Genomic DNA, 115,000 nt, shown 5'->3' on the forward strand with positions numbered 1-115,000 from the left:
CAGGTGGCCAAATTTACTGTGCCACTACATACGCATAACATGCAGCGGCATCTGGGCGAGGTTTGAGGACAATACATAGATACAGGCATATACCGCCGCCAGCTTCATCGCTGTTTCAGGGCTTACATATACATCTGCTCTGAAAAGCCCCTCAGTATCAACTGCATCGCCAGTTATTGGTGTACCGGGATTTTCGAGAGATTCACTTCTGAACAAAGCATCAAGCAGCACGCTTCCCCCTTCTGGCCATCGCCAGGGCACCCAGCAACAGCAGGCCGCCCGAGAACATGAGCGCCGGGGCCAGACCAAAACGCAGGTATACCCCGGACGTGAGCAGACCGAAACCGGCCAGCCCGATAACATCGGTAATAAGTGATTTCATAGAATTAAGAGGTCGTCGTCCGGATCAAGGGATGAGAGGAAATCGCCAGGCTCTTTCAGCATTACCCGTCCAATCGCCATGATTTCTGCTACTGCACCATCGATTTTGTTTTCATTCTGCTCCTTGATTGGCTTCACCACGTCGTCATTACCCGGCAGATACTTACCTACGACGTTGCTGATACACCAGCTCATAATCGGGTTTCCGTCGTGATGAAAGCGGCCTGACTCAATGGCTGCTTCAAGCTCCTTCATCGGATCAGACATATTGGTGTAGTTCTGGATGATAGTGACAGGGTTCAACCCCTCGTCAGCCAATTCATGGGAAAGGCCGGTTGCGCCAAATGGGTCAATCGGTGATTCACTGACTGGGTTCAGTTTGTTTGCCGCTTTTGCCTCTTCGAGGATGTATCGGTAATCGACTTCAGCCCCATCGGTCACAGTGAGTAACCCCATTTCGACCCACTTCTGAAATCGCTCCGCAGTACGACGATCTTCATTTTTTTCAACACTGAAAACCGTGTCATAAGGCACCCAGAACCGAGGAGCAACACTGTAGTAATGTGTCTTGCCGTCGATCTCCCTAGTGAACAACCGCGCCATACTGTTCATATCCAGCTTGCGCGCCAGGTCAAAAGCCAGAACACATGGTTGACCTTCGAACATTTCCAAGGTCAGGGTTTTATCTTCGCAGTTCTGCCAGGATACCAGGTTGAAGAAAGCTGCCCGGGCAGCGACCCAGATATTGAGATGCTTGGTTTTGAACACGCCAGCCTGGCGAGCATTATTGATAGCACGCTGTTGCTGGCTTAACAGAAAGTCGCGGTAGACTGAGACACCCATATTCGGGTTGGCTTTCTCAAGCACCTTTGGATCAGTCCAGTCGTCACCTTCATCAACCGTATAGATCACGCCAAACAACTCGTCGTTGGGTACCGTGCCGTTCAGCATTTCAATCACTTCACGCCGTTTGTCGTAGCATGGACCTTCAATGTTGTAACCTGCTGTGGTGATCGCCCACATCAGCGGTTGTCGACGCGCCCCCATACCCGTCAGCATAGTGGTGTAGAGCGAATCTGTTGGGTGTTCGTGATACTCGTCGACAATCGCACAGTGCGGTGAAGCGCCGTCCCCTGGGTTACCAATCAGCGGCTCAAAACGCGCGCCATCTTCTGGCCGGTTCAGGTTGGACGCATTAACTTCGATCCCGAACGCTTCCACCAGCAGCGGTGTGCGCTTACACATCAGGCGAGCTGGTCTGAATACTTCCCACGCCTGCTTTTCAGTTGTGGCTCCGGAATATACTTCAGCGCCAAACTCGTTATCACAGGTAAAACAGTACAGTGCCACACCCGCCGAAATGGCCGATTTCCCGTTTTTACGCGGTATCTCCGTGTAAACCTCGCGAAATCGACGAAGCTTCGATCCTTTCTGGACCCAGCCAAAGGCGCAGCACACAATAAACAGTTGCCATGCCTCCAGGGTGATCGGCATCCGCTTGAATGCCCACTCTCCTTTTGTATGTGGCAACAACTGGATAAATTTCGCAGCCTTTTCTGCCATATCTTTATCGAAGCGGTAACGAAATTTCTTACTCTTTTCAGCCGCCATGTCATCGATATGACGCTGGCAGGCCTGAATGACAAACTGGCACGCCGGAATTTTCCCCCGCACAACGTTGCGGGCGTATTGATTCGCGGCGTTTACGTTGGGGTACGATTTCCGGCTCATGAGTTGATCATCTTCAGGAATGGGTTAGAGGTTTTCTTCTGTCCGGCAAGGCCGATCAGTCGCTGACGACTACTGGGGTCAAGGCCAAGCATGGAGCCGGTAGAACTCATCTCCGATTCCTGCTCTTTCTTTGCGGTTAGCTCAGGGTTTTTTATCTTCCCCCCCATAGCACCAGTGATGGACAGCCCATCTCTGGCGATATTTTTAACCGCCCTGCGCCAGAACTCATAGGCAACACACCAGCGCTCAAGTACGGCAAGATCGGTAACACACAGTAATCCCTGACCACATAATTCTTTTGTGGTCAGTTCCCACATGACGGCCGCCATTGGCAGACCGTCATCCTCAGAAAACCAGTCAGGTGGTGCCACACCTTTAATCGGTGTGAATACAGGTTCCTCTTTATTCAGGGCTCGTTTGCCGGGGTTCCCTGCCAGCTCCTTGCGCGCCGTTGGCTTGGGGCGACGCCCGGAACGCCCCGCCGTTCCAGCCATAAGCGACACTCCTGGTTAAATTTCATTTTTCGCGGGTATAAAAATACGAGGAGGCGGGCAGTCCCGAAGGCACGCGGTCTCAGAGATTTGACCTCCCCCTCCCCTGCCCGATGATGACAATTATTCTCATTTGAGCCGCTCACGCGCGGTCTTCGCGGCGTGACATGACCAGCAGAGGCTTTCAAGGTTGCTGTCTTCATCAGCACCGCCGTGGGCCTTCGCTTTGATGTGGTCCACGCAGGACGCCTGCTTCACGATCCCCTGCCGCAGATGGTTCTGACACAGCCCTTTGTCACGCTTAAGTATCCGCTCCCGGATAACTTCCCACTTTGTTCCGTATCCACGCTGCTGTCGTGATAGACCTGGCTTGTAGGATTTCCAGCCTTCACCTTTGTGATTTTCACAGTAGCCAGATGGGTCTGTTGTGGTAAAACGGCAGCCGCGAACACGGCAAGCCTTTGGTGTTCGTGGTGGCATTAATAACTCTTCGATGGGGGTACGTGTTATGGGCTTAAAAAACCTCGCAAAGACGAGGCTTCTTGATATTAATGTTAATGATACTTGCCCATTTAGTAATTGGGCACCCAAATTACCTCATCCCCTTGCTTTTCTCGCTCCGAGATCCAGTCGTCTATCCTTCTGTTAAAGTCCTCAACATCTGCGTCACTACAGCCACTACCAATGAATATATCCGTCCATTCCTTTGCGTAAGGACCTGCGCCTTGGAATGTTTCAGTACCACCAGGATGTTTTATTTTCCTTACCCGAACTGTTGCCATTATGCCCCCTTTAGATAGAGGAAAAACATTATCACAGGTGCATAGCAAATGCCTTATGCAAGGCCATCATCTCACTGGTTGAGGCCCTACTATTTATTGTGATCATTCCGGCCATGATTTTCCTTAGTTTCCCCGTTATGATGTTAACTCAGCTCATCAGTGGAGTGACACTAATGCACCCATCAGATGAGGGATGACTGATTACCTCTGATAAGGATTATTATGGCTACCACCTCTTGCCCAAAATGCTCCTCAACAAGATTTGAATTAAAAGAACATCCTGTTGCTAACAGTAAATATAGAATTTTATTTATTCAGTGTTCTTCATGCGGTGCTGCAGTTGGAACTACGGAATATCAAAATACGAACTCCCTTATTCATAACCTTGCAAAAAAACTTGGATTTAGCATTTAAGCCTGAATAGCAGGCATTTTGTTAATGCCTGCTGTAATGCTGCTAGTCGCCGAGTTGCAACACACCGTGATCCAGTGACCCGGAATAGGCAATCAGCCCGGTGTACTCAGGGATAACCTCACCATCATCAGCTTCGAACTCAGGGATTGTCCCGGTAGTGATGGTGTATTGTGGCTGGCCATCTTCTTTCGCGAAGGATGCCAGGTCTTCAATCTGCTTAGCTGTAAGAACTACTGTCATGCTCATTCCTCAGTTGTTAAAAAACCCCGCTATTGCGAGGCCGATATATTTGTTTTGATGTTGCTGATCTATGGAAAAGTGACACCAAGAACAGAGAGAGCGTTTTTCTTTTCCTCGATACGTCTATCCAGTTCAGCTACTGCATGCGGACGTATGGCCTCAAGAAAGACATTATCCTGATAGGTTGACTGGATTGTCACACCAAGCCCTGCACAACTTTCCAGTATGCTTTTCTGTCGCTGTAGCTCTTTCATCTCGTTATAGATGTAATGCGCGTTACTTAGGTTCTCTACGTTCAAGACCTGACTCCTTCAAGCAGTTAGCCTGTACTGATTTGTTGTGCGCCAGAATGTCCCGCTTCGTCTGCTTATCCAGCACGGCAATGTCGTGCTCTGTGAGGTAGATGATGTTCACCCAGTCACAGGCAGTGTCCGTTACTTCAGGTTTTGCGGGTATATCTTTCGCGCAACTCGCGGTCAACATCGTCATCAGGAAGATGATTAACAGTCTGCTGTACATCCCTGGCTCCTTTTGTTGTTTCTACCCGGCGTTCGGCTACCGCTTCAGTAGCTGCTGCACGTTCTTCAGTGCGCTGCTGGTCCGCTTTTGTTTCGGCGATACTTGTACCGCGTGATTTACCCAGACCAAAAGCACCTGCTATTGCAGCCAGCACAGCAACGGCCAGGCCGATAATCATTTCAAGTCCCATAGTGACCTCATACCAGTGCGGCTTTTGCTTTGGAGTAACGTTCACGGCGGTCGTTAATGCCGTTCTGCCCGCCGTTAATAATCTGCGTTACACGTTCCACATCACCCGAATACATCAGGCAACCGCGTAACGTGAAGTACCACGCCGCCGAACGAGCCGCATGTCGCTCCTGCGTTAGCAGTTCCGGCGTACTGACAAGGTCAAGTTTCAGCGCCGCACCGCATTTGGTGTAGTTCTCACGACCAGTGATTTGAAGCAGTCCACGACCGCGATATTTCCAGCCGTCACCCTGGCTGTTATTCCCCATGCGGTCACCGTAAACCAGATTGGCTATTTGCGGCTGGTGAGCGACCTGCTTACCATCGACACGCCCCAGCATTTCGCACTGATACGGCGTCAGACGCTTACCAAAGGTTTTCTTCAGCCCCTCAACCGAATAGTTGAAGCTTTCTACCAGCGAGGTAAAGCCATTGGATTCGTGCCCGACTTGTGCAATGAACATGGCTTGATCATTAACCGCTGTAATTCCAAACTCTTTCATTGCCGCATCAATATGCGGAAACCAGCGTGCAGAACCCCCGGCGCTGATACCAGCCGCCTGCTGAAATTGTGATTTGTTCATATGTGTACCGGATTAAACCACTATTAATGGTAGGGATTAGAATTCACCTAAGATGATAAAATTCAATTTAATTTAAGTCACAATGAGACTTAAGATAAATCCTAATGGTTTCATCTTCTTTGCGGGTTGTGGCGATGTCGTTGCGACTCGCTTTTTTATTTGTGAACAGCATCAATGAGCCGCGCTACGTTACCTCTGACGGCGGCCAGCACAGACAGGAAAATAATGTTGGCCCCAATAGTGGCCCACGATGAGTAAGGGTAGATACCGCACAGATACGCCAGCGGTACGGCACTATAAATGACCGTAAGCAGCCAGGCTAAGCGAGATATCCAAGGTCGATGCCGGGAATCACCGCGACGGTAAAACATCAGGGTCAACACTACCCCAGCGCAAAGCAGCGCATTGATTGTTGCCGATGGGTCATTTAGTACCACCTGAACCTCCCCGGCGCGTTATCAGCGCCACCAGCGAGCCGGCATCCTGATTATTCAGAAACGTCAGGATTTTGACAGCTAAAGCAGAAACGATTACGGCTCCGATAGCGTCCAGAGGCTTATCACTGTAACCAGTCCAGTCAGCCAGCTTTGAACCAACCAGCCCTGAGCAGATGATCCCGGCGATGTAGGACACGACAAAATACGCCAGCCGGCGCGCTGTACTCAGGTCCGCGGCGGTTGCAATGTAAAATACAGATCCGGCAAATGCGCCAAATACCACGCCGTAATCGGTTCCGGAAAGAAATCCATAGACACTGGCCCCCGTCAGGACACCACCAGCCAGTCCAGTACCGGAAATCGGATCGGACATTTAGCCCCCCTCTTTATTGCTGTGAGTCCTCTCAGAAATGAGGGGAAATAGGTTCAGGCTTCACGGGCTGGATTTATCAACAAAGCACGTAGCGGATGATTCCCGTGAGCCTGAAATGAAAAAGGCCACCGTGCGGCAGCCTCAAAGTAAGCAGGATTGTTTACATAGGTGGGGTGAGAGGACTTTCTAACACCTCTGCTTCACCGTTAAGGCAAATGTCATCGCCACTTGTAACTCGTAGTGTTATGTTTTCTAACACTCAACAAGGCATTTTTCTATGTGACTTATTCCTGTGAACCTCATCAAAATCAAGAGATATAAAAATGATATCATTTTGTAGTCTTTGATATAACACTAAGAAAATAATTAATTCACAAAAAAAACATCTTCCTCTTTTTTGATTCCTTCTTCCGTTCTCTGTAATAACAATTCAATTTGTTTATAAATTTCTATTTTGTCAACATTAGCTTTAGGGTCAAAAAAACTATCAGAAATATATTTCATGATTTTAAGAGATTCCGCAAAATTTTCATTGCTACCAATCAAAAGTTGAATGTAGTTGTGTTGGCGTTCTATTTGATGTGCCAGTTCTAAAATTTTTGCGTAAACTTCTTCTGGAGCATTTTCTAACGAACAATCATTCCCAGCCAGTTCACGTTGGATATGAATAAGCATAATTCCTGAATCAGATGTGAACATAGACATTTTCATTCTAAGATTGTCTATAAAATTTTGTCTATTTATAATTATTTGTTGCCTGAGCATTTGCTCTTTATTAGCTTTTATCGCTTTGAGTGCAATTAGAGCTGGGATTGCACCACCTATTAATGTCGCTAAACCAGATAAAATTGCAGAGCCATAATCAGGAGATGATTCAACAATAATAGGTGGGATGTTTTTGATTGAAACAATTGTTGACTCAAAAAGACTAGAGTCAATTAATTTAAATGAAATACTATGCCACATAGCGCCTCCGGTGTAGGGGGGCTATGTTATCAAAAATCCCGCACTTATAGCGGGATTTTTATGTTTGTTGCTCAGTTTACTTTAATGTCCCGAGCCTACCACAATTTAAGCACTTACTGGCTCATCTTTCAAATAAAATTTGCTGCTATCTGTGTCGAACGCATCACAAAGTGGTGCGTAAAGCATCGATTCCGCAAGACTTACCCATGTATCAATTCGGCGGCGGCAGGTCATGAAGGTCCATTCAGGGTGTTTTTGCTGTAGCTCAGTTGCCATCTGGCGCTTGCTCTTGCGCAGGCGGTGACGGTCAACGATCACGCCATAGAGAGAACGGTAATCATCATTCATCAGGACGGCAGCAATGACGCCGTCGATTTTCAAGCCCTCATCATCAGAGCAGAAGGCTAGGCCGCTTTTGTTCTTCCCTTCAAGAATCTCTCTGAAGAATGCTTCCAGTTCGGGCTTGCTGATACCCGCTTTCTTCATCCGTCGTAGCGCTTCGTTGATTGCTGTTTTGGTGATTTTCCCGGATGCCAGTAGCTGGTTAAACATGTTCCCTCCACTACCACCGCCGATATAAGACCAGCGCCCCCACATGCGCAACTTACCCTGCACCCAGATGCTTTCCAGAGTACGAAGGCGCACCATTTCACCAGCATTGCCAACTTCAGAAGGATTAATCATTAAGCTTTCTCCATTTATGCCAGCACGCCAATTGCCAGCGCTCGATCTATAACCCGAAAAACCATCACCAATTGGTCATCGTATTTCGCTTCAAATGCCACGGGATCAGCATGCAACTCGTTGTGATGTGCTCTGCACAGCGGTATCACAAATAAGTCGTGTGCTTTTGTACCCATTCCCCCCTGCCCGTGGCCAATCAGATGGTGGGGGTCGTCTGCTGGTTTATTGCAACATACGCAGGATTGTGTTTTTACCCAGCGGGTGTAAGTCTCATTTATCCAGCGGCGTCGCTTTGGCCTGAGCATGAAAGATTCTGGAGACTCCGGATCAACAGAGAGCGTGAGGATCTTCTTCGCCTTCTCCTGCACGAGGCTGGTTGCAGAAGCGGAAGGCACAATGTCGCTTTCCCTCATAACCGCGCGGATCTTCTCATCCGGAAGGCGTAGCCCCTTGTGCGCAACGCTTTCCGGAATAACATCAGCCAGGTCGTTTCTGACCATCCACCAGCACAGTTCCGGAAGCGTCAGGACATGCGACTCGGGAAAACCAGAATCACGCTGAATGACTTCCAGAATCCAGGATACCAGGTTTCCTGCCGCTATACCTGCAAGCTGCTCAGTATGCTGCCCGGACAAAGTGTGATCGCAATGCCAGCACAGGCGAATGCTTCCTGGTGGGTGCCGTATTGTTGTGAAGTTCTTGTCGTGCCACGTTGAATGTGGCCACTGGCATTCAAACCTTGAACTCAGCCACTGCTCGAGGGAAGCCAGCCCACCGGCGCGATGAATAACCCGCTCATTCTCGAAGACCTGCCGCATTACCGGATCATCAGCCAGCGGCTGAATGGCTGCGGGAACAGCCCCGGTACTGAATGACGCCATTTCTTCTGGTTCTGGCTCAAGCAGAACGCGACCGCGCATGAAGATGTGCATCAGTTCCGCACCGGGACGGAATAACACAATCCCCATACGATGGGCTATTTCAGGAGTGAGTAACGCCCTCAATTATCGCCCCCGGCCAGTTCTTTATCGTGGGTGAATTTCCCGTTCCAGGTCACCTTCATCGGAAGCTTCCCTTTCAGATAGTTTTTGTAGAGCCAGATGGCCCCATCACGGAGCAGAACCGGCTGATAGGTAGTAAAGCTAACTGCTGAATTTGGAGAGACTTTGCTGCTTTTCTCGGTGAGGTATTTATCGCGAGCGTAAGATCGGACACGCCATTGCGCATTGCGCCCTTCCGGATTGTCGTCATATAACCAGTTCGCCGAAACAAGCCATGCACTAATTTTTGAGGTGTTAACGCCATTCAGACGCTTACAGAACTGCACAGGGGAAAGCCCGTCAGTGAAGAGACTCTCGAGATGCTCTATATATTCGGCCTGCTGGTGGCTGAGTGCTTCAGCCTGCTGCTTTGCCTCCATAGCGTCCGCCCAGGCTCGCGCCAGAGTGATTGGGTCAGACATATTGGGAAGCATGACACCGTGGACCTCACGGAGATTGAAGTAATGATCTTCAAGCTGCTCAAAGAAGTCCCAGGCAAATTCGGTTTCAAGCATTTTCGCATGACGGGAAGCGCCACGCTCAGTCCAGAGATAAAGGCTGCGAGCCTTTGATGATATTTGCACACCGCTGAAAGAGTTGCGCAAATTTTCGACTTCTTCACCCTCAATTCGGAAGTAATGCTTACCCTCAACAAAACGCATTTTGTTGCGGTTAAAGTTATTAGTGATGTTTTGCGCTGTTGTACCGTAACCGCTGGCTAGTGATTCCGTAGTCACTACACGCTGATTGCGATAAGTGATCACCGGCACCGACGAATGATTAACGGAAATTACTGATGAAGTGCTATTTTTGGGCGTAGCAGTGCCCATAACATGATGATTGCTCATATTATCTCCATACTCTGATTGTTGCGACGGGCCTGCACGCCCGTTTCGCTTGCACTTTCCGACATTACTGCCATAACGACCAATATTCAACCCACAGCTGGACATATAACCACCTCTTTTTTATATGCCGTTATGGTTATCTCAACTTTTCCCTTCGGTACTATTGGCCCCCATTCCACCAGCATGCGCTTAATCTGGCTGTCGTCTTCCCAGACACCCGCATGCGTCAGCGCGTCAAACAGGGCTTTGTTGTAATTATCGATATCCCGGCGGCGCGCATCCGGCGGGTACAGAGTGATTTCTACCGCTGCCAGTTCAGTCGATGGCTTCGGGAGACGTCGTAATTGCTCAATGATCGCCACGCAGGTAGCGCTCTGGTATTTACGACCATCAGCGCTAATGAGGTGACGACCGGCCAGCGGCCCCTTGTTAGGGGCGCGCCAGTAAGTGTTCACGCTCGGAGGAAAAGGCAGGATCAATTTCACGCGGCCTCTCCCCGCATATTGCGAACAAGTTCAGAAGCTGAAGTAATGATTTCGCTGGTGGCCGTTCGTTCCAGCCAGAGGCGATTGATGTTGGCTTTCAGTTTGTTCTGCTGGGCCTCGCTCAATACATCAACACCTTCCACCTGGTTAAACACCAGACCAACTTCGAGAGGCCAAATTCGTGACTCAGTTTCCGGTGGTGCTACTGGTTCCCTAGCTGCCTGCATTGCAATTGTTTGCTCTTTACCAACGGCGAATTGAGCCAAAGCCAGAAACGCCCGCCCTTTTGCCTCCAGTTCTGAACGGTTCATATAGCTGAACCGCTCTCCACGCCATGACTTATCGAATACAGCTATGGCACCAGCAAAAAACGCGCTGGTGGGCTTCTGTTTTTCGTCAGCAGGTATAAACCACACAGGCAGATCGAACCCAATGCGCCCACGGATGAATACGATGTGATCGGCATCTTCCGGCCACCACGTTTCGCTCGGCGCAGCTTTTATCAGGAATACATAACTCCCGCCCTTTTCGCGCTGGGCTGCTGCGTAGTTCATGATGTGCGTCATGCCGGTGATCGCCTGTTTCTCGTGGTACTGCGAACGGCTATACGGTGGGTTGCCATAACCAGCGCCACCCAGTTCTGCAAGACGTTCAGACCAGTCCTGCGTCAGCGCATTATCTTCGGCGGTGTACCATGCCGGGCACTTCGCGTTGTCGTCGTCAGCAAACAAGTCCAGAACTAATGGCCCAAATAGCGCGTTGATACCCCAGAAAAGCAGATCCGGTGTCCGCCACTGATCGCCAACTTCTTTCAATTCGTGGGCTGGTTGGCTACGTAGTGCCGCCAGCGCCTGGCAATATTTGTTTAACGTCATCCTCTGAACCCCTCTGGAATCGTTGTATCAACCGGACCAAAAGCCATCACATCGCGCTTTTTCGCACCCCAGTCTGCGCGTTTAGGCCGTCCTTTCTGATCCCAGCGGGTAGCGCTTTGCAGATAGCTCTCGAATTTCTTCGGGCCAAACAGCGTTTCCGGGCGCATGTACTGGTACTGCTCGTCGTTCTCGTGCCAGTGCTCATGCTTCAGGTCGATAACCAGTTGCAGGTCTGCAACGCTGTACCCCTCACGCAGTCGGGCACGAATGTTCTCCAGGGATGTTTTTGATTTCTGATACCGGGATCCGCTGATCTGGTTCAAATGGGTCAGAACCAAAATTGCCTGGTCGGTAATCACAACTTCAGGGTCTGGTTGCGCCGCAACCGGACAAGAGGGTTTTGAAGTTACTTGTGGATCTTGTGTTGATTTTACTGACGGATCCCCGCCAGATTCTGACAGGTCAAAACCGCCGTTTTTGCCAGATTTCGACGGGTCATTTTTTGATGCGTCAGATTTTGATGCGTCAGATTTTGATGTGTCAGAATCTGACAGTTGAGAAAATGCGGCTGCCTGAAGTTTATCCACATTCAGGCGGTAAACGTTCGACGCATTACGGTTACCATTACGGCGCTGTGTACGCGTGAGCCAGCCATCTTTTTCAAGCTTAGCGATTGCCGTTCTGATAGTGCTCGGCCCAGCACCAAGCTGGCGAGCGATAGTTTCAATGGACGGCCAGCACACCCCCTCATCGCTGCTAAAATCAGCCAGACGAGCCATGATCGCGACACTAGACAACTTCATGCCCGACGCCGCGCAACCATCCCATACGTAGCCGGTTAATTTAGTGCTCATGATCGTCCGTTATCTCCCTGAACTTTTGCCTGAAATGCTCAAGTGGGCTGAAGCATTCGTGTGGATAGCCATCACGCAGGTAGATGACACGCTGTGTTTCTGGCTCCCAGCGGATAACACGGACTGGCACTCCGCGGTGGTCTGTGAACCTTCGGTTAAGTTCGCGCACAGGCGTTTTGCCCTCCGGTAGTAGACCCCCACAATTACAGAGGCCTGACTGTGGTTACATGACACCCAGCGATTTGATACTTTGCATTCATACCGAAACAGCGGAAGACCCGGAACCGGGATCATTCGTAGTTGCGGTAAGTGAGGATTTACGATTAAATTGCTCATGCGGATTATTTCTCCATACTCGAAGAGTTGTTCGCCAAGGCGCCCGGAGCTGCACACTCGCGGGCGTCACTCTTTTTTGCGACACAAAAAACTCGGTAAAGTAGCGTGACGTGTTCCTGAAACTTCGCTATCACCTGGTAGCTGTTCTCTTCAATCTGAGCCCGTTCTTCAGCATCGATCACCCCATCAGCTGTAGCCTTACGCACAAAGGTAGAATGACGGCCAATCCATTCAATTGACTCCATCAGGCGCTGGTTGATATCGGCGTTATCCAAATCATCAACATCTGCCAGTGGTACAAAGACGCCATGAGAATGACGAGCAACAGCATCAGCAATATGAGTCGAACCACCAGCGCGCTGTAGAACCATCGCCCAGCCCAATGGGAAGATCTGATCGCCGTCAATTCTGAGGCGGTTAAACAGCGCGTTTTCTGTTACCCCCAACCATTCCGCCGCTTCGGCGTAGCCACCAGGCAGGTCGGTAATCGTTTTTTTAATTGCGACCACCAGCCAGGCTGGCTGACGATCGACTTTCCAAATAGGTTCGTTACCCACGGTTAACCCCTTAATTCTGTGGTTATAATCACGCAGCCGAATGGCTACGCTTTTCATAAAGTGATTGGTCTACTTTCAAATCACCTTTCGTCAGCGCTTGGATCTCAAATGCTCGTCCCTTTGGAATAATTTCATCCCAGCCCGACACGGATGCATGAGAGATATTCAACGCCTTAGCGGTTTTCCCTACGCCACCGAAGTAAGAAATAACGTCATTCTTTTTCATTTTTCCCTCTGGAGTTAAGTAATGCAGTGCACTGATAGTAGGATATCTTACATTTAATGGTCAAGCACTCCTACATCATATAATGGTAGGATTGCCTACATGAAAATGAATGATCGAATCCGAAGCAGACGAAAAGAGCTCAAGATGACGCAAGCTGTCCTGGCAAAGCTTGTCGGGGTTAATCGCGTCACCATCACCGGGTGGGAATCCGGTGACTACAAACCGGGTGGTGAAAACCTCCAGGCGCTGGCGGCTGCATTAGAAAAGACACCGCAGTGGTTACTGGATGGAAAGGATGATGGAAGTCAGCATCCCCCAACCATGGACCCAGAGCAAAGATTCGGAATTAGGTCAGTTCCCGTTCTCACATGGGTACAGGCCGGGGAATGGACGGCCAATAGCGGAGCGATCACAGAGCGGGACATCCATGACTGGGTCTATACTTCGGCTGCCGTTTCTGAAAGCGCATTTGCACTCATTGTTCGCGGTGACTCGATGACTAACCCTACAGGTGCACCAAGTATCCCCGAGGGTTCTATTGTCGTTGTAGAACCTGATTTTGGTGATGCCAGTCAAGCTAATGGTAAAATTGTTATTGCACAGCTTATGGGAAGTGATGAAGCCACGATTAAAAAGTTCGTCATTGATGGGCCGCTGAAATACCTAGTACCTCTCAATCCCAATTACAGGATTTTAGAAGTGAATGGCAACTGCCGATTGGTAGGGTTAGTAAGACAGGTAATAATGGATTTATAAGAAAACCGGGAATACCCGGTTTTTTTTCGCTCCTCAATGTAAGTTATCCAACATTTTCACTTGACCTCAAATAGTAAGTTATCCTACATTAATCACATCAACAGCGAACAGGCAGGACGCCCACGAAGTAGCCGCCGGTGGCATATGAATAACCGGATGATTCGCTGACAGGTGTCTTCGGGAGGGGTTGCGAAGCTGGCTTGACCACCAGCAACAGAAACTCAGCCACGATACGGAGCCGTTAACCCACGGCGTGGAGTGTAAATACCGTAGGGGTTGTAGCTGGTTGGTCCCCAGCGCCCCGCCCGAAGATACCTACCACCGCGCCTGATGTGGTTAAAAGCAGGCCAAAGCAATAACAAGTAACTCCCTGTTCTGGCGGCCCGGTGTTTTCCCGTTTGTCCGGTAACCGCCAGCCTTTTTCAGGGCACAACAGAAAAGGGCATCACCGGGCGACGGGCTCATAACCCAATCCACCCGGGCAAAAGAAAGCGGTCTCTGCAAGCCGCCGACCAATGCAGGTGCCCTTCTCTGTTGTGTATGGAGAAAGTTCGGCGGTGGCAGCCGCCTTAACGAGGGTAAAACCATGAGTAATGACCGCATGACCGTAGTGCCAGATTTTCTTGGCGAACTGGATGCCGGCGTGTTCATGAACAAAATCGCGGCAGCACTTAATACCACCGCGCTTGGCGTTCTGAACAACGGCAACAAAGGCAAAGTAGTCCTCACCTTTGATTTTGAGCGCATGGGTAATTCCGTTGAAGAGAAACGCGTCAAGATCAAGCACAAGCTGAACTACAGCACCCCTACACCGCGTGGTAAAGCCTCCGAAGAGGACACAACCGAAACCCCGATGTGGGTCAACAAAGGCGGGAAGCTCACCATCCTGCAGGAAGATCAGGGGCAACTATTCGGGATCACCGGCGCGGTGGACGGAAAGCTTAAAGCGGCTCAGTGATCCGCAGTAACAAACTCACTGATACCACTTCGAACATCAGCAAATAAGGAATTTTTATGTCTCAGTTAGACAGCGGTACATTTCAGCAGGTAAAAGACCTGGTCCTTTCTGGCTACCACCTGAATGATATTCAGGATCTGGCTTGCCCGACCGCATTGCTTCCAGCGGGTACTGGCGTTGAAAGCCTTGAGCGCTTTTCTCTGGAGCGTTTCCGCTTCCGTGGTGCCATGACCACAACCAGTATTGACGACTTCGCACGTTATTCTAAAGGTTACGCCAGCGACAGTGAGCCAGCTCGTTGCTTCATTGACGCCGACAACATGACCGCCCGTTCAGTGTTCAACATCGGCACCCTGGATAATCCCGGCCACGCCGATAACGTTGCTTCAATAACCCTGAAGAAAACCGCCCCGTTCCGCGCGTTACTGCAGATCGATGGTCAACGTTTGAAGCAAAAGCAAATCGCTGAATGGCTGGAAGACTGGAGCGATTACCTGCTGGCGTTTGATGCTGATGGTAATACGATGCAGATTTCCCAGGCAGCTCAGGCTGTGCGTCGTATCACTATTCAGCAAGCAACACAGCAGGACCATGAAACTGGTGATTTCGCTGGTAAAAGATCGCTGATGCAAAGCGTTGAAGCAAGCAGCAAAGACGTAATGCCTGTGGCGTTCGAGTTCAAATGTGTGCCGTATGAAGGTCTGGGCGAACGCCGCTTTAGCTTGCGTAACAGCCTGCTGACCAGCGATGACCCCTGCTTTGTTCTGCGCATCGTCCAACTTGAAGCACAGGAAGAAGCGATCGCCAACGAATTCCGCGATTTACTGATCAGCAAGTTCGATGGTGAATCAGTGGAAACGTTCATCGGTAACTTTAAAGCGTAATTGCTCTGCATTAAATCCCCGGCGCCGCGGGGATTTATTGAAGCGTAATTCCATTAATTATCGCCAACCGGCGAGGGATTCGTGCAACCAAAATCTGCGCGGTGCAGCGCGCCAATATGGAGAAAACCATGAGCTACATTCAGACATTATCCGGTAAAAAATTTAACTACCTGACCGCCACAATCGACGATATCGATGTTGAGGATATCGCGACTGCTCTTTCCAGCATCTGTCGATTCGCTGGGCATCTGCCAGAGTTCTACAGCGTGGCCCAGCACTCTGTGCTTGTAAGCCAGATTGTACCGCCAGAGTTCGCCTTTGAAGCGCTGATGCACGACGCTGCGGAGGCATATTGCCAGGATATTCCTGCTCCGCTCAAAGCCCTGTTACCTGACTACCAACGCATGGAAACTTATGTTGATGGTCTTATCCGCTTTAAATTCGGTATCTCACTTGAACAAGCTGCTGTCGTGAAATATGCCGATCTAACCATGTTAGCTACCGAGCGCCGTGATCTGGAAATCGATGACGGTTCGAAGTGGGAAATTCTCGAAGGTATTCCCTGCTCTGATCTCGTTCAGGTTATCCCTCTCCGTCCTGGTCAAGCCTATGGCCTGTTCATGAATCGCTTTAACGAACTGGTGGAGCTGCGCCGATGCGCCGCATGAAGGTAAAAGAACTCGTTGCGGAGGCTTTTGCCTCCGTTGCTGAATTGCCACCAAAGCATGCACCGCTTATGCGCGAAGTCGCCACCAGACTGGAAGCTACGTTCGCAGCATTAAAAGAATCTCTGGTGCAACTGGAACAGGAACGTAAAGGTAAAACGCCATGACCGTATTTGAATATCTCCAGGCTCATCCGAATACCACCAGCGGTGAAATCGCCAAAGGTATGAACAAAAAGACACCCGCGGTCGCTGGCGCATTATCGCAACTCTATACCACTGGCCGGATCGTGAAGTCTGGTATTCGCAATGGTATTCCTACATACCGTATTAACGATATGCCGTTTGGGTGCAGTAACAGCTTAACCATGATGTTTAACCAGCTATTGAACACAGCCAGACAGGGAGCTGCACAATGAGTAAATCATTAAATGCACGTTGCATCCGTCGCTGGACAGTCGAATTTAAAGGTCGTTGCGATTCTAAAGTCAGTCCTTGGTGGCGTAAGCACCACCTTCGCAGTTACATCCGTGAGTGCGCCCTGACAACTGCCGACTGCATGGTTGAGCGCATGGCAGAGGACAACGCGCTGGTAGATTTTCAGGGTAATGGTCGCGGCTGGTCACCTGAGTTTTCAGCATGGTACGTCGAACGCCGTGAACAGTATCTCAAAGAGGCGCGCGACTATCTGAACGAGGACGCCACAAATGACGAGGTCGACGATGAAATCCAGAACGAGCTTGAGGCATGGAATGACTAAAAGCATAAACCACACGGCTCACGGTCCTGTATCAATCGAGCGCCTGCACCAGATACGCGAACACCTGAAGCATGATACCCAGTACTCAAACGGCGGGAACAGAGCTTACATTCTCGGTGATATGTTGAATGTGATTGATGAGGTGCTAGCATCGAGGAACGCAGAGCCAGTATTTTTCATCGAGGTTGACGGAGACGACTGGATTCAGGCTGGCAGGATTCCGGGCAGTATGTTTGATTTTAATAATCTGCCGGATGGCGTCAATAAGCTCTGGGCCGCCCCGCAGTCAGCGCCAGTAGTGCCGGATGAAAAACCGATGCCAGAGGCGTCGAAAATGCATGCCATAGACGCTGTAGCTGCAATCGCTGAAGTCAGGGGATGGAACGCCTGCCGCGCCGCAATGCTTAAAGCAGCACCAAAACAGGAGAATATTTAACGTGAACAATTTAATGATCGACCTTGAGTCTATGGGCAAAAGACCGAATGCCCCTATCGTCTCCATTGGTGCCGTATTCTTCGATCCGCAAAGCGGTGAATTGGGTCAGGAGTTTTACACCGCCGTTAACCTTGAAAGCGCTATGGAGCAGGGAGCGGTGCCGGATGGTGACACTATTCTGTGGTGGTTAAGACAAAGCTCAGAAGCGCGATCAGCAATCTGTGTTGATGATGCGATGCCGATATCGTCTGCCCTATCTGAACTGGGCCATTTCATTAATCGGCATTCTGATAACCCAAAATATTTAAAAGTTTGGGGCAATGGAGCTACTTTCGACAACGTTATATTGCGCGGCGCATATGAGCGCGCCGGCCAGGTTTGTCCGTGGCAATTTTGGAACGATCACGACGTCAGAACCATCGTCACATTAGGCAGAGTTGTAGGTTTCGATCCAAAACGAGATATGCCATTCGATGGGGTAGCACATAACGCACTGGCTGATGCCCGCCACCAGGCGAAATATGTTTCAGCGATTTGGCAGAAACTAATCCCAACCACCAGCAACAGCTAAAATTTTCCCCGGGTGCAGCCGGGGTAATGGAGAAATATATGCTGAGCCTCGATTGTGTTCCCATCTCAACTTATTGCAAAGAGACAGGCGAAACCCCGGATGCCATCAACAAACGAGTGCAACGTGGAGTATGGCGTGAAGGGGTTCAGGTGCTAAAGGTCGACGGCGTTAAGGAAAGATGGATTGATCTTAGTGAGGTTGCAAAATGGGCACGACAGAATCGCCTAAGCTCCCGCGCGGCGTAACCATCAGGAAACACCGCAACGGCGAAACCATCAATATTACTTTCACTTATAAAGGGGTTAAATGCCGTGAGCCCCTTTCTAATCTGGACGTAACCCCTAAAAACATCAAATACGCCGAGCGCACACTCGGCGAAATCCACAACAAGATCGAAAGGGGAACATTTGTTTATGCGGAATACTTTCCCCGTTCTACCCGGTTAAAAATTTTCGGCAACGCTGCCGCAGGCAAAACAGTGAAGATGTACCTGGACGAGTATCTGGTTATCTGTGAAACGAGGAAACTATCTCCTTCAACAATTGGCGGATATAAGAAATGCCGAAGCGCGCTGTCATCACTTCATATTTTTCCTGCAAGTGAGTTGACGCCGGCCGCGCTGAAGACATGGATCCAGAACCAGAAAACAACATTGAAGACTATCCGAAACCAACTGTCATTCCTGCGTTCTGCTTTGGATGAGGCAGTGACGGATGGTGTGCTTCAGATTAACCCTGTATCACTAGTAACAGCCTCACGATACCAAAGTGATAAATCAGAGGCAGAAAGTAGTTATGTGGTTGATCCGCTATCACCAGCAGAAGTTGATTCTTTGCTCTCTGCTGCTGGCAATAAGCAGTGGGAGAATCTATTCCGATTCGCGATACAAACAGGACTGCGTAGTTCCGAATTGTGTGCTCTTCGTTGGCGTGATATCGACTTTGTAGGGAAGACTGCACACGTTCAAAATGCCAGTGTAGTTGGCGTCATCAAAGGAACAAAAACAAAAGCCGGTACGAGGAAAGTAGAACTGACTGAAGAGGCATTGGCAGCTCTAGCCAGCCAGAAACCATTCACTTTTATGAAAGATGAAACAATCTTCGAAGATCCAAAAAGTAATAAACCGTGGGCCAGTGCTGATGCGATAAGAAAAAAAGCATGGGTGCCTACTCTACGTAAAGCAGGCATCCGCTACCGTAACCCATATCAGACAAGGCATACATTCGCCACAAGCCATATCAGTCGAGGAACAAACTTGTTCTGGCTGGCGACGCAGATGGGCCATAAGGGACCAGAAATGCTATTTAGACATTATGGCAGATATCTAAAGGAGTACGATAACTCAACGTCCATAAATCATTTGCATAGCCAAATCAAATAAATAATAATCCCTGCACTGATTCCAATGTGGGGATTCCACAATGACCCTTGATAAAATACTTAGCTACATCTCCTCATTTGGTACTTTTATTTCGGCGCTCGCAGCACTCTATGCTATATGGCTAACAATATTCCAACGTCGACTGTCATACAAACCAGTATTGATAGTTAGTGACATTCCAATAAAATCAATATCTAAAGACAGAAATACGTTTAGTATTGATTGTTTAGTTGCCAAGGATGCCATAAGAGCAAAAATAAATAACATTGGTCTAGGTGCAGCAACATCTTTAAAATATCGCTGGGAGTACGATTATAAAAAACAAATAAAAGAATATCAATTTTGCTACCTTAATAATAATGGCAAAGAAGATGATCTTTGCATTATTAGCGAGTCATATGGGTTTGTAAACTTTAAGTCTGAAACTAATGATATGACCTTCTCAGAATTAGAGCGTAATATGGATGTGGACTTTATATTACCTTATAACTCTAAAAAAGAAGGCACTGAATTAAACGTCCCATTCCCAGCCTTAATTATAATGTCAAACATACTCTTTACACATTTCACAAAATTAAATAGTGAAGCTAAAAAAATAGTTGGACCTAAATTAATAGTCGAGTATCAAGACTTAGAAGGAAAAGTCACTGTGAATGAATGGCAATCACAGATGGAGCTGACATATATAACCTTTGGGAATCCAAAAATTCAGTCCCAATGGTCTATCAGATTTACTCCAGTAGCAAAAAAATGGACACACAAGGGATTACAAAAGATACGCAAAAGCTACGTTGATTTTATGAATGAAAATACTCTAAATAAAAACAAATAGTTAGATTATTTCGGACGCTGGTTCAACTCCCGCCAGCTCCACCAAACATTCATTCATGATGCATCATGAACCTTAAAAAAGCCTGTAACTTCAACGAGTTGCAGGCTTTTTTGTTGCATGTGTGGTCATGATCTCTGTATGAATCTTGACCTTTTGGCACCATGTTTAGCACCACGGTATCGTGGGGCTAAAAAAGCGTGGTGCTAAAACATGCCTAAGCAACTGAAACCCTTAACAAATGTGGAGATCGCTGGCGCGAAGCCCCGTAGCACGAATTATGAGCTACGGGACGGTGAAGGCCTGTACTTGCTGGTTAAGACTTCAGGGAGGAAGGCCTGGCATTTCGAGTATTATCATCCCGTCACCAAAAAACGCACCAAAACCAGCCTTGGCCCTTACCCGGTCGTTACACTGGCCATGGCTCGCGAAACTCGCACGAAATACAGACGACTGCTCTGGCAGGGCATCGATCCCCGTCAACACTTAGCAGGAATAGCCGAAGAAAAACGCATCCAGAATGAATGCACACTGGAAAAAGTTGCGGAACAATGGCTCAAAGAGAAGAAACGGACCAGCGATCTTAGCGAAGATCACGCCAAAGATATCTGGCGTTCGCTGGAGATGCACGTCTTCCCTTCTCTGGGTAACACGCCCGTCACCGAGATCCGCCCGAAGATGCTCAAGGAGCACCTCACCCCGCTGGAAGAACAGGGCATCCTCGAAACACTGCGGCGTGTTATCTCACGGCTCAATGAAATCTTCCACTTCGCCATCTCCGAAGAGCTTATCGAGTTTAACCCAGCAGACAACCTGGTCGCCCGCTTCAAGAAACCGAAAAAGCAGAATATGCCCGCCCTTCACCCCAGCGAGCTGGGCAGACTGATGCTGGCGCTACAGAACGCCTCTATCCGCAAGGAAACCCGCTGCCTTATCGAATGGGAGCTACTGACCTGGGTTCGCCCCGGCGAAGCCGTTAGCGCCCGCTGGTGCGACATCGATATGAAAAAAGCGGAATGGCGCATCCCCGACACCTTTATGAAGATGAACCGTTCGCACACAGTGCCGCTCAGCAAACAGGCGCTGCGCGTTCTTCAGGTTATGGAGCCCGTCAGTCGCCATCGCCCGTGGGTGTTTCCCAGCATCCGCAAACCACTGGAGCATATGCACCAGCAAACCGCGAACGCCGCGCTTATCCGCATGGGGTTCGGCGGCGAGCTGGTCGCCCACGGCATGCGCAGCATCGCCAGAACGGCAGGAGCAGGTCATTTTCCCCGTGAAGTCCTGGAGTCTGCGCTGGCACACCAGAAAGAAGACGAGATCGAAGCGGCCTACAACCGCAGCGACTATCTGGAACAAAGGCGGCCTCTCATGCAGTGGTGGGGAAACTACGTTGATGCTGCCAGACGGCAGGCATTGCTCGGTGAAGAAGAACCGCTGCGGATCGTGGAAGGAGAATAACGTGACCAGTCCCATTCGTCAGAATCTGTTTGAACGGGAATGTGATATGCCGCTGCTGGAAGCGCGGCATCTCGCCCTTTTGCTTCTAGGCCTCGATGCTTCCCAACCGGCAAATGCCCTGCCGGAAGAACATCAGGAAAATTATCGAATCCTGCATGACGCCATCAGCCGAACCATCAAAGCCACAGGCATGGTCAGCGCCCCGGCAAATAAACGCATGTTCTATGCCGATGAGATGTTCGCGCTGGCCTGGCGGCTTATTGATGAGGAACTCACTCCGCCAGAAATTAAGGCCCGCAGCCTGAAGGCGGTGATGAAACTGTCGCGTCACAGTCGCGGCCGCAAATGGCTGAAGACACTCGGCGATGACGCGCTGCCGGATCTCACTGCTTCCGCACAACCTTCCCAGCGTGGGATGCATAAACGCGACAAGGCACGGGAGAATACTGCCCGACTCTGCTGGCTACTGGTTCAGCTTTTGGTTGAGGAGACTGACGGGCGTTATGGGACGTCGGATAAACCGGCTTCGGATGGGATACTTCGAAAGCTGAAGGCGCTGGCGCAGGAGCGGGAAGTGCCGTCGGATGGGCTTGGCCGGGGGACGTTTTATGAGGTGTTGAAGATGGGAAGGCGGGAAGAAACTAAGTGATTTAAATAAGGAAATCTTTACTTAATATAAAGATTTCCGGATTTAAACGAAAAGCAATTTACAGATTAAGTGTATGATCACCCTTAGGATAATAAGGCCCAACACAAAACGCTGTATTGTTCAATTCAGGAGATATCATTGATGTTGTGAATATAAGTTGATAATTGTCGTGTAGCTTTTGACATTCACTAATAATAACATGCTGGAAGTTATGACTTCGCGCTTCTACCATTCCTTTATCTTCGATGTTATCCATGATCATAAAATTAGGTAGACGAGTTTCAGGATCGTCAACGCAGTGTAAGAAAATAGCAAGTCTTATACTATTCTTAAAGATAACCATTGAACTAGCAGAAAACTTACTCATACCATCTAGGTACATTCTATCTCTAGCGAAATCAATTATAACATCCCCAGGACTATCAAATGCTGGTTCATTGCCATCATCAGATATAAGTAAACGTTTAGTAATATTTTCTATATCTGAATAAACAGACACTTGTCTCTCGGCTTGTGCCTTGTCCAAGGTATCTAATTTTTCCTTAATTTCAAGAATCCTTCTTTGAGCCTGTTGTTTTTCAAGCAACAAGGAATTTATTTTAGCGATCCCACTTCTATTTTCCTCAAGTGAAAGAATTGCGCCTTCAATAAACCCTATGTTTTTCCCAATTTCGACAATCAAACTTTCTTTTTCAGATGGGATAACGGAAAACGTCTTAAGATTCCTAGCAATTTCGTTTATTTTAAGATTTATTTTTTCTAGGGAAATTTTTAATTCTGTAACTTCAACCTCAAGATTCTTTATTACCTGATTACTTTCTTTTGCTTGGAAATTTAGATTATTTAATTGTTTTACATAAGCATCATCCGAAGAGTTTTTGTTATGTTTGCTTTTACATAGCCCACAACTATGTTTATCACTATTGCTCTCAATAAGACTCAAGCAGGAAGGACAGTATTTAAACTCAATGCTACCAAGAGAAAAATTTACAGCTTTAGAATGAAGTAAAGCATCTTTTCTTGATTCGAGGGAAATCAAAAACAATTTAGTATCATTTATTTCTTTTGTTAAAGAAAGAATATCCTCTTCAATTTTAAGTCGTTGCGCAACTAATTCCATGTTTTCGCTTTGCAACTTAGATAAAATTGTCTGTTCTTCTTTATTTAGATTGGTATTTCCACTAGAAAGTAATGACTCCATTTTTTCATTAAGAGCATCAAGCTCCATTGAATAATTATCAATCCTCTCATTCAACGAATTCTCATTAACTCTTACATTATCACCACCAATTATTTTAAAAATAGCATTGGCTTCAGAGTTATATTTTTCGAAGCGTTTAGTTTCTGATAACAACTCCTGTCTTAAATTGTGAGCTTCTAAATCATCAATGCCAAGAAGATATTCGCCAATAGCACGCCTTAAATTTGGGTTATCAAAATTCTTTTCTTCTTTTAATAACTTTGTCGTTGCTGATAATTGATCAATATACATAAGTCGCATTATCTGATGAAGTGTTAGATTACGCTCATCATCAGTTTTATGCCTTGGCAGCCCTAGTAACTCAAAAATTTGCTGAGAGAAACTATGCAACGTATCGCTTCTTCGATAAGGATAGCTTGTCCATTGAGCACCACATTTAATTGCTGAATCAATTGTACCTTCATGTAAGTGCATTTTTGAAAGGCCGTTTTCAACAATATTTCTTTTTAAAGTGACCCTGATTCCATTAAGTAAAACTTGTGCGAAAACATTGTCACAATAAGATTGATGCTGAGTCCAATCAGTTATAACGGATCCTAAAGCATATGAAAGTAGATCTACAATGGTTGATTTACCTGTACCATTCCAACCTCTTATGATGTTTACACCCTTATGAAAATACTGATCATAAACGAATTTTTCATTTCTTGATACCGCGAATCGTTCTACAAGTAAATGGGGTTTAACCATTTTTTTCGACCTCATCATATCTATACTCCATGAGTCCCGTTCTTTTTTTAAGGCCATTTGCCCCATAAAATTCTATTTTTTGGAACTCTTTAGAAACCAGAATAAACCATTTATTTTTTTTGATTGCTGCTTCATTTAATGATGCTACTAATTGATCTGGCAAATTTGTTTCTGTTCTCTTAATCATACCGTTCTCAAAACTTTTCATATCAATTAATTGTTTTGATAAGAGATGATAAAATGCAATCGACTGTATTCTTCTTAACTCAACAAATATTCTATTGGGGTTTTGTATATTCTCATATGGCTCACATATTTTTTGTATTTCTTTTTTATAGATTCTCAACTCACTTGGAAATGGTTTTATAGATTTTAAGAGACTAGGAAAAAGCACATAAAAATCCATAAGCCTAAATAGCTCAATATCTATTTCACAATGATTTTGCTCTTGCAATAAAAGTAACGTTCTAAAAACACAATGATTTGCGTCAAATATGGGATGATATATTAACACTTTACCTCCCATGATACATGACATAGGCCAGTTAGAAAATAGAGCATTCCTGATACTAACTCAGTAGTTACTAAACTATCAAAACGGACAATAGCTTTATGCACTGGTTGTATTATTTCTATATTAATAAGTCGATCGACTTCTATTTTACTCTGACCACTTATTATTGCAGGATATATACACTGATGCCAGCTTGAGCAAATAGCTGATAAGACTTGAATATAAACCGTTTGTTCGACCAATGACATCTGATCTTTTGCAACTCTTCTAGCAAACTTACTCTTTAATCTGGTAGCTCTTTCCACTAAGTCAGAACGGTCACCACGTAAAAGTTTAGCTTCCAGACCAATGATAGCTCTGCCTGGATAATCATCGAGATATTCAGCCAAATCTTCCATAATTGATATTAACTCATCATGTCCTAAACAAGATTTTTTAACTTGATCAATAGTAGATTCTAAACTCGATAACGTGTAAAAATTGTTGTCACCGTCATGCGATGCTCCATCTTGATATCGCACTTGAGAGATATTCATGAGAAATTATTATCTCCTTTGTGTTTGGCATTATCACGGTATACAACAGTCTGATTTTTTATAGACGTCGGCGATAATCGTTCAGATTTATCATCTTCCACAGATTTATTTTTAGGTTGAGCATGATCCTTTTCACCATTATCAAAAGGCTTTGTTGTTTTAAAGGTTGAATATAAAAAGAATACAGTCAGAAGAATCAAAATAATTATAATAAGAACGAAAACTCGCTCTATCCCTAATAGATGAGTTAATTTTTCATCAAATATTTTATCAATTAAATAATAAAAGATATAAAGTACAAGTCCAGGAAGGCCAACTATCTTTATAGATTTGCTCCAAAAGTCACTCATCGAGTTCCCTAACCATGAATTAGCACATTGAAAGTATTGATAATTTATCACTACAAAAGCATAAAATCCATCAAAAAGCAAAAAATGAAATCGCTTAATTATCCAATAATTTCAATTGGTTAGTTTTTTTTGAGTTGATTGATTTTGATTCTGAGTGCTAAAAACGTAACTCTCATTAGACCCTTCGAATCGCTTCGTACATTGTGAGTTCAATGTAGTTTTCTTGCTCCTAGCCGATAGTAAGATGGCATCAGAGATCATGATGTTTTCGTTGCCGTGCGTTACCGTCCATTAAACTCCCCCTATCCTTACCACTTATCATTAGATAAAAAAACAAACACATTTTTTCATGCAGTTAACGTAAATGCATAAAATATAGCAACAATTGTATTATTACCGGACTCCTTATCTTCTACCCGGACTCATTTTTTTCACCCGGACCTATACCTCCCCTCCCCGTTCCGCGCTATAACCGCCTCGATACTCTGTTCCCGTGAGGTGCAATCATGAAAACCCGTGCTGACAGTAACGATGCTTTTCCCGAAAGCGGTAATGTGCGTATGCGGCAGGTGGTCCAGTTTCTGGCGATGAGCGAATCGTCGGTTTACCGCCTGATTAAAAACACCGACTTTCCCCGCCCCGTCCACCTTTCTTCCCGACTGGTGGTCTTCGATGCTGCTGAAATCCGCCAGTGGCAACAGCGCCGCGCCGCTATTCGTTAATTCACGCTCAGGGATGAGCCGACTGATACCCCATCATGAAACGCGCCCCCTTTCTCTGTAAGCAGTCTCCGGACCGCACGCTCGAAGTGGTGATCCTGGCCGGAAACCTGGCATGGGAGACCTCACGCGCCTGGCGAAAAGATCCCGAGCGGGAAGACAATATTCCCCCGGTGGTGCTCGGCCCGGATGAACTGGCGGATCTGGACAACCTGACCATTATCAGGCCCGACACGCTCTACGTCCGGGTACTTCGCACAGGCGATATCCGCGAAGAGGAACTGCTGAAAATCGCCGTAAAACTGGCGCACGCAGATGTACAGATGGCCCGGCTGATGGCCCCTGATGGTGAGGTACTGGAAGACTGGAGTGGTCAGCTTGCACGCCTGCGGCAGAAAAGGCCTTCCAACATCCTGCCGGATCACTTCCGCCTCGATGAAGAAGCGCTGTGGTTTGACAAGCTCACCGAACGGCGCGACGGTGAAAGCGACGTCCAGCCCCAGCGCATCTGCTCCCCTCTGCGCGTCACCGCCATCACCTGCGACAGCCATGACGGCAGCTACGGCCGCCTGCTGGAATGGCACACCACCACCGGGCAGTTGCGGCGCTGGGCCATGCCGATGGCAATGCTCAGTGGCAACGGCGAGGAGCTGCGGCGCATCCTGCTGGAGAACGGCCTGACCTACATCGCTACCCGCCCCGCCCTGCGCAGCCTGCTGTGCGAGTACATCTCGCGGTCACTCCCCGGACGCCGGGTCACCTGCGTGGAGAAAACCGGCTGGCACAACGGGGTATACGTGCTGCCGGATGAGGTTATCGGCCCCGGTGGGGACAATGTCATTCTCCAGGGCAGCCACTATCTGACCGGCGGCTTTGCGCAGGCAGGGACGCTGGCAGAGTGGCAGGAGCAGGTCGCCGCACTCTGTGCAGGCAACTCGCGGCTGGTCTTTGCCGTCTGCTGTGCACTGGCCGCCCCGCTGCTGCGCCTGACCGGAACGGGTGGCGGAGGCTTTCATTTGCGCGGTGAGTCCACCGACGGCAAAACCACGGTGATGAAGGTGGCCGCCTCCGTCTGTGGCGGCACGGATTACTGGCACTCCTGGCGGGCCACCGGGAATGCGCTGGAGGGAATTGCCAGCCGACACAACGATGCCCTGCTGCCGCTCGATGAACTGCGCGAAGTGGACCCACGGGAAGCCGGGATGATTGCCTATATGCTGGCGAACGGCCAGGGCAAGGGGCGCGCCCGCACCGACGGCGAAGTACGTAACCGCAGGCACTGGACGCTGCTGCTGTTCTCCACCGGGGAGCTGTCGCTGGCGGAACATACCGAACGCGCCGGGGAGCGCCTCTACGCCGGAATGGACGTGCGCATGGTACAAATCCCCAGCGACACCGGGCGGTATGGCGCGTTTGAGCAGCTACACGGCTTTGCCAGCGGCCAGCAGTTCGCCAATGCCCTCTGCGACCGGGTCGCCCGTTTCCACGGCACCGCCTTTCGTGCCTGGCTGGCCTTCCTCACCGGCGACCTGGACGCCAGCACCACGCTGGCGAGAGAGTTACTTTGCCGCTACCAGACCGCTCTGATGCCGGACAATGCCGGAAACCAGGTGCAGCGCATCGTGGCCCGTTTTGCCCTGCTGGCGGTGGCCGGGGAGATAGCGACGCTGCACGGCATTACGGGCTGGCAGGAAGGTACGGCGTATGAGGCGGTGCTGATCTGCCTGCACGCCTGGCTGAACGAGCGCGGCCATATTGCCAACCAGGAGGATGAAGGCGTGCTGGCGCAGATCAAGCGGTTCATCACCGCGCACCAGTACAGCCGCTTTGCCTCGTGGGATGGCCCGGACCGCCCGCTGAATATGGCAGGCTTTCGCCGGGTGGAAAAAGATCCGCTGACGGGTGAGGAATACACACTGTTTCAAATCCTGCCGGAGGGCTGGCGGGAAATGTGCCGGGGATTCAGCCCGGCAAAAGCGGCCAGGTTATGCCAGGAAGTTGGTTGCCTGCTGCCCGGCAGTGACGGGAAATACCAGTCGCAGGTTCGCCTGCCGGAGATCGGCAAAGCCAGGGTCTACCGGCTCACCTCCCGCATCCTCAGTATCTGAGTGCAGTCTCGCGTGTCTTAAAAAAAGGTGGGACAAGTGGTACACGCAGGACTGGCGCGGGTTTCAGCGTCCCACCTTAGAGAATTTGGTTAAAAAAAAGTGGTACAGGGTGGGACAGCCGTTGCTGAATCTGTCCCACTTTTCAGGCTGGCATTTTTCAGGTGGTAAAGCGCAAAGCCACGGCTGGCGCGGTTGTACCACTTGTCCCACCTGTACCACCTCAAAAACATAAGGAATGAAAATGGCGAAAAGGGAGTGAAAAGGCAAAGGCTGAAAGGAAGGGAGAACAAGGGGAACGGGCCTGCCCTTAAAGGATCAAAAAAAGGAGGCAGATTTTCAATTGGTTGCAACAAGTACCTCGACAAATCCACATAAGACGGCAGAGCAATACAACACCCTACTCTATGGGTGGAAGATTTATCTTAGGTAGTGACACCAGCACTATATCTGGTACTAGGTGTGTAAAAAGTTTAGGAAATGGTGAGAATACAGCTTGCCGGAGAGATTTTTTGCACTAAAGTGGCGCAGCAAGCATTATTTTGAGAAATATTTGAGATAAGTAAATAACAAAGCCTATTTTGAAAAAAACAACAAAGCCAACATGGTTATATCAGTAATTTTCGCTATGATGGATACATCATACCCATCGTTGAGGATAAGAGATCGTGTCTATGGCTACAACTCCTTCGGTTCCTTCACTTCCTGAACTTCCCAGTGTTCCAACAACAATTCTACCTGCAATTGCCGAACTTACCGCTGCACTGGGAATCCCAAGAAATGTATTAGCTAGTGATGAAGAAATAAGCTTTGCTTGGCAGGATTTACCAAGGGAACTAAGACTAATTCCTTCGGATCTTCGAGGTGAACTCGTCGCCCGTATGTGTGTTGCAGTAAGCGCTGGCTTATTTGATGGCGCAATGAATTACATATGGAATGCCGCAATTTTACAAATCAGACAAAAGGTAAGGAATTTTGGTTTGCCCATCGTAAGTCAGATGCTTCAATCCGACTTTGAAGAGAAGCACTTGATCGACTTACAAGATAGTAAACTTTTAGAACTTGCATTAAAATTAAATTTAGTAAATGAAGATGGTTATTTCTTCTTAGATCATTGCAGAGAAATGAGGAATAATTTCTCTGCCGCTCACCCAACTATCGGAAATATTAATGATAGAGAATTCACAACATTCCTAAATCGATGTGTTAGATATGCCTTGGCTGATGCTTCCTCTCCAAGAGGAGTAAATGTTGCAGATTTCATAGCATCAATAAAAAGTGCTCGTTTTACTGGGCAACAATGTGCTATTTGGATTCAGCGAATTAATGATACACATGCAGCACAGAGGCAAATTCTTATTGGAATGGTTCATGGCATATATTGCGATCCCAATACATCAGAACCAGCCAGATTAAATGCAATTGATTTATGCTCCGCTATCAGTGAACAGTTCACTGCGGCAATTCGCTCTGACTTGATCAACAAACATGCTGAATATGCTGCCAAAGGAGATGAACAACGCCACACAGCATCTACTCAATTTTTTGAAAAACTCGGTCAGATAAGATACCTAAGTGAAGCCGATCAACACATCATATTCTATCGAGCAATAGAAAGACTTTGGAATGCTCATAATGGAATGAATAACTTTTATAATGAACCCCCCTTCGCTGAAAGGCTTTGTGAGCTAGCAACTCACGGAGCAGTACCTGAAACAGTACAGGAATATTTTGTTCAGGTTGTAGTGGCATGTGCGATTGGGAATGGATATGGTGTATCGCATGGTGCATTATCATATTACACTGAAATGATTAGAACATTTTCCCCCAGAGAAATAGCGACTATGATTAGACTCTATTCCGATAGAACAAATATTGTAGGATATCGTATAGCTACATACTCCAGGGGAAGAGAACGATTTAAAGAGTATTTAAGAACACTCGATCCAGCCAGTATTTCTAGCGGTGTTCGTTCTGATTATGATAGAATATTACGAGAATAGAGTATTATCGGAGGGAGTTCAGCGCTCCCTCCTTAATAAAAATAGTCATTGAAAGGATATTATAATGGTAGAGTTAGGATTACTCTTTTTATATCTATGATATTGTAGTATTAATTCAGAAAGGTCTTCATCTACTGTGTAAAAATAAGCCTCAGGCACATCAAGTACTGCTGCAAATTTACAGACCAACTTAAAGTCTGGCGCATGAACTTCTTTTTCATAAGAACTTATGCGAGCACTTGCAGAATCTTCCTCAAGACCAGCTCGTACCCCCAACTCCGTCTGTGTCAGGCCTGCATTAACCCTTGAAATCTTAAGTCTTTTACCGATCACAGCTACAATCCACCCGATTAAACACACCAAGATTATCCCTTTCTTAGCTAAACCTATCTTCAAGACTTACATTGAAAATTAATGAATTACTTGAATCAAGGGCAAATAAAGAGCAAAATTCATGAATTACATGATTTATCGCTGTTGAAAAGAGAAAAAAGCTTTTGATATGAACCATGACAACATCCAATAACTCCGGGACATAACGACCCGCGCTGTGAGTGGCAGGACGCATTAACCAACACGCCTGACAGGAGAGTTGTTTATGCACACCGAACCACAACCTTGCACCATCGCACTGAGTACGGGAGGCCACCATGTTTCTGGTCTCCCTGGCTGAAGGCTTTATCCACCTGTTCCAGGCCGCAGGCAAAATCTTCCTCGATATGATGACGGGACTTATCCCGATGCTCATCTGCCTGCTGCTGGCCATCAACTTCCTGATGAAGCTGGTCGGCACCGTCAGAATGGAGAAAGTCGCCACCCTGCTCGGCCGCTCGCGTATTCTCACCTACGGCGTGCTGCCGGTGCTCGGCTGGTTCTTTATGAGCAGCCCCGGCGCGCTGACGCTCGGGAAACTCTTACCTGAGAAGAGCAAGCCCGGCTATGAGGATGCGCTCGGCACCACCGCCCATCCGCTCACCAGCCTGTTTCCCCATGTGGTGCCCTCAGAGCTGTTTGTCTGGCTCGGCGTCGCTGCCGGGGTTAAGGCGCTCGGCCTGCCCGTTACCTCGCTGGCGCTGCGTTATATCGCTGCCGCCATGCTGATTGGCCTGATACGCGGGATTATTACCGAGTACCTGTTCCTGCGGCTCAGCAGGCGGGGGAATGCGCCATGATGATTTACTGCGCACGTATTACTGCCATCGGGCTGTTTGTTGCCGACGGCCTCACCGACAAAATGCTCATCACCTTCGACAGCAACGGGCCGAAGGACTGTCTGGATTACTCGCTGTCTCTGGAGCCGTCGTTCCGGGAAGAGAGCCTGTTCATTCTGCCCGGAGACACCCTGTTGCTGGCCGGGTGCAGCTATCTCATTACCGCCGTGGGCAAAGGGGCGCAGCAGGCGCTGTTTGAACTCGGCCACCTGACGCTGGTGTTCAACGGTGACCTTAATCCCTGCCATATCGGAGCGGTCCATCTCTCCGGCCCGGTGCCGAACCTGCGTGACCTCCACGGCGAACTGATGATTGCGGAGGGACACCCATGAACACGGTGCTTATTCCTCCCGGCCCCGGCGGCTACGGTAAAGGGCTGTGGCTGCCCATAGGGAACGGCAAAAAGGTGCTGTCGCTGACCGGACGCGAGATTCATCCGGTGGCGATAGAAATCGGCGCACTGACCGAATCGGAAATCGTCAACGGCTTCGCCGATATCCCGCCGGATAGCGACATCCTGTGCGTGGTGATTAACTGCGCCGGGTCCCTGCGCTGTGGCCTGTATCCGCAGAAAGGCATCCCGACCATCAACGTGCTCCCCACCTGGCGCGCAGGTCCGCTGGCGCAGTTTATTACAGAGGATAACTACGTCTCCGGTGTGACGATGGAGCAGTTGGTTCTGGTGGATACGGCCGAAGCCCCGGACGTTAAGCCTGAGCCAACTACAGAGTCTGCACCACGGGTTATCACCACACCACCACCTCCTCGCGGCGCGGAGAAACTGGTTCGCATGGTCGAACAGACTGGCACCGCCGTCGGCTACGTTATCGCCCTGCTGTTCGCCGCCAGCCGGGAGGCGGTGGACGTGTCGCTGCGCAACGTCATTCCGTTTATGGCCTTTGTCTCGCTGCTGATAGCGCTGGTGCAGGAGACCGCGCTCGGCAGCCTGATAGCCCATGCCCTGACGCCGCTGGCGAACTCGCTGTGGGGGCTGGTGCTGCTGTCGCTTATCTGCGGCATTCCTTTCCTCTCCCCGGTGCTCGGACCGGGCGCGGCCATCTCGCAGGTGATTGGCGTGATGATTGGTACGCAGATTGGCGCAGGCGCGATATCCCCTGCCTTCGCCCTGCCCGCGCTGTTCGCCATCAACGTGCAGGTCGGCTGCGACTTCGTGCCGGTGGGCCTTTCCATGCAGGAGGCGAAGCCGGAGACCATCGCCAAAGGCGTCCCCGCCTTCCTGCTGTCGAGACAACTGACCGGACCGCTGGCCGTCATCATCGGCTGGTTGTTTTCCCTGGGCTTATTCTGAGGACTCAACGATGAACAAAATCAGAGCCGCCGTGGTAGGTGCAGGTATCTACGGCAGACATCATATGAACGCGTACCGCCACAACCCGGACACGGTGCTGGTCGCCATCTGCGACACCGACACAGAACGCTGTGACGACCTTGCCATGGCCTATGGCGTAATCGGCTATACCCGGCTGGATGCCCTGCTGCAGGAGGAAGCCATTGATGTAGTCTCAGTGGCGACACCTGACCCATACCACACCGAATCCATCCTCACCGCCCTGCGCCACGGCAAGCACGTGCTGGCGGAGAAACCGCTCGCTACCTCAGTACGCGAATGTGAGCTTATCGTGGAGATGGCGCAGCAGCGGGACCTGCTGGTCGGCGTCGATTTCCACAAGCGCTGGGATCCGGCGGTGATGCGCATCAAAGCTGAACTGGAGAAGCCGGAAACCGGGTGCATCCTGCGCGGGCATATCAGCATGGACGACGTGATTAGCGTCCCGACAGAGTGGCTGGACTGGGCTGGCGCAAGCTCCCCTGTGTGGTTTCTCGGCTCACACTGCTTTGACCTGGTGCGCCACCTTTCCGGTCAGGAAGTGGTGTCGGTGTACGCCGTCGGGCAGAAGCGGCTGATGATTGAATGCGGCCTCGACACCTTCGACAGCGTGCAGAGCCTGCTGACGATGGCAGACGGCAGTTCGTGGGTGGTGGAAAACTCGTGGGTGCTGCCGGAGGGCTTCCCGAAGGACAACGACGGGCGCATTGATATTCTCTGTGAGGCAACGTATATCCGCAGCACCTCGCAGCATCGCGGGCTGGAAATCACCACGCCAGGCATGACGCTCACGCCCAACAGCTATTTCATTAACTACCGCAACGGCATCGCCAGCGGCTTTGGTATCGACCCGATCAATGATTTTGTGCACGCGGTCAGACATAAAGCGCCCTATCCGGTAACCGCAGTGGACGGGCTGGCGGTAAGCCGGATTTGTGAGGCGGTGCACCGCAGCTTGGTGAGTGGGAAGCCTGAACGCACGATAATGCCATAACTTCAAGGGCTGTACCTTTCTGCTACGTCAGATTGGTAAAGCCCTTAGTCCTGCAAACCAGATAAAGCGCAGGAATTATTAGAAAGCATGGTTAGCTTTGAGCAAGAAGCGGATGTTTCGCTTAGTTATTCATATTATTGGTGATTTAATTCCCACTCGATATATGATTTCATCATAGGAATAAAACTCTCACAAGATGATGAAAATACCTCAACAAATTTTAATTTGTAACTTTCCGGAACATGCCAATCTTGAGGTATGCTATCTGCGATGGATTGATAAAACTCAACAGGTATTTCACAAATTTTATCCATCCATGACTTATACTCTTCTGCAGAATGCAAAATTCCGCGATGATATGGCGATGATTCAATAAACAATTTATTATCCGTCCATATAAGACCATCTTCTCCCCACGTCTCACAATTATCATCTTCAAAGGCAATTCCAGCATCCATGAATAGCAATTCGCCATTTAACAATTTGCAAGTATCATTTTTTACATCACCTATTGATAGCCAATTATCAAATATTGATTTGCCATAGAGATTTTTCATTTGGTTATTACTGAATTGATAACCCTCAGGTAACTCTTCTAGATTATGTATGAACTCATATGCAATAAAATGAGAAGTTGATACGTTTAGTTCACTCTTTACACTTTCAGAAAACTGAACTACATGGCCTTTTGGCCAAGGTAAACCTATTTTTTCGGCTAATTTAAAAGCTACTAATTCATTAAACAACGCATTTGTTTCATGACCGGACTTGCTGAAATATGTTTTTACAAACCAATCATTGCCTAGCTCATCAACACCAATAAAAGGATTGGAGTGATTTGTGGATTTTTCCAGTTTATCTTTAATGGAATTAATTATAATCACGGTAACCTTCAATAGAAATAATAAAATATGCCGCGAAGTATAATTGTATAACCAAAAGTAGCACAAACATTTTCGAGAGACTCCTGAGTTATTAATTTTTCCACGTGAGCTACCTCTGGTGAAGAGTTTACTCACTTAGCCGCATGTCCACTGTTGGTGGGTAAGATCATTAAACATGTATCAACCAGACTGAAGGCATAATCTTATGGTTATTCCGACATCTGGCACACAGTCGCGCCAGATGCCGTTCTGTTCGTCTAATCTCAGTGATACTGCAACAACATCTGTGAAATCTTCCTCGCTTCACCTGCCGGATCCGCCGAATGCGTGATCGCAGATCCCACAATCACCACATCCGGCCCTAACAGCGTATAGTCCTTCACCGTCTGGCTGCTGATGCCGCCTGCAACGGCAATCCGGGATTTCCGGCGGGCCTTCAGCATCGTGACCAAATCATCAATGGGTTTACGCCCCGCTGCCTGCTGATCGGTACCGGTGTGTACCGCCAGCAGATCGGCACCGGCGGCCTCCAGCAAAATAACTCTGGCAGTAAGATCATCGACAGAAATCATATCCACCACCACCTGTTTTCCCGTCTCCTTTGCCGCCCGGATACACGCTTGGATCGTTAAAACATCCGTCACGCCCAGAACCGTAACGTAGTCTGCGCCAGCATCAAATAACAGCCGGGACTCGAAATATCCCCCATCCATAATTTTCGCATCCGCCAGCACTTCCTTGTGTGGATATTTTTCTTTAATGGCTTTAATTGCGTTCACGCCTTCCCGAATTAGAAAAGGCGTGCCCACTTCAATAATATCAACGTCGTCAACCACCTTATCAATAAATACCAGCGCTTCAGGCAGGGTTAACTCGTCCAGGGCAAGCTGTAATTTCATGTTGGTTTCCTTGTGTCGAATGACTATTCGAGGTTGGCGTGCAGCGCAAAGCCTTTGGTTAAGCGATATCCCGTCGACTGGGCCAGATTCACAATCATGGCGTCACCCAGCACCATGACAGCCTCTTCAAACAGGCTGCCGCCGGGCAGAATGCCTTTCACGTTATCCGGTCCATCCGGCAATTTGTCGGTACAGGCCGGGATCCTGACCACCACATCCGCCAGTTTCCCCAGCGTGGACTCGGGGAAAATGGTCAGCAGGGCCACTGTGCCCCCCAGTTGCTTTGCTTTCGTAGCCACATTCACCAGCGAGGTCGTTTCGCCCGATGCGCTGGCCAGCAGTAGCAGGTCGCCTTTTTGCAGCGCAGGCGTGACCACATCTCCGACAACATGTACCTTCAGGCCGATATGCATCAGGCGCATCGCAACAGCTTTCAGCATCAACAGCGAACGCCCTGCGCCAAAAACAAATATCGCGTTCGCCTCAGCGATGGCCTGCTCCAGACTCGCCAGTGCGGCACCATCAATCCGCGCCATCGCCTGATGCAGGTCGCTACAGGCAACGCCTGCAACAGATTGTGTTTCCATCATGCGTCCTCCTGGCAGACCGGGAATAAATCATCCTGATACTCGAGCATCCCCATGATTTCCCGGACATAGTTATCGACATGCCCCAGAAAATGGAAACGTTCCGGCGCGGCTCGGTAGCGTTGATAAAGCGGCGTATCAAAGGTAATGCCAAGATGCGGGTTCTCTTTGACGGTGGCGAATTTGATGCGCGGAATATGCGGATAGTAGTGATTTTTACGCACGCACAGTTGCCCGTTCTCTTCTACGATGTAGCAGGCCATACCGTGGTAAAACTGCACTGTGTCGTAGTGAACCGCACAGGGTTTATACGCCAGGTTGCTGAACACCAGCGGCCCGTCGCCAATATTGATGGAGCAGTGGCCGTAATTCGGCGGCACGATAATGCTTTGCCCCTCCTTCACCACCGCCACGATAAGATCGTCCACCAGCAGATCTTTTGGCTCAACGGCAAAATCCGGCGACTCTTGCAGGATATACGCCGCCGTGCCCTTAATCACTTCATACACCTCCGGATGGGTGTTGCGCCGCGTGTCGTTATAGCCGTGATAATGGCCGCTGGTTTTCTTGCGCTCCTTGCCAATCGTCCCCGGCATGATGATGGTGATGTCGTACTGATACTGGTCAGCAGCAAGCCTTTCCTGATCCTCCGCAAAGCTGAGACCGCGATAAACATCGTAAGCCAGTTCATCACGCTGCGCTTCGGTGAATTCCGGTAAAACCACCGCCATCTGCCCGGCGCTTTTGCGACCAAAACCTAGATAGTTCAGCGGCGGTTTCAGCACCATTACGCCGTCGTCATCGAGATACAGCGGCAGGCCGCTGTGGTGTAGCTGTTTCATTTTGCCTCCTGTGTATACGCGTTAGCTGCGCGGATCGCCTCTTTCAGCCGATCGGATTTCATACCAAATACGCTCTGAATATTATTCCCGACCTCGACGACGCCCGCCGCACCAAGCTGTTTCAGCAGCGCTTTGTCCACCAGCGTCTTATCCGTCACGTCAATGCGCAGACGTGACATGCAGGCTTCGATGCTGGTCATATTCCCCAGCCCGCCATAGGCCAGAATGATGCCGCTCACCAGGTCGTTCTGTTCGCTCTCCTGCGCCACAGTGGTTTCTTCGATTTCGCGTCCCGGCGTCAGCAAATTCCAGCGGCGGATGGCAAAGATAAACAGGACGTAGTACACCGCCCCCATCACCAGCCCGACCGGGAACACCATGTACCAGTGAGGCGCGCGCGGCAGGACGCCAAAGAAGAGATAGTCGATAAGCCCGCCGGAGAAAGAGAGCCCGATGTGCACGCTGAACCACTCCATCAGCAGGAACACCAGCCCCGCCAGGACGGCGTGAATGCCATACAGCACGGGTGCAACAAACAGGAAGGAGAACTCAATCGGCTCGGTGATGCCGCAGACAATGGAGGTGATCGAGCCAGAGAGCATAATCCCCTTCACCCGCGCTTTGTTTTCCGGGCTGGCGCAGCGGTAGATCGCCAGCGCAATCGCCGGAATACAGAACATCTTGATGGGCGTCAGCCCGGCCATAAAGGTTCCGGCGGTAATCGGCACCTGGTCTTTCAACTGGGCAAAGAAAATGAGCTGGTCGCCATGCACCACCTGCCCGGCCTTGTTCACGTACTCGCCAAACTGCAGCCAGAAGGTCGGCCACCAGACATGGTTAAGACCAAACGGGATCAGTAGCCGCTCGACAAAACCGAACAGGAAGGCGGACACGCCCGGCCCCTGCACCGTCATGGTATTCGACAGGCCATTAATCAGATGCTGAACCGGCGGCCAGACCACCGCCATCACCAGCCCGACAAACAGCGCGGCGAAGGAGGTGACTATCGGCACGAAGCGCTTGCCGGAAAAGAACTCCAGCCACGAAGGAAGCTGGATGCGGTAATAGCGTTTATACAGCCAGGCGGCGATAATCCCGATAATGATGCCGCCAAACACGCCGGTCTGCAGTGAAGGGATGCCTAGCACCATCGTGTAGTCACGTACCTGCGCCACCGACTCGGGCGTGATCCCCAGAAACTGGCCGATGGTGACGTTCATAATCAAAAACCCGGCGATCGCCGACAACCCGGCAATGCCCTGATCGTCACTGAGTCCCACCGCCACGCCTACCGCAAACAGCAGCGGCAGGTTAGCGAAAATCGCGCTGCCCGCTTCCGCCATCAGCTTCAGCACGTGAACCAGCAAGTCAGCGCCGAGAAACGGCAGTCTGGCGACAATATTGGGATCCTGAAAGCTGACGCCGAAGGCCAGCAAAATACCTGCGGCAGGCAGCATGGCAATGGGGATCATTAACGATCGCCCGATGCTTTGTAACATTTGCAGAAGGTTGAATCTTTTCATCTCGATCTCCTGAGCGCGTCTTTATGACAGGGATTCGCACAACAGCAGGTTCTGCTCCGAACACCTTCAGTATCCGTACCGAAGATGATTAAAAAAACAGCAATCAAAGACGAAAGTTATTTCCGGTTTTCGCTTAAAACCGGAAATTTTATGAGGACAATCACGCCAGAAGCCGTCAGAAAGGGATAAAAGAGGAAATCGCGTTCGGCGGGAGGCCATCATATGAGTATCTTCGAGGCGCATTTTCACAGGCTGCACGCCCGCTTCGGCGCAGGTCAGACGCACGAATTACAGATGCAGGAGATCGCCGCCATCTTTGGCTGTTCAGTGCGTAACTGCCGGATTGCGCTGAAAAAGATGCATCAGGAAAAATGGCTCGAATGGCAGCCCCAGCGCGGACGCGGCAAGCGCTCACGGCTCCACCTGTTAACCTCACCGGAAAAGCTGTTCAGCCAGAACGTCAATAAGCTGCTGGAGAAGCAGGATTACGGCAACGTGCTACGATTTATCGGCAACGACAAGTATCTGCTGGATCGCCTGAGCCTGTGGCGCTTTGGGGTACAGGATAAAAGCAGCGAAACGCGGGTGCGCATCCCCTACTATCGCAATCTGGATCCGCTTAATCCGCTCGTTCCCCTGCGGCGAACCGAACGCCACCTCCTGCGCCAGTGCCTGAGTGGGCTGACGCGCTATGACGCCGTGCAGGGCAGGATCGTCCCCGATATCGCCCACTACTGGACCCACAACGAGGAGTTTACCCGCTGGGAGTTCTGGCTGAAATCCACCGCCCGCTTTGCCGATGGCAGCGAACTGGATGCCAGCGCCGTTCAGCGTTGCCTGCTCGCCGCCAGCCAGAGCCCGCAGTTCGCACCGCTTTTCAGCCCAATCAAAACCATCATCGCTGACGCCCCCTGGCATCTGGTGATTGAAACGCATCACCCGGTCAGGCGTCTCGACTGCCTGCTCGCCACTCAGCCGACAATGCTGTTCGATTACCAGCACGGACACATCCGCTGTACCGGCGCTTTCCACCTGCAGGAGCACAGCGACAACTTTATGGTCCTGCGGCGCAATCAACACTGGCACCAGGCGCGGCCCGGGCTGGATGAGATCACCATTTTTACCTGGGCACCGGAGAATATCAGCATGAGCTTTATTCCCCTGCTGCGGGGCGAAGAGGCGCAGGATGACCGCCCGCTCAACGAGCGCAGTCTGGAGCAGGGGTGCTGCTTTGTGCTGCTCGACCGTGACGGTGCCTTTGCGGATGAGGCCGGAAGGCGGTTTATCAATTACCTGCTGCAACCTGTCGAACTCCTCAGCCAGACGCAACTTCCCGACGAATACGCACGCATCCTCTCCGTTGCTCAGGGCATGCTGCCGCAGTGGAACCACCGCCCGGTGGATTTCGGCGGGATCACCGCGCCGTTTAACCTGCGTCAGCCGGTTATTATCAGTACCTTTCAGCAACCGGAACTGGTGGAGCTTGCCGGAGCAATTCGCCGCCTGCTTGAACGCTGGCATATTCGCGCCGAAATACGGATCGACGCATTTGACCACTTCAACAACCAGCCGCGCCCTCCCGCGGATATCTGGCTTAGCAACTTTATGCTTGATACCCTTTCGGTTCCGGCTTTTCTGGAATGGCTGGCGTCCACCACGCTGTTTACACGCTTGCCTGAAGCCCAGCGACAAAACCTGAACGCGCTGTTACCGGCGATTCTGAACAGCGACGATGAACAGGCGTTCGCTACGATTGCCGCCTTTTTCCATGAGATTACCCATCAGCGATATGTCATTCCTTTGCTGCATCACTGGATGGAATTTGCGACCGAGAAGTCATTTACCTGGCGGGATTTAAATACGCTGGGATGGCCGGATTTCAGCCAACTTTGGCTCGAATAATGCACGCCCGCAAAAGCTCGCTAAAGGGCCTTTAAAGGCCTTTAAGGGTAAGGGAGGGAAGTGCGAGATTTGGGTTCGGAGAACGTTTGGTCATCTGCATTGGCTACGTCCTCACGACGGAGACTGTTCAAAGGCCTCTGTACTGACGCCCCAAGAAAACTTTACCTCCAGCTCCGATTGCTGAACAGGTCAATGTCATCGAAGATATCTGCACGATCCAGATCCTGGGTTTTGTAGGCCCGTTTTCTGATGCACTGCTTTTTCAGCGAACTGAAGCAAGGTTGTAGAAGTAAAACAGTATTGCTGGCAACTGAGGCATTTTCTCGCTTTAGCGGAGGTCGCCACTGTGCTTAAACTCAGCTTATGACGTCAGCCTATAGTGCGACTGCACCAGACCCGAAGGGAAGCTGCGGCTGGATAATAGCGTCAAATCGATATCATGGGGCAGTACTCCAAACAGCGGTTTTCCCGAACCGAGCAGAACAGGAACAGTTGTGATAACGATATCGGCAACCAGACCTTCGCGCAGGAACGACTGTATTAACTGCCCACCATCGATATAGACCCGGTGCACGTTCTTCTCCATCAGGTCAGTAAGAGCCTCCCTGGGCGTGCGGCATGAAAACTGCACTTTGCCCTTCAGCGCCTCAGGCACCGGGGTATTGGTTAGCTGCCGGGAAAGTACCAGCACGGGTCGATCATAAGGCCATTCGTCAAAAGTCAGCACCTTCTCATAGCTGCCTCGCCCCATAATGATCCAATCTTTGTCCGCGATGAATGCGGCATAGCCATGGTCTTCTGTCGGGTCATCGCGCTTCAACAGCCAGTCGATATCGCCATTCTGTCGAGCGATATAACCATCAAGACTGACCGCGATGAAAGCATGGGTGGTGACCATCAAGTGCTCCGTATTCAGGTTGCATCTATCTCGTTGAGTTTAACAATGTCTGCTCTAGGCACGAAGCGAGCAAGTTACCTAAGCTGAAGGTCTGCTGTGAGCGAAGAGCGGACATAAACTTAACTGTATTACAAAAACTTCAAATGTTAGTACTGCGGCTTTCTGAGGTGCAGACTGTCAGTTTGTGCAGGAGGTTTTAACAGACGAGTTCTTTTAGAATGGTTATCAGAATGTGCGTCCAGGAAGCCCCGGACGCATTTCAGAAAGGTTATTTTGCTACTTCTATCTCTGGCGCTTTCCAGCTTCCATCAAGAACGGATTCTTTAGGCCAGTATGTGCGCAAGAACATAATGAACTTACCTTTTGGCACTGGTAACCAGTTTGATTCTTTATCTTTATCTGGCGCATCATTTTGAATGTACAGAACCACGCTACCATCAGGTTCTTTTTTCAGGTCGCCCAACATCGTAGAGTTAATCAGATAGCGATTGAGAGGATTATCCACCAGTTGGCGCTCTGGCAAGTCGTAAACAGTTAATGACCAGAAAGCATTAGATGGTGGAAGCTGCCCCTCCTGGAGCCTCATCACATACCGTTGATGACTCCCGTCCAGCGGTTCCCCTTTTGCGTCATGATTCATGATTGTAAAGTAGGCTTCTTCACCTACTGCACCAAAGAGCACCGCCTGAGAACCAGCGGCACGGCGTACATAGTCGTTACCTAAGAATGCGCGGGTTCCGCAAAGTTCAGCCGGGGATTTACTACGAGCCAGAACAGCATCAATCTCTTGCTGTCCTTCTTTCATTCCCTCAACGAGAGCAGTTTTTTCTTCGTCTGACAACGCGCCAACATTGAAAGGCTTTCCGGCTTTTATGCCAATTTTTGCTAAACGTTCACGAATCTCTACTTCCTCCGGTATGATCGGATTAAACTGGAGGGCAAACGCCAGCACATTGAAAAACTCAGGTGAAGTGCGCTCTTCTGCCGGGGTTAATGGCTGGATGAAATGAACATCAGCAGCTTTGTTAGGTGCCGGAGTCTGCGTGAATGCAGACAGGGTTTCAACTTTGTACCCTGCCTGAACGTGTTTCACATTATCGAGATCATCAGGGTTCTTAAGTTGGGTACGATAGACGGCAAATACCATTTCCGTTTCGGCATGTATGATTTTATCAATGCCTTTCGGTTTCTCACCTTTCCAGGATGGCCCAACAATAAGATAGTGACCACCATCATTGCCAGTAGTGCGGCTCCCTAAAAATGTTATCGTCTGGATGTACCCATCGAATAACTGAACCGAGAAATAACGGTTCTTATCTACGGCTGGCAGCGTCAACACTACAGGCTCAGAACGTAGATCAAGCCAGGCAAATGAATAAGGCGTATCAGAGTTTGGCGTCTGAATAGCGCGATCAGCAGAAGTGAACACACGAGGTACGTTTTTAATCTCGTTAAATGGCGCTTTGTACTCAGGGCTTTTCGTATTCAACGTGTAGGCATTCATAATGCGGTAGCTTTCTACCACCGGGAAACCGTATTCATAAGCGTCTTTGGCTATAGCTTTCATTTCTTCCAATCTATCCCCCTTTGGTGCGGCGAGTGCTCCCGCTGAAATAGCGAGCATACATCCGGTGATCATTACCTTGAGCGCCCTTCTCATTATTCCGTCCTTCGTCATAGTTGCATCAACCACACATCAGATGCTACGTTGATTTGATGTGGTCATTATAGGACCCAAAAAGATAATGATAAGGGTCATTTACGGTTAAATAATGGTAAAAAATGGACAAATAGTGACAACTTCCATTGCTCGCCTTGAGTATCAGCCTGGTGGGGATTATTCATTCGATCTTGAGATTTTTTCTGTAGAGAATCTACGATCTCGTTTTGGTCGGGTTCAGATGAGCATCCCACACCGTTATGCTTTTGGTATGTTGCTTTTGGTAACTGATGGTAGCTGTACGCAGTTAGTCGATTTTAAAGAAATAGAATGTTGCACTGGCTCGCTTCTCGTATTGACACCAGGACAGGCTCACCGTTTCGGGGACGATGACAAATGGAATGGGTGGGTAGTGCTCTTCAAAGCAGAATTTCTTTTCTCCCCAGATACGAACATTTCACGACCTTCTGACACTCCATCTCACGAAGCGGTATCAAACATCTCTGGTCATTTTTCCCTTGAAGGTGAATCCTACGAAACGATAGCTGATGCTTTATTGAGGATGAAGCGTGATACCAAATTGAAAGCAAGCCGATCAGACATTAACGCTTTGCTGTATCACCAGTTCACCACAGTATTGATGAGACTCCAGATTTTACAGGGTGGCAAACCACACCAACAGGACGCTACTACCGCGAAAAGGTTTAACGATTTCAAACTACTGGTAGAGCAACATTACCATCATTGGCATAGCCTGACGCACTACGCTAACCAACTCAGCTGTACGGAGAAAAGCCTCTCACGAGCAACACAAGCAGAAGCAGGAGTCACAGCAAAGGCATTTGTTACCGCACGAATTATCCTTGAGGCAAAACGTTTACTTGTGCATTCAGCTACACCCGTTGCTTCAATAGCTGTGCAACTCGGATTTAATGAAACCACCAACTTTGTGAAGTTTTTCAGGCGCAACGCGAATACCACGCCCGGCGAATTTCGCCAAAGAATGGGGAAACCAGATTTTAGGCAATAGAAGCCATAAAGCCCTGTGTAGTATTTGTCCATCTAACAAAAGTGGGTTAGGCCCACTTTTGGCACAGGGCTGCTGTTGCAGCCCTGGCAACCTTAGACTTCAATCGATTCAGAGATCTCTAACGCATCATCGACTTCAATGCCCAGATAACGGACTGTGCTTTCCAGTTTCTTATGGCCCAACAGAAGTTGGATCACCCGAAGATTCTTGGTTTTCTTGTAGATCAGGTAAGGTTTTGTTCTTCTCATGGATTGTGTGCTGTAAAGCGAATCTTCGAGACCAAGCTTTTCTACCCATCCATGAAAGATTCGGTTGTATTGTCGGGTTGATATGTGCTGGTTAGTTCCGACCCGAGACCGGAACAAGAAATCTTTACTGCGCAAATTGCCAAGCTTAATTAATGCAGCGACAGCTTCTCTTGTCCCTTTGGTTATCTCAAATTGCACAGGGCTACCGGTTTTCTGTTGCAACACCGTTGCTCTGCTTGAAACAGAGCTGCCATATGCAACATCAGAGACTTTTAGCTTAACCAGATCACAGCCCCGAAGTTTACTGTCCAGGGCCATATTGAACAGAGCTAAATCGCGCGTTTTACCTTCCAGTTCAAGTCGGATTCGGATACCCCAGATATGAGATATCTGAAGTGGTCTTTTTTGGCCTATGATACGGTCTTTGTTCCACGGGGACGTGTTCATACTCAAATCTCCTGAAATGTGGGAGATTTGAGTATGGTTGTCCCTTATGAGCGAAAAGCTGATATAACTGATGAATTGTTAACCTCTTGAATTTTGACCAATTCCCATTTATTGTTTCAAAAGAGATACAGTATCATGATAAACATTGACGGTATTAGTTTACACCATCACCTTAGGATCCAGAATGAGTAATAACAAAAATATTTCCAGTCGAATTTTTAAATCATGTATATTAAATAAATCAACAGTCGAAAAAAGAATATTTTCTCACGATGGGTTAATTGGCAACATCATTAAAATCACTGACAATGAATCTTTTGAAAAAGGATTAGATGATTTGTCAAAAACCAAAGATGGACAATTTATTTCAAATATATATTTTAGATATTACATTGAAAAAACCTTATTTGATTGTAGTGATCACTCGGATGATGATGTAGAAGTTCGTGTTAAATATTTCAAAAAACTCATTGATAGTTTAAGTTTAGTTAAGCAAACGGAACATAGGGTTGTTAAACAAGTATTTGGTGGAAATATAAAAAATGGTTCTCACCCTGTAAATCTAGGGCCATTTTGTTTTTATGAGGTACCTCGCCATGCAAGTCATATAAAACTTCCATTCTCTGACCCTTTCTTTAGTAAACCGCAAACTACAAAAACTGTTGTTCAATTATGTGTGAAATCATTAGATTCCTATAAAGCTTCAGAAATTGCAGACACTTTTTTCAATACGTTAGAATTGTCATTTGCTTTCTTATTGGCGAAGAAAGGTAAGGAGTTTTCTATAGGTGCTCTTATATATGAGTTTTCTCCATCCGAACCACCGATTATTTATACGGAAGGCTCAATTTATGGAAGGACTGAAAATAAACGCAAACAAGATCAAATCATTGACTTGACTGATCTGACTGCTTATTTTCCAGAAAAAAAAGCAAGCGCGATGACGAATTTTTTTAATGCGGTTTTATCTCCGAGTACCAAACTTGAAAGAAAACTCTCCAGAGCAGTTGAATGGATTGGAGAAGCTTATCTCGATAAAAACAGATCAAGCGCCTTACTTAAAGTCGTAATTGCGCTTGAAGCACTTTTCAAAGTTAATGAACGTAGTGTTATTACTGCCTCTATAGTAGCTAGCATGGCTGAACAATGTGCTTATATAAGTGGGGAATCAGTAGATGAATGCTTAGAAATTGAAGATTACGTCAAAGAACTATATGAATTAAGGTCTAAAGTAGTCCATGCAGGGTCTAATAACATTGGAGAAAATGAGTTGAAAAAAGCGTTAATATTTAGCCGCTCCATAATTTTCAAATTGCTAGACTTGAAAATAAACGAGAAATTCGAATCAATTGATGAATTGCAGCCAATGATCCGGGAAAGTAAATATAAATCATTTCCGCTGTTGCAGACTACTAATTAAAACACATTAGTGTAATGGATAATGTCCGCTTATGGCACGAAGCGGACTAGTTAACTGAGCTGGAGGTCCGCTGTGAGCGAAGAGCGGACACGTGAACCACACTCATCATTCAACCATATCAATACGTCATTGGGATTGATTATCATCCTTTCCCATGTCGGAACACTATTGTTCGTCCCCTCAATAGTAGCCCTGCTTCATTACAGGATGGGCATTGAGTTCAAAATCAGCTAAATTACTAACAATCCACCAATTTTTAGATGAGCATAGAATGTTGAATATTTTTATAGGCGCCGGTGCATCAGTTGATTTTGGCATGCCGTTGGTGAAACAATTCACTAACATTTTGCAAACGAACATTCTTAAGAGGCTTGATACAAATCTCTATAACTTTCATGGTCAGGCCATAATTAAAGATAAGTTTAAAACATTAATAGGGAGAGATGATCTAAACTATGAAGAAATGATAAAGCACTTAGAACTATGGATGCTAAGTGAAAAAGGAGAGAACTATCAGGCTTTGCATGGACTTGTGTCTCAGACCGTTGAATGTGTTCATCTTCTGTTGCTTGAAATACAGTGCAAATCCTTATTTAATATGATGCTTAAGTTTCAAGATTGTAGCGGAATAAAAAAACTATTAGAGCAGCATGGGCTTGTTAATGTTTTTTCTTTGAACCATGACGTAATGACGGAGGAATTATGCAATTACTATCATATAAAATTCAAAGATGGATTTAGACAACATGTCGATCATAACTACAATTCAATTGGAAACTTCAGGATCGCTACGAAAGAAGAATTTACAGAAAATAGACTAGATTTATTCAACTCTAATGAAAAAGGTTTAAATATTTTAAAACTCCACGGAGCTTTAGATGTTTTTGCAGTTGAAGATAAAGAAAAATACCTTAAATCAGATAGTACTAGTTTTGGAGAATGTATTGCTGCAATAAGGGGAATTGAAAGGAAAAGCCTTGATTACTGTCAGAGAACAGGCAGCAGAGGGGTCAATGAGCTATTTGTCGAGGACGACACCGGAGAATTACAATTCTTTCGACGTTCGCTGTTATCTGGAGGGCATAAATTTACCGGAAGATTTGAACAAGTAGCTCCTATTGGTTTATTTGAAGAATTTAAAAAAAGAATCCATGACTCTGAAGAACTTGTAATCATCGGCTATGGTTTTGGTGATGAACATGTTAATCAGATAATTTTAAATTTCCTTGATACAAACAAAAAAGCAAAAATAATCATATGCGATCCATATAGAGAAAGAGTTCCAGAATTTATGTTGGATTTTGAATTAAATATTGAAGTCCGTAAATTAGGATTGATTGGTTATCTTAATAGCTATTTAATATAAACCAATAAATTAGATTTGTATTTAATTTTTTTTAGAAATGTGCATTTCCAGAACTTAAAGTAACCGCGATGTACATTTCTTAATTCAAAATATGTGCCTACTGTTTTCATTCAGTCCATCTATAAGTGGCTTATTTCGATTGAATGTAACAGAGCGCCATTAGACGGTATGTAAGCCATCAAAGCGGGCCATGAGTTTTTATATATCTGACCTACAGTCAGGTTCACAATGTCTGCTTCTGGCACTATGCAGACGGCTAGCAGAATCACGAAGGCCGTTATTAGCAAGGAGCGAACATAGTTTTCATCTCTACTATTTAAAGTGACGCAGACTGGATGCAGGGTAACGCAGGAGGGATGCTTCCGGGCGTATTGGACGTCGCACCAGGTCCCCTCCGCAGTTTGGGCACTGACAATTAAGCCGTTGGGTCACGCAATCGACGCAAAACGTGCATTCGAATGAACAAATGTATGCCTCTTTTGATTCAGGTGGCAGATCTTTATCACAGCATTCGCAATTAGGACGAAGTTCAAGCATGGTGCTCTCTTATTGTTAAAGGGACATCATTGGCTATACCAAAGGCCATCTACCCGTATCTCCTTTTGCGATAGATGACGCTATTGTTTTTCACGTGTATTAGATGAGCATGGTCTACAGTCTGGAAAATTCAAGAGAGTGAATTATTCGGCAGAAACTCTCACTTCTTGGAAAAAACGACCAACCTACAACTTCCACCAAAGCCTAAACCAACACGGAAAATCCCGCTTTCAACAATCAACTTAAAAATCAAATAGATACAAAAACCCCTTCCATATCAACATCATCGCCACTCTTTTTGCGCCTTCCCTTCCCCATAAAAAATCAAAATACCCAACAAACTCAACCACCTCCCCCACCAATTACAGGGACGCCAGCAAATGATGATCCGGATACGTCCGGTGAAGTACAGAAAGCCCGCATGGCACAAGCCCTGCGGGTTTTTTTGTGTCTGACGTTGTCCGAGAACATCCGGCTAAATCCGGTGATTATTGGTATACGTTTAGGTATACGGTAGGATGTATACCTAAAAACGTATACCAATTCATGAAGGAGCGGCCACAGTGGCACGGACAACACGCCCCCTGACCAACACCGAAGTTCTGCGCGCTAAGGCGTAAGAGAAGGATCTAACGCTGCACGATGGCGACGGGCTTTTCCTGATAGTGAAAACTAGTGGCAAAAAGCTCTGACGCTTTCGCTATCAACGTCCGGTAACAAAGCAGCGGACAATGATGGGGCTCGGTGCCTTCCCCGCCCTATCGCTTGCTGATGCCGAGGATTAAGAGCGGATTACCTTGCCTTATTAGCCAACGGACTCGACCCGCAAATTCAAACTGAAGTTGCAGAGGAACAGCAGCAAATAGCACTGGACAGTATTTTTTCAACGGTCGCAGCTAACTGGTTCCAGCTCAAAAGTAAAAGCGTTACCCCTGATTACGCAAAAGACATTTGGCGCTCACTGGAGAAAGATGTATTCCCTGCCATCGGTGAGATCCCCGTTCAGCAAATCAAAGCCCGGACACTGGTTGAAGCTCTTGAGCCAATCAAAGCTCGTGGGGCGCTGGAGACAGTTCGTAGACTGGTACAGCGTATCAACGAAATAATGATTTATGCGGTTAACACTGGCTTGATTGATGCCAACCCCGCATCAGGTATTGGTATGGCTTTTGAGAAACCCAAAAAGCAAAACATGCCGACGCTTCGGCCAGAAGAGTTACCAAAACTCATGCGTTCTTTGGTGATGTCAAATCTCTCTGTTTCGACTCGCTGTTTAATTGAATGGCAACTCCTGACGCTTGTGCGCCCTTCTGAGGCCTCCGGTGCTCGTTGGGCAGAAATCGATCTCGATGCAAAGCTTTGGACTATTCCAGCCGAACGGATGAAGGCGAAACGTGAGCACATAGTTCCTCTCTCAACTCAGGCATTAGAGATTCTCGAAGTGATGAAACCAATCAGCGCTCACCGTGAACATGTTTTTCCCAGCAGGAATGATCCAAAGCTGTCAATGAATAGTCAAACGGCTAATGCTGCGCTGAAAAGAATTGGTTATGGTGGAAAACTTGTTGCACACGGCTTGCGTTCTATAGCCAGTACTGCAATGAATGAGGCAAGTTTTAACCCAGATGTAATTGAAGCTGCATTGGCACATAGTGATAGGAATGAAGTCAGACGCGCATACAACCGTTCTGACTACTTAGAGCATCGAAAAGAGCTGATGTCTTGGTGGGGATCTAAGATATCCATATTTAAAGTTTAATTAAAAAAGGAAGAAAAGCATGGAATTTATTGATGAGCTGGATTTAGCTATATCACTGTGGACGCAGGATGGAGTTGCTCAATCCATTGAAAAATCAACACCAGATAGCTTGTTTATGCTTGTTGAAACTTTATACTTTATAACAAGAAACCAAACCCCTTACCCAACAACAAACAATGAAAACTTTTCTTTCATCGCCAACTCATCCTTAAGTGGAGGAGTATCTAACTGTGCTAATTTACAGTGCCGCCTTAATAAATTAGATGAGTTGGTTTCTTTCGCTTCTTTGTATGCTGATGTCATATATATAAACAACCCATTTGAACTACTTTATATTTCATGGGAAGATTTGAGATTCAACTATATAAAAACAGAATTACTAACAGCAATATGCCAGTACTTCTACTTAAAACCCTATCTTTCATTAGGAGTTATAAAATATTCAAGTGGGTACATGTCACTTTGCTCCCATCATCATGAAACACTAGCCAAACCACTTTCTGAAAGAATAAATAAAAAGGAGCAGGAATTAACTGCGATTTTTAACGAGTATTTTTTATCTAACTGCACTATTTCGTTAGACAAATTTGAGAATGGAGAAGTATTCATCGAAGTGCTTGATAAAACCAATATTCTTGAGCATGGAAGGTCATATCTCCATTTTGATGGGAAACCAAACTCAAAACACTTAAGGAAGTTATCCAGAAAAAATACTAAGCATGTATTCTCTCGCAAGGAAATTGAAGAAGAAAACATACTTCCCTCACTTGTATTTCCGTTAGTAAATGACATTATTGAACAAGAGTGGATTTCGTATTTTTATAACTCCTCGCTTTTACTTGATAACAAAGATAAAATCAAAGTTGCAAGTCAGTTAAATACTGAAACAATGTCTATTAATTCTACCACCTTCACTGAGTCTATAAATCATTACCTACCTACCATTCATTGTCGAGATCCATTAGAAATAATTAAGCTAAGAGAGCGAGAGGAGGAATCGTTTAAAGTTTATAGAGATAAACTACATAGACTATTGCTTGACGCACCGAAGCAAAAGCCTGAAATATTCCCTGAAATATTCAGGGATACAGTCCTGCCTGAAATAAATTTAATTAATAAAAAACTTAAAGACTATCAAATAAAAAAGAGAAACAGTCTTCGTGATAAATTAATTTTTGGTTCTGGAGCGGTTGCCTTTGGGCTGTACTCAGGCGTTTTACCTTCAAATATAGGAAGTATATTAGCGGCTATAGGTGGCGGTAGTGCCATCGTAAGTTCAATGATAGATTACAAATCAGCTTTTCTCAGCAAAGATGAGATACGATCCAGTGACTATTATTTTTTGTGGCAACTTTCAAGGTAACTATGAACAACGGACTTCCACATCAACCGATACAGGCTCACCGATAGTGATATGGTCATTCGTTGTCATTTTTTTACAATCACTCGCGCGCAATGCTCTCCCCGCCACGCCTGCCCGCTTCGTGGGGCGCTTTTAATGCAGGTGCGTGAAGGGGCTAAGGCCGCGCCAGTGCTGGCGCGGCAGGGTGTGGAAAATTCAGGGTTTTGCATGAAAAGCCATGCAGCGTAGGCATGCATGGCTATTTTTATTAAAAAGACGGGTATTTTCGGGGCGTTTTATGCGGATTTTTTGCGGGTCTGCGCGGCCTGTCGGCGCATGAAAATCTGACTCTGTTCTTTTGCCCGGTTGTCGTCTCTCGATGCTCTGTCAGGCCGGAAACCGATGGTTGTCAGAATGTCGCGATCTTCCTCTGCGTAATCAATATTTCCTCCGCGGGTTACATGAACGGACAGCGCTTCGCGAACACTGGCGGCCGCCCGGTCGAGAGCCCGTTCTCTGACGATGTCAGGTTGTTCGCTGAGATGCAGTAATTCCGGTGCCAGCGCGTCGCCGCTTACCTGCATAAAAGCGTGGAGCTGACGCCGGATACTGATACGCTGCACGGCCTCATGTGACCGGATGTACTGCCCGGCCGACTGATTTACCGCCCATTTTTTCAGGTCAATATCATCCCGCAGCGCCTGTGCGGCCTCCGGTTCATAACGGGTGCAGGTCAGCTCCAGCTCTTTCAGCGCCATTTCAGCCCGTGCCAGTGCTGACTTGCTGCTGCATAAAGTCATGGAGCCGGTTGCGAATGCTGATGTGCGCCAGCCCACCAAAATTCTCCATCGGTGATTACCAGAGTCATCCGATGAAGTCCTAAGAGCCCGCACGGCGCAAGCCCTGCGGGCTTTTTTGTGCCCGTTACAGACCGAGAACATCCAGCCAAATCCAGAGAAAATTGGCACCTATGCCGTCATGCTTTCATTGTTTATCAGCGTTGCCAGGCGCTTAATCTGTTGTCCTTTGCTATCAAAATTACCCTCATCAAGCCACAGAGTGAACGCTTCGCGTAGCGCTGGGTATTCACTATCAATGATCGAATACCACGCGGTGTCCCGATTACGCTGGTGCACAACAACGGCCTGCCGGAATATGCCTTCAAAGGTAAAACCAAAGCGTGTTGCTGCCGCACGAGAAGGCGCATTAAGCGCGTCGCATTTCCATTCAACGCGGCGATACCCCAGCCCCTCAAAAACATAGTCTAACAGCAGCGACATGACCTCCGTTGAAACCCGCGAACGTTTCATGCGTGATGAATAGGTCACCCAACCCACTTCTATTACGCCATTCGATGCATCAATGCGCATAAGTGCCAGCGTGCCGACAGCCTGCATGCTGGCCAAATCGATTACAGCAAAATGCATGGGGTCGGTCTGCGTCGCAATCTTCGTTAAATAGCTTAAGAAAGAATCAAAGGTCGTGAATGGCCCTGTCGCGAGATAGGTCCAGTCGCGAGAGTCAGGCGTATCGCAATAGGCGTCATAAAGCGTCTTTGCGTGGCGTTCGACGTTAATACGCTCAAGTTTGCAATAACGACCGGTGATCTGCTGAGCCGTAGGAAATCGCGCACCTTGCCAGTCAGGTAACGCTAAACCAACGGGTTGCTGGAATTCATTAAACGTGGATGACATGCTATTTACCTCTTATAATAGAGTGTCAAATGACTGCAGAGTAAGAGACAACTGACAGGGTAAAAAGAACCACAATGGATGTTTTTAACAGATCCACATGACGATGCTATACCGAACATCAGCACCGTATTGCTTATCCGCAATTAAAAAATGCCGGTCATGCCACTGTTGTGGAAATAAGAAATACTGACATTATTACGTGCCATCGCTATCAGCATCAAAGCGACGCTACATGGCATGGGCAAGACGACGAATACCCTCAACAATAACCTCTGGCGGGTGATTCGCAAAACCGATCATAATCCCCTGCCGGGAGATATCACCATGATAATAATGACTCAATGATTGAATCCCCATCCCCAGCATTCTGGCTTTCAGTTCGACCTCATCTCCGGTCAACCCGGCATGCAACCAGCAGACAATATGCACCCCAGAATCAGAAGGCTGAACGGTCATTTTATCGGCAAGATAGCATTGAATAGCATTGACCAACGCCGTTCGCCTCTCGTAGCATGCCTTACGAACCCGTCGTACATGGCTGGCGTAATGTCCTTCTTCAATAAAACTCGCCAGTACCGCCTGCTCAAGATAACTGGAGCCAATATCGGAAAAATATTTTGTCACGATAAACTGTTCTTTTAATCCTGGCGGAACAACTAAAAAACCTAAACGAAATTCTGGGTACATCATTTTTGAAAATGTCCCTGAATATATTACCCGCTGATGCTGATCTAATCCCTGCAAGGCTTGCAAAGAGCGTGCGGCATAACGAAACTCACTATTGTAATCATCTTCAAATATCCATGCCCGGTTAACCCGAGCCCATTCCAGTAGCTCAAGTCGTCGGGATAAACTGAGTGTCCCGCTAAGCGGGTACTGATCGGAAGGAACAACATAGGCCAGTTTCGCATGAGAGAAATGATCAATGCCGTATTGAACATTCATTCCTTCGTTATCCACCGGCACAGGTCTCACAATTGCCCCTGTTGACATAAATACCCCACGCGCACCTTTATAACCAGGGTCGTCCAGCCAAACGTCATTTCCTTTTGTAAGCAACGCCCGGGCAGTAATATTTAACGCCTGCTGAATACCGTTTACGATAATTATCTGATCTTCACTACAGTTAACCCCTCGCGTTGTTTTCACGTAGTGACAAATTGCTTTCCGTAAGGGATAAAAACCGCAGGGGCTGGTATGAGAGCCTAGTTGATGCCGGGATTGTCTCCAGACTCGTCCCAGTAACTTGCCCCATAATGAATGAGGAAAGAGATCGGTACAGCCCACACCGACGGCAAACAGACGGTTCATTTCACGCCCTTCAACATCGCCAGACCATAAACCACGAACGGATACGATATCCGCATTTAGCTGCCCATCAACAGGCAGTTCATCCCCTTGCTGTAATTCAGGATAGAGACCGCTAATGCTGCGGTCAGGAAGACTTGGCGTGACAAAGGTTCCAGCGCCTTTGCGCGTCTGAATATACCCTTCGTCTAACAGTCGGTCATAACCCGCAATTACCGAGTTCCGTGAAATTGACATCATCTCGGACAGTCCCCGGGTTGAGGGTATCTTTGTCCCTGGCGGCAAACGACCTTCTACGATTGCGTTGCGTAGCGCATGGTACACCTGTTCCTTAATAACGCCTTGCTCTAAAAAAAGCTCCTGAAATAAAGGTGCACTATTTTTTTTCATTGCACTCACTCTTACGTTAAAAGTGGATCCTGGAAATATTTGCAAAGTGTCTCTTTGCGGTGGCTTACGCAATATTTAGGATAACCGCCATAGAAAACCACTCTGACTAAAATTATCAGGAGACCTATGAGTAACCAAAACACAACTGCGCCGATTACTATCGAACCCGTCACCCAGCAAGACTACGCGGGCTGGCTACCGCTTTGGATAAATTACCAGATTTTTTACCGTACTGAAATTTCAGACAAGGTCACACAATTAACCTGGGGGCGTTTTCTCAATCCTGTGGAGCCTGTTTTCTGCGCTGTCGCAAAATCTGACGGTAAAATTGTCGGTCTGGTACATTATCTCTTTCACCGCTCAACCTGGGCGGAGTCTGATTATTGCTATCTGGAGGACTTATTTGTTAGTGAAGAAACCCGGGGCAAACACATCGGCAAGCAGCTTATCGAGTATGTTCAAAAACACGCCCGCAAGCGCCATGTGGCAAGATTATACTGGCACACACATGAAACAAACCTCCGCGGTCAGCGCCTTTATGACTGGGTTGCCAGCAAGAGTGGGATGATCGAGTACCGTATGTAAAATAAATAATACCCATTTAATCGGGTAGTTCTATGTAAACATCCCCCCGTACTGTACCTTCATTTTTCAACACATCGTCTGCGGCTCTGTTTCGCAAAGCCGCAGAATCCGAAATCATCAGATTTCTGAGACCAAATACCCGCTACGCTAAAAAGTGATATATTCATATATTTTAAACTTTCCATCAATAAACAAACATTAATTTTCAACACGTTGCACATATCTTACTGCTCATGGGTTTTATTTTCACATAAAATGTCCCTACACTTGTTTTGCATCTCTATATTGCCGGAGCAACCTCTAAACAAGCCGCCGGGTTGCATCGGTGCGGCATGAGATAATATATCAGTAAATATACTTTCGCATACTTTTGGGTGATATCAATTTGGCTAACTGGCGATCTGGAGATGTTTGAGGAGCTGGGTAGTAAAATAATAATGTAACCAGGCGGGATGTTTTTCCCAACATTAACGCGTTACTTTCACACATAAAGGAGAAAAACAGGGTGCCGGAATAGCAACTTACGCAGCCCTGGCTTTGTCATAGTCTCCTGTTTTATTATTAATAATTAACCCTAAAAATATCGAGTGACAATGCAATTGCTCTAAATGTAGTTCATCCACCAAAGAGATATATAAAATAGCCAGAGTTTTAAATCACCTTGACGCCTATACAAATTGTTACCCTAATAACAATGTTATACACACCTATCCCGACCAAGGAGAAATAAACAGTAAGACATCTTATTTTTGCAGTTTTAAAAAACTACTATTGTTTTTCTTAGAGAGAGCGATTAAAGGTTTAATTTAACAGCATAACTATAAATCCTGTGGCTCTGGAACAGCAGAGCCACAGGCGTTTGACACTAATCAGGCTTTACTGGGTATTGCACCTACGGCATGCGAACCTTTTACGGTCAACGTCACCACAGCGGAACATAACAGGGCGGCGATCATAAAGATAAATGCACTGTTGTAACTTCCGCCGCTGCTTTGGATAAGCCAGCCAATAATCGGCGCAGAAACCACCCCCGCCATCTGACCGCCAAAGTTAACAATACCGGAAGCCCGCCCCATGATATTGCTGGGGATGGTATCCATTAAAATGCCCCAAAATGTCGCCATGGAAAAAAACATAAACAGCGCAGAGATACACTGATAAACCACCGCCATATCCGCACTGCTCACGCTGAAGGTCAGATACAGGAAGCCCGCCGCAATAACCGACGTCACGACATACAACGTCTTGCGCATCGGTTTGAATTTATCTGAGCAATATCCGCCGATTAATGTCCCACCCGCGCCAAACAGGAACGGAATTGCCGCCATCACCCCTGTCTTCGCCAGTGAGAATTCACGCACGGTAATCAGGTAGCTTGGCAACCAGGTTGAAAACCCCCAGAAGGTGATATCAAACAAGAACCAGATACTGGCCATCTGCCAGAGCACCGGCATCCTGAGCACGTCTTTAAACGCGATAGCGCTCGTATTTTGCAGGCCGCCCTGATCGTCAGCGGCTAAATCGGCCAGATCCTGTTGCGTAATCGCAGGATGATCTTTCGGGTTGTCACGTGTGAATAAGTAGATACCCGCAGCAATAAACAGGCCCGGGATCCCCAGCACAATAAAAACCATGTGCCAGCCAAACGCCCCGATAATACTTGCAGCGACCACTACCGCCAGTGCGGGGCCTAAGGTATTTACCGTTGACTGAATTGCTGTAGCTCGACCGCGTTCTTTCGAAGGGAAATAGGTGGAAATCATTTTCCAGGAAGCTGATGGGAAGCACCCTTCGCCAATACCGAAGAAGAAGCGAACAGCCAGCATCAACGGCAGCGTTAATACCGCACCGGTTAAGCTGGTGAAAACTGACCACCAGGCAATACCAATAGCCATAATTTTACGTGAGCCAAACTTATCCGCCAGTAAACCACCGGGGATTTGGAACGCGGCGTAACCAATGAAAAAGGCGCTAATAATTAAACCTTGTTGAGTTGTATCAAGATTTAAATCTTTGCCGATATAAGGCAACGAAACGCTCATGACCATTCTGTCGAGGAACGAGAGTAGCCATGCCAGCCAGATTAATGTCAGGACGGTATATCTTGCTTTCCAGGTCTTAGGTTTACCTGAAGGTAAAGATGTTTGTAGGTTCATTGTGATGTCCTTGGGGTGTAGTGATCTACCGCGGCCATAAATGGTCGCGATAGATCCATGCGTGTTTAGCGTTATTTATTAATATTGTTTTCTGATAACAGTACCGCTACAGGCATAACTTTCCGTGCCATTAATTAAGGCTATGCGTCCATTAACCATCACGATTTCAATCCCTTCCGGATACTGATTAGGTTCAACAAATGTCCCCTTATCCGCAATAGTCTTGGGATCGAACATCACAATATCCGCCGCATACCCTACCTTCAGCAGTCCGCGATCCTGCAGACCCAACACCTCAGCGGGTTTGCCTGTCATCTTGCGGATTGCCGCTTCCCAGCTCAGGCATCCTTCTTCACGCACGTATTTACCCAGCACGCGCGGGAAGGCGCCAAACACACGTGGGTGTGGTTTACCCGCGCCCATCAGTCCGTCAGTGCACACGTTCTGTTCCGGCCGGCAGAGAAACTTAATGACGTGTTCTTCAGTGCCGTAAAAGTCGACCATGCCAACGGCGTTTTCTTCTTCAAACAACAGATCGAAGGTAGCGTTGTACGGATCTTTACCGCGCAATTCCCCCAGTTGAACAAGGTTCAGACCAACAGCATCCTGATTTTTCTCTGTCTTGACGCTGGTGACAAAAATCTGATCCAGGCCTGCAAAATCAATGAAGTTATCCCAACCAGAAATGCCCTGCTGGATATCCTCTATCATTTTTGCGCGCAATTCAGGCGAGGCCAGACGCTCAAGTAATTTGTCCGTCCCGCCAGAGTGGACCCACGGAGGCAGGATCACGCCGAGCATGGTGCTTCCCGCCACGTACGGATACTGGTCGTAAGAGATACGGATCCCCTCTTCCTGGGCCTGCTCCAGCATGCCCAACATCTGGTCAATCAGCCCCCAGTTTTTCTTCCCACAGACTTTCATATGTGAAATATGCAACCAGACGCCGGTGGCTTTAGCGATATCGATCAGTTCCTGCGTTGAACTGATGATATCGTCAGCCTCACTGCGCTGGTGTACCACAAAGATCCCGTCATATTTCGCCGTGACCTTGCACAACTCAATCATTTCAGCGGTATCACCAAAAGCACACGGCATATAGATAAGCCCAGTTGAAAGACCAAACGCGCCGGCTTTTAGCTCACGTTCAAGGACTTCACACATCTTCGCCACATCTTCACGCGTGGAAGGGCGTCCATCCAGGCCCATCGCTTCCATGCGTACGTTACCGTGTGGCACCAGATATGCCAGGTTTGTCGCCGGATGTCGGGATGCCAACAGGTTGAGATAACCGTCCGTGTTTTTATATTTCCAGTCAATTTTGTCGGTGTCGCCGTCCAGTCCGGCAATATTTTTACGCCATGCCGGAATATATTCCTCCGGCAATGGTGCCAGCGCTACGCCATCCTGCCCCAGCAACTCGGTAGTAATCCCCTGGCGGATTTTCGCTGACAGCGCAGGATTAATAATGGCTGACAGATCAGAGTGTGTGTGAGTATCAATAAAGCCCGGGCAAATAATTTTCCCTGTTGCATCAATAACCTGTTTATTGATGCCAACATCAATTTGACCAATTTCGACAATATGCCCTTCATCAACCATTACATCGGCAATTCGGCCTGGATTACCCGTTCCATCAATCACATTTCCGTTTTTAAAAATGGTTTTCATCGTTATTCTCCATTGCGGTGCCGCATAGCAGCACCACCTGTAAAGTAAGAGGTATTTATCTTTATTTTTTAACGGCGATAGAGTGTCTGGATGATGCTGTAATAGCCGCGGGCCGATCCGGTCAACTGATCAATCTCGATATACTCGTCGATGGTATGCGCCAGGTTTTCACGCGACGGCCCAAACCCGATGGTTTTGATCCCCGCTTCCCCCGCGTAGTGGCTGCCATTAGTGCAAAATGAGTACTGAGTAATCGTTGGCGAGAAACCCGCTTCGCGAACGCCTGCCAGAGCGGCCTGCACGAACTCGTCAGACTCGTCATAAACCCAGCCAGGGAAGAAACGCTCACCCTCAATGGTGGCTCCGGTATAGCAAGACTCCTTGCCAACCGCGTAAGAGACGCGGGCTTTGAACTGCGGGTCCTGGGCGGTTAGCTCCGCAAGTGCATTTTCCAGTGGCGCAATAACACTTTCTTTGGTTTCGCCCACCAGCAAGCGGCGATCGTAAGTGGCGCGGCAGTAATCCGGCACCACTGATGCGCCAGGATACGGCGACGATTTAATGTCTGTCAGTTCCAGGATACCGGGGCCAAGAACCGGGTGGGTTGGCGGAGTGATGGTGCGAATTTTGTCGATCAACTGCGCCATTTTGTACACCGCGTTAATTCCTGCCTGCGGGTTGGCGGAGTGGGCAGGTTTACCAAAGGTTTCAACCACAATTTCAGCACGACCACGCTGGCCGATTTTCAGATTCAGTTCAGAAGCTTCGCCAATAATGACGTAATCAGGCTGATAGCGCTCACTGACCAGACGAGCGGCAATGCCTTCAAAACACTCTTCATGAACGATACAGGCGACGTAAATTTTCCCGGCGAAATTACGCTGAGTATCCTGGCCGAAAAAACCTACGGCGGAGATCATCGCAGCAACAGCACCTTTCATATCGGTGGTGCCACGACCATAAATTTTGCCATCGTCAATATCACCGCCGTACGGGTTGCGGGTCCACTTCTCTTCGTTCACCGGCACAGTATCGATATGACCATCCAGAACCAGCGTTTTCCCCGGCTGATTTCCCACAATACCGCCAACGATATTGCCGTATTTATCAACATGGATGTCGTCGAACTGGTAATGCTGCATCATTATTTTTATGGCATTTACCACGTCCCCTTCCTGACCTGAATAACTTTTTTGCTGGATCAGCGCCTGGCAATTTTTAATAACTTCTTCAATACGGGTTGCAGATAACATGGGGTTTCTCCGTTAATACTCTCAATCAGGAAATTATTTATTGATGCCCGGGTACTGACCGCCCCAGACAATATCCAAATATTGTTGCGGGTCGGTATCACCTTCAGTACTTATCAGCAACACGCGGGAATGCTCATCCAGACCCAGTTGCTCACGGGTTTGGGCCAAATCCGGGGAGGTCATCAACAGCGCCAGAAGACCTGCCGTGACGGCCCCAGACTCGCCTGAAATAATTTGTGGGTCGCCCGCCAGCGGGTTGCCCAACATACGCATGCCCAGCGCCGCGACTTCATCAGGGCAGGAAGCAAATGCGGTGGCATAATCACGCAGTAACTTCCAGCCAATGCTGTTTGCCTCACCACAGGCCAGACCCGCCATCACGGTCTGTAAATCACCGCCTACCGCAACAGCATCCCCCTCTTTTGCACGGGCTGAACGGTAGAGACAGTCGGCAATTAACGCTTCGGCGACGATCACTTTCGGACGATTTTCGCCCCATGCGGCCGTCACCATACCCTGCACCATTCCCGCAAATGACCCCACACCGGCCTGAACGAAAACATGCGTCGGGGCGACCTGATGGAGTTGATCAATCGCTTCCAGCATCAGCGTGCCGTAGCCCTGCATAATCCACTGCGGGATCTTTTCGTACCCTTCCCAGGCCGTGTCCTGCACAACGATCCAGCCATACTTTTGCGCCTGATCTGCGGTCATACGCACGGCATCGTCATAGTTCATATCCACGATTTCCGCGGTAGCGCCTTCATTGCGGATAGATGCCAGCCGCTGCTGTGAAGATCCTTTCGGCATGTAAACCACCGCATTTTGCTTTAGCTGGCGCGCCATCCACGCCACTCCGCGCCCGTGGTTACCATCGGTGGTGGTGGCAAACGTCACGGTCTTCAGGTCATGGCGTACTGCTTCACTGGTCATGACATCAAACGGCAATTCACTGATATCCTTCCCCACTAATTCCGCGATATGGCATGCCATCGCGTAGGCGCCGCCCAGCGCTTTGAACGCTTTCAGGCCAAAACGTTGAGACTCATCTTTGAGGTAAATATTTTTTACGCCCAGTTTTTGTGAAAGTGCCGGCAACGTATACAGCGGTGTTGGAGCGTATCCCGGAATAGACCGATGAAAATTCAACGCTTTTACCAGTTCCTGGCGACTAAAGGGGGCCAGAGGTGCGTTAGGGTGCTCGGTAAACGGCGTCTGGTTGATAAAAAATGATAAGTTTTGCTGCATCATAAAACCTCATTATCCTGGTAATTCATTCCCTGTAATCGGTGTAATACAGAGTTATTTACGCTATCGGTAATCCATAAAAGCAAAATGCTTACCAGTTTTTTAGAGAATGAGGAAAAAACTAGAAATAATTTAATAAATTCTTTTATTTCAATAAATTAATCAACTTTTAATGGTAGCAAGGTAAAAACAGCCGTCATTAGTTTATCGCCTGGTTTTGATAAATTCTCATAAATGATAAATAGTGTGATCACGAAGGATAAAATTAAAAAAACATCCAAAAACAATACGCTAGATTGATTTTTCGCAAATCAATTTTGCAATGATTCGCCTATTTATCATTTTCCTTGAGAAATGAGACACCTTACCGGAGAAGTATCATGATTTCAGTACTGAGCAATATCCAGGATGATATATGCAATTATGCCGACGCTATTTCCGGCATTACCGGGACTGATGTAGAAATCATTGATGAATCTTTAATGCGCATTGCTGGCACCGGTAAATACCGACATATGCTCAATGAGAACGTGGCAAAAAATGGTTATATCTATCGGCATGTTTTGCAGGTCCGTGAGACGGTTTTGATCAAAAACCCCGGTGAACATCCTCTATGTCAACTGTGTGAAAAACACCATTACTGCTCTGAAATGCTGGATTTGAACGCCCCTATTTTTCTCAATAACCGCGTCATTGGGGTGATCGGCATTATTTGCTCAACGCAAACACAGCGTGACACTTTGCTTAGCCAGATCGATAAATTTGTCACGTTTATAGAGCAAATTGCCGTCATGATCTCCAGTAAGGTCTTTGAATGCCTGGAACGCTTACGCGCGCAGGAGACGCTCGGTGCCTTTCGTCGTCTGATTGATGCAATGGATCGCGGCGTTGTGGCCATCGATGGCAAGGGCCGCATCTGGCATGCCAACCATTCAGCAGATCGCATACTTAACCGTGAAGTTCAGGGATTACCTCTGACCATTGAAACGACCGGAGACAGTTTGTATGGCGATGAGGAAGCATGGCTGACGCTTGAAGGGCAAAAACACCATGTGCTGTGTAAACAAATCTCGCTCTCGTCACTGGATAACGACCGATTAACTATGGTTATCTTTCGCGATGCGCACGACTATCTGAGTACGATTGCTCCCTCGCCCTATGAGTCTGACACACAGGTACGTCTTATTGGCCATTCCCCCTCAATGGAACAACTCAGAAGTACCATTAGCAAAATCGCCAACAGCTATGCCAGTGTACTGATCACCGGGGAAAGTGGTTCAGGTAAAGAAGTTGTGGCATTTGCTATTCATCAGAGCAGCCCGCGTAAAGCCGCCCCTTTCGTGACCATCAACTGCGCCGCTATCCCTGAACAACTCCTGGAAAGCGAACTGTTTGGCTACGTACGCGGCGCATTCAGCGGTGCCGATCCCAAAGGCCGTGTGGGGAAATTTGAGCTGGCCAATGGGGGTAGCCTGTTCCTCGACGAGATTGGCGATATGCCACTGCATTTGCAGGCCAAGCTGCTCAGGGTACTGCAGGAAAAAGCCATCACCCGTGTGGGGTCTAACAACACCATCAATATTGACGTGCGGATTATTGCCGCAACCAACAAAAACATCAGCGCGATGGTCGAGAATAATCAGTTTCGTGAAGATCTTTTCTATCGCCTGAACGTGGTCCCTCTGGTACTTCCTTCCCTGCGTGAACGCCGGGCGGATATCGCCGTCCTGGCACAATATTTTGCCGATGAATTTTCGCTAAGCTATCAGCGACCGCCGCAAAAACTTCCCGATGATGTTATTAACCGCCTTTATGCCTGGCACTGGCCGGGCAACATCCGTGAACTGCGCAATGTCATCGAGTACATTTTTGTCATGCGCGGAGAAGCCGCCGGGATCAACGCCAGCCATCTGCCCCCTTACCTGCTTACCGCAGCCGATGGCAGAAAAAGCACAATGATGGCGCAACCTCGCCAGCTTGCCCACCAGGGCAAACAAGCAGAAAGAGATGCCATTGAAAACGTCATACAGCGATTTGGTTCAAGCGTTGAGGGTAAGAAACAAGCCGCGACAGAACTGGGGATCAGCATTGCGACGCTGTACCGAAAACTAAAACTCTATGGCTTATGAGCCTCGCCTTCTCAACGACAAAATCCGCATTATCCAATACTGCCGATCATCAATGCTCGCTTATCGGCCTACGGTTTACAGGCTTTAGTAGGCCGGATAGGGCGTCAGAGCCGCCATCCCGCAGGTACAGCAAAGTCCCTTATGGTTGAGCGCTTTTAAAATTAAAACTCGCCATTCCCGCTATCTCAGATCGGCAATCAACAGGCACAGGATCTGAGTTTTTGGGAATAATTTCGCGAAAATGGAGAGAAAACGGTGATTTTTTTCGGTTAAGCTATGTGCATGCTTTGGCGCTACCACAAGGTCAAATTCACTCTTCAGGAACCAACCCGTAATGGCTAAAAGTATTCCGCAGCTGCCGCATGATCCCCATATGTGTCGTAGCTATGAAAAAAAGACTCGTAGCCCACTGGCACTCTATTCAGAGTATCAGCGTATGGATGTCGAGTTGCGGGAGCCGCTGGCCATGACTTACAGTCACTGGCATGGCCAGGTTGAAGTGAATGTGCCATTTGATGGTGATGTTGAGTACCTGTTCAATGACGAAGTGGTACAGAGCAAACAAGGCTTTATCACACTGTTCTGGGCGTGTACTCCTCATCAGCTCACGAATGCCGGGCACTGTAAGCAAATGGCTATCTTCAACTTGCCCATGCATTTATTTTTGTCCTGGCCGCTGGATAGAGAGCTGATTAATCACGTAACGCACGGCAGGGTGATTACCTCATCGGCATCCCAGCAGCTTAGCGTTTTTGAGGTTCAACGTTGGCAAAATGAACTCAACAGCGATAACGAACAGATTCGTCAGTTAGCCATTGATGAAATCGCCCTGATGCTCAAGCGGTTTAGCCTCTCAGGCTGGCGGACAGTATTGGGAAACCAAACTGCACGAACCCAGAAGAATAGCATTTCGCGACATTCACAATTTTACGTCAGCCAGATGCTGGAATTTATTGCCGCCAACTGTGACAAATTGCTGACCGTCGAGGCCATTGCCGATCACGTCAAACTTAATCCTAATTATGCGATGGGTATCTTTCATCGCGTAATGCAACTGACGATGAAACAATATATTACGGCGATGCGCATCAACCATGTACGGGCATTACTCAGCGACACCGATAAAACCATTCTGGATATCGCGATGATTGCGGGTTTTCGCTCCAGCAGTCGATTTTATAGCTCATTTCATAAATACGTCGGTATGCCGCCTCAGCAGTATCGCAAGCTCAGCCAGCAACGCCGAAATCATCCACCTTATGCGGAGGGATAATTGACTATCAAATCTATCTCTTATTTTACTGCTGAAATATGAACATCATAATAGCAGGCCAGAAAAGATCGCCTGAAACAGTTAATAAAATAGAGTTCGTTCAACAACTCACGTAACTACGCCACTCCGTTATTGATTGGCCTGTAGCAGGTATTTCTTTGGCTTGTTCAACCGTTAACGATTGGGATGGAATTATGGAACAAAATAGCTGTACCTCACACTACAGAAAAAAACTCTCTTTCTTTTGGTCAGTATTACCTATGGTGATCATGCTGGGCGGGATTAGCATCGGATATTTTATATTCAATATTCGTGCCGAACCTATGATCCTGATGGGAACGGCAGCCGCTTCATTTATCGCCATTGCTCATGGTTATACATGGGATGATATTCTGCAATCGATTTGCAATAAAATATCAGAAGCACTGCCAGTCATTCTGATTGTCGCCAGTATCGGGTTTTTGATTGGTTCCTGGATGGTATCAGGTACCATCCCGATGATGATCTATTATGGTTTGAAGTGGATTAACCCTCAGTATTTTTATATTTCAGCATTTATGCTGGGGGCATTGATCTCAGTGTGTACCGGCACCTCATGGGGTTCCATTGGTACCGTCGGAATTGCCATGATTGGTGTCGCCATTGGCCTTAATGTCTCTCTGCCCATCGCCGCTGGAGCCATTGTTTCAGGTTGCTGGTTTGGCGATAAACTCTCGCCGGTCTCTGATTCAACCAATATGGCGGCACTGGCTGCCGGTGTAAATCTGTACTCCCATATTGGCCATTTGCTGTGGACTACCGGTCCGGGATTCATTATTTGCTGCGTGGTTTATAGCTATATGGGAATGGGCATTGATGCCGCTGTCAGTGCACCAGAAAATATCACCCAGTTAATGAACGCTATCGGCCAGATTTATCAGTTCAACCTTCTGTTGTTGCTACCACCGATTATAGTTTTGTACGGCTCACTGTCGAAAAAACCGCCTATCCCGATGTTGTTTTTGTCCACCATCGTATCAATGATTCTGGCTCTGGTTTTTCAACAATTCAGCGCATCTTCGGTCGGTGAATCCGTGGTCAGCGGCTTTAAGCTCGCGATGCTTACCGGAGACCCTGTTCCTGCACTGTCATCTGATGTCTCGCGCTTATTAGAGCGAGGCGGCGCAATCTCTATGTTCAGCAGTTTTGTGACCGTCTTCAGCGCCTTTAGTTTTGCTGGTGCCATGAGTGCGACTGGCTCCCTGCACACGGTTATTAACGCGCTGACAAAAGGGGTTAAATCAACATTCCGCCTGGTCGCTACCACCATTGTTACGACGTTCACCATCTGCGCCTGTACCGCCAATGGAACCTTACCGTTGTTATTGTGCGGCGATGCCTTTAAAGATGAATACAAAAAACGTGGACTGGCCGCGAAGAACCTTTCGCGAACCACCGAAGATGCCGGAACCGTTGTCGAACCTATTATTCCATGGTCTGCTTCTGGTGTTTATTGCGCCACGATGCTGGGCGTGACAACTCTTGATTACCTGCCATGGGCAATTCTATGTTACAGCGGCGTCATCTTTGCATTGCTGTGGGCAGCAACCGGTATTGGCATTGCTAAATATGAGTCTAATGAACTGACTACCAATAGAGTTGAACAAGAATCATAAAGTGATAAATAGCTAAAGACAGCTATCACCAGGGGTATTTTACTATATCAACCAGATATGTACATGACGTGTGCATAAAAATCTCTGGTTTATTTCACGCGGCTTAAATTATTTATTTTCAGAGACTATCCAGGAGTTAGCAATGTCTTTATTTGATGATATTGTCACAAGGAATGTTAATTGTCGTAAATACGGACAATTACAACAAATGTACGGTACCAGCGATGTATTACCACTATGGATTGCGGATATGGATTTTGTGACGCCAGAACCCATCATGAATACATTACGCACAGTAGTAGAGCAGCCTGTTCAGGGCTATAACCTGGATTATCCGCAATGGAAAGAATCCGTTGTCCAGTGGTACGCAAAACAATATGATGCCGAGATTAAATCGCACTGGCTGCATTTTGTTCCCGGTGTCATAAAAACCATTGTCATGTCCTTGCTGGCACTCACCCGCACGGGAGACAATATATTAACCTGTACCCCAATATATGACCCCTACCCTAACCTAGTGAAAACCAGCGGCAGACATTTACTCCAGACCCGCCTCATTGAAAAAGACGGTTGCTATGAATTTGACTGGCAAGATTTCAGCGAGAAACTTAAACAGTGCAAAATGTTTCTTTTTCCCTCGCCACATAATCCTGGTGGAATGGTGTGGTCACGGGAAACGCTTGAAAAGATCAGTCACTATTGCCAGCAGGCCGGCGTCATCATTCTCTCCGATGAAGTGCATAGCGATTTAACCCTGCCAGGTAAGCAACACCGGCCCTTTTTTACCCTTGATGACGCAGCAGGGTGTCAGTCAATCGTACTGACCTCTGTCAGCAAGACCTTCAACACGGCGGCGATACAGGGAGGGATAGCCATTATAAAGAATGATGAACTGCGTCACCGGTTCTATCATTTTCTCGATAACTGTTATCTTGCAGAGACTCACTCACTGCAACAGGCAACGATTTATAGCGCCTATACCCATTGCGGTGACTGGCACCGGGAATTATTGGCTTATCTGGCTGATAACGTGGCATTTGTTAGAAATGAAATCGAAATGCACTGTCCGTTGATTTCAATTGTCTATGGTGGCGCATCCTATCTGCTCTTTCTGAATGCCGAAAAAATGGCGCTTAGCGAGACGCAGCTAAGCGATTTTTTTGTCCATGAAGCCAGACTTGGCCTGTCACCAGGGTCACAATATGGTCCAGGCGGAGAGGGGCACATGCGTCTGAACGTTGGCTGTCCGCGCGCCATACTGGTAGAGGCGATGAACAGGCTAAAAGCGGCATACCAGAAACGGCTGAACGCATAACGCAGGCCGCTACGCTTGCCCTGCTTCGTCAGGGCAAAATTGCCCAAAGATATTGACCGAACTGCTATAAAGTCTTTCCCTTCTGTCGGCTGGTGTTAAACTGGAAAGTGTGATCTTCATCATAACCTGCTTAAACAGAGAAAAGAGACACTGCTATGCAACATATCATTGAGGGCTTCCTCAACTTCCAAAAAGAGATTTTCCCTCAACGTAAGGAACTCTTCCGCAGCCTGGCATCCAGCCAGAATCCTAAAGCGCTTTTCATCTCCTGTTCTGACAGCCGTCTGGTGCCAGAGTTAGTGACGCAGCAAGAGCCAGGACAGCTTTTCGTTATCCGTAACGCCGGTAATATCGTACCGTCTTTTGGCCCGGAGCCTGGTGGCGTGTCTGCTACCATTGAGTACGCGGTCGTTGCTCTAGGCGTGACTGATATCGTTATCTGTGGTCACTCCAACTGCGGCGCGATGAAAGCCATCGCAGAAAGCCAACCCCTGGATCCGATGCCTGCTGTCGCCCACTGGTTGCACTATGCCGATGCCGCGAAAGCCGTGGTTGAAAAGAAAACCTGGGCTAACGAAATCGATAAAGTGAATGCCATGGTAGAAGAAAACGTAATTGCCCAGTTGAACAACATTAAAACGCATCCTTGCGTGGCTGTTGGCCTGCGCAACAACGCGATTCGTCTGCACGGCTGGGTCTACGACATCGAAAGCGGAGAAATTCGTACTCTGGATAAGAACAGCAAGACTTACGTTTCACTGGCCGATAATCCACACGTCCATTTCGAGTAAAGCTGCACTGGAGCACGGATGCTCTGGCAATCCTCCCACTACGATTTCTGTTAGTAGACAAACACCCCTCATGCGACTAGCTTTTACACTAGCCATCGGTGTGGCTGTCGTGGAACCCGCAATAGATTAAGCGATAAAAAGGAGCAGGTACGCATGCGAACGAAAAATAACAGACTGATTAATATGTTATTTTTTCATGAGTCGTGGGATATTATGATCCTGAAAAATAATGGTTCGCATACCTTTCCCACTAACACGCTGGACATTCTAAACCGCACCCGAGCCCAACAGCTCAAAAAGAAATATACCTTTCAGGCCGATCCTTTCATTATTGAAAAAGACAATAAAGTTTATGTTTTTTATGAAGCATTAAGCTTTCGTAATTCGCAAGGTATCCTGCGCTGCCGTATCCTTGATGCTAACCTGGTTGAGCTTGAGGATGTGAAACTCGACGGTTTTGATAACCTAAAATGCCATCTATCATTTCCTTTTTTATTTTACAACAACGATCAGCTTTTCATGATCCCGGAGTCTTCAGAAAGGAAAGAGGTTATCTTATTCCAGTCGCTAGATTTCCCTACGCGCTGGAAACAGGTAAAAGTATTAGTACCTGATCAGGCGCTCACCGATAACGTCGTCGTTTCGTTGCATGAAAATCTTTATCTTTTATCCACCACGATGGAAGATGAGTTAGTTATCCATACAGCCAGTGATGTAACCGGGCCATGGCAAAAAATAGTGCCAACGCTTAACCTGTCGAATCAACACCCCCGAGGCGCTGGCGCACCACATTGCGTTGAGAATAGACTCTATTTCCTCACCCAGGAATGCACACCAGAGACGTACGGAAAGTCGGTTTATATCAAAGAGTTAATCACGATTAATGCATCCAGCTTTGATGAGCATTTGATTGCGCAGATCGATGCCAGCATCAACCAAAGCGAGGGCGTCCACACGCTGAACTTCACCGATAACTATATCGTGTATGATAGTAAGATAAGCAAATTCAGCCTGTTTTCTATACTTAAAAAAATATCTTATAAATGCAGGGTGAAATACCGGAATTATTACCTTAACCGACGCCGCCAATAACATTTATTTATGCCGGTGGCATTAATGAATTAATGATTGTTTGCAAAAAAATATCTGGAGACTGTATGGCAATTTTAGTCACTGGTGGTGCTGGTTATATTGGTTCACATACCGTGCTGACGCTTCTGGAAAGAGGTGATGATGTTGTGGTCATCGATAACCTTTCCAACTCCTCACAAACATCCCTGGACCGGGTTGCGGAACTGACCGGCAAAGCGCCCATTGTTTATATTGCTGATGTGCTGAACAACGATATTCTGAAAACGATTTTCTCTAACCATAACATCACCGATGTCATTCATTTTGCTGGATTAAAATCAGTTTCAGAATCAATAAAAGAGCCGCTTGCCTATTATGACAATAATGTCACCGGCACGCTGGTTTTACTGCGTGAGATGTTAGCTGCGGGGGTGAAGCACTTTATTTTCAGCTCTTCCGCCACGGTATACGGCAACCCGGAAAGCGTTCCATTAAGTGAACAATCGCCAACCGGTGGTACCACCAATCCGTATGGCACATCAAAATTCATGGTCGAGCAAATTCTGGCAGACTTTTCCCGCGCACAGCCCGATTTCCGAATCACCTGCCTACGCTACTTTAACCCAGTTGGCGCGCATCCATCGGGCAGGATTGGCGAAGATCCGAATGGTATCCCCAACAATCTGGTACCGTATATTTCTCAGGTGGCGATTGGCAAACTGGAAAGCGTGTCGGTCTATGGAAATGACTATCCAACCCCTGACGGCACCGGTGTGCGTGATTACATCCATGTGATGGATCTGGCAACTGGCCATTTAGCGGCACTGGATTGCCAGGAAAAAGGTGCGGCATACAAAGTCATCAACCTCGGTACCGGTATCGGGTATTCCGTACTTAACCTGATTGCAGCCTTCGAGAAAGCGGCGCAAACCCGCATTAATTATAAGATTGTGGCCAGAAGGCCCGGGGATATTGCCGAGTGTTGGTCAGACCCGTCGTTAGCACGAAAAGAGTTGGGATGGCAGGCCATCTACACCCTGGATGAAATGATACGCGACACCTGGAACTGGCAAAAAAACAATCCAGATGGCTATCACGTTTAATTTTTAACGATAAGGAGCCTGGTTGCCAGGCTCCTTACTATGGCAGGCTATTTCACCGTTACCGCAGAGACGCGATACCAACCGTTGCTCTGCTTCCCTTCATTGGCAAAGTGAATTCTTGCCGCACCGGTTTTATCCACTATCGCCGTCTCAATAGCATATTTCCCTTTCGGCAGCGTCCCGGGCATCGGCATCGGGTAACTCAGTGAGTACTTTCCGGGCAGCCAGTGACGTATATCTTCCGGGGCATTCCCTTGTGCCACCACCTTATTGGCCTCATCGACCAGACGAAATGCCAGCGTATAGGGCAAGTAAATCGGCGCGTTACCCTCATTATACCAGGTGCTTGTCAGGGTGAATTCTTGTCCACCTTCCCAGACGGACTCGTGGCTCAGAGATGCTAAGCGAAACCGATAGCCCAGTTTTGTCAGTGCCTCGTCGACAATCGGACGATACTCACGGGGCACTGTTCTCGATTTCAGGTTAATCGTACTGGTATGTTGCTTCACCGCCCAGTCAAAAATCCCCTGCACCTCCGCTCGCGTATAGTGAAACGTATTTTTCCAGTCCTGCATGTACGAGCAGATCTCAAAGCTCACTGGCGCATGTTTCCAGGCATCATTAAATCCTGAATAGCTTTTCTGTGCGGCCTGTAGCCGTTGCGGATAATCATCCGCCATATGGTTCCAGGAAGCAGAAAACACGCGGAGATCGCCCAGGCAGTCCGCACGCCAGCCTGCCCCGCGCGCGACCGCATTCGCCAGACTTTGCCCACCACTCATCAGCATGATTTTTGGCGTACTGGGGAAAGCCGTAAAATGCATCGTCACATAGCGGTCCAACTGCGCCGTGGTATAGCGCTCCAGCAATGGCTTCAGCATCGGGAAGTTGCTGTTATGCCACTCTCCCCACGACCCCACCATGCCGATATCCACGAAAGCCAGGTTCTCGTTACCATCATAGCGTTTACCCATCGCGTTCAGCAGGCGCTGGCTATATTCAATAAATAGGGGATCGTCTAAATCAGGGATAAAGGTTTTTTTGTCAGGCGTCCAGGTTCCCTTTACGCCTTTGTTAATCAACCAGTCAGGAATTTGTGAACCGGTTTCCGGCTCAGCAAGCGCCATAAACCGCAGTCCGACGTTCATCGCCGGTCGATGCGCCGCGGCATACTTAAAAGCGTCATCAACCAGTGCAAAATTGTACTGGCCTTCGACAGGCTCAAGGTCACGCCAGTAAAAGCGCTCATATTCAAAGCCGGTGTCGGGATAATCCGCCAGTCCAAGCGTTTCACCATATCCTTGATGAAAACTGGCGACCCCGATACCTGGGTTTGTCAGTGGGCCCGTCAATGCTTTGGGGGTTACGGTCGTTAATGCGGCCAATACCGTCAGCGGACAGAACAGACACAACAGCGCAGAAAACCATTTACACTTCATCGCAGTGACGCCCTCCACAGGTTTGATAACACTAGCGGTCTTTCAGGCTTAACCACCAGTCCCAGATACCAACGTGAAAATGTTGGAATACATCAATACCCAATGCGGATTTGATCATATATAGCGTCAGTAATACGCAGCAGGTGACAAACAACGTGCCTAGCAGCAGCAAAAAAGTGAGCAACATGGTCGATAAGGTCGACTCCTGACGATGCCGCTGACGTAAGTCTCTGCCGAATAAAAAAACCAGATAAAAGCGTTTACCGAAAAATGGAAAACTTCTGCGAATATCGATCCGATGTCTTGATGCCAGAGTGCTGGCGACGATCGCTTTCTCGATCCCGTCTTTTTGTTCCGGAGTCAGTCCCTCCGATATATGCTCATCAAGTTGCGCATAAAATCGTTCGATGACGGGGGGGCGATTCTGAGGACTGGTCAAAATTAACCTATATCTTTATCAATTGAGTGATAGACATTGACTGTTTTTCTGGCAATTTCCTGCCAGTCATAATTTTGCAAATAGACACGATAGTCCACGCTATTTGCGCTGGCCCAGGCGGTTAATTTCTCAGCAAGGCTGGACAATGAGCCGACCCGAAAATAGGCCTCAGACGGCAACTGCACTTCCAAATTTGCGGGAATGTCGCTCACCACCGCCGGAAGGGAATACGACATCGCCTCCAGAAGTGCAATCGGTAGCCCTTCATGGTAGGAAGGCATAACGAACAGCCTGGCCTGCGAAAACACCGCCTGAAGTTCATCTCCCCTTAAAAAACCGGTCATCACCACACCAGGGGTATCAGCGGCAAGTTGCTTGAGTCGAATACTGTATTCCGTTGGGTGATCTGCATCGCCAATGAGCACTAGCGGCTGTTGCAAGCCACTTAGTTTGTACGCAGAGATGGCATCATGCATCCCCTTTTCTTCCACAAACCGTCCGACCACCACGAAATAGTTTTTCGCCTCGAGTCCAAAGCGGGAAAGCGTGGCATGAAGGGTTTGATCTGACAACGGACGGGGCTTATTGACGCCGTTGAAAATCAAATGCGCATCATAGCGAGCATGTTTTTTCTGAATTAGTTGGTTAATAACCTCAGAAATCACTATCACCTCATTGGCATATCTCACCGCCCAGCGTTCACCCAGCAGCAATATTTTTTTGGCGACGAATCCCCATTTTTGACGATCGTAATCAGGTCCGTGGTGGGTAAAAACCACCTTCTTACCTAACACGCGTAATAATGGGATCACCAAACCCGGTCCTATCGCATGGACATGCACAATATCAGAACGGTCGACACAGGTTCTAAACGCCGCTAAAACGGAATGCACAATCGCTTCCAGTGACCGTTTTTTGGGAGCCCATAGCGCATAGGTCTCAACTTTCTTATAAGAAGATCGTTTGTAGCTAACATACGGCGAGCGGGCGATCACACAAATATCAACGTCAAACTGTTGTTTAATCGCCGGATAAAGATTCTGGCAGTGGGTTTCCACACCGCCCAATACATCCGGAATACCGCGGGTACCAAAAACCGTTATTTTTTTACTCATTCTATGGCCTGCCCAGAAGTTCTTTATATAACGCCTGTAAGGTATCCATATGTTTGCTAAGCGCATATTTTTCACTCAGGCGTGCGCGCCCCCGTAAGCCCATGACACGAGCTTTATCCGGGTCATCAACCAGAGTATCCATCGCCTTCGCCAGTTCCTGCGCATTACCCGGCTCAAATAAAACCCCTTCAATACCGTCACGTATTTGTTCGGGGATCCCGCCAATGCGCGCCCCGATCACCGGTTTCGCGAAAGACATCGCCTCCAGCACCGCCATTGAGCAGTTTTCATAACATTCAGAGGGGAGGATCACCACACGGGCATGCTTAATGAGCTGATTGAGGGCATCCCCTTGTTGTACATAACCTAAAAACTCAGCTTCCGGGTATTTCGCCACTAACTCGTCATGCAACGGACCGTGCCCCACTATTTTCAGCGGAGCCGGGTTACGCATTTTCTGATGAGCGGCCAGCAACGTTGCCACACCCTTTTCACGGCTCAGGCGGCCGAAGTACAGTATATAACCGTCATCGACGACCTCATCGATGGGCTGGCTATCATCAACACCATTGACGATCACATCGATTCGTGATTTCGGCAACGTGCGGAGTAACACGCCGCGTAGAAAGACGCTCGGTGAAACAATGACATCCAGAGCCTGATAATTTTGGGCAATGTATTGCCAGGTCGCTTCTAACGAGAGCAGCAAGCTTTTAGAGGCAGAGCCTTCCTGGCAGCGATAGCGGAAGGCATTGAAAACGGTACCGGTGATACAGGCATCACACACCTTCCCATCGCGTAACATAGAGTATGCAGGACAGACAATCTTATAGTCGTGCGCCGTCAGCACCGTTTTACAGCCAAAATTGCGCGCCACTTTAATCAACGCCGGCGTCAACTGATGGTAAATATTATGAAAGTGAACGATATCAGGGCGTTCTTTTTGTAAAAGCGCCAGCATTTTTTTGCAGGCCTGGGTGTTATGAATAAAGTTAACCGCGGTTTTGATGCCCCCCAACAGATTACTCTCTTTATGGTAATCGACATTGCTGACGAAATAATCCGCATAATCAGAGGGGAAATTTTTCTCATGCTGCATGGAAAAATCAATGACCTGCACACCAGCCTGTTTCAGCATGTCGCGTTCTTGAAAATAAACCGTTTCCGCGCCGCCTTTGATGAAAAAAAACTTGTTAACTAATAATACTTTCATGGCGCCTGCCCCGGTTATTCATGAATGATTTTATTGCTGGGCGGAGTCAGCGGATCGCGTACCGGATAAAAAATACCTTTGATCAACCCCGCTGAACGTACGATTAAATTAATAACACTTTGCAGCCCATCTGTTAACGAGCGGTTTTGCACAATCTTCAACAAGGCAAATGCCAGTAAGGGTAGAAGCGCAACGGCAAACACGTTGATATTAAAGGTGAGCAGCGCAACAAATAAGAGAATAAGGTAGAGCGCAAATACCGCCTCATTCCTCACGATGTTGAATGACTGGGAAAACCAGGGTTTCCCCCAACTACAACGCAAAAGCTCACCCGGAGCCTGGTAATAACCGCTGGTCCAGCGGCACGCCAGCATCTTAAACGTCGACAGCGTGTGTGACGTATGGCTGAAGTAAGGAATATCCAAACGCCGCAGTTTATAACCCGCTTCGATTAAACGCAGACCCAGCTCAGCTTCTTCATAAGCGTGCAAATTACGGTTGGTCAGATAACCAATTTTTTCAATTGCCGACCGACGATACAGTCCACCGCCTCCCAGATGATCGCTATCGCCAAGAGGATAGATTTTATTGATCCGCTGCTTACGAGACTTAAACTCATAGTTAACGGCATCATCCATTTCGACGGTACCGGCCACCCCGGCATAGTCCGGTTCCGCCTGCAAAAAGGCAACAGCCTGGTCAATGAAGCCATCTTCCAGCTCCATATCTCCATCCATCAGCAATAAATATTCCCCTTCGCTGTACAGATAGCCCAACTGATGGCCCACCCCACAACAGCGATCGCCTGGATCGGTGAGCGACACTACCGTAACGCCTTTATTGGCTGCCAACTGCTGGGTGTTATCTGTCGACAGACTGTCAGCCACAATAATTTTATGCGGATACCCGACCAACTGACGCCGAATGCTGTCGATCGTTTTCTCAATACCTTTAGATTCGTTGAGCGTCTTAATACTCACTGAAATAAATGGCTTATTGTCCATACCATCCCCCTGCACTGCGAAGTACGGTTCGACGAATCACTAAGCTCGCCCCCAGCGATAAATAGAACAGGAACTGTAACATCGGCGTAATCATCAATATCTGGCTGTAAGGTAAGCTGATTAAACAACTGATAGCGAAAGCGTTAAACGCGGGCGCAAAGCTCAGTAACTGCAGATCCTGTTTATCCAGCTGTTCAAGCATCAATACTGGTTTTGGCTGACATACTTTCAGAATATAAATAAACAAGCCAATAAACAGCAGCGTGCCAATAATGCCAACTTCCCACAGCAGCATACTCAGCGCAGTCGAGTCTAAAATCAGGTTATAGATAATGTTCAAAAACCCAGGGGAGACCGTACTACCACTGTTTGTGGCATTAAGCCCATAGCCAAATAATGTGCCCGACAGTCCCCATAGATCGTTATTTTTTAACCAGAACAGAAACGTTGTGAAACGCCCCAACTCTCCGGTCGACATGATGTAGTTCGGATCAAAGATATAGCTCAATGAATCAATAAAAATGCTTAATGAGCCTTTTGTCGGATCGCTGCCAAAAGCGGAAGAGTAGTACCAGGCCAGTATCATAATCGACAGGCCGATGAGCACCAGCATTCCTGCCACAATGATAAATAACGTCTTCAGGTTTACCTTACTGACATCTTTAACATAGCTCGGCGATATCCACACCCACGCCAGAAATATCGGTGACAGCAGGATGACAAACTTGACCTCGCCAATGATGCATAACCCTATTCCAAGGATGATATGCAGCGCTGCGGATTTAAACGTCGTAAGCCCGTGCTTATATTCAGAGAGTTTCAGCAACATAATTAACAGGCAAAATAACCCCATCGCCGCCGTATTGCCGCCACCCATTGGGTCTCCGCCGAATGTTCCGACCACGGAGTCCCATTTTTCATCTTCCCCGCGTACGGCCACACGCTGAGGAACAACCAGCAAAACCTGATAAATCATCACCGGGATTTGCGCATAGAACACCCAGTACAGATAGCGCGTCGCCCGATATATCTGCGATTCACGGCAAAAACCTAACAGCAAACAAACCATCACCAGTGATAACGCGATTTCGTTTTTGAAGGCCACAATTGCCACGGTGACCCCGCCCTGAATCAGGGTCGATGTTCCCGCCAGCACCAGAAAGGAAAAATACAGCGCAAGGATAATGGTTTCCTGTGCATCCAGACGCAGCGCCCCGTCTCGCGTCTGCATCACCAGTAATCCCACCATCAGCAATGTCAGGAAAAACGGGATCCACAACACGGACTGCATGCCGGTGAAATACTGCACCAGACCACACAGGATCAGCGTTATAAAGGTGTAGACCTGTAAATAATTTCCGGTATTCAGTGTCATGGCGTCACCGGCTTGTTTTTCAGGAGATTGGCCCGCTTGTTCATTTTCAGGTAAATGAACGCATAGCGAATAAATGTCAGTGAAGAGAACAATATTACTGACGCCGCATAATCATGGTAAAAATAGGGAACGACCACAAACGCCAGTAGCACAATCGCCAACTGTTCAAGTTGGATACGCAGAAAATAGCGGTGCGAGCCAAAAATAAGCTCAATCACCGTTAAAGGACTTATCGCCAGCGCCGGGAACAAATAGGGCAGCATGTAGCGCGACGTCTCAATGGAGTTAATCCAGTCTTCGCTAAAACCCAGGCGCATCACAATGGGATAGAAAATAAAGACGCCTAAGGTACAGACAACCCCCAGCACTAGCAGCAGCATACGCACCTTCGTATACTCCTGATAATTGAAGGTGTTATTTCTAAAGTCGATGGACCATTTAGAAAAAATGGTATTGCGTACCGCGTTGCCGATAATCACTACCGGTGCCAGACAGAACCGGCTTACAACGGAAAAATATCCCGCCGTCAGCGCCGAAAACCAGAAGTTAATCAGCATAATAGGCAAGTTACTGCTCGCCATTGCCAGCACCTCAGCACTACCAACTTTAGTGATATGATGAATATTCTGTTTAAAAAATCGCAAATTACTTGCCGGGAGCAAATGCTGCGACGTCACCGAACGAATATCAAACGAATGAAAAATACAGCTAGTGGTCAGCAAAATCATGGCGCAGGCCCACGACCAGTAAAATGTCTGTACCTGGTGCGTGAGCAGTACCGAGAGCACCACCACCACGGAGACAGAAATACGCTGAAAGATTAGAAAATAAAAGTTGGCTGTCCGCAGCGATAAGTTTTCCGATATTAACGCCCACGCCGTTGAAAGCGTCAGCAAATAGAGAAACAGTATGTTCTGGTGAAACAACCACGCGGTCAGGACGGCATACGGTAACGCAATGAGCGCGCTTTGCAGCAAACAGAACACCACATTTTGCGCCAGCTCGTCATCCTGCTGTTTGGGAATCAACAGCTGTGAGGCAAAGGTACACACCTGTGCCCCCACCACCGCGATACTGTAGTTGAGCGCATACAGCCCAACCTCTGCCATATCGTACTTATGTGAGATCAACCAGATAGACAGCGCACCAATCAGCTGCGAAACGACTGATGAACTGGCTATCGTAGAAGCGCTCTTCAGTAAACTCATACACGACCTGGCGTAGTCATCAGTTGGTCAGTATTGAAGTTCAATGAGCGCAACCCTTCCTGCGTTTCAAGGTTTTTTTCTTCGACCGCATTCAACACTGCGCCAATCACCACGCCCTGATAATCCTCAATCTTATCCAGTGCGCTGGCGATATTCTCCGCAGAACCGGTTCCGGCTTTCACGATAAAGATAACCCCATCAACGGCTCGTTTGATCAGTTGGATATCCTGACTTTGATTCACCGCTGCAACGTCAATAATAATGCGTTGATACTGCGACTTCAGTTCGCGCATCACGGGTTCAACGCGCTCTGACGACAGCATCAGTAACGAGGAAATGGTCGTCTTACCGTGGGGGATGAAATCAAGATTTTCAGCGATCTTAACCCGTACTTTTTCTAGCGGAGCCTCACCGCGCAACAGCTCCGCCACACCAGCAGAAGTCGCTGATGCCAGTTCAGAAGACAGGCCGTTGGTATTGAAGAAATCAGCATCAATAAGCAACGTTTTCTGATCGAAGCTGAATGAACTGGCCAACAGATTCGCCAACAGGGAGCGCCCTTCACCCTGCTCCGCCGAAGCAATAGCGACCGTCTGCAGCGGCCGATTATCCAGCATAATTCGGGTGCGAATACCGTGGATGATATCGGCATTCAGCGGGTTCTTCAGTATCATATCCCGAACCTGTGCGCGTCCCGAAGTGCCGGTAAACCGACGAATTTCGCCCAATGGCTCGACATTGAGACGTTTCTTCAGACGGCTCAGGGTGCTAATTGAATTATCCATTGCCGCTTTGACGATGAAATACATGATGCTGAATACCACAACCAACATCACCACCATCACGAGCAGCAACGATTTATTCGGCTTAGACGGCTTTAACGGGGGAACGGCTGGATCATACAGCACCGCATCCGCATTAACCCCGGACAGCGACAATTCCTGAGTCCGCTGATAAAGCGTCTTATACAGATCTTCCATTTTATCTAACGCCAATTTTTGGCTGTTCCAGGCATCCCGTTTTGATGCCATCTTCTGGAAGATCTCTTTTTGCTCAGCAACCTGCTGCTGGTAATTCTTTTCATCGGCCAGCGCAGCCAGATACTGCTGACGTAAGCCAAGTTTTAACTCACCCAGTACCCGACCCGTTTGATTTTGGATTGATTGCACATCGGCTTCTGCTTTTAAAATATTGGCACTTTTAGGCCCATACACTTTGCGCAGTTCCGACAACGTGCGCTGCGCCTGAATCAGCGCAATGCGTAAATCCTGAATTTGCGCATGATCAGAAACTGATGGCAGCGAAATGATATCGCCTGAAGATTTCCCTCGGCTATTTACTTCATTATAAACAGACTCCGCGGCGACACGGCGTTGGGTCGCATCGGCAAGACGGTTGGTCACAATGCTTAACTGCTCTGTTTCAAAACCATCAATACCACGGAAGGTCAGCAGCCCAGAGTTTTTCAGGTAGCTATCCATTTCCTCTTTTTGTTTCGCTATCGATTTCTGAATCTCTTCCATTTTTTCAAAGTTGAGATTGCGAGCCTGCTCTGCTTTCAGACGCTTTTGTTCTACCGTGTAGTTGATAAAGGCCTGAGCGACACCATTGGCTATCTCAGCTGAAAGTTGAGGCGAGGAAGATTCATAAGAAATAGAGGCCAGATTAGTGGTACGGATACCGATGACCTTCAGATCTTTCGACAATGTTTTCAGCGCCTGATCAACCCTCAGTTGCTGATCTTCACTACCAGAGCCAGGCTTCACCCCGGTAAAATCCGGGTTTTCATCCAGCTTCAGATCGCGGACCGCCTGCTCGAGGATAATGCGTGACTGCATCAGCGCATATTGCGTTTCGTAATATCCACTACGCGTTGAATCAAAACCATCCACCTGTGGAAACGGCGAAACGTTATCGGCTTGTGCCTTAATCAGCACCGTCGCCGTCGAGACATATTTTGATGACATCATGCTGATCAAGGGATACGCCACTACCCCGGCAATAATGCCGGCCAGCGCGATTTTCCAGGCATTCTTTTTCAGTTCTTTGGCAAAGCGGGAGAAATCGACGGAGTTTTCTCGTTGCTTGCCGTTTTCCACTATAGATAGTTTCATCGTTAGAAGAACCCCATGCCAATAATCACGACATCCCCAGGACGAACAGAGTGCGTTAAATCAACATTCTCAAGTAGCTGATTACTACCGGAGAGGCGAATGTTGATATCTTTGCGATCTGCACGGTCAGTAAATCCCCCCGCCTGAGCAATAGCTTTCTCTACGGTAAGTCCCGGCTCCCAGGCGAATCCATTCGGGCTTTTTACTTCCCCTGACACGTAGAATTTGCGGAACTCGGCAAGACTCACGGTCACCATGGGATTAACCATGTACCCGTTGCGCAAGCGTTGAGTTAATTCAATATTCACCTGTTCTGGTGTTTTATCTTTTAAACCCAGCACGCCGATATAAGGGAAGTTTATTGTTCCACTCTTATCCACGATAAATTTCATCGTCATTTCGGGTTCCCCGTAAACAACGATATTGACAGTATCCCCCGCCCCAATTCGGTAATCCTCTGCCACCGCAGCAGGATCGTCCATTAATGGTGGCCTGGACGTTGTGCATCCGACCAACAGGATACTGAATAGCAAAAACGCGCACAGTTCTATTATTTTCATTTTAGATCTGAACCTTAGCTTTAAGCATAATCATAGAATTATCATAACCCAACGTTCTAATGACTTCCTTACTGTCGTCGGGACCGATATAAAACGAATCAGTATCCTTATTTGAATTCAAGGTATCTAATTGATATTTAATCTCAAAATTGACAGACGGCGTGTAGTCATAGCTCATGGTTACACTAAATACACCATTTTTATCATGTCGATCCTTGTTCTGTTTTTTATAGTCTTCCGTGGTGTATGAGTAGTCCAGCAAAGTAGAAAAACGATTGCCCAGCCAGAAATGCTGGTAAGAAATCCCATACTCAGTCACTAAGATATACCCCCCAACTTCCGAGGGATCTTTAATACTTTGAGCAGAATGGGCGGTGAAGACTGACTGATTTAACGGCTTCCACTCCCCCTTTACATCCCAGTTTAGACCATTAAAATCACTCGAGTTTGCGGCATTTTCAAATGTTTTGTACAGCCATGAAATATTCATGTCGACGTTGGTTTTCCCCGTCAACTGCGATTTCAGACCGTAAAGCAAATAGTATTCATTACTGTCTTTTTCTGAGTTGTTATCATAGTGACGCTGATTAGTAATAAAACTATAGCGAAAGCGCGTTCTGGAGGTGTATTGGTCAAAAATTTCAGCCACCAGACTATTTTCATGCCATTCCTGCTGCTGAATATAATTGTAAAAATCCGGGCTGGTATCCTGCACATCCGAGGTATTCCCGAACGTCAGTTTTTTATACAACAGTGCCAGTTCCGCTTTGCCGCGTCCATCTGGTGCGCCATAGCTATAGCGCAACTCACTGTTGATAAAATTATTCGTCAGCGGAGAGTTAATTCCATACTGGCGGAACTGGTTCGGCAAAAAGCCCTCTGTGATATCGCGGCCGCGAGATTCATGCCCAATTGAATCTTCCAGATTCAGGGTTAAGCCGTGCATTTGCCCATAACGCCAGGCACCGTTAAAACGGAAAAAATGGTCGTTATAGTTATCGGCAGAATCGCTTGAGTAGTTACGATAATCGCCTGAATACATTAGCAAATACTTATCCTGTCCGCGCTCACCGATCATACTAAACACAGGTGCCGCGCTCTGGAACGCTGAACCTATCGCATCGCGGTTATGGGGCTGATAAGTTACGTTATCATCATAACCGTAATCCACAGCAGCTTGGCCCTGGAAGTCGATCCCCGCAAAGCCAATGTGTGATTTCGGCGTTAGATCAGCCCATGCGGACTGCGATATCACGATTCCGGTAATAACTATTAATTTAGTATGCATTCTTACCGACAAATCCTTTGAAAATAGTTTTAATAATAATTTTTATATCCAGCCATAACGACCAGTTTTGAATATATTCAATATCATACTGAACGCGCTTTTCCATCTTATAAAGTGCATCGATTTCCCCACGGAAACCGTTAATCTGCGCAAGCCCGGTGATCCCCGGCTTAACTTTATGGCGGATCATGTAGTTTTCGACCTGTTTGCGGTACTGTTCATTATGCGTAACCGCATGAGGTCTGGGACCGACAATAGACATACTTCCCTGCAATACATTAATGAATTGCGGGAGTTCATCAAGAGAGGTGCGTCGCAAGAAACTACCAAATTTTGTCACGCGCGGATCATTCTTAGTGGCCTGGATAACCGTATCGGAATTCTCCATAACTCGCATCGAGCGAAACTTCCATACCTTAATTTTTTGTCCGCTCAGGCCGTATCGATCTTGTTTGAAAAACACCGGACCACGGGAGGTAAGTTTAATACCAATAGCAATCGCTAACATCAGTGAGGAGATCATCACCATAATGATACTACCGAGAATCAGGTCTTCCGCACGTTTAATAAATGAACCGGCCCCTTCAAACGGTGAGCTAAAGATGCCAATGGTTTGCAGGTTGTGGATCGAGCGCAGCTTGGACATATTGTTACTGTAGGTATAAAAATCAGGAACAATATAGGTATCTACCGTGGTATCCGACATCATGGCCAAAAAGTGACGAATACGATGTAATGCCACCATCGGCAATGCGATATAGATCTCGTCGATATTCCCTTGCTTAGCCTCTTCAACCAGATTAATGACAGGACCGCGAAAGGGACTTTTTATCTTATCCACGATATCACCACAGCGGGACAACGCGCGTTCATCATAAAAAGCCAAATCTAATTTGATATTGGAGTATTCAGCTATCAATGCATTTTCTGCTGCCACGCCGTTGTCGGTAAGACCAATAATCGCCACACGAATGTTTTTTTTCGTTGAATATTTAAAAATGAAAAAACGAATAAAATAAAGAAAAGGTAAAGGAATGAAATACCAGTAAACAATAGGGGATAAAAATGACGGTGTCAGGCTTGTCAGGTATCCAAGTGACTCCGGTTCGGCCACCGTCATGCTGATCACTTCGTTGAACGAGATTGCCAGCAGCGTACAGAAAAGCAGCCGTTTTTGGTTACGTATGCCGATGGTTTTTATCTTCTGCTGGTACATTTTTGTGTATTCAGCAAGCAACAGGAAAAACACTGAGAAGAGGATGCTCAGAATGACAATGGTCTTAAACGGCACCATATTTAACAGATGGGCGCTAAAAATTAACGTAATATTGATTACAATAAAATCGACCAGTTTTAAAAAGACTGGATATCCTTGACTGCTAATCTTTAGCGAATTTTTAAGCATATCTCAGCCCATTATTTATTGATATTTAATTGTTTTTTTCTCTTTTCATGTTGCTAATTATATCACAAGTCTAAAAAACGCAATGGTACATTGTCAGTAAATGTAAAAAATAATGTTGACTAGTGTGACTATCACCCACGTTCCATTTGTATCATTATGATTTTCATCATTAATTTCCGAATGAACATTTTATCACCACCGCCAAAAAAGATGAGAATTTACAACACAACCGTTATTGACAGATAGCACTTCGTAGACTATGAAAAACCGTTATATGTATGACGAATAGCATAAATCGTTTCTCTTTTTCCCCTAAATAGCCGTTGAAATTAATTAACTGCACCGCAATACAAATAAAATCAATAAATCACTTTCCGTTATTATTAATAATGATCGGCTTTCTTATCTGTAATTTTCTTAAGAAGAATCTGCACCAGTGAAATAAAGATATCAGTTCGTGATGCTTAAAAATCGTACTCGTACGCTCAGTCCTCCTAACGTATCGCTGCGCGACAACTGCGGGTGTGTACGGTGTAGACGCGCAATATCGTTGACCAGAGCCAGGCCTATCCCTGCCCCCGGGAGGTTGCCGACGTTATCCAGGCGATGAAAGGGCTGTAACGCCTGATGCACCTGTTGTGCATCAATACCTGGCCCGCTATCTTCAACCACCAGCACCACAGCTTCTCCCTCGCACATTAAACGCGCCGTCACCACGCCCTGCGCTGGCGTATATTTCAGCGCATTATCCAGCAGATTTCCGCACAGTTCACCGAGTAGCACCTCATCCCCTTCAATCCACAGCGCCTCCTGCTTCCCTTCATACCCCAGATCGATAGCTTTACTGCGCGCCTGCGCCAGACGGGTAAAACAGCTGGTTTGCACCACCTCATACAGATTAACGGGCGAAAAGTGCCTTTCCCCTTGCTCTTTACGCTTCACCGCTGAAAGTTGTAACAACCTTTCCGTCAGCTGAATAGTGTTATCCAGCGTTGAACTCATCGCCTGTAAGCTTTCATACCATTGCTGCGGTTGCGGGCTCGCCAAAGCCACTGCCGCCTGCGTTTTTAGCACTGCCAGTGGTGTTTTGAGCTGATGGGAAGCATCTGCGCTGAAGCGTTCCTGGCGGGAGATAAGCCCTCGCAGTCGATCGATATAGCGGTTGAACGCGACAATCAGCAAACGGGTTTCCGACCACGGCAGCAGCTCAGGCAGCGGCGTCAGTAGCCCCGGCTCACGACGCACCATCAGCGAAGACAGCTGGCGCATCGGGCGTAACACCCGGCGCAGCAGCCAGCCGACCAGAACCAAGGTGAGCAGCACCAGCAGCCCTTGCGAAACCCACGAGGAAAACAGCAGCTGTCGCGCCAGATAGCGCCGCGATTGCAGCGTTTCGGCGACATAAATTTCAGCCATGCCGACAATACCGCCCTCATTGACCGGCTGGAGCAGGCGTGCCACGCGGATCGCCTCACCGCGATATTCCGTGTGATAAAACCACGCTAACGCCGGATACAGCCGGGTACGCGAGGTCGCGGGCGGCATGGCCGGTAAATCGTCATAGCCCGAGATAACCTTCCCCGCCGGATCGACCACCTTGTAATACAGCCTGTCGTTCATGTTCAGTTCAAAGCTGTCCAGTACCACCCACGGCACGTTGACTTCCAGGTGTTTATTGCGCACCACCAGCCGCTCAGAAACCGTTCTGGCCGATGAGAGCAGCGTCCGGTCATACGCCTGCGTCGCGGCCTGTAATGCGCTTACGTAGCTGTTAAATGCCGAGAGTCCCCACAGCAACAGCAGCGGTAGCCCCAGAAACATCAGCAGTTGCAGGTACAACGACTGGGGCTTAACCCACCTCATCGCAGCGTTCCAGCACATAACCCAGGCCGCGCAGCGTGGCTATACGCACGTCGCTCCCTTGCAGTTTCTTCCGCAACCGATGGATATACAGCTCAATGCTTTCGGGGCTGACCTCATCGCTCAAACTGAACACCTGCTCAAACAACTGTTGACGTGAAACCGGACGCAGTCGACGGTACATCAGGACTGTCAGCAGGGCCTGCTCACGCGGCGTAAGCGCCAACGGTTGTCCTTGCAACAGAAAGTAACCTTCATCATGAAACGCTAACGCCCCCAGTTGCTGTATCCCTTGCACCTGGCCTGCGCTACGCCGCAGCAAGGCCCGCAGCCGGGCATCAAGCTCTTCAATCTCAAACGGCTTAGCCAGATAATCATCGGCCCCGACGTTCAGTCCCTTCACCCGATCGGCTACCGCGCTGCGCGCCGTCAGCAACAAAACCGGCAGCGTCTGCCCGCGTTTGCGTAGGCGCTGGACGACTTCCAGACCATCCAACCCCGGCATGTTGATATCCAGTACCGCCAGCGCGTAGGTTTCACTGTGTAAAAGATGATCGGCCGACTGGCCATCAAACACGCAGTCAACGGCAAAACCGTTTTGCACCAGCGCTTTCTCCAGCCAGTGAGCTAACTCACGGTTATCTTCCGCTAATAAGAGACGCATATCACATCCTGTAAAGTTTCTGCCGCATTGAAAGGGAATTGAAAGGTTAATGTTTTAACAATCACGCAACCGAACTGCTACACATCGGCTCACATAATCACAAAAATCTTCTTCCGTACCCGAAAATCCGGTTTTCCGGCGTGAGGATAAACAATGAAAAAACAATTACTTCGTACCCTTATTGCAAGCATTTTATTGATGAGTACTTCTGCTTTAGCCGAACAAGCGCCATCGCGCACCGAATGCATTGCTCCGGCAAAACCCGGCGGTGGGTTCGACCTCACCTGTAAGCTGATTCAGGTGAGCATGATGGAAACTGGCGCCATCGAAAAACCGATGCGCGTGACCTATATGCCCGGTGGCGTGGGTGCAGTGGCCTATAACGCTATCGTCGCGCAACGTCCTGCCGAAGCCGGAACCGTCGTGGCCTTCTCCGGCGGTTCCCTGCTAAATCTGTCGCAAGGTAAATTCGGCCGCTATGGCGTCGATGACGTGCGTTGGCTGGCAAGTGTAGGCACTGACTACGGCATGATTGCCGTGCGTAGTGATTCCCCCTGGAAGACGCTGAAAGACCTGCTGACTGCCATGGAGAAAGATCCCAACAGCGTGGTGATTGGCGCGGGTGCTTCTATCGGTAGCCAGGACTGGATGAAGTCGGCGCTGCTGGCGCAAAAAGCCAACGTTGATCCGCACAAAATGCGCTACGTCGCCTTTGAGGGGGGTGGCGAACCGGTGACCGCGTTGATGGGCAATCACGTCCAGGTGGTTTCCGGCGATCTCAGTGAAATGGTGCCCTATCTCAGCGGCGACAAGATCCGCGTACTCGCGGTGTTCTCTGATGAACGTCTGCCGGGCCAGTTAGCCAATGTCCCTACCGCCAAAGAGCAGGGCTATGACCTTGTTTGGCCGATTATTCGTGGCTTCTACGTTGGGCCAAAAGTGAGCGATGCGGATTACCAGTGGTGGGTTGATGCCTTTAATAAGCTCCAACAGACCGACGAATTTAAAAAGCAGCGTGATCTGCGTGGCCTGTTCGAGTTCAACATGAGCGGTAAGCAACTCGATGACTACGTGAAGAAACAGGTCACCGATTATCGTGAGCAGGCAAAAGCCTTCGGTCTGGCGAAATAAGCCCGGGGGCAAAGATGATGAGCGATCGTATTTTCGCGGGTATCTGGCTGTTGCTCTGTATAGCCGGGCTGTTCGTGGCCTGGCAAATCAGCAGCGAATACAGCTATGAACCCGTTGGGCCGCGTCCCTTTCCGCTTGGCATTATTATCTTGATGCTCTTGTGTGCCGTCGCGCTGCTGTTGCGCCACCCGGACACCATCAGTTGGCCTCGCCGCCACGTGCTGCAAAAGTTGCTCACGATGGTGATTGTGCTGCTGATGTACGCCTGGGGGTTTGAATGGTTGGGCTTTCCCATTGCCACTGCCATTCTCACCGTGGTGATTGGCATGCTGTTCGGCGCAACCATCCCGGCAGCGGGCATTTCCGGTTCGGTTCTCGGCATTCTGTTGTGGTACGCCTTCGACCGACTGCTTGACGTCACCTTACCACTCGGCGCCTGGCTGGGTTAACGGAGAAACGATGGATACCTGGATTTATCTTTCTCAGGGTTTCGCAGTGGCGATGACGCCGGAAAACCTGGTTATTGCCTTGATCGGCTGCTTTGTCGGCACCATCGTTGGGTTGCTGCCGGGCCTGGGGCCGATCAATGGCGTGGCGATCCTGCTGCCGCTGGCCTTCGCTTTGCATCTCCCTGCGGAATCTGCGCTGATCCTGTTGGCGACTGTTTATATCGGCTGCGAGTACGGCGGGCGCATCTCCTCTATCCTGCTCAATGTTCCTGGCGATGCGGCAGCCATTATGACCGCCCTTGACGGCTATCCAATGGCCCAACAGGGACGCGGCGGCGTGGCGCTTTCTATCTCAGCAGTCAGTTCTTTCTTCGGTTCGCTTATCGCTATCGGCGGCATCATTCTGTTTGCCCCGGCGTTAGCACAATGGTCGCTGGCCTTCGGTCCGGCTGAATACTTTGCCTTAATGGTTTTCGCCATTGCATGCCTCGGCAGCATGATGGCGCAAAATCCGCTGAAATCATTTCTGGCAGCGCTCATCGGTCTCGGACTCGCGACCGTCGGCGTAGACGCCAATACCGGGGTTTATCGCTTTACCTTTGACAGTGTCCATCTCTCCGACGGTGTGCAATTTATCGTGGTAGTGATTGGGCTGTTCTCTGTCTCAGAAATATTATTAATGCTGGAACATACCAGCAGTGGTCAGACGCTGGTACGTAAAACGGGCCGTATGTTGTTCAACGCCAAAGAAGGCGCGCAGTGCGTAGGGGCCACCCTGCGTTCATCGGTGATTGGCTTTTTCGTCGGCGTTCTGCCTGGTGCTGGCGCCACCATCGCCAGTGCTATCACCTACATGACCGAGAAGAAGCTCAGCGGCAACAGCGACAGCTTTGGGAAGGGGGACATTCGTGGTGTTGCCGCACCTGAGGCGGCCAACAATGCCTCGGCCTGTGGCTCGTTTATCCCAATGCTGACGCTCGGCGTACCAGGTTCGGGCACCACGGCGGTAATGATGGGTGCGCTGACGCTGTACAACATCACGCCAGGCCCGGCAATGTTCACCGAACAACCGGATATCGTCTGGGGACTGATCGCGGCGCTGCTGATTGCCAACGTGATGCTGCTGGTGATGAACATTCCGTTAATCGGTCTGTTCACCCGCATGCTGACCATTCCGCTGTGGTTCCTGGTTCCGGCCATTGCGGCGGTTTCGGCGGTCGGCGTGTATGCCGTCCACAGCACGACCTTCGATCTGGTACTGATGGTCGGTCTCGGCGTACTGGGATACATTTTGCGTAAAATGCACTTCCCGATGTCTCCGTTAATTCTCGGATTTGTGCTCGGGGAAATGCTGGAGCAGAACCTGCGTCGCGCCCTGTCCATCAGTAATGGCAGCATGGATATTCTGTGGGCCAGCGGCGTGGCGAAAGTCCTGCTGGTGATGGCGGTCATGGTTATCGTTATCCCGCCAGTGCTGCGCCTGATCCGCAAACGCAACAATAAGCCGCAGGTGGACATCGGCTAACAAATTGCCGGATGGCGGCGCTATTGCGCCCTATCCGGCCTACAATTTGGCTCGGTTGTAGGCCGGATAAGCGCAACGCCATCCGGCATTTTTATTTTCCGCGCAGCCCCAGCGTTCCTTCCAGCACATGTTCAACAAACTGCGTCAGCTTGGGCAGTGGACGCAAATCCTGGCGCCACAACAAATGAATTGGCCGCGGCTCTGGCGTAAACCCCTCCAGCACCCGGACCAGCCGACCATTCGCGAGCTCTTCTGCCAATAAAACCTCTGGTTGTAACAGCAGCCCGGCTCCCGCTACCGCCGCCATACGCAGGCCGTGGCCATCATTACAGCGTAGAATTGCATCACGTTTCCACCTGACCTCACCCGCCACACCCGGCAGTTTCCATTCATTACGTGCCGTCCACACGGTATGCGACAAACACAGATGATCCACCAGATCCACGGGCGTTCGAGGAGTGCCGTATCGGGCAAGATAGTCCGGCGACGCACAGATGGCCATACGGTACGGACACAGATATTTCGCCACCACATCCGTCTGATGAATATCACCAATACGTATCGCCAGATCGACACCTTCATCGACCAGATCCACCATTCGGTTAGTCAGATCTAACTCAATGCGTACCTCTGGCCAGGTTTGCAAAAAACCCGCGGCCAGCGGCGAGATAACACAGGCGCCAAAAGACGTGGGCGCGCTTATGCGTAGCGTCCCTGCTGGTGCCAGCCGCAGACGCTCTACCGAACGTTCGGCTATCGATACCTGCTCCAGCACGCGACGGGCTTCTTCAAAATAGACGCGCCCGGCGTCGGTCAGACTCTGACGGCGTGTGTTACGTTCCAGCAGACGCGTACCGAGCTGCGCTTCCAGCAGGGCGATATATTTCCCCACCATCACCGCAGATATCTCCAGTCGCGTTGCCGCGCCGGTAAAGCTTCCACTTTCCACCACCGCGATAAACGTTTCCATGCTGCGCAGCTTATCCATATTGCAAACCTTTGGTTAGTAATCATCTAACTTTTAGCCAGTTTATCTGATTTCATTTTCATTAAAGAATAGCGGCTCACACTATTGCGGAGGTGGTTATGAAAATCGTCATTATTGGTGCCAGCGGTACAGTGGGTCGTGCAGTCACAGAGACGTTGAGCCGTAAACATGAGGTTATCCGCGTGGGCCGCACGCAGGGTGATTACCAGGTCGATATCACCTCACAAGAGAGCGTACAGGCGCTATTTGAAAAAACAGGACGCGTGGATGCGATTGTTTCCGCCACCGGCAATCTGTTCTTTGGCCCGCTATCAACGATGACCGACAGTGAATTTAATCAGGGCCTGCAGGATAAGTTGTTAGGCCAGGTGCGTCTGGCCTTAACCGGGCAACATTACCTGAATGATGGCGGTTCCATTACGCTTATCAGCGGCATTATCGCCCATGAGCCCATTGCCCAGGGGGCAAATGCGGCAGCGATCAATGCCGGGCTGGAAGGATTTGTGCGCGCGGCTGCCTGTGAGCTGGAACGTGGTCAGCGTATTAACCTGATAAGCCCAACCGTACTGAGTGAATCTGCTGAAGCCTACGATGGATTCTTCCCAGGCTTTGAAAGTGTGCCAGCGGCAACTGTGGCCAACGCTTACCGCCGCAGCGTGGAAGGCATTCAAACCGGACGTATTTATAAAGTGGGTTACTGTTAACCGCTTTTTCTCGCCTCTTACGTCATCAGTAAGAGGCGAGGAGTCGCATATTTCAGGCACCCGTTTCGTTTCTGATCCGCGCATTGATGTATTCCACGGCCTGCGTGACGTCCATAATGCCGTTAATCGCATTCGTCACGCCTTGCCCGATAATAATCTCTGCCTGTCGCAGATTAAAAGGCTCACCTTTACTTCCCTGAGACTCCCGTATTCCCGTCATGCCTTTTTCATTCAGTAAATTAAACCACGGGTAGAGATTGAGAACATTTTGATCGTGACATATTCCAGACCAGGCGCTGTTGCCCCCCAATAGAACCAGATGGCGCGAAATTTCATCGGAATAAAGCCAATGAAAAAACTGCTCAACCTGTTTTTTCTTCTTACTGTAGCGAGACATTCCAATAGAGCCACCGCCCAATTGTGGAAGCTGCCCTGGAACGGGAGCATAGCCGATCGTGGGGGCGATGGTCGTATGCGCAACATCGTTAAACAAATTGAGATACATAATCAGCATGGCGAGATTTCCACGCTCAAACTGTTTAACCGCATCACTCCACCACTCACCAGGGAGATTCACGGCGATAGAAAGCTGGTGCAGATATTCTTCGAGTGCAGCGGCAGCAAGCGAAGCATCAAGTTGTACCGGCTCGCCCTCACGCACCAATCGTCCCCCTAACGCGTAGTAACGCAGCAAGTACTCAGTGGCGATAAGTCCTGAGCTGCCCAACGTCACCGCCGTGCCCATCGGGCGCTGTCTGTTTTCTGGCTGATGCAGTTGACTAAAGAAAGCGGCAATCTCATCAAATTGTGCGAAATTCTCTGGTAGCGTTAACTCTTTTCCTGTTGATTCATAAAACATCCGTTTAATCGTCGCATCTTCAAACAGATCTCGTCGATAAAACAGAAGCTGCATACTGGCATCAAAGGGAATTGCCCACGCAGTCCCATTCACCTGGCTGAAGTGCTGCTTAATTTGCTCAGAGAAGTTATCCAGCAATAACGGGAGCTCGGGGGAGACCGACTCCAGCGGCAATAATGCTTTTTCTGCAAACCAGGGAAAACACGCCATATCGATTCGCAGTAAATCGTAATAAGGGTGCAGGTGAAGATGAGAGAGAATTTCAAAAACCTCATCATACGGATAAACCGCAAGATTAACCTTAATACCGGTCTGGCGATAAAAGTGAGGTAACAGTTTCTTCAGCGCATCGGTCGAAGGGCTGGGCAAAATTAACATATTCAGCGTCGCCTCCGTCTCATGAGGCGGAGCGTATTGTCCATTCCAGGAAAAACCGCAATTCGTCAGAATACGGTGCTTCTCTTTACTTTTGGGTTGGCGAATACATGAAGCAATAGTTGTCCCCAGGCGGGCATAATCCATCTGATAGCTGGTGATTCCATCAAAAGATGCAGGAAGATTATCACTCAGTTGTACTATCGGCGGGCAGGACTGAGAACTCCCAAACCAGGACGCTTGCGTCAACGCACGCGTCTTCTCACTGTCCTGAACAATAAACAGATCGGGTATCGCCCCCCGGAAAAAGTCAAACGCGACGGTGTTAACTTCACTGGCATGCGCAGGTATAACCGTAAGCTTTGTGTGCGGACTTAACTCCCGGCATACCTTCTGTATCGCTTGAGTAAAGCGTGCGCTGTGGGCAAATTCCAGCGGTTCGCAGAAAACACCAATATGACCAGGCTGCTGCACCAGTGCCTTTCTTGCGGTTTCTTCCCCTGCGGTCACATAGTCAAGGCTAAAATAACAAACTGCACCGGCTGGCTGGCGATACGCAAAAAACACATTCTCCGGGGAGAGCCTGAGCATATCGTAATAGGGCTGGCTGTTGACCAGGCAACTCACGGTGACAATAGCCTGGTAAGACTTTGCCGCCAGTGTTTGCAAAATATCCAGTTCCAGATTGGGCAAATCATTAGTCAGGTAAAGATCAACCGGTTCGCTGAGTGAAGGTTGCCAGGCCTGGTGTAATCCCCGATAGAGTTGATAGTAACGTTCCGCATTGATGTCGGGCAGAATCAAGGCCACTCCCTGACTTTTGCTGGCTCTCAATGATTGCGCCTGCGCATTCAACTGATAGCCAACTTCTCGGGCCGCACGTTGAACCGCTTCAATTTTCTCAACGCTTACATTTCCTCTGCCATTGAGCACATTCGAGACAGTCCCATGCGACACACCGGCAATTCTTGCTATGTCTTTGATAGTTGGCATTTTTACATCCTTCCCCTGATGCTTTGATGCTAGCACGGCGCTCATCAGGAAACTATCTTCAGCAAGATAATTTGAACGTTACAATATTAAAAAGTGCATTTTATCAACACATTCTTATAACCACCTCTCAACCCCATATAGCACGAAGACATGAATCAAGAATTACAACCACATGAAATATAAAAATAAACCAATAAATTCTTGAAGAGGATCACTTCTACAACAAAAGATCGTTGTTGCCTTGAAGTCGCAGGATGATAATTGACACGTTCCAATTACGTTTCATTACATTTTCGTTCAAAAAACAACACTCTGTTTTGATCAAGAGGGAAACATGAATATTCATTTTCTGGGAACCGCGGCATCCGAAGGGATACCCAATCCTTTTTGCCGTTGTGAGCACTGTCAGCAAGCCCGTATTCGTAAAGGCAAAGACATACGCACGCACTCCTCAGCGATCATCGACGATGAACTGTTGATTGATGTCGCGCCTGAATTCACTCAGCAACTGCTGCGAGATGGCCTGGACGCAACAGAGATCAAATCGCTGCTGTTCACGCATACACATCCCGATCATTTCAACGTCGGCGATCTTTTTAGCCGAATGGAAGGGTACGGATTTGAGATTACTCATCCGTTGCACATTTTTGGTAATGACCGTGCGATTAACGGCGCGGCACAAGTGTTACCTGGCTACAGCGCAGAAAGATTTGCCTTTCATTGCCTGGTTCCCTTCGTAACCGTTGAAACCCGCGGATACCGAATCACTCCACTGCTGGCGAACCATGCCAAATGGGAGCTTTGTTATACCTGGTTTATCGAAAAAGACGGTCAGTCAATTTTCTATGGACATGATTCGGGCTGGTTCCCTGAACTCACCTGGCAATGGTTGAAAGGGAAAAAGATCGATTTAACGGTGCTGGAATGTACCTACGGTTTTAATGGTGATAACCGTACAAATAACCACATGAGTCTGGAAACTGTTTTCGCCGCCAGAGACAGGCTTGCAGAACTGGGCTGCCTTGAGAAAAATAGCCAACTCATCGTCTCGCATGTCTCACACAGCGGCGGTCTACTGCACGACGATCTCGTGGCGGCGTGCGACAAAGAGAACATTCTTGTCGCCTGGGATGGGCTTAACCTGAGCATCAACCAATAAAGGATATGCAATATGGACCTGAATAAAACACCACGCCTGCTGGTTATGATGTTCATACAATATTTCATGCAGGGCGCCTGGAATATGACCATGGGACTGGTATTAAGTACCTATGGTATGGCGACCATTATTGGCTCATCTTATGCTTTGCTTGGTCTGGCGACCATTCTTTCGCCACTCTTTATTGGCATGGTAGCCGACCGTTTCTTTTCGTCACAAAAAGTCATGGCGATCCTGCATTTAATTAATGCTGGCGTACTGTTGTTTGTTCCACAATTTATTGAGGCACAAAACACGGGTATGACGTTGACCATGATCTTCCTGGTTGGTCTGCTGTTTTATCCAACAACGGCGCTGGCTAACAGCATCAGTTTCAGCCACATTAACGGGGTGAAATACTTCCCCTTTATTCGTGTGTTCGGCACATTTGGCTTTATGGTCATCGGTTTTATTATTGGTGAAATGGGCTATTCCGGAAATACCATCACCTGGTATATTGCGTCAGCCTCCGGTGTCGTGCTCGGCCTTTACTGCTTTACGTTGCCAAACACCCCACCGAAAGCAAAAGGAAGCGTATTTACACTCCGCGATCTGTTATGTCTGGACGCTCTGGCACTCTTCAAGGACCGCAGTTTCTCGGTTTTGATGCTCAGCATTTTTGTCCTGATGATCCCCAAAACGGCTTATTCCGCCTATATCCCGGTCTTTTTAAAAGCGCTTGGATTCGATAACGCCGCGTCAATGATGCAGGTCGGCATCGCCTGTGAAGTCATTTTTATGTTCCTGCTCTCGTTTTTCTTACTGAAAGCCGGCTTCAAAATTACTCTCATGTTGGGCGCCGTTTGCTGGATCATCCGCACACTGTTGTTTGCTCATGCCTCGCTGGATGCCAACATGATGTTTGTGCTGATCGGTCTGATGTTGCAGGGATTCTGCTGGGACTTCTTCTTTACCGTGGGCGACATTTATGTTGACCGTAAAGCCGCGCCAGAGATTAAAGCCCAAGCCCAAAGTTTACGATTCATCGTCTCCAACGGCGTCGGTTTGCTGTTTGCCTCTACCGTATGCGGGCAAATCTTTAACAACACCGTGACGGAACAAGGCCCACAGGCGTTACCGCAATGGGAAACATTCTGGCTGGTTTCAGCAGGCGTTGCCGCAGTGGTCAGCGTATTCTTCCTGATATTCTTCCGGGACGATATTTCAAAACGCAAAGCAGACCTCCCATTGAAAAAAGCAAACTCCTGATCGTTAAAGACTCTTTCATTAAGGTAATTGCATGAATAATCTGGCCGCCATCATCAATGAGCAAGGATTGTTGCCTTTAACTACGATCATCAAAATCAGCATTGCATTTATTCTGGGTGGCATTATTGGCCTGGAAAGAGAATCGAAAGGGAAACCGGTCGGCTTCAAAACTTGCGTTATTTTATCCGTAGCCAGCTGTGTGTTAACTGTCGTATCAATACAATCTGCGGAATACTATGCTGAAATTTCGATGAACATCCGTAGCGATCCTATGCGCCTGGCGGCTCAGATTATCAGCGGCGTTGGTTTTCTCGGTGCGGGAGTCATTCTGCACCGACACGACGATGCTATTTCTGGTCTCACTACTGCGGCAATTGTCTGGGCATCTGCTGGGGTGGGAATCACCTGTGGAGCCGGTTTTTATTTTCATGCTTTTTTTGCCACGGCTTTATTTTTATTGGCAATCAAACTAAGCCCGTTCATTATTTTCTTACAGACTAAAAACCAGTTTCCTGGAAAAGTAAAAGTCCGGGTTATTCTTGATGAACGCGATGCACTCGAAAATCTGATAACCCGCATCCATCAGCAGAAAAACATTATTGAAAACATAACGATCAGGGATATTAAGAAGGGTAAAATTGAGGTTAATCTCAAAATCGTAATTCGTAAGAAGATGACCTTGCCCGACTTGTACCACGATCTCACCCATGTTGAACACGTCTGCGCTATCGCCCTTGAACATTAAGAGACTTTACTTTCCACTTTAAAATCAGGGGGTTTTACCCCTGAGAAAACCGTTCTATCCCCACTTCGCTTTAAATCCCTACCTTTTTCAATGTTAAATATTTGTTGTTTTTGATCACAAATAATAAACAAACAAGCTCATTCTGTGCGCGTTTTTCAAAAATGTAGATATTTTTAATTTATGGCTACGAAACGAGCTTCGCCATATCTCCCTGACAATCTACTGAGAGGAACGATTTGATGAACGCACTGACTGCCGTAAAACCGAACGCTGACGATCCAGCCCAACACTACAGCGGTTTCACGCTGAAACCTTCAGCCCAGTCCCCACGCCTGCTGGAGCTGACTTTTTCCGCTGAGACCACTGAGCAATTTCTGCAGGCCGTGGCGCAGTGGCCGGTACAGGCCCTGGAATACAAATCTTTCTTGCGCTTCAAAGTCGGCAAAATCCTCGATGACCTGTGCGGCAATCAGTTGCAGCCTCTGTTGCTGAAAACGTTGCTCGATCGTGCCGAAGGCGCACTGCTGATCAATGCCGTGGGCGTGGATGATGTGGCGCAGGCAGAAGAGATGGTCAAGCTGGCCACGGCGGTAGCGCATCTTATCGGACGCTCCAATTTTGATGCGATGAGCGGTCAGTACTATGCGCGCTTCGTGGTAAAAAACGTTGATAACTCAGACAGCTATCTGCGCCAGCCGCACCGTGTTATGGAGCTACACAACGACGGAACCTACCTCGAAGAGATCACCGACTATGTGCTGATGATGAAGATTGACGAGCAGAACATGACCGGCGGTAACTCGCTGCTGCTGCACCTTGACGACTGGGAACATCTGGATCAGTACTTTACCCACCCGCTGGCGCGTCGCCCCATGCGCTTTGCCGCGCCGCCAAGCAAAAACGTGAGCCAGGACGTGTTCCATCCGGTATTTGACGTTGACCAGCAGGGTCGTCCGGTGATGCGCTACATCGACCAGTTCGTCCAGCCAAAAGACTATGAAGAAGGCGTCTGGCTGAGCGACCTGTCCGACGCGCTGGAAACCAGCAAAAGTATTATTTCCGTACCGGTTTCAGTGGGTAAATTCCTGTTGATCAACAACCTGTTCTGGCTGCACGGTCGCGATCGTTTCACCTCGCACCCAGACCTGCGCCGCGAACTGATGCGCCAGCGTGGCTATTTCGCTTACGCGACAAACCACTACCAGACTCATCAGTAAGCGCGAAGGAAAAAAGCGGATGTATGATTTTGTGATTATTGGCGGCGGCATTATCGGCATGTCGACCGCCATGCAACTGATTGATGTCTATCCGGACGCCAGAATCGCGCTACTGGAAAAAGAGTCCGGCCCGGCCTGCCACCAGACGGGCCACAACAGCGGTGTCATTCATGCCGGGGTCTATTACACTCCCGGCAGCCTGAAGGCGCAGTTTTGCCTGGCCGGAAATCGCGCCACAAAAGCCTTTTGCGACCAAAACGGCATCCGCTACGACGTCTGCGGAAAAATGCTGGTTGCCACCTCCCCTCTGGAAATGGAGCGCATGCGCGCGCTATGGGATCGCACCGCCGCTAACGGTTTGGATCGCGAATGGCTGAATGCGCAGGAGCTTCGCGAGCGTGAACCGAATATCACCGGTCTGGGCGGCATTTTTGTTCCGTCGAGCGGGATCGTCAGCTACCGCGAAGTCACCGCCGCGATGGCGAAGATTTTCCAGGCCAAAGGCGGTGAGATTATTTACAACGCCGAGGTCAGCGCGCTGAAAGAGCACGCTGCGGGCGTGATTGTCCATACCCGTCAGGGCCAGGAATATGAAGGCGCGACGCTGATTAGTTGTTCTGGCCTGATGGCGGACCGACTGGTGAAAATGCTCGGCGTTGAACCTGGCTTTATCATCTGTCCGTTCCGTGGCGAATATTTCCGCCTGGCGCCAGAACATAATCAGATAGTTAACCATCTGATCTACCCCATCCCCGACCCGGCAATGCCGTTTCTCGGTGTTCATCTGACCCGGATGATTGACGGCAGCGTCACGGTCGGCCCCAACGCCGTGCTGGCATTTAAACGTGAAGGCTACCGTAAGCGTGACTTCTCGCTCAGCGATACGCTGGAGATCCTCGGCTCTTCTGGTATTCGCCGCGTGCTGCAAAACAACCTGCGATCCGGGCTTGGCGAAATGAAGAACTCGCTGTGCAAAAGCGGATATTTGCGGCTGGTGCAAAAGTATTGCCCGAGCCTGACGCTTAACGATCTGCAACCGTGGCCTGCGGGCGTGCGGGCACAGGCGGTATCACCTGATGGCAAGCTAATTGACGATTTTCTGTTTGTCACCACGCCACGCTCAATTCACACCTGTAACGCTCCTTCTCCGGCGGCAACATCGGCAATCCCTATCGGTGCACATATTGTCAGCAAAGTTCATGCGCTGCTGGAGAACCAGAGTAATCCCGGACGCACGCTGCGTGCGGCACGTAGCGTGGAGACATTACACGCCGCATTCACCCGTTAACCTTTTTAAGACAGGAAGCAATTATGCAACTTAACGATCCCACCTTGTTTCGCCAGCAGGCACTGATCGACGGCCACTGGCGTGACGCCAACAGCGGCGAGACCCTCGCGGTGACCAACCCCGCCAACGGTCAGAAATTAGGTAGCGTACCGAAAATGGGGGCGGATGAAACCCGCGAAGCGATTAACGCCGCGAATCGCGCCCTGCCCGCGTGGCGGGCGCTAACCGCCAAAGAGCGAGCCAATATCCTGCGCCGCTGGTTCAACCTGATGATTGAGCATCAGGACGATCTCGCCCGCCTGATGACCCTGGAACAGGGTAAACCGCTGGCGGAGGCCAAAGGCGAAATCACCTATGCCGCTTCCTTTATTGAGTGGTTTGCCGAAGAGGGCAAACGCATTTATGGCGATACGATCCCTGGCCATCAGGCCGACAAACGCCTGATCGTCATCAAACAGCCTATCGGCGTAACCGCCGCGATTACGCCGTGGAACTTCCCGGCGGCGATGATCACCCGCAAAGCCGGTCCGGCGCTGGCGGCAGGTTGCACGATGGTGCTTAAACCCGCCAGCCAGACGCCATTCTCCGCGCTGGCGCTGGCAGAGCTGGCTAATCGCGCCGGGATCCCGGCAGGTGTTTTCAGCGTGGTGACCGGTTCTGCGAGCGCGGTCGGTAATGAGCTGACTGGCAACCCGCTGGTACGCAAGCTGTCGTTTACCGGCTCAACCGAAATTGGCCGTCAGTTAATGCAGCAGTGCGCCAAAGACATCAAAAAGGTATCGCTGGAACTGGGCGGCAATGCGCCATTTATCGTCTTTGACGATGCCGACCTTGATAAAGCCGTGGAAGGTGCGCTGGCCTCGAAATTCCGTAACGCCGGGCAAACCTGCGTCTGCGCCAACCGCCTGTACGTTCAGGACGGCGTGTATGAGCGTTTTGCCGAAAAACTTCAGCAGGCGGTGAGCAAACTGCATCTCGGCGATGGTCTGCAACCAGAGGTCACTACCGGACCGCTGATCGACGATAAAGCGGTTGCCAAAGTGCAGGAACACATCGCCGATGCTCTGGATAAAGGCGCGCGCATTATCGCGGGCGGTAAACCTCATGCGCTCGGCGGTAACTTCTTCCAGCCCACCATTCTGGTAGATGTGCCTGACAACGCGAAGGTCGCCAAAGAAGAGACGTTTGGCCCACTGGCGCCGCTGTTTCGTTTTAAAGACGAAGCCGACGTCATCGCTCAGGCCAACGACACCGAGTTTGGTCTGGCCGCCTATTTCTACGCCCGTGATTTGAGCCGCGTCTTCCGCGTTGGCGAAGCGCTGGAGTACGGCATCGTCGGGATTAACACCGGCATTATCTCCAACGAAGTCGCCCCGTTTGGGGGAATCAAAGCCTCCGGTCTTGGCCGTGAAGGATCAAAGTACGGCATCGAAGACTACTTAGAAATCAAATATATGTGTATCGGCCTTTAATAAAATAAATACTGGAGAACACCTGATGAGCACCAACAAAGAACTCATGCAACGTCGCAGCAACGCCGTTCCCCGTGGCGTAGGCCAGATCCATCCAATTTTCGCCGAGCGTGCAGAAAACTGTCGGGTCTGGGACGTTGAAGGCCGTGAATTCCTCGATTTTGCCGGAGGTATTGCAGTGTTGAATACCGGGCACCTGCATCCGCAGATTGTCTCTGCGGTAGAAGCGCAGTTGAAAAAGCTGTCCCATACCTGTTTCCAGGTACTGGCCTATGAGCCATACCTGGAGCTGTGCGAAATCATGAACAAGAAAGTGCCGGGTGATTTCGCCAAGAAAACACTGCTAGTCACCACCGGCTCCGAAGCGGTGGAAAACGCGGTAAAAATCGCTCGCGCCGCCACCAAACGTACCGGGACCATCGCCTTTAGCGGTGCTTACCACGGCCGTACCCACTACACCCTGTCGCTGACAGGGAAAGTGAACCCATACTCTGCCGGAATGGGACTGATGCCGGGCCACGTGTATCGCGCGCTTTACCCGTGCCCGCTGCACGGCATCAGTGACGACGATGCTATCGCCAGCATTCATCGCATCTTCAAAAACGATGCCGCGCCGGAAGACGTTGCCGCCATCGTGATTGAACCCGTTCAGGGCGAGGGGGGTTTTTACGCCGCCTCGCCGGCCTTTATGCAGCGCCTGCGCGCCATTTGTGACGAACACGGGATCATGCTGATTGCCGATGAAGTACAGAGCGGCGCGGGTCGTACCGGTACGTTGTTTGCCATGGAGCAGATGGGCGTTGCGCCCGATCTCACCACCTTCGCTAAATCCATCGCCGGAGGCTTCCCACTGGCCGGCGTGACCGGACGCGCCGACGTCATGGACGCTATTCCACCGGGCGGTCTGGGCGGTACCTATGCCGGTAACCCAATTGCCTGTGCCGCTGCGCTGGCGGTACTAAACATTTTCGAGCAGGAAAATTTGCTGCAAAAAGCCAACGAACTGGGGCAAACCCTGCGTGAAGGCCTGTTGGCTATCGCGGAAACCCACCGCGAGATTGGCGACGTACGCGGGCTGGGGGCGATGATTGCTATCGAACTGTTCGAAGATGGCGACCATACGAAACCAGACGCCAAACTGACCGCCGAAATTGTCGCACGTGCGCGAGATAAAGGGCTGATCCTGCTCTCCTGCGGGCCTTACTACAACGTGCTGCGCATACTTGTCCCGTTGACTATTGAAGATGCGCAAATCCGCCAGGGGCTGGACATTATCGCGCAATGTTTTGCCGAGGCAAAGCAGGGTTAAACCCGTATCAAAACGGGGAGTTTTAAGCCGGATAAGGCGGAGCCGCCATCCGGCAAACAGGGTCAATAACAATAATACGCGTGCCCCGGCGCGGGAATGTCGGGGTGCTCTCCCAAGTGAAATACTTTCGAGAGGTTTAAAGATGGGGCAACTGTCACAATCACATGATTTAGGGGGCGGGCTGAAATCACGCCACGTCACCATGCTGTCTATTGCCGGGGTAATCGGCGCAAGTCTGTTTGTCGGTTCAAGCGTGGCGATAGCAGAAGCCGGTCCCGCAGTATTATTAGCCTATCTGTTCGCCGGATTGCTGGTGGTGATGATTATGCGCATGTTGGCCGAAATGGCCGTCGCCACACCGGATACCGGTTCTTTTTCCACCTACGCCGATAAGGCCATCGGCCCATGGGCCGGTTATACCATCGGCTGGTTGTACTGGTGGTTCTGGGTGTTGGTTATCCCGCTGGAGGCGAATATCGCCGCCATCATTCTTCACTCCTGGGTGCCTGGCATTCCTATCTGGCTGTTTTCTCTGGTTATCACGCTGGCATTAACCGGCAGTAATTTGCTGAGCGTCAAAAATTACGGTGAGTTCGAGTTCTGGCTGGCGCTGTGCAAAGTGGTTGCCATTCTGGCGTTTATAACCCTCGGCGCAGCGGCGATTAGCGGTTTCTATCCTTATGCCGAGGTCAGCGGGGTTTCGCGCCTGTGGGATCAGGGCGGCTTTATGCCCAACGGTTTTGGCGCCGTGATCAGCGCAATGTTAATCACCATGTTCTCCTTTATGGGCGCAGAGATAGTTACCATCGCCGCCGCCGAATCCGATACCCCGGATAAACATATCGTTCGCGCCACCAACTCGGTTATCTGGCGTATCTCCATCTTCTATCTGTGCTCTATTTTTGTGGTGGTGGCGCTGATCCCGTGGAACATGCCGGGACTGAAAGAAGTCGGTTCTTACCGCTCGGTACTGGAGCTACTGCATATCCCACACGCGAAACTGATCATGGATTGCGTCATTTTGCTGTCGGTGACTAGCTGTCTCAACTCCGCGCTGTATACGTCCTCGCGTATGCTCTACTCCCTGAGCCGCCGTGGCGATGCCCCCGCTTTTATGGGTAAAACGAACCGCAGTAAAACGCCTTATGTGGCGGTGTTGCTGTCTACCGGGGCGGCATTCCTCACCGTTATCGTCAACTATTACGCCCCGGCCAAGGTGTTTAAATTCCTGATCGACAGTTCCGGTGCCATCGCACTGCTGGTCTATCTGGTCATTGCCGTTTCTCAACTGCGGATGCGCAAAATCCTGCTGGCGCGAGGCGGCGAAATTAAACTGAAAATGTGGCTCTATCCGTGGCTCACCTGGGTGGTCATCGCGTTTATTATCTTTGTGCTGGTGGTGATGCTGTTTCGCCCGGCACAACAGCTGGAAGTTATCTCTACCGGATTGTTAGCCATAGGCATTATTTGCACCGTGCCCATTATGTCGCGCTGGAAAAAACTGCTATCGTGGCAAAAAGCACCATTGCAAAATACGCATTAAACCTGTTCCCGGCGCAGGCCGGGAAATCCTTTCAGGAGTATGACCATGACCGCCATTCCCCAACCGACGGCCATTGATGGATACCGCTGGCTGAAGAACGACATCATCCGCGGTGTGTATCAGCCTGATGAAAAACTGCGTATGAGCCTGCTGACCTCGCGTTATGATCTTGGCGTTGGGCCACTGCGCGAAGCGCTTTCGCAGTTAGTTGCCGAGCGGTTGGTGACGGTGGTGAATCAGAAAGGGTATCGTGTCGCCCCGATGTCAGAGCAGGAGTTGCTCGATATTTTCGATGCCCGCGCCAATATGGAAGCCATGCTGGTCGCGCTGGCCATTGAACGCGGCGACGACGCCTGGGAGGCTGAAATTCTGGCGCGCGCGCATATGCTTAGTAAGCTTGAAGCTATTGACGCCAGTGAACAGATGCTCGACGAGTGGGATCTGCGCCATCAGGCGTTTCACTCGGCGATTGTCGCTGGCTGTGGTTCACAATATCTGCTGCAAATGCGCGAACGACTGTTCGATTTGGCGGCGCGCTACCGGTTTATCTGGCTGCGAAAAACGGTGCTGTCGGTGGAGATGCTGGAAGACAAACACGATCAGCACCAAACGTTGACCGAAGCAATTCTGGCACGCGATGCCGCGCGCACCAGCGAATTAATGCGCCAGCACCTGCTGACGCCGATTCCGATTATTCAACAGGCGATGTCCGGTAAATTGCTGACGGAATAAGCCTGAATAATATTACTGCTCCGGAATACGTAAAACCTGCCCGGGATAAATTTTATCCGGGCTTTTCAGCATCGGTTTATTGGCTTCAAATATTTGATTATACAAATTGGCGTTACCGTAAACCTGTTTGGCAATCGCGCTCAGGGTATCCCCTGATTTCACGGTATAAAACTGGCTTTCGCTCGCGGGCGCAGAGGTTTTAACCTGATCATCGACGCTGGCGATACCAGAGATATTACCAATCGCAATCAGGATTTTTTCTTTCGCTTCCTGACTTAATCCATCACCAGAAACGGTGGCTTTGCCTTCGTTAATTTGGACGTCCACTTTATCCGCATCCGGAATACCGGTTTTATTCAGATGTTCCTGCACTTTTTTTGCCAGATCGGCTGTGTCATGATTTCCAGTGACCGCATCCCACAGTTTTTCACCCGCATCTTTTACAAAATTGAAGAGTCCCATATCCACCTCGGTAATTAACAATCAACCCCAAAAGTGTAGCAGAGGAGAACGAGGCGCAAAGAAAACGGCGCCAAAGCGCCGCTGTAGAAGGGGAATTAGTTACGCGTCTGTATCCAGAAGGCGTGAATCAGACCAGGGATGTACCCCAGCAGCGTCAGAACGATATTGAGGATGAACGCCCAACCAAATCCTTTACCCAGCAACACGCCGAGCGGAGGCAAAATAATAGTAAAAACGATTCTCCAGAAACCCATACACACTCCCTACAAGCAAAAAATTAATCATTGTTTAAAAAGAGATTTTATCTCTAAGAGTAGCCATTCTACCCAACTCCGCCAGCATTCCGCGGCTGTTTTACCCTCCTTTACGCTCTTTACGCTGGCGTACGTTGGTTATTTATTTTAGAATATACTTAATTTAGATTATGCTTAAATACATATGACTGAACTTGAACAACTCCAGGCCAGCGCGGAACAGGCTGCCGCGTTGCTTAAAGCGATGAGTAACCCGAAACGGTTGCTGATTTTGTGCATGCTCTGCGGTTCACCCGGTACCAGCGCAGGCGAGTTAGCCCGTGTTACCGGCCTTAGCCCTTCCGCCACTTCCCAGCATCTGGCGCGTATGCGTGAAGAAGGTCTGATAGCAAGCCAGCGCGATGCCCAGCGCATCCTCTACTCCATTAAAAATGCGGCCGTGAATTCGCTGATCGCCACATTAAAAACACTGTATTGCCCATAAGGAGCCATCATGACTATTGGGACGATTTCCCCGCGCGAGGCGCAGACACTGGTCGCACAGGGTGCAAAACTGATTGATATCCGCGACGCTGACGAGTATCTGCACGAGCATATTCCTGAGGCACATCTGGCACCGTTGCCCGCGCTTGAGCAGGGATCGCTGCCTGCGAATTTACGCGCCGAGCAGGTGATTTTTCACTGCCAGTCAGGCAAACGTACACAAAATGCGGCAACAAAACTGAGCGCCATTGCTGCGCCCGCGCAGGTCTGGCTGCTGGAAGGTGGAATTGACGGCTGGAAAGCCGCAGGGTTGCCGGTGGCGAAAGACAGTTCACAACCGTTACCGCTGATGCGTCAGGTGCAGATAGCCGCAGGTAGCCTTGCCTTGCTTGGCGTCATTCTCGGTTACTCCGTTAACAGCGGCTTCTTCTTACTCAGCGGTTTTGTCGGTGCGGGGCTGGTACTTGCGGGTGTAACTGGCTTCTGCGGTATGGCGCGACTGCTCGACAAAATGCCCTGGAACCGACGTACTCATTAAGCGGTAATAGAAGAAACAACGCTGTACCCGCCGATTGACGTGATCTATGGTGAGTTCTGCGATAAATGATAAATAAAGGAGCGCAACAATATGTTTAAACCTGGCGATCTGGTGCAACCGCGTATGGGCGGACCAAAACTGAAGGTTGTTGAAGTCAATGACGATCAAATTGTGGCGGTACAAGCCAGCAATGAAAGTGGCGAAAAATACACCCTAAAAGTTGCTGATGTCACGCGATATTCTGAAGAAGGCGATTTCGGCGTCTGCTGAAAATAAGCGGTGAGGTTCCCCTCACCGCATTGATATTAGATCAAAAAATCATCGAGAGATTTACCGGCAGCCAGCGCCTGTGCAATCGGCTTTGGCGTGCGGCCTTGTCCTGTCCATGTTTTTGTTTCACCATTAGTATCCGTAAAACGATATTTCGCCGGACGCGGCTGACGTTTCTTAACCGAACGCGATGTTGCCGCCGACATGCTCAACAGTTCTTCAGGATCAATCCCATCAGCTCTCATCATCGCCAGCAGTGTATTAATTTTTTCCTGCTGTTCTGCACGTTGGCGCTGCAGCAGTTCTTCTTCGTCACGTCGTTCTTTGGTGACTACCCGAAGTTTTTCCAGCATATCGTCCAGAACCTCGACGGATAATTCACGCGCCATGACACGTAGCGATCGAATATTATTTAAGTTTTTTAACATTGAACTCATATTAATAAAACCTCTTTAACGCAAAAACAGAAATCGGTATTACGAAGCAAATTGTATGCGAGTGTTTTTTCTTTTTCCAGTCTCTTTTTTGTCGCAAGATATTAAAACGACAATCGCTATTATTATTTATCTTGTCATACGGTGATCTTTAGTCAGCGATATTTTATATTCGGCCAGCAACCAGAATAAATAGATTTGGGATATCTCGCTGCCACACCAGATAAACCAATACAGGCATCGCGCAGGCGTTGCGGTAGATATGCGCAACATTCGTCAACATTCAAAAAGGAGCGCAAAAAGTTCAGAAAAACAAGTCAAAACAACTTATTGATTTTTAATGGTTTTAATTTTCATGACAACGAAAATACCAAAACGAACAAAAAACAAACCACTGCAGAGCATTTTATCGACAAAAAGGCAATAAATAAAAATTTTAAGCTAGTTGATAGTTATTATCCAGGCAGATATCCTACTCGAACGCGAAAGCAGCAAGACAAATCACTAGCAAGAAGGTATTGAAAACCTTTTTCCCCCTTTTTACAAGGAGCATTAACATGTTCTCTCCGCAGTCACGCTTGCGTCATGCAGTAGCAGACACGTTCGCGATGGTTGTTTATTGTTCTGTCGTGAACATGTTGATCGAGATATTCCTTTCAGGAATGAGTTTCGAACAGTCACTGTACTCCAGACTGGTCGCTATCCCCGTCAACATCCTGATCGCCTGGCCATACGGTATGTACCGCGATTTGTTTATGCGCGCGGCACGCAAAGCCACGCAGGCAGGATGGGGGAAAAACCTGGCGGATGTGCTGGCCTATGTCACGTTCCAGTCACCGGTATATGTGATTATTCTGCTGACGGTTGGCGCAGACTGGCACCAGATCACAGCTGCGGTAAGCTCCAACATCGTGGTCTCAATGCTGATGGGTGCAGTGTATGGCTACTTCCTTGATTATTGCCGCCGCCTGTTTAAGGTCAGCAGCTACCACCAGGCTAAAGCGTAAAAAACATCTCATCGCGACTGGCACTGCCAGTCGCGTTATCAGTTTGAACTCACGTCGCCAAACAACCCACTCAGATAACGTTCCAGCGCGATACGCGAGCTAAAGCCGTGTGGAATACCATAATGCTCGTGTGTCTCACCGGCTAAATACAGTGGGAATTGCTGATAGTGATCGCAGGTTTTAATATCCGTCGCGGGTTCTGCCAGCGAAGAGCTGCGCTCTTTTAGCGTGGGATGGATAATTAATGCGGTACGTCCCATACGAGCTTCACGGTTAACGTATACATAATTCTCACCACGTCGATAACCGTATGTTTTCTGTGTGACTACATCAACGGTAAAGCCCACTTTTTCAAGTACGCGCGCCACCTCATCAGGTCGTAAATACATATTATTTTCCTCGTTATCTTTTACTGCGGGCTTACCTTACCTGATTCAGCATTAGCAACGCTTTCAGAAAAGTCCATAAACGAGTGAACACGATGGGACGAATATCTTAAGAACCGTATATACCCTAAATAATTCGAGTTGCAGGAAGGCGGCAAGAGAGCGAATCCCCAGGAGCTTACTAAAGTAAGTGACTGGGGTGAACGAACGCAGCCAACGCACATGCAACTTGAAGTATGACGGGTATAGATTTATGTCAGTGCCAGCCGCAGTTGATTTGCCGCCTGCTGCGCCATTGCAACCGAGCTGATGTTGGTAAATGACAGCAAGATCCCCCCTTTTCCTGCTGAAGTCATTCGCCAACGGCTTAAGGCCTGAACCGCCAGCCCGGCCTGATTCGCTTTGCACACTAGCGCAACATCATCGCCGTCTACGGTCATCACCAGTTGGATCCCCCCTTCCTGAGGAATGACATTAAATCCTTGTTCGGTCAGGGCGTTTTCCATCCATTGACGCCGCTCGGCATAATGCTGGCGCATGCGTTTTAAGTGCCGCCAGAAATGACCGTCTTGCATAAAATCTGCCAGCGTTTGCTGCCATAAAACCGGAACGCTACAGGCCGTTAGCGACGCCTGCTGGCGAAAACGTTCAACCTGGGTCAGGGGTACCACCAGCCATGCCGTGCGCAACGCCGGAAACATCGATTTGCTGAACGTGCCGGCATAAATCACCCGCTGGGGCGCATCCAGACTTTTAAGCGGCGGCAACGGTTTACCGTGGTAGCGAAATTCACTGTCGTAATCATCTTCAATAATCCACGCCTGTTCGCGAGTCGCCCACTCCAGCAACCGATGACGGCGATCTAATGACAGAGCCACGCCCAGCGGACTTTGGTGTGCGGGGGTGAGCATGACAAAACGCGCCTGTGGAAAGTCGCGGATCCCGGCGCAGACATCCAGACCATCAGCATCAACCGCCACCGGCATCAGCTCAATGCGTTCCTGAGCCACCACGGGCCGAATCAACGGAAAGCCGGGATCTTCGACCCACATTCCCTCACCGGGTTGAGACAGGGCGCGCAGAATTAACGTCACTGATGCCGCGTAGCCTGACGTAATAAAAATCTGCTCCGGCTGGCACTCAATGCTGCGTGAAACGCGCAGGTAATCCACAATCGCCTGACGTAACGCGCGTTCGCCGCAAACATCGCCCACCGCAAGGTCAAAACGCGTTTGGGTGCGTAAACGCCGTCCCATCACCCGCGCCCAGACGTCACGCGGGAAGAGATCGAGTGCGGGTAATCCCATTTGAAAAGGGTGCGGTCTGGGGTTTTCTCCGGCGAAGATCGCGGGAGACGCAGGCGCCCTTTCGGGTCGCAGTTGCTCACTGACAAATGTTCCGGCCTGCCCACGCCGCGCGAGCCAGCCCTGCGCCACCAGCTCGGCGTAGGCATTTTCCACCGTCGAGCGTGACACACCCAATTCCTGGGCCCAGGTCCGACTTGATGGCAATCGGGTTCCGGGTTTGAGTTCACCTTTCTCAATTGCGTTTTTTAACTGACGGGCGATGTGCTGATAACGCGGCATTTATGGTCTGCTTTTTTGGCAACAATATGGCTCTCTATAGCAGTCCATTATAGTGCTACATTGCGGGTCATCCAAACGAGGAGAAATACTATGACCATGTTACGCCAGCCCTATTATGAACTCAGCCCTGAAGTCTATAACGCCCTGGTTCAGGCAAGCAAAGCGCTGGAGAACTGCGCGCTGGAACCCACGCTGACGGAACTGATTTACCTGCGGGTCTCGCAAATCAACGGCTGCGCCTTTTGTCTGGAAATGCACAGTAAAGCGCTGCGCAAATCCGGTGTTGCGCAGGCCAAACTGGATGCGCTGGCAGGCTGGCGGGTGAGTCACCACTTCAGCGAGCAGGAACGTGCGGCGCTGGCGTGGGCCGAATCCGTCACCGATATCGCCAGCACCCATGCCGGAGATGATGTTTATCTGCCGCTGCTCGACCATTTTAGCGCGAAAGAAATTAGCGACCTGACGTTTGCCATTAGCCTGATGAACTGCTTTAACCGTCTGGCGGTGGGAATGCGTATGTAATTTTGCGCTGCCGAATGACGGCATTAATGCCTTCTCCGACCTGGGATGTGCTCTCCTGTTGCCCGTAGGCCCGATAAGCTTAGCGCCTTCGGGCAATTTAGAACCACCAGTTAACCTTCCCCCGCCCCGCTCATCACCCTGGGTATCATCAATCTAAAATTCCCATATCTTGTATGGTTGAATCTTTTTAAAACTACATCTAGTATTCCTCCTATCAGGACACACACAACCCGACGCCCTCTATCGCGCCGATCTTTTATTTTTAAATGGAAATACGAATCATGCGTATTATTATTTACACTCGCAATAACTGTGTTCAGTGCCATGCCACTAAACGGGCAATGGAAAGCCGTGGTTTTGACTTTGAGATGGTAAACGTCGATTTACAGCCCGATTTGGCTGATAGCCTGCGCGATCAAGGGTTTCGCCAGCTGCCGGTCGTGGTCGCGGGTGAAACCAGTTGGTCAGGTTTTCGCCCGGACATGATCAACCGTCTGCATCCGGAACACCGTGTGGCCAGCGCATGAGTCAGCTCGTCTACTTCTCCAGCAGCTCCGAAAATACGCACCGCTTTATGCAGCGTCTGGGGCTGCCTGCCATCCGCATTCCGCTTAACGAACGCGAGCGGATCCGGGTAGACGAACCTTACATATTAATCGTGCCGTCCTACGGTGGCGGCGGCACGGCTGGCGCGGTCCCAAGACAGGTGATCCGCTTTTTAAACGATACGCACAACCGGGCTTTAATCCGTGGCGTGATCGCCTCCGGCAACCGCAATTTCGGTGATGCATACGGTCGCGCGGGTGATGTCATTTCACAAAAATGCGGCGTGCCGTGGCTTTATCGTTTTGAGCTGATGGGCACCCAAAGCGATATCGACAACGTTCGAAAAGGAGTGAGCGAATTTTGGCAACGACAACCGCAGAACGCGTAATCCAGCCCGCACTGGATTATCACGCCCTGAACGCCATGCTAAATCTGTACGATAAAGCCGGGCGTATTCAGTTCGATAAAGATCATCAGGCGGTGGAGGCTTTTTTTGCTACCCACGTCCGCCCTCATTCAGTGGTCTTTGCCAGTCAGCAGGAACGCCTGGAAACGCTGATTCGTGAAGGCTATTACGACGAAAGCATTTTAGCCCGCTACAATCGCGCATTCGTGCTGAAACTATTTGCCCACGCCCACGCCAGTGGATTCCGTTTTCAGACGTTCCTTGGCGCATGGAAGTTCTACACCAGCTATACGCTGAAAACGTTCGACGGTAAGCGCTATCTCGAAGATTTTGAGGATCGGGTGACGATGGTGGCACTCACGCTGGCGCAGGGCGATGAAGTGCTTGCCATGCAGCTCACTGATGAAATGCTCTCTGGTCGTTTTCAACCCGCCACGCCAACCTTTTTAAACTGCGGTAAGCAACAGCGTGGCGAACTGGTTTCCTGCTTCCTGCTACGCATTGAAGACAACATGGAGTCAATTGGTCGGGCGGTTAACTCAGCGCTGCAGCTCTCTAAACGCGGCGGCGGCGTGGCATTTTTACTCTCGAATCTGCGCGAGGCCGGAGCGCCTATTAAGCGTATTGAAAACCAGTCTTCCGGGGTGATCCCGGTCATGAAAATGCTGGAAGATGCGTTTTCTTATGCGAATCAGCTCGGCGCGCGTCAGGGCGCGGGCGCGGTGTACCTGCACGCGCACCATCCGGATATTTTGCGTTTTCTCGATACTAAACGTGAAAATGCCGATGAAAAAATCCGCATCAAAACGCTTTCGCTTGGCGTGGTGATCCCCGACGTCACCTTCCGGCTAGCGAAAGAAAATGCCCGGATGGCGCTGTTTTCACCCTATGATGTGGAACGCATTTACGGCAAACCGTTCGGTGATATCGCCGTGAGTGAGCGGTATGACGAACTGGTGGCCGACGAACGCGTGCGCAAAAAATACATTAACGCCCGCGATTTCTTCCAGCGGCTGGCCGAAATCCAGTTTGAGTCAGGCTACCCATACATCATGTTTGAAGATACGGTGAATCGTGCCAATCCGATTGCCGGTCGGATCAATATGAGCAATCTGTGCTCAGAGATTTTGCAGGTTAACAGTGCCTCCACCTACGATGAAAATCTCAATTACGAGCAGACCGGGCACGATATCTCCTGCAATCTCGGCTCCTTGAACATTGCCCATACCATGGATTCACCCGATTTTGGCCGCACCGTGGAGACGGCAGTTCGTGGCTTAACCGCCGTTTCGGACATGAGCCATATCCGCAGCGTACCCTCAATTGAAGCCGGGAACAGCGCGTCGCACGCGATTGGCCTTGGGCAGATGAACCTGCACGGGTATCTGGCGCGGGAAGGGATTGCCTACGGTTCGCCAGAAGGGCTGGATTTCACCAATCTCTATTTCTACACCATCACCTGGCATGCGCTGAATACGTCAATGAAGATCGCCCGCGAGCGCGGTAAAACCTTTGCCGGATTCCAGCAGTCCCGCTACGCCAGCGGCGAGTATTTTAGCCAGTATCTGCAGGGCGACTGGCAGCCAAAAACCGACAAGGTACGCTCACTGTTCGCCGCCAGCGGCATTACGCTGCCGACGCGCGAAATGTGGGCGCAACTGCGTGAAGATGTGATGCGCTACGGCATTTATAATCAGAATTTACAGGCGGTTCCGCCCACCGGTTCTATTTCCTACATCAACCATGCCACGTCAAGCATTCACCCGATTGTATCGAAAGTGGAGATTCGCAAAGAGGGCAAAACCGGGCGCGTTTACTACCCTGCCCCGTTTATGACCAATGAGAATCTGGCCTTGTATCAGGATGCCTACGAGATCGGTCCACAAAAAATTATTGATACCTACGCTGAAGCAACGCGGCATGTCGACCAAGGGCTTTCACTGACGCTCTTTTTCCCCGATACCGCCACCACGCGCGATATCAACAAAGCACAGATTTACGCCTGGCGTAAGGGCATCAAATCCCTGTACTACATCCGGTTACGCCAGTTGGCGCTGGAAGGAACCGAAATTGAGGGTTGCGTGTCATGCGCACTGTAAGGAGAACCAAATGAAACTATCTCGCGTCAGCGCCATCAACTGGAACAAGATTGAAGATGATAAAGACCTTGAGGTATGGAATCGCCTGACCAGTAACTTCTGGCTACCGGAAAAAGTCCCGCTTTCCAATGATATCCCGGCCTGGCAAACGTTGAGCGCTGCCGAGCAGCAGCTCACTATCCGCGTATTTACCGGTCTGACGCTGCTCGACACGATTCAGAATATCGCCGGAGCCCCCGCGCTGATGGCGGATTCAATCACGCCACATGAAGAGGCGGTACTGTCGAATATCAGCTTTATGGAAGCCGTGCACGCCCGTTCCTACAGTTCTATTTTTTCCACGCTTTGTCAGACCAAAGATGTGGATGCGGCTTACCTCTGGAGTGAAGAAAATACTCCACTCCAGCACAAGGCACAGATAATTCTGACGCATTACGCCGGCGCGGAGCCGTTGAAAAAGAAAATAGCCAGCGTATTTCTGGAATCCTTTCTGTTCTATTCCGGCTTCTGGCTACCGATGTATTTCTCCAGCCGCGGCAAGCTGACGAATACCGCTGACCTTATCCGCCTGATCATTCGTGATGAAGCGGTTCATGGTTATTACATTGGCTATAAATATCAAAAAGGTCTGGAACATATTTCCGAATCCGCACGCGAGGAGTTAAAGAATTTTGCCTTCGACCTGCTGATGGAATTGTATGATAACGAAGCGCGTTATACGGAAGAATTGTATGCAGAAACCGGCTGGGTGGAAGACGTCAAAGCCTTTCTCTGCTACAACGCCAATAAGGCGTTAATGAATTTAGGTTATGAGGCCCTGTTCCCGGCAGAAATGGCGGATGTGAACCCGGCAATCCTCGCTGCACTCTCACCCAATGCTGACGAAAACCACGATTTCTTCTCCGGTTCAGGGTCATCTTATGTGATGGGTAAAGCCGTCGAAACAGAAGATGACGACTGGAATTTTTAACGTTTCCTTCCGCGGGAAATACCTTACATTTTCCGCGTTAATATTTTAACGAGATCACATTTTTATCACACAAATAGGATTGAGTGATCTACACTCAATATCAGCCGCAATATTCGCCTGTATTTCAACAATTCAGGCGCATTTTCAGTGTCATTTACAAAAAATATCCCTCACGGCTCATCCGCGCTCAGCCCTTATATCATGGGAAATTCCGCCATCTGACGTTTGGCAATATTCATGCCACAACCAAATTCAGGGTTGTCTCAGATTCTCAGTATGTTAGGGTAGAAAAAGGTCACTATTTCCATCAGGTAATATATCGATATAAACAAATAACAGGAATCATTCTATTGCATGGCAATTAAATTAGAAGTTAAAAATCTCTATAAGATATTTGGAGAGCATCCGCAGAGAGCCTTCAAATATATTGAAAAAGGACTTTCAAAAGAGCAAATTCTGGATAAAACAGGGCTATCGCTTGGCGTTAAGAACGCCAGTC

Annotated in this window: 121 protein-coding genes and 3 pseudogenes (1 of these 124 cut by a window edge); 58 read left to right on the plus strand and 66 right to left on the minus strand. The window is 48.9% G+C overall.

Translation table 11 applies throughout. The features are described from left to right. Positions 1-30: 30 nt before the first annotated feature. The 23 genes and pseudogenes from FDX24_RS10025 to FDX24_RS10130 form a co-directional block, all read right to left on the minus strand. Positions 31-231, minus strand: a pseudogene (locus tag FDX24_RS10025) (phage portal protein); the annotation flags it as partial. After that, on the minus strand, positions 221-382 hold the full coding sequence (locus FDX24_RS23435) for a hypothetical protein (RefSeq protein WP_049015455.1): 162 nt from the start codon (positions 380-382) through the stop codon (positions 221-223). The pseudogene FDX24_RS10025 and the gene FDX24_RS23435, both read right to left, overlap by 11 nt. Beyond that, positions 379-2,112 (minus strand): terminase large subunit, encoded by a 1,734-nt coding sequence (locus FDX24_RS10030; protein ID WP_137364218.1) that lies wholly within the window; start codon positions 2,110-2,112, stop codon positions 379-381. Before FDX24_RS10030 ends, FDX24_RS23435 begins: the two co-directional genes overlap by 4 nt. Then, positions 2,109-2,606: a phage terminase small subunit P27 family gene (locus FDX24_RS10035; RefSeq protein ID WP_046669959.1), complete on the minus strand. Its 498-nt coding sequence runs from the start codon at positions 2,604-2,606 to the stop codon at positions 2,109-2,111. Before FDX24_RS10035 ends, FDX24_RS10030 begins: the two co-directional genes overlap by 4 nt. Positions 2,607-2,732: 126 nt before the next feature. Then, positions 2,733-3,083, minus strand: a complete 351-nt coding sequence (locus tag FDX24_RS10040) for an HNH endonuclease (RefSeq protein ID WP_088583017.1) — start codon at positions 3,081-3,083, stop codon at positions 2,733-2,735. 92 nt (positions 3,084-3,175) lie between these two features. Continuing rightward, entirely contained in the window at positions 3,176-3,385 is a 210-nt protein-coding gene (locus FDX24_RS10045; RefSeq protein ID WP_075848471.1) for a hypothetical protein, read from the minus strand. A gap of 456 nt (positions 3,386-3,841) precedes the next feature. After that, complete coding sequence (locus FDX24_RS10050; RefSeq protein WP_137364219.1) at positions 3,842-4,039, minus strand: hypothetical protein; 198 nt, start codon at positions 4,037-4,039, stop codon at positions 3,842-3,844. Between the two features lie 68 nt (positions 4,040-4,107). After that, positions 4,108-4,338, minus strand: coding sequence for a hypothetical protein (locus tag FDX24_RS10055; RefSeq protein ID WP_137364220.1), 231 nt, complete (start codon positions 4,336-4,338; stop codon positions 4,108-4,110). Further along, entirely contained in the window at positions 4,316-4,522 is a 207-nt protein-coding gene (locus FDX24_RS23690) for a hypothetical protein (protein ID WP_116360799.1), read from the minus strand. Before FDX24_RS23690 ends, FDX24_RS10055 begins: the two co-directional genes overlap by 23 nt. Continuing rightward, the gene (locus FDX24_RS10065) at positions 4,479-4,748 is read right to left on the minus strand and encodes a hypothetical protein (RefSeq protein ID WP_116360800.1); all 270 of its coding nucleotides are present in this window, start codon (positions 4,746-4,748) and stop codon (positions 4,479-4,481) included. The genes FDX24_RS23690 and FDX24_RS10065 overlap by 44 nt, the downstream gene beginning before the upstream one ends. Before the next feature lie 7 nt (positions 4,749-4,755). After that, positions 4,756-5,370, minus strand: coding sequence for a glycoside hydrolase family 19 protein (locus FDX24_RS10070; RefSeq protein ID WP_116360801.1), 615 nt, complete (start codon positions 5,368-5,370; stop codon positions 4,756-4,758). A 155-nt stretch (positions 5,371-5,525) separates the two neighbouring features. Continuing rightward, positions 5,526-5,807, minus strand: a complete 282-nt coding sequence (locus FDX24_RS10075; protein WP_116360802.1) for a phage holin family protein — start codon at positions 5,805-5,807, stop codon at positions 5,526-5,528. Further along, entirely contained in the window at positions 5,794-6,180 is a 387-nt protein-coding gene (locus FDX24_RS10080; protein WP_137364221.1) for a phage holin family protein, read from the minus strand. Before FDX24_RS10080 ends, FDX24_RS10075 begins: the two co-directional genes overlap by 14 nt. A gap of 366 nt (positions 6,181-6,546) precedes the next feature. Then, positions 6,547-7,146 (minus strand): hypothetical protein, encoded by a 600-nt coding sequence (locus FDX24_RS10085; RefSeq protein WP_137364222.1) that lies wholly within the window; start codon positions 7,144-7,146, stop codon positions 6,547-6,549. A gap of 105 nt (positions 7,147-7,251) precedes the next feature. Further along, on the minus strand, positions 7,252-7,830 hold the full coding sequence (locus FDX24_RS10090; protein WP_137364223.1) for a DUF1133 family protein: 579 nt from the start codon (positions 7,828-7,830) through the stop codon (positions 7,252-7,254). Positions 7,831-7,844: 14 nt separating this feature from the next. Next, positions 7,845-8,834, minus strand: a complete 990-nt coding sequence (locus FDX24_RS10095) for a DUF968 domain-containing protein (RefSeq protein WP_137364224.1) — start codon at positions 8,832-8,834, stop codon at positions 7,845-7,847. Next, a complete protein-coding gene (locus tag FDX24_RS10100) occupies positions 8,831-9,718 on the minus strand; it encodes an ORF6N domain-containing protein (RefSeq protein ID WP_233614776.1) in 888 nt (295 codons plus the stop codon). The genes FDX24_RS10095 and FDX24_RS10100 overlap by 4 nt, the downstream gene beginning before the upstream one ends. Before the next feature lie 86 nt (positions 9,719-9,804). Then, positions 9,805-10,203: a RusA family crossover junction endodeoxyribonuclease gene (locus FDX24_RS10105; RefSeq protein ID WP_137364225.1), complete on the minus strand. Its 399-nt coding sequence runs from the start codon at positions 10,201-10,203 to the stop codon at positions 9,805-9,807. Further along, positions 10,200-11,078 carry a phage N-6-adenine-methyltransferase gene (locus FDX24_RS10110; RefSeq protein ID WP_137364226.1) on the minus strand — a complete coding sequence of 293 codons (879 nt, stop codon included), beginning with the start codon at positions 11,076-11,078 and terminating at the stop codon, positions 10,200-10,202. The genes FDX24_RS10105 and FDX24_RS10110 overlap by 4 nt, the downstream gene beginning before the upstream one ends. Continuing rightward, positions 11,075-11,932: a conserved phage C-terminal domain-containing protein gene (locus tag FDX24_RS10115; protein WP_137364227.1), complete on the minus strand. Its 858-nt coding sequence runs from the start codon at positions 11,930-11,932 to the stop codon at positions 11,075-11,077. The genes FDX24_RS10110 and FDX24_RS10115 overlap by 4 nt, the downstream gene beginning before the upstream one ends. After that, positions 11,922-12,101 (minus strand): DUF4222 domain-containing protein, encoded by a 180-nt coding sequence (locus tag FDX24_RS10120; RefSeq protein ID WP_137364228.1) that lies wholly within the window; start codon positions 12,099-12,101, stop codon positions 11,922-11,924. The genes FDX24_RS10115 and FDX24_RS10120 overlap by 11 nt, the downstream gene beginning before the upstream one ends. Positions 12,102-12,273: 172 nt before the next feature. Continuing rightward, positions 12,274-12,825: a YmfL family putative regulatory protein gene (locus FDX24_RS10125; RefSeq protein WP_137364229.1), complete on the minus strand. Its 552-nt coding sequence runs from the start codon at positions 12,823-12,825 to the stop codon at positions 12,274-12,276. A gap of 28 nt (positions 12,826-12,853) precedes the next feature. Beyond that, positions 12,854-13,051: a Cro/CI family transcriptional regulator gene (locus FDX24_RS10130; RefSeq protein ID WP_115601843.1), complete on the minus strand. Its 198-nt coding sequence runs from the start codon at positions 13,049-13,051 to the stop codon at positions 12,854-12,856. Between the two features lie 99 nt (positions 13,052-13,150). Here FDX24_RS10130 and FDX24_RS10135 point away from each other — a divergent pair, with 99 nt between their 5' ends. The 14 genes from FDX24_RS10135 (at position 13,151) to FDX24_RS10200 (ending at position 22,400) form a co-directional block, all read left to right on the plus strand. After that, a complete protein-coding gene (locus FDX24_RS10135) occupies positions 13,151-13,807 on the plus strand; it encodes a LexA family transcriptional regulator (RefSeq protein ID WP_137364230.1) in 657 nt (218 codons plus the stop codon). 586 nt (positions 13,808-14,393) lie between these two features. Beyond that, on the plus strand, positions 14,394-14,765 hold the full coding sequence (locus FDX24_RS10140) for a hypothetical protein (RefSeq protein WP_001515608.1): 372 nt from the start codon (positions 14,394-14,396) through the stop codon (positions 14,763-14,765). Between the two features lie 56 nt (positions 14,766-14,821). Further along, the gene (locus tag FDX24_RS10145; RefSeq protein ID WP_137364231.1) at positions 14,822-15,649 is read left to right on the plus strand and encodes a YfdQ family protein; all 828 of its coding nucleotides are present in this window, start codon (positions 14,822-14,824) and stop codon (positions 15,647-15,649) included. A gap of 128 nt (positions 15,650-15,777) precedes the next feature. Then, entirely contained in the window at positions 15,778-16,317 is a 540-nt protein-coding gene (locus FDX24_RS10150; RefSeq protein ID WP_137364232.1) for an HD family hydrolase, read from the plus strand. Continuing rightward, positions 16,305-16,481 (plus strand): hypothetical protein, encoded by a 177-nt coding sequence (locus tag FDX24_RS23440; RefSeq protein WP_001253787.1) that lies wholly within the window; start codon positions 16,305-16,307, stop codon positions 16,479-16,481. Before FDX24_RS10150 ends, FDX24_RS23440 begins: the two co-directional genes overlap by 13 nt. Continuing rightward, the gene (locus FDX24_RS10155) at positions 16,478-16,732 is read left to right on the plus strand and encodes a hypothetical protein (protein ID WP_079813834.1); all 255 of its coding nucleotides are present in this window, start codon (positions 16,478-16,480) and stop codon (positions 16,730-16,732) included. The genes FDX24_RS23440 and FDX24_RS10155 overlap by 4 nt, the downstream gene beginning before the upstream one ends. Next, entirely contained in the window at positions 16,729-17,073 is a 345-nt protein-coding gene (locus FDX24_RS10160; RefSeq protein ID WP_137364233.1) for a hypothetical protein, read from the plus strand. The genes FDX24_RS10155 and FDX24_RS10160 overlap by 4 nt, the downstream gene beginning before the upstream one ends. Then, entirely contained in the window at positions 17,066-17,509 is a 444-nt protein-coding gene (locus tag FDX24_RS10165; RefSeq protein ID WP_137364234.1) for a hypothetical protein, read from the plus strand. The genes FDX24_RS10160 and FDX24_RS10165 overlap by 8 nt, the downstream gene beginning before the upstream one ends. A gap of 1 nt (position 17,510) precedes the next feature. Continuing rightward, positions 17,511-18,080, plus strand: coding sequence for a 3'-5' exonuclease (locus tag FDX24_RS10170; protein WP_137364235.1), 570 nt, complete (start codon positions 17,511-17,513; stop codon positions 18,078-18,080). Positions 18,081-18,118: 38 nt separating this feature from the next. Further along, positions 18,119-18,325 carry a hypothetical protein gene (locus FDX24_RS23695; protein ID WP_024135505.1) on the plus strand — a complete coding sequence of 69 codons (207 nt, stop codon included), beginning with the start codon at positions 18,119-18,121 and terminating at the stop codon, positions 18,323-18,325. Then, positions 18,286-19,461 carry a site-specific integrase gene (locus tag FDX24_RS10180; RefSeq protein WP_137364236.1) on the plus strand — a complete coding sequence of 392 codons (1,176 nt, stop codon included), beginning with the start codon at positions 18,286-18,288 and terminating at the stop codon, positions 19,459-19,461. Before FDX24_RS23695 ends, FDX24_RS10180 begins: the two co-directional genes overlap by 40 nt. A gap of 40 nt (positions 19,462-19,501) precedes the next feature. Next, positions 19,502-20,293, plus strand: coding sequence for a hypothetical protein (locus FDX24_RS10185; protein ID WP_137364237.1), 792 nt, complete (start codon positions 19,502-19,504; stop codon positions 20,291-20,293). 210 nt (positions 20,294-20,503) lie between these two features. Beyond that, positions 20,504-21,751, plus strand: coding sequence for an integrase domain-containing protein (locus tag FDX24_RS10190; RefSeq protein ID WP_170973064.1), 1,248 nt, complete (start codon positions 20,504-20,506; stop codon positions 21,749-21,751). A gap of 1 nt (position 21,752) precedes the next feature. Beyond that, a complete protein-coding gene (locus tag FDX24_RS10200) occupies positions 21,753-22,400 on the plus strand; it encodes a hypothetical protein (RefSeq protein WP_137364238.1) in 648 nt (215 codons plus the stop codon). Positions 22,401-22,458: 58 nt separating this feature from the next. Here FDX24_RS10200 and FDX24_RS10205 read toward each other — a convergent pair whose 3' ends face one another. Genes FDX24_RS10205 through FDX24_RS10220 form a run of 4 tightly spaced genes read right to left on the minus strand, consistent with a single transcriptional unit; the run spans position 22,459 to position 25,751 of the window. Beyond that, positions 22,459-24,369, minus strand: coding sequence for a hypothetical protein (locus tag FDX24_RS10205; protein ID WP_137364239.1), 1,911 nt, complete (start codon positions 24,367-24,369; stop codon positions 22,459-22,461). Beyond that, on the minus strand, positions 24,344-24,865 hold the full coding sequence (locus tag FDX24_RS10210) for an ABC-three component system middle component 5 (protein WP_048218912.1): 522 nt from the start codon (positions 24,863-24,865) through the stop codon (positions 24,344-24,346). Before FDX24_RS10210 ends, FDX24_RS10205 begins: the two co-directional genes overlap by 26 nt. Next, positions 24,859-25,401, minus strand: coding sequence for an ABC-three component system protein (locus FDX24_RS10215; RefSeq protein ID WP_048218432.1), 543 nt, complete (start codon positions 25,399-25,401; stop codon positions 24,859-24,861). The genes FDX24_RS10210 and FDX24_RS10215 overlap by 7 nt, the downstream gene beginning before the upstream one ends. After that, positions 25,398-25,751: a hypothetical protein gene (locus FDX24_RS10220; RefSeq protein ID WP_137364240.1), complete on the minus strand. Its 354-nt coding sequence runs from the start codon at positions 25,749-25,751 to the stop codon at positions 25,398-25,400. Before FDX24_RS10220 ends, FDX24_RS10215 begins: the two co-directional genes overlap by 4 nt. A gap of 506 nt (positions 25,752-26,257) precedes the next feature. On the opposite strand from FDX24_RS10220, the gene FDX24_RS10225 reads away from it, so the two are divergent. The 3 genes from FDX24_RS10225 (at position 26,258) to FDX24_RS10235 (ending at position 30,578) form a co-directional block, all read left to right on the plus strand. Beyond that, on the plus strand, positions 26,258-26,473 hold the full coding sequence (locus FDX24_RS10225) for an AlpA family transcriptional regulator (RefSeq protein WP_047723071.1): 216 nt from the start codon (positions 26,258-26,260) through the stop codon (positions 26,471-26,473). Positions 26,474-26,508: 35 nt separating this feature from the next. Then, positions 26,509-28,578 (plus strand): DUF927 domain-containing protein, encoded by a 2,070-nt coding sequence (locus FDX24_RS10230; protein ID WP_137364241.1) that lies wholly within the window; start codon positions 26,509-26,511, stop codon positions 28,576-28,578. 671 nt (positions 28,579-29,249) lie between these two features. Continuing rightward, positions 29,250-30,578 (plus strand): hypothetical protein, encoded by a 1,329-nt coding sequence (locus FDX24_RS10235; RefSeq protein ID WP_071557541.1) that lies wholly within the window; start codon positions 29,250-29,252, stop codon positions 30,576-30,578. A gap of 45 nt (positions 30,579-30,623) precedes the next feature. Here the strand turns inward: FDX24_RS10235 and FDX24_RS10240 are convergent, their stop codons facing one another. Next, complete coding sequence (locus tag FDX24_RS10240; RefSeq protein WP_137364242.1) at positions 30,624-30,974, minus strand: helix-turn-helix domain-containing protein; 351 nt, start codon at positions 30,972-30,974, stop codon at positions 30,624-30,626. A gap of 254 nt (positions 30,975-31,228) precedes the next feature. Between FDX24_RS10240 and FDX24_RS10245 the strand changes: the two genes are divergently transcribed. The 4 genes from FDX24_RS10245 to FDX24_RS10260 are packed head-to-tail and all read left to right on the plus strand — an operon-like array spanning position 31,229 to position 34,131. Next, positions 31,229-31,750, plus strand: a complete 522-nt coding sequence (locus FDX24_RS10245) for a PTS glucitol/sorbitol transporter subunit IIC (protein ID WP_137364243.1) — start codon at positions 31,229-31,231, stop codon at positions 31,748-31,750. After that, positions 31,747-32,121 carry a PTS glucitol/sorbitol transporter subunit IIA gene (locus FDX24_RS10250; RefSeq protein ID WP_137364244.1) on the plus strand — a complete coding sequence of 125 codons (375 nt, stop codon included), beginning with the start codon at positions 31,747-31,749 and terminating at the stop codon, positions 32,119-32,121. The genes FDX24_RS10245 and FDX24_RS10250 overlap by 4 nt, the downstream gene beginning before the upstream one ends. Beyond that, a complete protein-coding gene (locus tag FDX24_RS10255) occupies positions 32,118-33,098 on the plus strand; it encodes a PTS glucitol/sorbitol transporter subunit IIB (protein ID WP_137364245.1) in 981 nt (326 codons plus the stop codon). Before FDX24_RS10250 ends, FDX24_RS10255 begins: the two co-directional genes overlap by 4 nt. 10 nt (positions 33,099-33,108) lie before the next feature. After that, complete coding sequence (locus FDX24_RS10260; RefSeq protein WP_137364246.1) at positions 33,109-34,131, plus strand: Gfo/Idh/MocA family protein; 1,023 nt, start codon at positions 33,109-33,111, stop codon at positions 34,129-34,131. A 134-nt stretch (positions 34,132-34,265) separates the two neighbouring features. Here the strand turns inward: FDX24_RS10260 and FDX24_RS10265 are convergent, their stop codons facing one another. From FDX24_RS10265 to ptsG, 5 genes are all read right to left on the minus strand, one after another. Then, positions 34,266-35,015 (minus strand): HipA family kinase, encoded by a 750-nt coding sequence (locus FDX24_RS10265; RefSeq protein ID WP_137364247.1) that lies wholly within the window; start codon positions 35,013-35,015, stop codon positions 34,266-34,268. A 263-nt stretch (positions 35,016-35,278) separates the two neighbouring features. Beyond that, positions 35,279-35,914, minus strand: a complete 636-nt coding sequence (gene hxlA, locus FDX24_RS10270; RefSeq protein WP_137364248.1) for a 3-hexulose-6-phosphate synthase — start codon at positions 35,912-35,914, stop codon at positions 35,279-35,281. A gap of 23 nt (positions 35,915-35,937) precedes the next feature. Next, positions 35,938-36,501 carry a 6-phospho-3-hexuloisomerase gene (hxlB, locus tag FDX24_RS10275; RefSeq protein WP_137364359.1) on the minus strand — a complete coding sequence of 188 codons (564 nt, stop codon included), beginning with the start codon at positions 36,499-36,501 and terminating at the stop codon, positions 35,938-35,940. Then, positions 36,501-37,343, minus strand: coding sequence for a glucose-6-phosphate isomerase family protein (locus FDX24_RS10280; protein ID WP_137364249.1), 843 nt, complete (start codon positions 37,341-37,343; stop codon positions 36,501-36,503). Before FDX24_RS10280 ends, hxlB begins: the two co-directional genes overlap by 1 nt. After that, positions 37,340-38,866, minus strand: a complete 1,527-nt coding sequence (ptsG, locus tag FDX24_RS10285; protein ID WP_137364250.1) for a glucose-specific PTS transporter subunit IIBC — start codon at positions 38,864-38,866, stop codon at positions 37,340-37,342. The genes FDX24_RS10280 and ptsG overlap by 4 nt, the downstream gene beginning before the upstream one ends. 222 nt (positions 38,867-39,088) lie before the next feature. Between ptsG and FDX24_RS10290 the strand changes: the two genes are divergently transcribed. Next, entirely contained in the window at positions 39,089-40,768 is a 1,680-nt protein-coding gene (locus FDX24_RS10290; protein WP_137364251.1) for an SgrR family transcriptional regulator, read from the plus strand. Positions 40,769-40,879: 111 nt separating this feature from the next. Here the strand turns inward: FDX24_RS10290 and FDX24_RS23840 are convergent. The 3 genes and pseudogenes from FDX24_RS23840 to FDX24_RS10300 form a co-directional block, all read right to left on the minus strand. Continuing rightward, positions 40,880-41,043, minus strand: a pseudogene (locus FDX24_RS23840) (IS3 family transposase); the annotation flags it as partial. An 86-nt stretch (positions 41,044-41,129) separates the two neighbouring features. Then, complete coding sequence (locus tag FDX24_RS10295) at positions 41,130-41,666, minus strand: dihydrofolate reductase family protein (RefSeq protein ID WP_137364252.1); 537 nt, start codon at positions 41,664-41,666, stop codon at positions 41,130-41,132. Between the two features lie 268 nt (positions 41,667-41,934). Further along, positions 41,935-43,326 (minus strand): DUF1254 domain-containing protein, encoded by a 1,392-nt coding sequence (locus tag FDX24_RS10300; protein WP_212732649.1) that lies wholly within the window; start codon positions 43,324-43,326, stop codon positions 41,935-41,937. 133 nt (positions 43,327-43,459) lie between these two features. Between FDX24_RS10300 and FDX24_RS10305 the strand changes: the two genes are divergently transcribed. Continuing rightward, a complete protein-coding gene (locus FDX24_RS10305; protein WP_170973065.1) occupies positions 43,460-44,356 on the plus strand; it encodes a helix-turn-helix domain-containing protein in 897 nt (298 codons plus the stop codon). Positions 44,357-44,448: 92 nt separating this feature from the next. Here the strand turns inward: FDX24_RS10305 and FDX24_RS10310 are convergent, their stop codons facing one another. Continuing rightward, entirely contained in the window at positions 44,449-45,051 is a 603-nt protein-coding gene (locus FDX24_RS10310; protein WP_137364255.1) for a site-specific integrase, read from the minus strand. A 184-nt stretch (positions 45,052-45,235) separates the two neighbouring features. Between FDX24_RS10310 and FDX24_RS10315 the strand changes: the two genes are divergently transcribed. Both FDX24_RS10315 and FDX24_RS10320 read left to right on the plus strand, forming a co-directional pair. Beyond that, positions 45,236-46,471: a HEPN domain-containing protein gene (locus FDX24_RS10315; RefSeq protein WP_137364256.1), complete on the plus strand. Its 1,236-nt coding sequence runs from the start codon at positions 45,236-45,238 to the stop codon at positions 46,469-46,471. A gap of 214 nt (positions 46,472-46,685) precedes the next feature. Next, positions 46,686-47,837 (plus strand): hypothetical protein, encoded by a 1,152-nt coding sequence (locus tag FDX24_RS10320; protein WP_137364257.1) that lies wholly within the window; start codon positions 46,686-46,688, stop codon positions 47,835-47,837. A 312-nt stretch (positions 47,838-48,149) separates the two neighbouring features. Here the strand turns inward: FDX24_RS10320 and FDX24_RS10325 are convergent, their stop codons facing one another. After that, complete coding sequence (locus tag FDX24_RS10325) at positions 48,150-48,374, minus strand: DUF1272 domain-containing protein (RefSeq protein WP_137364258.1); 225 nt, start codon at positions 48,372-48,374, stop codon at positions 48,150-48,152. Between the two features lie 563 nt (positions 48,375-48,937). Between FDX24_RS10325 and FDX24_RS10330 the strand changes: the two are divergent. Beyond that, positions 48,938-50,133: pseudogene (locus tag FDX24_RS10330) on the plus strand (integrase domain-containing protein). 19 nt (positions 50,134-50,152) lie between these two features. Further along, the gene (locus FDX24_RS10335; RefSeq protein ID WP_137364259.1) at positions 50,153-51,496 is read left to right on the plus strand and encodes a hypothetical protein; all 1,344 of its coding nucleotides are present in this window, start codon (positions 50,153-50,155) and stop codon (positions 51,494-51,496) included. A gap of 275 nt (positions 51,497-51,771) precedes the next feature. Here FDX24_RS10335 and FDX24_RS10340 read toward each other — a convergent pair whose 3' ends face one another. The 4 genes from FDX24_RS10340 to FDX24_RS10350 all read right to left on the minus strand — a co-directional run bounded on the left by FDX24_RS10340 (position 51,772) and on the right by FDX24_RS10350 (position 54,867). Then, positions 51,772-52,275, minus strand: a complete 504-nt coding sequence (locus tag FDX24_RS10340; protein ID WP_371414769.1) for a phage polarity suppression protein — start codon at positions 52,273-52,275, stop codon at positions 51,772-51,774. Beyond that, positions 52,235-52,324: a phage polarity suppression protein gene (locus FDX24_RS23845; protein WP_371414770.1), complete on the minus strand. Its 90-nt coding sequence runs from the start codon at positions 52,322-52,324 to the stop codon at positions 52,235-52,237. Before FDX24_RS23845 ends, FDX24_RS10340 begins: the two co-directional genes overlap by 41 nt. Positions 52,325-52,443: 119 nt before the next feature. Continuing rightward, positions 52,444-53,169, minus strand: coding sequence for a GNAT family N-acetyltransferase (locus tag FDX24_RS10345; protein WP_137364260.1), 726 nt, complete (start codon positions 53,167-53,169; stop codon positions 52,444-52,446). Positions 53,170-53,397: 228 nt separating this feature from the next. Continuing rightward, positions 53,398-54,867 (minus strand): PLP-dependent aminotransferase family protein, encoded by a 1,470-nt coding sequence (locus tag FDX24_RS10350; protein ID WP_116360818.1) that lies wholly within the window; start codon positions 54,865-54,867, stop codon positions 53,398-53,400. Positions 54,868-54,993: 126 nt separating this feature from the next. Between FDX24_RS10350 and FDX24_RS10355 the strand changes: the two genes are divergently transcribed. Then, a complete protein-coding gene (locus FDX24_RS10355; protein WP_137364261.1) occupies positions 54,994-55,452 on the plus strand; it encodes a GNAT family N-acetyltransferase in 459 nt (152 codons plus the stop codon). 869 nt (positions 55,453-56,321) lie between these two features. Here the strand turns inward: FDX24_RS10355 and FDX24_RS10360 are convergent. The 4 genes from FDX24_RS10360 to dpaL all read right to left on the minus strand — a co-directional run bounded on the left by FDX24_RS10360 (position 56,322) and on the right by dpaL (position 61,780). After that, a complete protein-coding gene (locus tag FDX24_RS10360) occupies positions 56,322-57,608 on the minus strand; it encodes an MFS transporter (RefSeq protein WP_137364262.1) in 1,287 nt (428 codons plus the stop codon). Positions 57,609-57,686: 78 nt separating this feature from the next. Further along, positions 57,687-59,279, minus strand: coding sequence for an amidohydrolase family protein (locus FDX24_RS10365; protein ID WP_137364263.1), 1,593 nt, complete (start codon positions 59,277-59,279; stop codon positions 57,687-57,689). A 68-nt stretch (positions 59,280-59,347) separates the two neighbouring features. Continuing rightward, positions 59,348-60,532, minus strand: coding sequence for a YgeY family selenium metabolism-linked hydrolase (locus FDX24_RS10370; protein ID WP_048212963.1), 1,185 nt, complete (start codon positions 60,530-60,532; stop codon positions 59,348-59,350). Between the two features lie 33 nt (positions 60,533-60,565). Then, positions 60,566-61,780, minus strand: a complete 1,215-nt coding sequence (dpaL, locus tag FDX24_RS10375; protein WP_124021042.1) for a diaminopropionate ammonia-lyase — start codon at positions 61,778-61,780, stop codon at positions 60,566-60,568. Between the two features lie 380 nt (positions 61,781-62,160). Here dpaL and FDX24_RS10380 point away from each other — a divergent pair, with 380 nt between their 5' ends. The 7 genes from FDX24_RS10380 to galE all read left to right on the plus strand — a co-directional run bounded on the left by FDX24_RS10380 (position 62,161) and on the right by galE (position 71,117). Beyond that, positions 62,161-63,909 carry a sigma-54-dependent Fis family transcriptional regulator gene (locus FDX24_RS10380; protein WP_137346407.1) on the plus strand — a complete coding sequence of 583 codons (1,749 nt, stop codon included), beginning with the start codon at positions 62,161-62,163 and terminating at the stop codon, positions 63,907-63,909. A gap of 334 nt (positions 63,910-64,243) precedes the next feature. Then, on the plus strand, positions 64,244-65,182 hold the full coding sequence (gene melR / locus FDX24_RS10385) for a transcriptional regulator MelR (protein WP_048212965.1): 939 nt from the start codon (positions 64,244-64,246) through the stop codon (positions 65,180-65,182). A 194-nt stretch (positions 65,183-65,376) separates the two neighbouring features. Continuing rightward, the gene (nhaC, locus tag FDX24_RS10390) at positions 65,377-66,837 is read left to right on the plus strand and encodes a Na+/H+ antiporter NhaC (protein WP_137364264.1); all 1,461 of its coding nucleotides are present in this window, start codon (positions 65,377-65,379) and stop codon (positions 66,835-66,837) included. A gap of 142 nt (positions 66,838-66,979) precedes the next feature. Next, the gene (locus FDX24_RS10395) at positions 66,980-68,152 is read left to right on the plus strand and encodes a MalY/PatB family protein (RefSeq protein WP_137364265.1); all 1,173 of its coding nucleotides are present in this window, start codon (positions 66,980-66,982) and stop codon (positions 68,150-68,152) included. Between the two features lie 155 nt (positions 68,153-68,307). Further along, on the plus strand, positions 68,308-68,943 hold the full coding sequence (locus FDX24_RS10400; RefSeq protein ID WP_005122990.1) for a carbonic anhydrase: 636 nt from the start codon (positions 68,308-68,310) through the stop codon (positions 68,941-68,943). A gap of 153 nt (positions 68,944-69,096) precedes the next feature. After that, positions 69,097-70,035, plus strand: coding sequence for a hypothetical protein (locus FDX24_RS10405; protein ID WP_137364266.1), 939 nt, complete (start codon positions 69,097-69,099; stop codon positions 70,033-70,035). Between the two features lie 65 nt (positions 70,036-70,100). Beyond that, positions 70,101-71,117, plus strand: a complete 1,017-nt coding sequence (gene galE, locus FDX24_RS10410; RefSeq protein WP_061068412.1) for a UDP-glucose 4-epimerase GalE — start codon at positions 70,101-70,103, stop codon at positions 71,115-71,117. Between the two features lie 47 nt (positions 71,118-71,164). Here the strand turns inward: galE and FDX24_RS10415 are convergent, their stop codons facing one another. From FDX24_RS10415 to tctD, 13 genes are all read right to left on the minus strand, one after another. Continuing rightward, positions 71,165-72,556 carry a DUF4832 domain-containing protein gene (locus FDX24_RS10415; protein ID WP_115601614.1) on the minus strand — a complete coding sequence of 464 codons (1,392 nt, stop codon included), beginning with the start codon at positions 72,554-72,556 and terminating at the stop codon, positions 71,165-71,167. A gap of 31 nt (positions 72,557-72,587) precedes the next feature. After that, positions 72,588-72,995 (minus strand): hypothetical protein, encoded by a 408-nt coding sequence (locus FDX24_RS10420; protein WP_101742956.1) that lies wholly within the window; start codon positions 72,993-72,995, stop codon positions 72,588-72,590. Between the two features lie 2 nt (positions 72,996-72,997). Next, on the minus strand, positions 72,998-74,110 hold the full coding sequence (locus FDX24_RS10425) for a glycosyltransferase family 4 protein (RefSeq protein ID WP_048212972.1): 1,113 nt from the start codon (positions 74,108-74,110) through the stop codon (positions 72,998-73,000). 1 nt (position 74,111) lies between these two features. Continuing rightward, positions 74,112-75,323, minus strand: a complete 1,212-nt coding sequence (locus FDX24_RS10430; RefSeq protein ID WP_048212973.1) for a glycosyltransferase family 4 protein — start codon at positions 75,321-75,323, stop codon at positions 74,112-74,114. 14 nt (positions 75,324-75,337) lie between these two features. Then, on the minus strand, positions 75,338-76,327 hold the full coding sequence (locus FDX24_RS10435) for a glycosyltransferase family 2 protein (RefSeq protein ID WP_137364267.1): 990 nt from the start codon (positions 76,325-76,327) through the stop codon (positions 75,338-75,340). Then, positions 76,317-77,702 (minus strand): hypothetical protein, encoded by a 1,386-nt coding sequence (locus FDX24_RS10440; protein WP_061068415.1) that lies wholly within the window; start codon positions 77,700-77,702, stop codon positions 76,317-76,319. Before FDX24_RS10440 ends, FDX24_RS10435 begins: the two co-directional genes overlap by 11 nt. Further along, positions 77,699-78,910 carry a lipopolysaccharide biosynthesis protein gene (locus tag FDX24_RS10445; RefSeq protein WP_137364268.1) on the minus strand — a complete coding sequence of 404 codons (1,212 nt, stop codon included), beginning with the start codon at positions 78,908-78,910 and terminating at the stop codon, positions 77,699-77,701. Before FDX24_RS10445 ends, FDX24_RS10440 begins: the two co-directional genes overlap by 4 nt. Next, positions 78,907-81,024: a polysaccharide biosynthesis tyrosine autokinase gene (locus FDX24_RS10450; protein WP_137364269.1), complete on the minus strand. Its 2,118-nt coding sequence runs from the start codon at positions 81,022-81,024 to the stop codon at positions 78,907-78,909. The genes FDX24_RS10445 and FDX24_RS10450 overlap by 4 nt, the downstream gene beginning before the upstream one ends. Positions 81,025-81,026: 2 nt before the next feature. Next, complete coding sequence (locus tag FDX24_RS10455) at positions 81,027-81,584, minus strand: polysaccharide biosynthesis/export family protein (protein WP_048212978.1); 558 nt, start codon at positions 81,582-81,584, stop codon at positions 81,027-81,029. Position 81,585: 1 nt separating this feature from the next. Continuing rightward, positions 81,586-82,872 carry an outer membrane beta-barrel protein gene (locus tag FDX24_RS10460; protein WP_137364270.1) on the minus strand — a complete coding sequence of 429 codons (1,287 nt, stop codon included), beginning with the start codon at positions 82,870-82,872 and terminating at the stop codon, positions 81,586-81,588. Beyond that, positions 82,862-84,277: an undecaprenyl-phosphate glucose phosphotransferase gene (locus FDX24_RS10465; protein WP_061068418.1), complete on the minus strand. Its 1,416-nt coding sequence runs from the start codon at positions 84,275-84,277 to the stop codon at positions 82,862-82,864. The genes FDX24_RS10460 and FDX24_RS10465 overlap by 11 nt, the downstream gene beginning before the upstream one ends. Positions 84,278-84,727: 450 nt before the next feature. Further along, the gene (locus FDX24_RS10470; RefSeq protein WP_137364271.1) at positions 84,728-86,140 is read right to left on the minus strand and encodes a sensor histidine kinase; all 1,413 of its coding nucleotides are present in this window, start codon (positions 86,138-86,140) and stop codon (positions 84,728-84,730) included. Beyond that, positions 86,127-86,801, minus strand: a complete 675-nt coding sequence (gene tctD, locus FDX24_RS10475) for a transcriptional regulator TctD (protein WP_137364272.1) — start codon at positions 86,799-86,801, stop codon at positions 86,127-86,129. The genes FDX24_RS10470 and tctD overlap by 14 nt, the downstream gene beginning before the upstream one ends. 153 nt (positions 86,802-86,954) lie before the next feature. Here tctD and FDX24_RS10480 point away from each other — a divergent pair, with 153 nt between their 5' ends. From FDX24_RS10480 to FDX24_RS10490, 3 genes are read left to right on the plus strand one after another with little or no spacing between them, the layout of a single operon-like run. Then, entirely contained in the window at positions 86,955-87,932 is a 978-nt protein-coding gene (locus tag FDX24_RS10480) for a tripartite tricarboxylate transporter substrate binding protein (RefSeq protein ID WP_137364273.1), read from the plus strand. A gap of 14 nt (positions 87,933-87,946) precedes the next feature. Then, a complete protein-coding gene (locus tag FDX24_RS10485; protein ID WP_137364274.1) occupies positions 87,947-88,381 on the plus strand; it encodes a tripartite tricarboxylate transporter TctB family protein in 435 nt (144 codons plus the stop codon). A 10-nt stretch (positions 88,382-88,391) separates the two neighbouring features. Then, on the plus strand, positions 88,392-89,906 hold the full coding sequence (locus tag FDX24_RS10490; RefSeq protein ID WP_116360826.1) for a tripartite tricarboxylate transporter permease: 1,515 nt from the start codon (positions 88,392-88,394) through the stop codon (positions 89,904-89,906). A gap of 91 nt (positions 89,907-89,997) precedes the next feature. On the opposite strand, the gene FDX24_RS10495 is transcribed toward FDX24_RS10490, so the two are convergent. Next, on the minus strand, positions 89,998-90,894 hold the full coding sequence (locus FDX24_RS10495; RefSeq protein ID WP_048212985.1) for a LysR family transcriptional regulator: 897 nt from the start codon (positions 90,892-90,894) through the stop codon (positions 89,998-90,000). A gap of 98 nt (positions 90,895-90,992) precedes the next feature. Here FDX24_RS10495 and FDX24_RS10500 point away from each other — a divergent pair, with 98 nt between their 5' ends. Beyond that, positions 90,993-91,598, plus strand: coding sequence for a short chain dehydrogenase (locus FDX24_RS10500; RefSeq protein ID WP_137364275.1), 606 nt, complete (start codon positions 90,993-90,995; stop codon positions 91,596-91,598). A 52-nt stretch (positions 91,599-91,650) separates the two neighbouring features. Here FDX24_RS10500 and FDX24_RS10505 read toward each other — a convergent pair whose 3' ends face one another. After that, positions 91,651-93,825: an extracellular solute-binding protein gene (locus tag FDX24_RS10505; protein ID WP_170973066.1), complete on the minus strand. Its 2,175-nt coding sequence runs from the start codon at positions 93,823-93,825 to the stop codon at positions 91,651-91,653. Positions 93,826-94,159: 334 nt separating this feature from the next. Here FDX24_RS10505 and FDX24_RS10510 point away from each other — a divergent pair, with 334 nt between their 5' ends. The 9 genes from FDX24_RS10510 to csiR all read left to right on the plus strand — a co-directional run bounded on the left by FDX24_RS10510 (position 94,160) and on the right by csiR (position 104,538). After that, positions 94,160-94,984, plus strand: a complete 825-nt coding sequence (locus FDX24_RS10510; protein ID WP_049002292.1) for an MBL fold metallo-hydrolase — start codon at positions 94,160-94,162, stop codon at positions 94,982-94,984. A gap of 12 nt (positions 94,985-94,996) precedes the next feature. Further along, the gene (locus FDX24_RS10515; protein ID WP_061068425.1) at positions 94,997-96,232 is read left to right on the plus strand and encodes an MFS transporter; all 1,236 of its coding nucleotides are present in this window, start codon (positions 94,997-94,999) and stop codon (positions 96,230-96,232) included. Between the two features lie 31 nt (positions 96,233-96,263). After that, the gene (locus FDX24_RS10520; RefSeq protein WP_003037218.1) at positions 96,264-96,977 is read left to right on the plus strand and encodes an MgtC/SapB family protein; all 714 of its coding nucleotides are present in this window, start codon (positions 96,264-96,266) and stop codon (positions 96,975-96,977) included. A 239-nt stretch (positions 96,978-97,216) separates the two neighbouring features. Next, a complete protein-coding gene (gene glaH / locus FDX24_RS10525; RefSeq protein WP_101742950.1) occupies positions 97,217-98,194 on the plus strand; it encodes a glutarate dioxygenase GlaH in 978 nt (325 codons plus the stop codon). A 19-nt stretch (positions 98,195-98,213) separates the two neighbouring features. After that, on the plus strand, positions 98,214-99,482 hold the full coding sequence (gene lhgO / locus FDX24_RS10530) for an L-2-hydroxyglutarate oxidase (protein ID WP_137364277.1): 1,269 nt from the start codon (positions 98,214-98,216) through the stop codon (positions 99,480-99,482). Positions 99,483-99,505: 23 nt separating this feature from the next. Next, positions 99,506-100,954, plus strand: coding sequence for an NADP-dependent succinate-semialdehyde dehydrogenase (gene gabD / locus FDX24_RS10535; RefSeq protein WP_115601604.1), 1,449 nt, complete (start codon positions 99,506-99,508; stop codon positions 100,952-100,954). Positions 100,955-100,979: 25 nt separating this feature from the next. Next, positions 100,980-102,263: a 4-aminobutyrate--2-oxoglutarate transaminase gene (gene gabT, locus FDX24_RS10540; protein ID WP_137364278.1), complete on the plus strand. Its 1,284-nt coding sequence runs from the start codon at positions 100,980-100,982 to the stop codon at positions 102,261-102,263. A 142-nt stretch (positions 102,264-102,405) separates the two neighbouring features. Then, a complete protein-coding gene (gene gabP, locus FDX24_RS10545; protein ID WP_137364279.1) occupies positions 102,406-103,806 on the plus strand; it encodes a GABA permease in 1,401 nt (466 codons plus the stop codon). 45 nt (positions 103,807-103,851) lie between these two features. Next, positions 103,852-104,538 carry a DNA-binding transcriptional regulator CsiR gene (gene csiR, locus FDX24_RS10550; protein WP_137364280.1) on the plus strand — a complete coding sequence of 229 codons (687 nt, stop codon included), beginning with the start codon at positions 103,852-103,854 and terminating at the stop codon, positions 104,536-104,538. Positions 104,539-104,550: 12 nt separating this feature from the next. Here the strand turns inward: csiR and lysM are convergent, their stop codons facing one another. Further along, positions 104,551-105,000 carry a peptidoglycan-binding protein LysM gene (lysM, locus tag FDX24_RS10555; protein WP_003037241.1) on the minus strand — a complete coding sequence of 150 codons (450 nt, stop codon included), beginning with the start codon at positions 104,998-105,000 and terminating at the stop codon, positions 104,551-104,553. Between the two features lie 95 nt (positions 105,001-105,095). Then, the gene (locus FDX24_RS10560; protein WP_003037242.1) at positions 105,096-105,254 is read right to left on the minus strand and encodes a YqaE/Pmp3 family membrane protein; all 159 of its coding nucleotides are present in this window, start codon (positions 105,252-105,254) and stop codon (positions 105,096-105,098) included. Between the two features lie 184 nt (positions 105,255-105,438). Here FDX24_RS10560 and FDX24_RS10565 point away from each other — a divergent pair, with 184 nt between their 5' ends. The 3 genes from FDX24_RS10565 to FDX24_RS10575 all read left to right on the plus strand — a co-directional run bounded on the left by FDX24_RS10565 (position 105,439) and on the right by FDX24_RS10575 (position 106,545). Beyond that, a complete protein-coding gene (locus FDX24_RS10565; RefSeq protein WP_048212993.1) occupies positions 105,439-105,738 on the plus strand; it encodes a helix-turn-helix transcriptional regulator in 300 nt (99 codons plus the stop codon). Positions 105,739-105,747: 9 nt separating this feature from the next. Next, complete coding sequence (locus FDX24_RS10570; RefSeq protein ID WP_137364281.1) at positions 105,748-106,275, plus strand: rhodanese family protein; 528 nt, start codon at positions 105,748-105,750, stop codon at positions 106,273-106,275. Between the two features lie 90 nt (positions 106,276-106,365). Further along, positions 106,366-106,545, plus strand: coding sequence for a hypothetical protein (locus FDX24_RS10575; RefSeq protein ID WP_048212995.1), 180 nt, complete (start codon positions 106,366-106,368; stop codon positions 106,543-106,545). 35 nt (positions 106,546-106,580) lie between these two features. Here FDX24_RS10575 and stpA read toward each other — a convergent pair whose 3' ends face one another. Then, the gene (gene stpA / locus FDX24_RS10580; RefSeq protein WP_048212996.1) at positions 106,581-106,982 is read right to left on the minus strand and encodes a DNA-binding protein StpA; all 402 of its coding nucleotides are present in this window, start codon (positions 106,980-106,982) and stop codon (positions 106,581-106,583) included. A 554-nt stretch (positions 106,983-107,536) separates the two neighbouring features. Between stpA and alaE the strand changes: the two genes are divergently transcribed. Next, entirely contained in the window at positions 107,537-107,986 is a 450-nt protein-coding gene (alaE, locus tag FDX24_RS10585; protein WP_016154144.1) for an L-alanine exporter AlaE, read from the plus strand. 38 nt (positions 107,987-108,024) lie between these two features. On the opposite strand, the gene FDX24_RS10590 is transcribed toward alaE, so the two are convergent. Together FDX24_RS10590 and FDX24_RS10595 are read right to left on the minus strand one after the other, a co-directional pair. Continuing rightward, the gene (locus FDX24_RS10590) at positions 108,025-108,375 is read right to left on the minus strand and encodes a DUF2002 family protein (protein WP_061068432.1); all 351 of its coding nucleotides are present in this window, start codon (positions 108,373-108,375) and stop codon (positions 108,025-108,027) included. Between the two features lie 248 nt (positions 108,376-108,623). Beyond that, a complete protein-coding gene (locus tag FDX24_RS10595) occupies positions 108,624-109,958 on the minus strand; it encodes a PLP-dependent aminotransferase family protein (RefSeq protein ID WP_048212998.1) in 1,335 nt (444 codons plus the stop codon). A gap of 90 nt (positions 109,959-110,048) precedes the next feature. Between FDX24_RS10595 and FDX24_RS10600 the strand changes: the two genes are divergently transcribed. From FDX24_RS10600 to proV, 6 genes are all read left to right on the plus strand, one after another. Continuing rightward, complete coding sequence (locus tag FDX24_RS10600) at positions 110,049-110,480, plus strand: carboxymuconolactone decarboxylase family protein (protein ID WP_116360834.1); 432 nt, start codon at positions 110,049-110,051, stop codon at positions 110,478-110,480. A 281-nt stretch (positions 110,481-110,761) separates the two neighbouring features. Then, on the plus strand, positions 110,762-111,007 hold the full coding sequence (nrdH, locus tag FDX24_RS10605) for a glutaredoxin-like protein NrdH (RefSeq protein WP_048236625.1): 246 nt from the start codon (positions 110,762-110,764) through the stop codon (positions 111,005-111,007). Further along, positions 111,004-111,414 carry a class Ib ribonucleoside-diphosphate reductase assembly flavoprotein NrdI gene (gene nrdI / locus FDX24_RS10610; protein ID WP_137364282.1) on the plus strand — a complete coding sequence of 137 codons (411 nt, stop codon included), beginning with the start codon at positions 111,004-111,006 and terminating at the stop codon, positions 111,412-111,414. Before nrdH ends, nrdI begins: the two co-directional genes overlap by 4 nt. Then, positions 111,387-113,531 carry a class 1b ribonucleoside-diphosphate reductase subunit alpha gene (gene nrdE / locus FDX24_RS10615; protein ID WP_137364283.1) on the plus strand — a complete coding sequence of 715 codons (2,145 nt, stop codon included), beginning with the start codon at positions 111,387-111,389 and terminating at the stop codon, positions 113,529-113,531. Before nrdI ends, nrdE begins: the two co-directional genes overlap by 28 nt. A gap of 10 nt (positions 113,532-113,541) precedes the next feature. After that, positions 113,542-114,501 (plus strand): class 1b ribonucleoside-diphosphate reductase subunit beta, encoded by a 960-nt coding sequence (gene nrdF, locus FDX24_RS10620; RefSeq protein WP_137346394.1) that lies wholly within the window; start codon positions 113,542-113,544, stop codon positions 114,499-114,501. Between the two features lie 354 nt (positions 114,502-114,855). Further along, a protein-coding gene (gene proV, locus FDX24_RS10625) for a glycine betaine/L-proline ABC transporter ATP-binding protein ProV (protein WP_003037282.1) crosses the window boundary here: on the plus strand, positions 114,856-115,000 show its beginning. 1,058 nt of this gene lie beyond the right edge of the window; only the first 145 of its 1,203 coding nucleotides appear in the window; the start codon lies at positions 114,856-114,858; the stop codon falls past the right edge of the window.

The organism is Citrobacter sp. wls716 (genome assembly GCF_005280975.1).
Lineage (GTDB): Bacteria > Pseudomonadota > Gammaproteobacteria > Enterobacterales > Enterobacteriaceae > Citrobacter > Citrobacter youngae.

Bases quoted from the DNA above. Each gene is read 5' to 3' on its own strand.
- FDX24_RS23435 (WP_049015455.1), bottom strand. From the start codon at position 382: ATGAAATCACTTATTACCGATGTTATCGGGCTGGCCGGTTTCGGTCTG.
- FDX24_RS10030 (WP_137364218.1), bottom strand. From the start codon at position 2,112: ATGAGCCGGAAATCGTACCCCAACGTAAACGCCGCGAATCAATACGCC.
- FDX24_RS10035 (WP_046669959.1), bottom strand. From the start codon at position 2,606: ATGGCTGGAACGGCGGGGCGTTCCGGGCGTCGCCCCAAGCCAACGGCG.
- FDX24_RS10040 (WP_088583017.1), bottom strand. From the start codon at position 3,083: ATGCCACCACGAACACCAAAGGCTTGCCGTGTTCGCGGCTGCCGTTTT.
- FDX24_RS10045 (WP_075848471.1), bottom strand. From the start codon at position 3,385: ATGGCAACAGTTCGGGTAAGGAAAATAAAACATCCTGGTGGTACTGAA.
- FDX24_RS10050 (WP_137364219.1), bottom strand. From the start codon at position 4,039: ATGACAGTAGTTCTTACAGCTAAGCAGATTGAAGACCTGGCATCCTTC.
- FDX24_RS23690 (WP_116360799.1), bottom strand. From the start codon at position 4,522: ATGTTGACCGCGAGTTGCGCGAAAGATATACCCGCAAAACCTGAAGTA.
- FDX24_RS10065 (WP_116360800.1), bottom strand. From the start codon at position 4,748: ATGGGACTTGAAATGATTATCGGCCTGGCCGTTGCTGTGCTGGCTGCA.
- FDX24_RS10070 (WP_116360801.1), bottom strand. From the start codon at position 5,370: ATGAACAAATCACAATTTCAGCAGGCGGCTGGTATCAGCGCCGGGGGT.
- FDX24_RS10080 (WP_137364221.1), bottom strand. From the start codon at position 6,180: ATGTCCGATCCGATTTCCGGTACTGGACTGGCTGGTGGTGTCCTGACG.
- FDX24_RS10085 (WP_137364222.1), bottom strand. From the start codon at position 7,146: ATGTGGCATAGTATTTCATTTAAATTAATTGACTCTAGTCTTTTTGAG.
- FDX24_RS10090 (WP_137364223.1), bottom strand. From the start codon at position 7,830: ATGATTAATCCTTCTGAAGTTGGCAATGCTGGTGAAATGGTGCGCCTT.
- FDX24_RS10100 (WP_233614776.1), bottom strand. From the start codon at position 9,718: ATGAGCAATCATCATGTTATGGGCACTGCTACGCCCAAAAATAGCACT.
- FDX24_RS10110 (WP_137364226.1), bottom strand. From the start codon at position 11,078: ATGACGTTAAACAAATATTGCCAGGCGCTGGCGGCACTACGTAGCCAA.
- FDX24_RS10115 (WP_137364227.1), bottom strand. From the start codon at position 11,932: ATGAGCACTAAATTAACCGGCTACGTATGGGATGGTTGCGCGGCGTCG.
- FDX24_RS10130 (WP_115601843.1), bottom strand. From the start codon at position 13,051: ATGAAAAAGAATGACGTTATTTCTTACTTCGGTGGCGTAGGGAAAACC.
- FDX24_RS10135 (WP_137364230.1), top strand. From the start codon at position 13,151: ATGAAAATGAATGATCGAATCCGAAGCAGACGAAAAGAGCTCAAGATG.
- FDX24_RS10140 (WP_001515608.1), top strand. From the start codon at position 14,394: ATGAGTAATGACCGCATGACCGTAGTGCCAGATTTTCTTGGCGAACTG.
- FDX24_RS10145 (WP_137364231.1), top strand. From the start codon at position 14,822: ATGTCTCAGTTAGACAGCGGTACATTTCAGCAGGTAAAAGACCTGGTC.
- FDX24_RS10150 (WP_137364232.1), top strand. From the start codon at position 15,778: ATGAGCTACATTCAGACATTATCCGGTAAAAAATTTAACTACCTGACC.
- FDX24_RS23440 (WP_001253787.1), top strand. From the start codon at position 16,305: ATGCGCCGCATGAAGGTAAAAGAACTCGTTGCGGAGGCTTTTGCCTCC.
- FDX24_RS10155 (WP_079813834.1), top strand. From the start codon at position 16,478: ATGACCGTATTTGAATATCTCCAGGCTCATCCGAATACCACCAGCGGT.
- FDX24_RS10160 (WP_137364233.1), top strand. From the start codon at position 16,729: ATGAGTAAATCATTAAATGCACGTTGCATCCGTCGCTGGACAGTCGAA.
- FDX24_RS10165 (WP_137364234.1), top strand. From the start codon at position 17,066: ATGACTAAAAGCATAAACCACACGGCTCACGGTCCTGTATCAATCGAG.
- FDX24_RS23695 (WP_024135505.1), top strand. From the start codon at position 18,119: ATGCTGAGCCTCGATTGTGTTCCCATCTCAACTTATTGCAAAGAGACA.
- FDX24_RS10180 (WP_137364236.1), top strand. From the start codon at position 18,286: ATGGGCACGACAGAATCGCCTAAGCTCCCGCGCGGCGTAACCATCAGG.
- FDX24_RS10185 (WP_137364237.1), top strand. From the start codon at position 19,502: ATGACCCTTGATAAAATACTTAGCTACATCTCCTCATTTGGTACTTTT.
- FDX24_RS10190 (WP_170973064.1), top strand. From the start codon at position 20,504: ATGCCTAAGCAACTGAAACCCTTAACAAATGTGGAGATCGCTGGCGCG.
- FDX24_RS10205 (WP_137364239.1), bottom strand. From the start codon at position 24,369: ATGATGAGGTCGAAAAAAATGGTTAAACCCCATTTACTTGTAGAACGA.
- FDX24_RS10215 (WP_048218432.1), bottom strand. From the start codon at position 25,401: ATGAATATCTCTCAAGTGCGATATCAAGATGGAGCATCGCATGACGGT.
- FDX24_RS10220 (WP_137364240.1), bottom strand. From the start codon at position 25,751: ATGAGTGACTTTTGGAGCAAATCTATAAAGATAGTTGGCCTTCCTGGA.
- FDX24_RS10225 (WP_047723071.1), top strand. From the start codon at position 26,258: ATGAAAACCCGTGCTGACAGTAACGATGCTTTTCCCGAAAGCGGTAAT.
- FDX24_RS10230 (WP_137364241.1), top strand. From the start codon at position 26,509: ATGAAACGCGCCCCCTTTCTCTGTAAGCAGTCTCCGGACCGCACGCTC.
- FDX24_RS10235 (WP_071557541.1), top strand. From the start codon at position 29,250: ATGGCTACAACTCCTTCGGTTCCTTCACTTCCTGAACTTCCCAGTGTT.
- FDX24_RS10245 (WP_137364243.1), top strand. From the start codon at position 31,229: ATGTTTCTGGTCTCCCTGGCTGAAGGCTTTATCCACCTGTTCCAGGCC.
- FDX24_RS10250 (WP_137364244.1), top strand. From the start codon at position 31,747: ATGATGATTTACTGCGCACGTATTACTGCCATCGGGCTGTTTGTTGCC.
- FDX24_RS10255 (WP_137364245.1), top strand. From the start codon at position 32,118: ATGAACACGGTGCTTATTCCTCCCGGCCCCGGCGGCTACGGTAAAGGG.
- FDX24_RS10260 (WP_137364246.1), top strand. From the start codon at position 33,109: ATGAACAAAATCAGAGCCGCCGTGGTAGGTGCAGGTATCTACGGCAGA.
- hxlA (WP_137364248.1), bottom strand. From the start codon at position 35,914: ATGAAATTACAGCTTGCCCTGGACGAGTTAACCCTGCCTGAAGCGCTG.
- hxlB (WP_137364359.1), bottom strand. From the start codon at position 36,501: ATGGAAACACAATCTGTTGCAGGCGTTGCCTGTAGCGACCTGCATCAG.
- FDX24_RS10280 (WP_137364249.1), bottom strand. From the start codon at position 37,343: ATGAAACAGCTACACCACAGCGGCCTGCCGCTGTATCTCGATGACGAC.
- ptsG (WP_137364250.1), bottom strand. From the start codon at position 38,866: ATGAAAAGATTCAACCTTCTGCAAATGTTACAAAGCATCGGGCGATCG.
- FDX24_RS10290 (WP_137364251.1), top strand. From the start codon at position 39,089: ATGAGTATCTTCGAGGCGCATTTTCACAGGCTGCACGCCCGCTTCGGC.
- FDX24_RS10295 (WP_137364252.1), bottom strand. From the start codon at position 41,666: ATGGTCACCACCCATGCTTTCATCGCGGTCAGTCTTGATGGTTATATC.
- FDX24_RS10300 (WP_212732649.1), bottom strand. From the start codon at position 43,326: ATGAGAAGGGCGCTCAAGGTAATGATCACCGGATGTATGCTCGCTATT.
- FDX24_RS10310 (WP_137364255.1), bottom strand. From the start codon at position 45,051: ATGAACACGTCCCCGTGGAACAAAGACCGTATCATAGGCCAAAAAAGA.
- FDX24_RS10315 (WP_137364256.1), top strand. From the start codon at position 45,236: ATGAGTAATAACAAAAATATTTCCAGTCGAATTTTTAAATCATGTATA.
- FDX24_RS10325 (WP_137364258.1), bottom strand. From the start codon at position 48,374: ATGCTTGAACTTCGTCCTAATTGCGAATGCTGTGATAAAGATCTGCCA.
- FDX24_RS10335 (WP_137364259.1), top strand. From the start codon at position 50,153: ATGGAATTTATTGATGAGCTGGATTTAGCTATATCACTGTGGACGCAG.
- FDX24_RS10340 (WP_371414769.1), bottom strand. From the start codon at position 52,275: ATGACTTTATGCAGCAGCAAGTCAGCACTGGCACGGGCTGAAATGGCG.
- FDX24_RS23845 (WP_371414770.1), bottom strand. From the start codon at position 52,324: ATGGAGAATTTTGGTGGGCTGGCGCACATCAGCATTCGCAACCGGCTC.
- FDX24_RS10345 (WP_137364260.1), bottom strand. From the start codon at position 53,169: ATGTCATCCACGTTTAATGAATTCCAGCAACCCGTTGGTTTAGCGTTA.
- FDX24_RS10350 (WP_116360818.1), bottom strand. From the start codon at position 54,867: ATGAAAAAAAATAGTGCACCTTTATTTCAGGAGCTTTTTTTAGAGCAA.
- FDX24_RS10355 (WP_137364261.1), top strand. From the start codon at position 54,994: ATGAGTAACCAAAACACAACTGCGCCGATTACTATCGAACCCGTCACC.
- FDX24_RS10360 (WP_137364262.1), bottom strand. From the start codon at position 57,608: ATGAACCTACAAACATCTTTACCTTCAGGTAAACCTAAGACCTGGAAA.
- FDX24_RS10365 (WP_137364263.1), bottom strand. From the start codon at position 59,279: ATGAAAACCATTTTTAAAAACGGAAATGTGATTGATGGAACGGGTAAT.
- FDX24_RS10370 (WP_048212963.1), bottom strand. From the start codon at position 60,532: ATGTTATCTGCAACCCGTATTGAAGAAGTTATTAAAAATTGCCAGGCG.
- dpaL (WP_124021042.1), bottom strand. From the start codon at position 61,780: ATGCAGCAAAACTTATCATTTTTTATCAACCAGACGCCGTTTACCGAG.
- FDX24_RS10380 (WP_137346407.1), top strand. From the start codon at position 62,161: ATGATTTCAGTACTGAGCAATATCCAGGATGATATATGCAATTATGCC.
- melR (WP_048212965.1), top strand. From the start codon at position 64,244: ATGGCTAAAAGTATTCCGCAGCTGCCGCATGATCCCCATATGTGTCGT.
- nhaC (WP_137364264.1), top strand. From the start codon at position 65,377: ATGGAACAAAATAGCTGTACCTCACACTACAGAAAAAAACTCTCTTTC.
- FDX24_RS10395 (WP_137364265.1), top strand. From the start codon at position 66,980: ATGTCTTTATTTGATGATATTGTCACAAGGAATGTTAATTGTCGTAAA.
- FDX24_RS10400 (WP_005122990.1), top strand. From the start codon at position 68,308: ATGCAACATATCATTGAGGGCTTCCTCAACTTCCAAAAAGAGATTTTC.
- FDX24_RS10405 (WP_137364266.1), top strand. From the start codon at position 69,097: ATGCGAACGAAAAATAACAGACTGATTAATATGTTATTTTTTCATGAG.
- galE (WP_061068412.1), top strand. From the start codon at position 70,101: ATGGCAATTTTAGTCACTGGTGGTGCTGGTTATATTGGTTCACATACC.
- FDX24_RS10415 (WP_115601614.1), bottom strand. From the start codon at position 72,556: ATGAAGTGTAAATGGTTTTCTGCGCTGTTGTGTCTGTTCTGTCCGCTG.
- FDX24_RS10425 (WP_048212972.1), bottom strand. From the start codon at position 74,110: ATGAGTAAAAAAATAACGGTTTTTGGTACCCGCGGTATTCCGGATGTA.
- FDX24_RS10430 (WP_048212973.1), bottom strand. From the start codon at position 75,323: ATGAAAGTATTATTAGTTAACAAGTTTTTTTTCATCAAAGGCGGCGCG.
- FDX24_RS10435 (WP_137364267.1), bottom strand. From the start codon at position 76,327: ATGGACAATAAGCCATTTATTTCAGTGAGTATTAAGACGCTCAACGAA.
- FDX24_RS10440 (WP_061068415.1), bottom strand. From the start codon at position 77,702: ATGACACTGAATACCGGAAATTATTTACAGGTCTACACCTTTATAACG.
- FDX24_RS10445 (WP_137364268.1), bottom strand. From the start codon at position 78,910: ATGAGTTTACTGAAGAGCGCTTCTACGATAGCCAGTTCATCAGTCGTT.
- FDX24_RS10450 (WP_137364269.1), bottom strand. From the start codon at position 81,024: ATGAAACTATCTATAGTGGAAAACGGCAAGCAACGAGAAAACTCCGTC.
- FDX24_RS10455 (WP_048212978.1), bottom strand. From the start codon at position 81,584: ATGAAAATAATAGAACTGTGCGCGTTTTTGCTATTCAGTATCCTGTTG.
- FDX24_RS10460 (WP_137364270.1), bottom strand. From the start codon at position 82,872: ATGCATACTAAATTAATAGTTATTACCGGAATCGTGATATCGCAGTCC.
- FDX24_RS10465 (WP_061068418.1), bottom strand. From the start codon at position 84,277: ATGCTTAAAAATTCGCTAAAGATTAGCAGTCAAGGATATCCAGTCTTT.
- FDX24_RS10470 (WP_137364271.1), bottom strand. From the start codon at position 86,140: ATGAGGTGGGTTAAGCCCCAGTCGTTGTACCTGCAACTGCTGATGTTT.
- tctD (WP_137364272.1), bottom strand. From the start codon at position 86,801: ATGCGTCTCTTATTAGCGGAAGATAACCGTGAGTTAGCTCACTGGCTG.
- FDX24_RS10480 (WP_137364273.1), top strand. From the start codon at position 86,955: ATGAAAAAACAATTACTTCGTACCCTTATTGCAAGCATTTTATTGATG.
- FDX24_RS10485 (WP_137364274.1), top strand. From the start codon at position 87,947: ATGATGAGCGATCGTATTTTCGCGGGTATCTGGCTGTTGCTCTGTATA.
- FDX24_RS10490 (WP_116360826.1), top strand. From the start codon at position 88,392: ATGGATACCTGGATTTATCTTTCTCAGGGTTTCGCAGTGGCGATGACG.
- FDX24_RS10495 (WP_048212985.1), bottom strand. From the start codon at position 90,894: ATGGATAAGCTGCGCAGCATGGAAACGTTTATCGCGGTGGTGGAAAGT.
- FDX24_RS10500 (WP_137364275.1), top strand. From the start codon at position 90,993: ATGAAAATCGTCATTATTGGTGCCAGCGGTACAGTGGGTCGTGCAGTC.
- FDX24_RS10505 (WP_170973066.1), bottom strand. From the start codon at position 93,825: ATGCCAACTATCAAAGACATAGCAAGAATTGCCGGTGTGTCGCATGGG.
- FDX24_RS10510 (WP_049002292.1), top strand. From the start codon at position 94,160: ATGAATATTCATTTTCTGGGAACCGCGGCATCCGAAGGGATACCCAAT.
- FDX24_RS10515 (WP_061068425.1), top strand. From the start codon at position 94,997: ATGGACCTGAATAAAACACCACGCCTGCTGGTTATGATGTTCATACAA.
- FDX24_RS10520 (WP_003037218.1), top strand. From the start codon at position 96,264: ATGAATAATCTGGCCGCCATCATCAATGAGCAAGGATTGTTGCCTTTA.
- glaH (WP_101742950.1), top strand. From the start codon at position 97,217: ATGAACGCACTGACTGCCGTAAAACCGAACGCTGACGATCCAGCCCAA.
- lhgO (WP_137364277.1), top strand. From the start codon at position 98,214: ATGTATGATTTTGTGATTATTGGCGGCGGCATTATCGGCATGTCGACC.
- gabD (WP_115601604.1), top strand. From the start codon at position 99,506: ATGCAACTTAACGATCCCACCTTGTTTCGCCAGCAGGCACTGATCGAC.
- gabT (WP_137364278.1), top strand. From the start codon at position 100,980: ATGAGCACCAACAAAGAACTCATGCAACGTCGCAGCAACGCCGTTCCC.
- gabP (WP_137364279.1), top strand. From the start codon at position 102,406: ATGGGGCAACTGTCACAATCACATGATTTAGGGGGCGGGCTGAAATCA.
- csiR (WP_137364280.1), top strand. From the start codon at position 103,852: ATGACCGCCATTCCCCAACCGACGGCCATTGATGGATACCGCTGGCTG.
- lysM (WP_003037241.1), bottom strand. From the start codon at position 105,000: ATGGGACTCTTCAATTTTGTAAAAGATGCGGGTGAAAAACTGTGGGAT.
- FDX24_RS10560 (WP_003037242.1), bottom strand. From the start codon at position 105,254: ATGGGTTTCTGGAGAATCGTTTTTACTATTATTTTGCCTCCGCTCGGC.
- FDX24_RS10565 (WP_048212993.1), top strand. From the start codon at position 105,439: ATGACTGAACTTGAACAACTCCAGGCCAGCGCGGAACAGGCTGCCGCG.
- FDX24_RS10570 (WP_137364281.1), top strand. From the start codon at position 105,748: ATGACTATTGGGACGATTTCCCCGCGCGAGGCGCAGACACTGGTCGCA.
- FDX24_RS10575 (WP_048212995.1), top strand. From the start codon at position 106,366: ATGTTTAAACCTGGCGATCTGGTGCAACCGCGTATGGGCGGACCAAAA.
- stpA (WP_048212996.1), bottom strand. From the start codon at position 106,982: ATGAGTTCAATGTTAAAAAACTTAAATAATATTCGATCGCTACGTGTC.
- alaE (WP_016154144.1), top strand. From the start codon at position 107,537: ATGTTCTCTCCGCAGTCACGCTTGCGTCATGCAGTAGCAGACACGTTC.
- FDX24_RS10590 (WP_061068432.1), bottom strand. From the start codon at position 108,375: ATGTATTTACGACCTGATGAGGTGGCGCGCGTACTTGAAAAAGTGGGC.
- FDX24_RS10595 (WP_048212998.1), bottom strand. From the start codon at position 109,958: ATGCCGCGTTATCAGCACATCGCCCGTCAGTTAAAAAACGCAATTGAG.
- FDX24_RS10600 (WP_116360834.1), top strand. From the start codon at position 110,049: ATGACCATGTTACGCCAGCCCTATTATGAACTCAGCCCTGAAGTCTAT.
- nrdH (WP_048236625.1), top strand. From the start codon at position 110,762: ATGCGTATTATTATTTACACTCGCAATAACTGTGTTCAGTGCCATGCC.
- nrdI (WP_137364282.1), top strand. From the start codon at position 111,004: ATGAGTCAGCTCGTCTACTTCTCCAGCAGCTCCGAAAATACGCACCGC.
- nrdF (WP_137346394.1), top strand. From the start codon at position 113,542: ATGAAACTATCTCGCGTCAGCGCCATCAACTGGAACAAGATTGAAGAT.